The sequence below is a fragment of the Haloarcula mannanilytica genome (assembly GCF_005406125.1).
Lineage (GTDB): Archaea > Halobacteriota > Halobacteria > Halobacteriales > Haloarculaceae > Haloarcula > Haloarcula mannanilytica.
In genome coordinates, this window is sequence record NZ_BIXZ01000006.1 from 57,672 (window position 1) to 173,014 (window position 115,343).

General features: G+C 61.2%; 100 protein-coding genes and 1 pseudogene (2 of these 101 cut by a window edge). 54 read left to right on the forward strand and 47 right to left on the reverse strand.

Translation table 11 applies throughout. The features are described 5' to 3' along the window. The 5 genes from Harman_RS15240 to Harman_RS15260 form a co-directional block, all read right to left on the reverse strand. Positions 1-768 carry the start of a xanthine dehydrogenase family protein molybdopterin-binding subunit gene (locus tag Harman_RS15240; RefSeq protein ID WP_137684640.1) on the reverse strand. 1,707 nt of this gene lie to the left of the window's left edge, so the window shows 768 of its 2,475 coding nt (coding positions 1-768); it begins with the start codon at positions 766-768; the stop codon falls past the left edge of the window. Then, positions 765-1,331: a (2Fe-2S)-binding protein gene (locus Harman_RS15245; protein WP_137684769.1), complete on the reverse strand. Its 567-nt coding sequence runs from the start codon at positions 1,329-1,331 to the stop codon at positions 765-767. Before Harman_RS15245 ends, Harman_RS15240 begins: the two co-directional genes overlap by 4 nt. Positions 1,332-1,427: 96 nt before the next feature. After that, complete coding sequence (locus Harman_RS15250; RefSeq protein ID WP_137684641.1) at positions 1,428-3,878, reverse strand: xanthine dehydrogenase family protein molybdopterin-binding subunit; 2,451 nt, start codon at positions 3,876-3,878, stop codon at positions 1,428-1,430. Beyond that, entirely contained in the window at positions 3,871-4,449 is a 579-nt protein-coding gene (locus Harman_RS15255) for a (2Fe-2S)-binding protein (RefSeq protein ID WP_200830909.1), read from the reverse strand. The genes Harman_RS15250 and Harman_RS15255 overlap by 8 nt, the downstream gene beginning before the upstream one ends. A gap of 224 nt (positions 4,450-4,673) precedes the next feature. Then, positions 4,674-5,906, reverse strand: coding sequence for a Zn-dependent hydrolase (locus Harman_RS15260; RefSeq protein WP_137684643.1), 1,233 nt, complete (start codon positions 5,904-5,906; stop codon positions 4,674-4,676). Positions 5,907-6,054: 148 nt separating this feature from the next. Here Harman_RS15260 and Harman_RS15265 point away from each other — a divergent pair, with 148 nt between their 5' ends. Beyond that, on the forward strand, positions 6,055-7,770 hold the full coding sequence (locus Harman_RS15265) for an N-acyl-D-amino-acid deacylase family protein (protein WP_137684644.1): 1,716 nt from the start codon (positions 6,055-6,057) through the stop codon (positions 7,768-7,770). Between the two features lie 40 nt (positions 7,771-7,810). On the opposite strand, the gene Harman_RS15270 is transcribed toward Harman_RS15265, so the two are convergent. Next, the gene (locus tag Harman_RS15270; RefSeq protein ID WP_137684645.1) at positions 7,811-8,938 is read right to left on the reverse strand and encodes a BMP family ABC transporter substrate-binding protein; all 1,128 of its coding nucleotides are present in this window, start codon (positions 8,936-8,938) and stop codon (positions 7,811-7,813) included. Positions 8,939-9,132: 194 nt separating this feature from the next. Next, positions 9,133-10,296: a BMP family ABC transporter substrate-binding protein gene (locus Harman_RS15275; protein ID WP_137684646.1), complete on the reverse strand. Its 1,164-nt coding sequence runs from the start codon at positions 10,294-10,296 to the stop codon at positions 9,133-9,135. Positions 10,297-10,603: 307 nt separating this feature from the next. On the opposite strand from Harman_RS15275, the gene Harman_RS15280 reads away from it, so the two are divergent. The 4 genes from Harman_RS15280 (at position 10,604) to Harman_RS15295 (ending at position 15,484) form a co-directional block, all read left to right on the forward strand. After that, the gene (locus Harman_RS15280) at positions 10,604-12,268 is read left to right on the forward strand and encodes an ABC transporter ATP-binding protein (protein WP_137684647.1); all 1,665 of its coding nucleotides are present in this window, start codon (positions 10,604-10,606) and stop codon (positions 12,266-12,268) included. After that, positions 12,268-13,368, forward strand: coding sequence for an ABC transporter permease (locus tag Harman_RS15285; RefSeq protein ID WP_137684648.1), 1,101 nt, complete (start codon positions 12,268-12,270; stop codon positions 13,366-13,368). The genes Harman_RS15280 and Harman_RS15285 overlap by 1 nt, the downstream gene beginning before the upstream one ends. Continuing rightward, positions 13,368-14,360 (forward strand): ABC transporter permease, encoded by a 993-nt coding sequence (locus Harman_RS15290; protein ID WP_137684649.1) that lies wholly within the window; start codon positions 13,368-13,370, stop codon positions 14,358-14,360. Before Harman_RS15285 ends, Harman_RS15290 begins: the two co-directional genes overlap by 1 nt. A gap of 89 nt (positions 14,361-14,449) precedes the next feature. Beyond that, the gene (locus Harman_RS15295; RefSeq protein ID WP_137684650.1) at positions 14,450-15,484 is read left to right on the forward strand and encodes an LLM class flavin-dependent oxidoreductase; all 1,035 of its coding nucleotides are present in this window, start codon (positions 14,450-14,452) and stop codon (positions 15,482-15,484) included. A 38-nt stretch (positions 15,485-15,522) separates the two neighbouring features. Here Harman_RS15295 and Harman_RS15300 read toward each other — a convergent pair whose 3' ends face one another. The 3 genes from Harman_RS15300 to Harman_RS15310 form a co-directional block, all read right to left on the reverse strand. Beyond that, positions 15,523-16,929 (reverse strand): uracil-xanthine permease family protein, encoded by a 1,407-nt coding sequence (locus Harman_RS15300; RefSeq protein WP_137684651.1) that lies wholly within the window; start codon positions 16,927-16,929, stop codon positions 15,523-15,525. 236 nt (positions 16,930-17,165) lie between these two features. Beyond that, the gene (gene thrC, locus Harman_RS15305) at positions 17,166-18,425 is read right to left on the reverse strand and encodes a threonine synthase (protein WP_137684652.1); all 1,260 of its coding nucleotides are present in this window, start codon (positions 18,423-18,425) and stop codon (positions 17,166-17,168) included. A 152-nt stretch (positions 18,426-18,577) separates the two neighbouring features. Then, positions 18,578-19,921 carry a dihydroorotase gene (locus Harman_RS15310; protein WP_137684653.1) on the reverse strand — a complete coding sequence of 448 codons (1,344 nt, stop codon included), beginning with the start codon at positions 19,919-19,921 and terminating at the stop codon, positions 18,578-18,580. Between the two features lie 142 nt (positions 19,922-20,063). Between Harman_RS15310 and Harman_RS15315 the strand changes: the two genes are divergently transcribed. From Harman_RS15315 to Harman_RS15325, 3 genes are all read left to right on the forward strand, one after another. Then, a complete protein-coding gene (locus Harman_RS15315; protein WP_137684654.1) occupies positions 20,064-21,362 on the forward strand; it encodes an amidohydrolase family protein in 1,299 nt (432 codons plus the stop codon). A 306-nt stretch (positions 21,363-21,668) separates the two neighbouring features. After that, positions 21,669-22,595: a hypothetical protein gene (locus Harman_RS15320; protein WP_137684655.1), complete on the forward strand. Its 927-nt coding sequence runs from the start codon at positions 21,669-21,671 to the stop codon at positions 22,593-22,595. Between the two features lie 90 nt (positions 22,596-22,685). Continuing rightward, a complete protein-coding gene (locus Harman_RS15325; RefSeq protein ID WP_137684656.1) occupies positions 22,686-23,534 on the forward strand; it encodes a hypothetical protein in 849 nt (282 codons plus the stop codon). Between the two features lie 373 nt (positions 23,535-23,907). Here the strand turns inward: Harman_RS15325 and Harman_RS15330 are convergent, their stop codons facing one another. Then, positions 23,908-25,743 (reverse strand): bacteriohemerythrin, encoded by a 1,836-nt coding sequence (locus tag Harman_RS15330; protein WP_137684657.1) that lies wholly within the window; start codon positions 25,741-25,743, stop codon positions 23,908-23,910. Between the two features lie 101 nt (positions 25,744-25,844). On the opposite strand from Harman_RS15330, the gene Harman_RS15335 reads away from it, so the two are divergent. The 12 genes from Harman_RS15335 (at position 25,845) to Harman_RS15390 (ending at position 39,120) form a co-directional block, all read left to right on the forward strand. Further along, positions 25,845-26,276 carry a pyridoxamine 5'-phosphate oxidase family protein gene (locus tag Harman_RS15335; protein ID WP_137684658.1) on the forward strand — a complete coding sequence of 144 codons (432 nt, stop codon included), beginning with the start codon at positions 25,845-25,847 and terminating at the stop codon, positions 26,274-26,276. Between the two features lie 332 nt (positions 26,277-26,608). Further along, positions 26,609-27,226: a class I SAM-dependent methyltransferase gene (locus tag Harman_RS15340; RefSeq protein WP_137684659.1), complete on the forward strand. Its 618-nt coding sequence runs from the start codon at positions 26,609-26,611 to the stop codon at positions 27,224-27,226. Positions 27,227-27,346: 120 nt separating this feature from the next. Further along, a complete protein-coding gene (locus Harman_RS15345) occupies positions 27,347-27,616 on the forward strand; it encodes a DUF7571 family protein (RefSeq protein ID WP_137684660.1) in 270 nt (89 codons plus the stop codon). Positions 27,617-27,905: 289 nt separating this feature from the next. After that, on the forward strand, positions 27,906-28,895 hold the full coding sequence (locus tag Harman_RS15350; RefSeq protein ID WP_137684661.1) for a DMT family transporter: 990 nt from the start codon (positions 27,906-27,908) through the stop codon (positions 28,893-28,895). Between the two features lie 213 nt (positions 28,896-29,108). Beyond that, complete coding sequence (locus tag Harman_RS15355) at positions 29,109-30,098, forward strand: thioredoxin reductase (protein ID WP_137684662.1); 990 nt, start codon at positions 29,109-29,111, stop codon at positions 30,096-30,098. A 2-nt stretch (positions 30,099-30,100) separates the two neighbouring features. Continuing rightward, the gene (locus Harman_RS15360; protein WP_137684663.1) at positions 30,101-31,276 is read left to right on the forward strand and encodes a FecCD family ABC transporter permease; all 1,176 of its coding nucleotides are present in this window, start codon (positions 30,101-30,103) and stop codon (positions 31,274-31,276) included. Then, the gene (locus Harman_RS15365) at positions 31,276-32,214 is read left to right on the forward strand and encodes an ABC transporter ATP-binding protein (protein WP_137684664.1); all 939 of its coding nucleotides are present in this window, start codon (positions 31,276-31,278) and stop codon (positions 32,212-32,214) included. The genes Harman_RS15360 and Harman_RS15365 overlap by 1 nt, the downstream gene beginning before the upstream one ends. Next, on the forward strand, positions 32,214-34,163 hold the full coding sequence (locus Harman_RS15370; RefSeq protein ID WP_137684665.1) for an ABC transporter ATP-binding protein: 1,950 nt from the start codon (positions 32,214-32,216) through the stop codon (positions 34,161-34,163). Before Harman_RS15365 ends, Harman_RS15370 begins: the two co-directional genes overlap by 1 nt. A gap of 55 nt (positions 34,164-34,218) precedes the next feature. Further along, complete coding sequence (locus Harman_RS15375; protein ID WP_137684666.1) at positions 34,219-35,418, forward strand: ABC transporter substrate-binding protein; 1,200 nt, start codon at positions 34,219-34,221, stop codon at positions 35,416-35,418. After that, the gene (locus Harman_RS15380; RefSeq protein WP_137684667.1) at positions 35,415-36,656 is read left to right on the forward strand and encodes an ABC transporter substrate-binding protein; all 1,242 of its coding nucleotides are present in this window, start codon (positions 35,415-35,417) and stop codon (positions 36,654-36,656) included. Before Harman_RS15375 ends, Harman_RS15380 begins: the two co-directional genes overlap by 4 nt. Beyond that, a complete protein-coding gene (locus tag Harman_RS15385) occupies positions 36,653-37,879 on the forward strand; it encodes an ABC transporter substrate-binding protein (protein ID WP_137684668.1) in 1,227 nt (408 codons plus the stop codon). Before Harman_RS15380 ends, Harman_RS15385 begins: the two co-directional genes overlap by 4 nt. Next, positions 37,876-39,120, forward strand: coding sequence for an ABC transporter substrate-binding protein (locus tag Harman_RS15390; RefSeq protein WP_235007227.1), 1,245 nt, complete (start codon positions 37,876-37,878; stop codon positions 39,118-39,120). Before Harman_RS15385 ends, Harman_RS15390 begins: the two co-directional genes overlap by 4 nt. Positions 39,121-39,571: 451 nt before the next feature. Here the strand turns inward: Harman_RS15390 and Harman_RS15395 are convergent, their stop codons facing one another. Then, a complete protein-coding gene (locus Harman_RS15395; RefSeq protein WP_137684669.1) occupies positions 39,572-40,612 on the reverse strand; it encodes a zinc-dependent alcohol dehydrogenase family protein in 1,041 nt (346 codons plus the stop codon). 114 nt (positions 40,613-40,726) lie between these two features. On the opposite strand from Harman_RS15395, the gene Harman_RS15400 reads away from it, so the two are divergent. Then, a complete protein-coding gene (locus Harman_RS15400; protein WP_137684771.1) occupies positions 40,727-41,305 on the forward strand; it encodes an NAD(P)/FAD-dependent oxidoreductase in 579 nt (192 codons plus the stop codon). Between the two features lie 249 nt (positions 41,306-41,554). Then, positions 41,555-42,097: a hypothetical protein gene (locus Harman_RS15405; protein WP_235007228.1), complete on the forward strand. Its 543-nt coding sequence runs from the start codon at positions 41,555-41,557 to the stop codon at positions 42,095-42,097. A gap of 88 nt (positions 42,098-42,185) precedes the next feature. Here Harman_RS15405 and Harman_RS15410 read toward each other — a convergent pair whose 3' ends face one another. After that, positions 42,186-42,926: a ThuA domain-containing protein gene (locus Harman_RS15410; RefSeq protein WP_137684671.1), complete on the reverse strand. Its 741-nt coding sequence runs from the start codon at positions 42,924-42,926 to the stop codon at positions 42,186-42,188. Between the two features lie 658 nt (positions 42,927-43,584). On the opposite strand from Harman_RS15410, the gene Harman_RS15415 reads away from it, so the two are divergent. Both Harman_RS15415 and Harman_RS15420 read left to right on the forward strand, forming a co-directional pair. Beyond that, positions 43,585-45,363 carry an L-lactate permease gene (locus tag Harman_RS15415; protein ID WP_137684672.1) on the forward strand — a complete coding sequence of 593 codons (1,779 nt, stop codon included), beginning with the start codon at positions 43,585-43,587 and terminating at the stop codon, positions 45,361-45,363. 23 nt (positions 45,364-45,386) lie between these two features. Next, entirely contained in the window at positions 45,387-48,431 is a 3,045-nt protein-coding gene (locus Harman_RS15420; protein WP_137684673.1) for an FAD-binding and (Fe-S)-binding domain-containing protein, read from the forward strand. Positions 48,432-48,461: 30 nt separating this feature from the next. Here the strand turns inward: Harman_RS15420 and Harman_RS15425 are convergent, their stop codons facing one another. From Harman_RS15425 to Harman_RS15455, 7 genes and pseudogenes are all read right to left on the reverse strand, one after another. Continuing rightward, a complete protein-coding gene (locus tag Harman_RS15425) occupies positions 48,462-48,908 on the reverse strand; it encodes a hypothetical protein (RefSeq protein ID WP_137684674.1) in 447 nt (148 codons plus the stop codon). After that, positions 48,896-50,650, reverse strand: coding sequence for an Nramp family divalent metal transporter (locus Harman_RS15430; protein WP_137684675.1), 1,755 nt, complete (start codon positions 50,648-50,650; stop codon positions 48,896-48,898). The genes Harman_RS15425 and Harman_RS15430 overlap by 13 nt, the downstream gene beginning before the upstream one ends. A gap of 8 nt (positions 50,651-50,658) precedes the next feature. Then, positions 50,659-51,231, reverse strand: a complete 573-nt coding sequence (locus Harman_RS15435) for a helix-turn-helix domain-containing protein (protein ID WP_137684676.1) — start codon at positions 51,229-51,231, stop codon at positions 50,659-50,661. 116 nt (positions 51,232-51,347) lie between these two features. After that, on the reverse strand, positions 51,348-52,682 hold the full coding sequence (locus tag Harman_RS15440) for a metallophosphoesterase (RefSeq protein WP_137684677.1): 1,335 nt from the start codon (positions 52,680-52,682) through the stop codon (positions 51,348-51,350). A gap of 125 nt (positions 52,683-52,807) precedes the next feature. Beyond that, entirely contained in the window at positions 52,808-53,812 is a 1,005-nt protein-coding gene (locus tag Harman_RS15445; protein ID WP_200830926.1) for an alcohol dehydrogenase, read from the reverse strand. A gap of 119 nt (positions 53,813-53,931) precedes the next feature. Next, a pseudogene (locus Harman_RS15450) lies at positions 53,932-54,785 on the reverse strand (SMP-30/gluconolactonase/LRE family protein). A gap of 77 nt (positions 54,786-54,862) precedes the next feature. Next, positions 54,863-55,687 (reverse strand): M48 family metallopeptidase, encoded by an 825-nt coding sequence (locus Harman_RS15455; RefSeq protein WP_137684679.1) that lies wholly within the window; start codon positions 55,685-55,687, stop codon positions 54,863-54,865. A gap of 228 nt (positions 55,688-55,915) precedes the next feature. Here Harman_RS15455 and Harman_RS15460 point away from each other — a divergent pair, with 228 nt between their 5' ends. From Harman_RS15460 to Harman_RS15490, 7 genes are all read left to right on the forward strand, one after another. Then, positions 55,916-56,512, forward strand: a complete 597-nt coding sequence (locus Harman_RS15460) for a hypothetical protein (RefSeq protein ID WP_235007230.1) — start codon at positions 55,916-55,918, stop codon at positions 56,510-56,512. Between the two features lie 139 nt (positions 56,513-56,651). Beyond that, positions 56,652-57,443: an aldo/keto reductase gene (locus Harman_RS15465; RefSeq protein WP_137684773.1), complete on the forward strand. Its 792-nt coding sequence runs from the start codon at positions 56,652-56,654 to the stop codon at positions 57,441-57,443. Between the two features lie 231 nt (positions 57,444-57,674). After that, complete coding sequence (locus tag Harman_RS15470; RefSeq protein ID WP_200830910.1) at positions 57,675-59,783, forward strand: PAS domain S-box protein; 2,109 nt, start codon at positions 57,675-57,677, stop codon at positions 59,781-59,783. Positions 59,784-59,840: 57 nt separating this feature from the next. Beyond that, entirely contained in the window at positions 59,841-60,602 is a 762-nt protein-coding gene (locus Harman_RS15475; protein WP_137684681.1) for a response regulator receiver protein, read from the forward strand. A 142-nt stretch (positions 60,603-60,744) separates the two neighbouring features. Beyond that, positions 60,745-61,743: a DMT family transporter gene (locus Harman_RS15480; RefSeq protein WP_137684682.1), complete on the forward strand. Its 999-nt coding sequence runs from the start codon at positions 60,745-60,747 to the stop codon at positions 61,741-61,743. An 86-nt stretch (positions 61,744-61,829) separates the two neighbouring features. Then, complete coding sequence (locus tag Harman_RS15485; protein ID WP_137684683.1) at positions 61,830-62,753, forward strand: LLM class oxidoreductase; 924 nt, start codon at positions 61,830-61,832, stop codon at positions 62,751-62,753. Positions 62,754-62,812: 59 nt separating this feature from the next. Then, a complete protein-coding gene (locus Harman_RS15490) occupies positions 62,813-63,118 on the forward strand; it encodes a hypothetical protein (RefSeq protein WP_137684684.1) in 306 nt (101 codons plus the stop codon). Positions 63,119-63,139: 21 nt separating this feature from the next. Here the strand turns inward: Harman_RS15490 and Harman_RS15495 are convergent, their stop codons facing one another. Beyond that, positions 63,140-63,511 (reverse strand): cupin domain-containing protein, encoded by a 372-nt coding sequence (locus Harman_RS15495; RefSeq protein ID WP_137684685.1) that lies wholly within the window; start codon positions 63,509-63,511, stop codon positions 63,140-63,142. 311 nt (positions 63,512-63,822) lie between these two features. On the opposite strand from Harman_RS15495, the gene Harman_RS15500 reads away from it, so the two are divergent. The 3 genes from Harman_RS15500 to Harman_RS15510 all read left to right on the forward strand — a co-directional run bounded on the left by Harman_RS15500 (position 63,823) and on the right by Harman_RS15510 (position 66,424). Then, positions 63,823-65,529: a cbb3-type cytochrome c oxidase subunit I gene (locus Harman_RS15500; RefSeq protein ID WP_200830911.1), complete on the forward strand. Its 1,707-nt coding sequence runs from the start codon at positions 63,823-63,825 to the stop codon at positions 65,527-65,529. Positions 65,530-65,752: 223 nt separating this feature from the next. Next, complete coding sequence (locus tag Harman_RS15505; protein WP_137684687.1) at positions 65,753-66,019, forward strand: AbrB/MazE/SpoVT family DNA-binding domain-containing protein; 267 nt, start codon at positions 65,753-65,755, stop codon at positions 66,017-66,019. Positions 66,020-66,022: 3 nt separating this feature from the next. Beyond that, positions 66,023-66,424: a PIN domain-containing protein gene (locus Harman_RS15510; RefSeq protein WP_137684688.1), complete on the forward strand. Its 402-nt coding sequence runs from the start codon at positions 66,023-66,025 to the stop codon at positions 66,422-66,424. Between the two features lie 198 nt (positions 66,425-66,622). Here Harman_RS15510 and Harman_RS15515 read toward each other — a convergent pair whose 3' ends face one another. Further along, complete coding sequence (locus tag Harman_RS15515) at positions 66,623-67,225, reverse strand: class I SAM-dependent methyltransferase (RefSeq protein ID WP_137684689.1); 603 nt, start codon at positions 67,223-67,225, stop codon at positions 66,623-66,625. Positions 67,226-67,350: 125 nt separating this feature from the next. On the opposite strand from Harman_RS15515, the gene Harman_RS15520 reads away from it, so the two are divergent. The 3 genes from Harman_RS15520 (at position 67,351) to Harman_RS15530 (ending at position 70,378) form a co-directional block, all read left to right on the forward strand. Continuing rightward, entirely contained in the window at positions 67,351-67,734 is a 384-nt protein-coding gene (locus Harman_RS15520; protein ID WP_137684690.1) for a gamma-glutamylcyclotransferase family protein, read from the forward strand. A 140-nt stretch (positions 67,735-67,874) separates the two neighbouring features. After that, positions 67,875-68,720 carry a DUF726 domain-containing protein gene (locus Harman_RS15525; protein WP_137684691.1) on the forward strand — a complete coding sequence of 282 codons (846 nt, stop codon included), beginning with the start codon at positions 67,875-67,877 and terminating at the stop codon, positions 68,718-68,720. A gap of 260 nt (positions 68,721-68,980) precedes the next feature. After that, positions 68,981-70,378 (forward strand): FAD-dependent oxidoreductase, encoded by a 1,398-nt coding sequence (locus Harman_RS15530; RefSeq protein WP_137684692.1) that lies wholly within the window; start codon positions 68,981-68,983, stop codon positions 70,376-70,378. A 48-nt stretch (positions 70,379-70,426) separates the two neighbouring features. Here Harman_RS15530 and Harman_RS15535 read toward each other — a convergent pair whose 3' ends face one another. Next, complete coding sequence (locus tag Harman_RS15535) at positions 70,427-71,065, reverse strand: DUF3267 domain-containing protein (RefSeq protein WP_137684693.1); 639 nt, start codon at positions 71,063-71,065, stop codon at positions 70,427-70,429. A gap of 194 nt (positions 71,066-71,259) precedes the next feature. On the opposite strand from Harman_RS15535, the gene Harman_RS15540 reads away from it, so the two are divergent. The 3 genes from Harman_RS15540 to Harman_RS15550 all read left to right on the forward strand — a co-directional run bounded on the left by Harman_RS15540 (position 71,260) and on the right by Harman_RS15550 (position 75,309). Further along, positions 71,260-71,970, forward strand: a complete 711-nt coding sequence (locus Harman_RS15540) for a metallophosphoesterase family protein (RefSeq protein WP_137684694.1) — start codon at positions 71,260-71,262, stop codon at positions 71,968-71,970. Between the two features lie 3 nt (positions 71,971-71,973). Further along, positions 71,974-74,508 (forward strand): polyphosphate kinase 1, encoded by a 2,535-nt coding sequence (ppk1, locus tag Harman_RS15545; RefSeq protein ID WP_137684695.1) that lies wholly within the window; start codon positions 71,974-71,976, stop codon positions 74,506-74,508. A 129-nt stretch (positions 74,509-74,637) separates the two neighbouring features. Then, entirely contained in the window at positions 74,638-75,309 is a 672-nt protein-coding gene (locus Harman_RS15550) for an AIM24 family protein (RefSeq protein WP_137684696.1), read from the forward strand. Here the strand turns inward: Harman_RS15550 and Harman_RS15555 are convergent. From Harman_RS15555 to Harman_RS15565, 3 genes are all read right to left on the reverse strand, one after another. Further along, positions 75,306-75,989 carry a class I SAM-dependent methyltransferase gene (locus Harman_RS15555; RefSeq protein WP_137684697.1) on the reverse strand — a complete coding sequence of 228 codons (684 nt, stop codon included), beginning with the start codon at positions 75,987-75,989 and terminating at the stop codon, positions 75,306-75,308. The genes Harman_RS15550 and Harman_RS15555 overlap by 4 nt on opposite strands. A gap of 175 nt (positions 75,990-76,164) precedes the next feature. After that, positions 76,165-77,634: an MATE family efflux transporter gene (locus tag Harman_RS15560; protein WP_137684698.1), complete on the reverse strand. Its 1,470-nt coding sequence runs from the start codon at positions 77,632-77,634 to the stop codon at positions 76,165-76,167. After that, positions 77,634-78,233: a TetR/AcrR family transcriptional regulator gene (locus Harman_RS15565; protein WP_137684699.1), complete on the reverse strand. Its 600-nt coding sequence runs from the start codon at positions 78,231-78,233 to the stop codon at positions 77,634-77,636. The genes Harman_RS15560 and Harman_RS15565 overlap by 1 nt, the downstream gene beginning before the upstream one ends. Positions 78,234-78,411: 178 nt before the next feature. Here Harman_RS15565 and Harman_RS15570 point away from each other — a divergent pair, with 178 nt between their 5' ends. Further along, positions 78,412-79,002, forward strand: coding sequence for a TetR family transcriptional regulator C-terminal domain-containing protein (locus Harman_RS15570; RefSeq protein ID WP_137684700.1), 591 nt, complete (start codon positions 78,412-78,414; stop codon positions 79,000-79,002). 167 nt (positions 79,003-79,169) lie between these two features. Here Harman_RS15570 and Harman_RS15575 read toward each other — a convergent pair whose 3' ends face one another. Together Harman_RS15575 and Harman_RS15580 are read right to left on the reverse strand one after the other, a co-directional pair. Next, entirely contained in the window at positions 79,170-80,231 is a 1,062-nt protein-coding gene (locus Harman_RS15575) for a DUF2249 domain-containing protein (protein WP_137684701.1), read from the reverse strand. Positions 80,232-80,306: 75 nt separating this feature from the next. Further along, the gene (locus tag Harman_RS15580; protein ID WP_137684702.1) at positions 80,307-80,774 is read right to left on the reverse strand and encodes a metal-dependent transcriptional regulator; all 468 of its coding nucleotides are present in this window, start codon (positions 80,772-80,774) and stop codon (positions 80,307-80,309) included. A gap of 134 nt (positions 80,775-80,908) precedes the next feature. On the opposite strand from Harman_RS15580, the gene Harman_RS15585 reads away from it, so the two are divergent. Next, the gene (locus tag Harman_RS15585; RefSeq protein WP_235007231.1) at positions 80,909-81,778 is read left to right on the forward strand and encodes a hypothetical protein; all 870 of its coding nucleotides are present in this window, start codon (positions 80,909-80,911) and stop codon (positions 81,776-81,778) included. Positions 81,779-81,836: 58 nt separating this feature from the next. Here the strand turns inward: Harman_RS15585 and Harman_RS21265 are convergent, their stop codons facing one another. Continuing rightward, complete coding sequence (locus Harman_RS21265; RefSeq protein ID WP_160140697.1) at positions 81,837-82,043, reverse strand: hypothetical protein; 207 nt, start codon at positions 82,041-82,043, stop codon at positions 81,837-81,839. 26 nt (positions 82,044-82,069) lie between these two features. Then, positions 82,070-82,249 carry a hypothetical protein gene (locus Harman_RS15595; protein ID WP_137684704.1) on the reverse strand — a complete coding sequence of 60 codons (180 nt, stop codon included), beginning with the start codon at positions 82,247-82,249 and terminating at the stop codon, positions 82,070-82,072. Positions 82,250-82,733: 484 nt separating this feature from the next. Here Harman_RS15595 and Harman_RS15600 point away from each other — a divergent pair, with 484 nt between their 5' ends. Next, a complete protein-coding gene (locus Harman_RS15600) occupies positions 82,734-84,224 on the forward strand; it encodes an aldehyde dehydrogenase family protein (protein WP_137684705.1) in 1,491 nt (496 codons plus the stop codon). 63 nt (positions 84,225-84,287) lie between these two features. Here the strand turns inward: Harman_RS15600 and Harman_RS15605 are convergent, their stop codons facing one another. Together Harman_RS15605 and Harman_RS15610 are read right to left on the reverse strand one after the other, a co-directional pair. After that, complete coding sequence (locus Harman_RS15605; RefSeq protein ID WP_137684706.1) at positions 84,288-84,680, reverse strand: DUF5684 domain-containing protein; 393 nt, start codon at positions 84,678-84,680, stop codon at positions 84,288-84,290. A gap of 293 nt (positions 84,681-84,973) precedes the next feature. Further along, the gene (locus Harman_RS15610; RefSeq protein WP_137684707.1) at positions 84,974-85,252 is read right to left on the reverse strand and encodes a PRC-barrel domain-containing protein; all 279 of its coding nucleotides are present in this window, start codon (positions 85,250-85,252) and stop codon (positions 84,974-84,976) included. Positions 85,253-85,693: 441 nt separating this feature from the next. On the opposite strand from Harman_RS15610, the gene Harman_RS15615 reads away from it, so the two are divergent. Continuing rightward, on the forward strand, positions 85,694-87,049 hold the full coding sequence (locus Harman_RS15615; RefSeq protein ID WP_137684708.1) for a DUF7827 domain-containing protein: 1,356 nt from the start codon (positions 85,694-85,696) through the stop codon (positions 87,047-87,049). 180 nt (positions 87,050-87,229) lie between these two features. On the opposite strand, the gene Harman_RS15620 is transcribed toward Harman_RS15615, so the two are convergent. Further along, positions 87,230-87,841 carry an ArsR/SmtB family transcription factor gene (locus Harman_RS15620; protein WP_137684709.1) on the reverse strand — a complete coding sequence of 204 codons (612 nt, stop codon included), beginning with the start codon at positions 87,839-87,841 and terminating at the stop codon, positions 87,230-87,232. A gap of 64 nt (positions 87,842-87,905) precedes the next feature. Continuing rightward, positions 87,906-89,207, reverse strand: coding sequence for a S8 family serine peptidase (locus Harman_RS15625; protein ID WP_137684710.1), 1,302 nt, complete (start codon positions 89,205-89,207; stop codon positions 87,906-87,908). A 510-nt stretch (positions 89,208-89,717) separates the two neighbouring features. Here Harman_RS15625 and Harman_RS15630 point away from each other — a divergent pair. From Harman_RS15630 to Harman_RS21615, 3 genes are all read left to right on the forward strand, one after another. Next, positions 89,718-90,569, forward strand: a complete 852-nt coding sequence (locus tag Harman_RS15630; protein ID WP_137684711.1) for a CPBP family glutamic-type intramembrane protease — start codon at positions 89,718-89,720, stop codon at positions 90,567-90,569. Between the two features lie 184 nt (positions 90,570-90,753). After that, positions 90,754-91,911, forward strand: coding sequence for a glutathione-independent formaldehyde dehydrogenase (locus tag Harman_RS15635; RefSeq protein WP_137684774.1), 1,158 nt, complete (start codon positions 90,754-90,756; stop codon positions 91,909-91,911). Positions 91,912-91,973: 62 nt separating this feature from the next. Next, positions 91,974-92,135 carry a hypothetical protein gene (locus Harman_RS21615; RefSeq protein ID WP_200830914.1) on the forward strand — a complete coding sequence of 54 codons (162 nt, stop codon included), beginning with the start codon at positions 91,974-91,976 and terminating at the stop codon, positions 92,133-92,135. A gap of 16 nt (positions 92,136-92,151) precedes the next feature. On the opposite strand, the gene Harman_RS15640 is transcribed toward Harman_RS21615, so the two are convergent. Next, positions 92,152-93,249: a CobW family GTP-binding protein gene (locus Harman_RS15640; RefSeq protein ID WP_137684775.1), complete on the reverse strand. Its 1,098-nt coding sequence runs from the start codon at positions 93,247-93,249 to the stop codon at positions 92,152-92,154. A 156-nt stretch (positions 93,250-93,405) separates the two neighbouring features. On the opposite strand from Harman_RS15640, the gene Harman_RS15645 reads away from it, so the two are divergent. Further along, entirely contained in the window at positions 93,406-94,146 is a 741-nt protein-coding gene (locus Harman_RS15645) for a creatininase family protein (protein WP_137684712.1), read from the forward strand. 423 nt (positions 94,147-94,569) lie between these two features. Here the strand turns inward: Harman_RS15645 and Harman_RS15650 are convergent, their stop codons facing one another. From Harman_RS15650 to Harman_RS15660, 3 genes are all read right to left on the reverse strand, one after another. Beyond that, positions 94,570-95,871, reverse strand: a complete 1,302-nt coding sequence (locus Harman_RS15650; protein ID WP_137684713.1) for a dicarboxylate/amino acid:cation symporter — start codon at positions 95,869-95,871, stop codon at positions 94,570-94,572. A 488-nt stretch (positions 95,872-96,359) separates the two neighbouring features. Further along, positions 96,360-97,670, reverse strand: coding sequence for a hypothetical protein (locus Harman_RS15655; protein ID WP_200830916.1), 1,311 nt, complete (start codon positions 97,668-97,670; stop codon positions 96,360-96,362). Continuing rightward, positions 97,667-98,278 (reverse strand): hypothetical protein, encoded by a 612-nt coding sequence (locus Harman_RS15660; RefSeq protein ID WP_137684714.1) that lies wholly within the window; start codon positions 98,276-98,278, stop codon positions 97,667-97,669. The genes Harman_RS15655 and Harman_RS15660 overlap by 4 nt, the downstream gene beginning before the upstream one ends. A 372-nt stretch (positions 98,279-98,650) precedes the next feature. Here Harman_RS15660 and rdfA point away from each other — a divergent pair, with 372 nt between their 5' ends. After that, positions 98,651-99,247: a rod-determining factor RdfA gene (rdfA, locus tag Harman_RS15665; RefSeq protein WP_137684715.1), complete on the forward strand. Its 597-nt coding sequence runs from the start codon at positions 98,651-98,653 to the stop codon at positions 99,245-99,247. A gap of 50 nt (positions 99,248-99,297) precedes the next feature. Here rdfA and Harman_RS15670 read toward each other — a convergent pair whose 3' ends face one another. Beyond that, on the reverse strand, positions 99,298-101,256 hold the full coding sequence (locus Harman_RS15670) for an archaea-specific SMC-related protein (protein WP_137684716.1): 1,959 nt from the start codon (positions 101,254-101,256) through the stop codon (positions 99,298-99,300). 244 nt (positions 101,257-101,500) lie between these two features. Between Harman_RS15670 and Harman_RS15675 the strand changes: the two genes are divergently transcribed. Genes Harman_RS15675 through Harman_RS15695 form a run of 5 tightly spaced genes read left to right on the forward strand, consistent with a single transcriptional unit; the run spans position 101,501 to position 105,521 of the window. Beyond that, positions 101,501-102,640, forward strand: coding sequence for a PTS fructose transporter subunit IIC (locus tag Harman_RS15675; protein ID WP_137684717.1), 1,140 nt, complete (start codon positions 101,501-101,503; stop codon positions 102,638-102,640). 11 nt (positions 102,641-102,651) lie between these two features. After that, positions 102,652-103,128 carry a PTS sugar transporter subunit IIA gene (locus tag Harman_RS15680; protein ID WP_137684718.1) on the forward strand — a complete coding sequence of 159 codons (477 nt, stop codon included), beginning with the start codon at positions 102,652-102,654 and terminating at the stop codon, positions 103,126-103,128. Next, a complete protein-coding gene (locus Harman_RS15685) occupies positions 103,125-103,412 on the forward strand; it encodes an HPr family phosphocarrier protein (protein ID WP_137684719.1) in 288 nt (95 codons plus the stop codon). Before Harman_RS15680 ends, Harman_RS15685 begins: the two co-directional genes overlap by 4 nt. Next, a complete protein-coding gene (gene ptsP, locus Harman_RS15690; protein ID WP_137684720.1) occupies positions 103,405-105,090 on the forward strand; it encodes a phosphoenolpyruvate--protein phosphotransferase in 1,686 nt (561 codons plus the stop codon). Before Harman_RS15685 ends, ptsP begins: the two co-directional genes overlap by 8 nt. Next, a complete protein-coding gene (locus Harman_RS15695) occupies positions 105,087-105,521 on the forward strand; it encodes a PTS fructose transporter subunit IIB (protein WP_137684721.1) in 435 nt (144 codons plus the stop codon). Before ptsP ends, Harman_RS15695 begins: the two co-directional genes overlap by 4 nt. 640 nt (positions 105,522-106,161) lie before the next feature. Here the strand turns inward: Harman_RS15695 and Harman_RS15700 are convergent. The 8 genes from Harman_RS15700 to Harman_RS15735 form a co-directional block, all read right to left on the reverse strand. After that, entirely contained in the window at positions 106,162-107,379 is a 1,218-nt protein-coding gene (locus Harman_RS15700) for a glycosyltransferase family 2 protein (protein ID WP_137684722.1), read from the reverse strand. 4 nt (positions 107,380-107,383) lie between these two features. Next, positions 107,384-108,736 carry a sulfatase gene (locus Harman_RS15705; RefSeq protein WP_137684723.1) on the reverse strand — a complete coding sequence of 451 codons (1,353 nt, stop codon included), beginning with the start codon at positions 108,734-108,736 and terminating at the stop codon, positions 107,384-107,386. Further along, complete coding sequence (locus Harman_RS15710) at positions 108,736-110,001, reverse strand: glycosyltransferase family 4 protein (protein ID WP_137684724.1); 1,266 nt, start codon at positions 109,999-110,001, stop codon at positions 108,736-108,738. The genes Harman_RS15705 and Harman_RS15710 overlap by 1 nt, the downstream gene beginning before the upstream one ends. Continuing rightward, positions 110,001-111,020, reverse strand: coding sequence for an NAD-dependent epimerase/dehydratase family protein (locus Harman_RS15715; protein ID WP_137684725.1), 1,020 nt, complete (start codon positions 111,018-111,020; stop codon positions 110,001-110,003). The genes Harman_RS15710 and Harman_RS15715 overlap by 1 nt, the downstream gene beginning before the upstream one ends. Beyond that, positions 111,017-112,036 (reverse strand): NAD-dependent epimerase/dehydratase family protein, encoded by a 1,020-nt coding sequence (locus Harman_RS15720; RefSeq protein ID WP_200830918.1) that lies wholly within the window; start codon positions 112,034-112,036, stop codon positions 111,017-111,019. The genes Harman_RS15715 and Harman_RS15720 overlap by 4 nt, the downstream gene beginning before the upstream one ends. 425 nt (positions 112,037-112,461) lie before the next feature. Continuing rightward, positions 112,462-113,244 carry a hypothetical protein gene (locus Harman_RS15725; RefSeq protein ID WP_160140698.1) on the reverse strand — a complete coding sequence of 261 codons (783 nt, stop codon included), beginning with the start codon at positions 113,242-113,244 and terminating at the stop codon, positions 112,462-112,464. A gap of 262 nt (positions 113,245-113,506) precedes the next feature. After that, positions 113,507-114,658, reverse strand: coding sequence for a hypothetical protein (locus Harman_RS15730; RefSeq protein ID WP_137684727.1), 1,152 nt, complete (start codon positions 114,656-114,658; stop codon positions 113,507-113,509). A 294-nt stretch (positions 114,659-114,952) separates the two neighbouring features. Beyond that, positions 114,953-115,343: the final stretch of a DUF1616 domain-containing protein gene (locus Harman_RS15735; protein ID WP_137684728.1), read on the reverse strand. It continues 596 nt past the right edge of the window; 391 of the gene's 987 nt are visible here — the last part of the coding sequence; the start codon falls outside the window, past its right edge; its stop codon occupies positions 114,953-114,955.

Below are 115,343 nucleotides of genomic sequence, written 5' to 3' on the forward strand. Positions count from 1 at the left end.
TGGCTCCGGGACGCAGTGGGACTGGTACGGTGTCTCCCACGTCGTCTCGATAACGCGGGCGTTGTCCCTATCTCCGGCGTTCTCGAACGCGGCGTCCACGTCACCGATTTCTCCCTCGAAGTGCGATTCGAGGTTTCTGCTGTAGTCCGCGCCCGATTGCTTGTTTTCCACCTCATTGGCCTCGAACAGTTGCGGGGCGTCCTCGTCGAAGGCCTCCTCGGGGTCGAACACTGCGTCCAGTTCCCGGTACTCGATATCGACTTTCCGCGCGGCGCGGTCGGCTGTTTCCGGGTCCTCAGCCACGACGGCTGCGACCGGGTCGCCGACGAAACGGACGTGCTCGCGCAGTACTGTCAGGTCCCACGGGCTCGGTTCGGGATAGGACTGGCCCGAACTGGAGTACAGTTTGTCCGGGACCACGTCGTCAAAGGGCGTGATGACGGCGTCTACCCCCTCCAATGCCTCGGCAGCGCTCGTGTCGACTGATTCGACGTGGCCGTGGGCGATGTCGCTGCGAACTACCTTCCCGTGGGCGAGGTCCGGGAACCGGTCGCGGTAGTCCGCTGTGTAGCGAGCCTCGCCCGTGACGATCTTCCGAGCGTCGTCTTTCTCCGCATTCGTCGTGATGTTCTCGCGCTCATCCGGGGCCTTGCGGTCCGGCTCACTGGCCGCGTCGTCCACTGTTCCGCTGGTGGCCGCTTTCTCTTCCTCCGCCCGTGCGCTGTCGGTTCCGTCGTCGAGGTCCGATGCCTTCTCCGAGTCGCTCATGGCTCGCCTCCCGAGCAGTCACACCTGCCGGGCGGACAGCCCGAATCAAGCATTCTACCGTCCGCATCGTCTTGTGGCCCGCCGTCAGTCGCGACCGCGCGTTCACCCTCCAGTCGGTCGGCGGCGTCCAGCACCGCTTCGACGATTTTCTTGTAGCCCGTACACCGACAGAGGTTGTCCGATAGCGCCTCGCGGACCTCCTGTTCTGTCGGGTCGGGGTTCTCGTCCAGCAGTGCTGTCGAGCGCATAATCATCCCCGGGATGCAGAAGCCACACTGTAGCGCGGTGTTGTCCACGAAGGCCTGCTGGACCGGGTGCAGGTCGTCCTGCTCGCCCAGGCCTTCGATTGTCTCGACCGACGCGCCGTCTGCCTTGGCCACCGGCGTCACGCAGGATGTCACCGGTTCGCCGTCGACGTGGACCGTACAGAAGCCACAGGCTCCGGTGTCACACCCCCGCTTTGCCCCGGTGTACCCGTTTGCCCGCAGTACGTCGAGGAGAGAGTCTGCCTTCGACGCCTCGAACGTCTCCGTCTCACCGTTCAGTTCCAGTTCGATTTGCATATGGCTCATCAACTCGCTGGTATGTCCGCTACGTGACGGCCAGACCCCTAAATAGCTATCGCGGACAGCGGCTCGCACACGGGAAGTTGTGGCCTATCAGCCCCCGCGCTCGTCCAGTTTCGCCCGAATCTTCTCGGCAGTAATAGGCATCTCCCGGATTCGGACACCGACGGCGTCTCTGACAGCATTCGACAGCGCCGGCGGCACCGTGTTCGTCGGCACTTCAGCGACCGATTTCGCGCCGAAGGGACCCGTCGGTTCGTGCGTCTCGACAAGTATCGACTCGATGGGCGGCGTCTCAGTCGCCGATGGTAGCCCGTACTCGTCGAAGTCCGATACTTCGGCCCGGCCCTCGTCGTCGAGCGTGATACCCTCGCTGACGGCCATCTCGTAGCTCATATGGTTTGCGCCCTCAATCTGGCCCTCGGCCATACCGGGATTGATGGCGACGCCGCAGTCGACGGCGACGACCAGTTTGTGGACCTCGAACTCACCGGTCTCCTCGTCGACCGTCACGTCGACGAACTGCGCGGCGAAGGGTGGGGGACTCTCCTCGGTGCAATGGGTTCCCTTCCCCAGGATGTGCTCTCGTTCGTCGTCGCCGTAGGCGGCCTCGTACCCGATCTCTTCGAGCGTGACGGAATCACCACTGTTCTCGCTGTACACTGTTCCATCGCCGGTTTCCAGATTCTCGACCGGCTCGTCGAGCAGCTTCGACCCCCAGTCGAGAATCCGCTCCTTGGCGTCCTCGGCGGCCTTCTTGACGGCCATGCCGCTGATGTAGGTCGTCGAGGAGGCGTACGCCCCGTAGTCAAACGGCGTTACGTCGGTATCGGAGGACTTGACGATTATGTCGTCCTCGTCACAGCCAAGCACCTCGGCAGCGATCTGGAGGAACGCCGTGTCAGCGCCGGTCCCGATATCGACGCCGCCGACCTGCAGGTGGAAGCTCCCGTCCTCGTTCATCATTATCTGGGCGGCCCCGAGTTCGTCGCCGGCGACGCCGGTTCCCTGTGCGGACAGCGCCATCCCGATGCCACGATGCAGGTGGTCCGCGTCGGGCTGTTCGAGGTCGTCGTACCCGATTGCTTCCTTTCCGCGCTCGATGCACTCGGAGAGGCCACACGAGCGGATACGTCGGTTCGCCCCCTCGCCACCCATCATTCCCGCAATCTCGTCGAGGTCGCCGACTTCCATGTGGTGTCGCCGTCGGAATTCGATGGGGTCGAGACCGAGATCGCGGGCCACCTCGTCGAGATGGCCTTCCAGCGCGAGTGTCCCCTGTGGCGCGCCGTAGCCCCGCATCGCGCCGGTCTGTGGCGTGTTCGTGTGGACGATGTCGGCCTCGAAGTGGACGTTCGGGACCTTCGAGTACAGCGGCAGGGGCTTGCTCCCGACGTTGCCCGCGACGGTCATGCCGTGGCTCCCGTACGCGCCGGTGTTCGACAGCGCGTAGATGTCGATGGCCTCGATGTCGCCGTCGTCGGTCACGGCCGTTCTGGTCCGGACTTTCATCGGATGCCGCGAGCGCATCGCGTAGAACTCCTCTTGCCGGCTGGCTTCGTACAGTACCGGGCGGTCGGTGGCCAGCGACAACGCGAGGGGAATCGGCTCGACGACCATCGCCTGTTTGCCGCCGAACCCGCCGCCGACCCGCGGTTTCGTCACCCGGATGTCGCGGATGGGAATGTCGAACAGATGGGCGAGCTGGCGGCGCGTGTGGTTCGGGACCTGCGTACTGGTGATGAGGACGTGGCGGTCGTCCTCGTTCGTGTACGCCAGCGCAGTGTGTTTCTCCACGTTGGCGTGGGACTGCCGGATCGTCTCCCACTCGGTCTCGTGGACGTGGGCGTCGCCGTCCAGCGCCGCGTCTACGTCTCCGAGTTCTCCTTCGATATGGGCCATCCGGTTGCGGTTGTAGTCGTGGCCGACGATTTCGTTTTCGACCTCATCGTCCTCGAACAGTTGCGGCGCGTCCGAATCGAAGGCCGCCTCGGGGTCCGTGACGTAGTCGTCCTCCTCGTAGGACACCTCAATAGCCTCGACGGCGGCGTTCGCAGTCGCTCGGTCTTCGGCTGCGACAGCGGCAACCGGGTCGCCGATGTAGCGGACGTGCTCGTTCAGCACGTGCATGTCCCACGGGCTCGGTTCGGGGTAGGACTGCCCGGCGCTGGTGTATTTCGCGTCCGGGACCGCGTCAGATTCGGGTGTCAAGACCGCTTCGACGCCATCCATTGCTTCGGCCGTGCTCGTGTCGATGTCGGTCACGCGACCGTGTGGGATTTCGCTTCGGACGACCGCCGCGTACGCCAGGTCGGGATATCGTTCCTCGTAATCGGCGGTGTATTTCGCTTGTCCGGTGACGAGCTTTCGGTCGTCATACTTCTCCGCCCGGTGGGAGACGCTGTCGCGTTCGTCGGGGGCCTTGTCGTTGTTCTCGGGTTCGTCCCATTCGAGCGGGTGCTCCTCGGACCGCTCGTCTTCGACGGGGTCTGACTGTGAGGCCGTGCCGCCATCCGGTTTGGCCGGCTCGTCGTCCTCACTCATCGCAGCCACCTCCACAGCAGCCGGCTGACTCGCCTGGTTGGGGCGGCCCACTGGCCGGCTGGCCGCCGTCCGCGGCGACCGACTGCTCTCCTCGCATCCGACCCGCTGCGTCAAGAACGGCTTCGACCGGCTTCTGATAGCCGGTACAGCGACAGACGTTGTCGGAAAGCGCTTCCCGGACTTCTCGCTCGCTCGGGTCTGGGTTCGAATCCAGTAGCGCGACCGCCTGAATGATCATTCCCGGAATGCAGAACCCACACTGGACGGCGAAGTTGTCGACGAAGGCCTGCTGGACCGGGTGCAGGTCGTCCTGTGTTCCGAGCGCTGCGACGGTCCTGATTTCGCTCCCGTCGGCCTCCCTCGGGGCCATCCCACAGGCCATGCGTACTTCGCCGTCGACGAACACCTTCGACGCGCCACAGGTTCCGCCGTCACAGCCGCATTTCACGCCGATGTAGCCGTGCTGTCTCAATACCGTCGCCAGGTCGTCGGCCGACCCGGCTTCGACTGTCGTCCTTTCGCCGTTGATGGTGAGTTCGATGTCCACAGAGATACCTCCAGTATTCGGCATGCGGTACGAACACACGCCTGTTAGTGACCAACTGTGGAACAGCGTTGCATATATGTATGGTTCACAGGTTTCCGAAAGCGGTGTTGGCACACAGTGTTATTGACCCGTGGGACACACTGGCTGGGAGACGACAGATGCCGCAACTGGACAGATGGCCGCAACTGCGACAGATGTGTGGCGTGTGCCACATTTGTGGCTCGGTCACTGTCCCATTTTCCGGCCGCTCACTCGTTGGCCTTCTTTCGGACTGCGTTTAGCAGCACCTCAGTTCCCGTGACGATGTCGTCCCACTCGGTGAACTCGCTCTCTCGGTGGCTGATCCCGTCGACACTCGGAACGAAAATCATGCTCGTCGGAGCTATCTTGTTGAGGTAGTTCGCGTCGTGGCCCGCACCGCTGACAAGCCGCGTGTACTCACAGCCGACCGTCTCGGCGGCCGCGACAACCGTGTCGATGCAGTCCTGGTCGAACGGGTCCGCATCGACTCGCATGATTTCCTCGATTTCGTACTCAAGTCCCTCGCGTTCGGCCGCATGGGCGACCTCCGCTCTGATCTGGTCGACGGCCGCGTCGACGACTGCGTCGTCGTACGAGCGGAAATCGAGCGTGAACTCAACGCGTTCGGGGATGACGTTGATGGCGTTTGGCCACACGTCGACGCTCCCGACCGTGCCGACGAGGTCCGTTCCCTCAGTCGCCGTGATACGCCTGACTGCACGGGTCACGTCCGCCGTGGCGACGAAGGCGTCGTGGCGCATGTCCATCGGCGTCGGGCCAGCGTGGTTGGCCTGCCCCTCGAAGGTGACGTTCAGCCAGGAAAAGCCGAATACGCCCTCGACAGCGGCGACGGGGATGTCCTGCTGTTCGAGAAACGGCCCCTGCTCGACGTGCATCTCGAAGTAGCAGTGGATTTCGTCTGCTTCACAGGGGGTCTCACCCTTGTAGCCGATGCGTTCGAGTTCCTCGCCGAAGCGCTTGCCGTCCTTGTCTTCGCGCTCGTACGCGTAGTCGAGATCGAAGATATCACAGTAGACACCGCTACCGAGCATATCCGGCTGAAAGCGCACGCCTTCCTCGTTGCTCCAGGCGACGACCTCCAGCGGGCGTTCGGTCGTCACGTCGGCGTCGTTGAACGCCTCGATAACCTCCAGCGCGCCGAGGACGCCGATAACGCCGTCGTATCGCCCGCCGTTGTACTGGCTGTCGATGTGTGACCCGAACAGGACCGGCGCGGCGTCGCCTTCAGTGCCGTCCCGTCGACCGAAGATGTTGCCCATCGTGTCGATGCGGACCTCCAGCCCGGCGTCGCGGAACCACTCGACGAGCGTGTCGCGGGCTTCCTTGTTCGCGTCGGAGAGACTCGGTCTGTTCACGCCGCCTCGTTCTGTCGCGCCGATCTCGTTGAACGCATCGAAGCGCCGTCTGAATCGCTCGCTGTCGAGACTGACGGATGGCATTGGGTAGCTGTTCCGCGGTGGTGTCTTGAAGATTGTGTCGGGGGAGCGCCACACAGGCTGACAGACACGTGTGCCACGCGCTCGCCCGCCGTCACACACGGGTGAGACCACCGAAAAAGCCAAACGACCGTTCCGCGAGTCGGCAGACATGACCGAGCCGAGTGCCGCGTCTATCGCGTTCCGAGATGCGCGGGTGCTGGACGGGAGCGGTCGCCCTCCGTTCACTGCGAGCGTGCGTGTCGCCGACGGTCGAATCGACGCTATCAGCGACGCCCCGCTCGACGCCGACCGCGTCGTCGACCTCGACGGGTCGTATCTCGCGCCGGGGTTCATCGATATGCATGCCCATTCGGAGCTCCGACTGTTCGAACACCCCGGAGCTGCGGAGAAACTGACCCAGGGGATCACGACGGAAGTCCTCGGACAGGACGGAGTGAGTGTCGCGCCGGTTCCGGCCACCCTCACAGACGAGTGGGAAGAGCGGGTCAAGTCCCTCGACGGCTCACTCGATGAAACTTGGCCGTGGCACACGGTTGATGGGTATCTTTCGGCGCTCGAAGCCGCTGCCCCGGCCGTCAACTGCGCGTACTACGCCCCACACGGCAACATCAGATCGATGCTGGCCGGGTTCGAGGACCGCCCGCTCAGTGAGGAACACGTCGTCGCAGCCGGGCCGGTCACCAGTCAGCGGCTCGCTAGCCCCGGACCAGGCAGCGAAAATCCACCCGGGGAACTGGAAGCGCTCCGTCAGGAGCTCGAAGTCGCGCTGGAAGAGGGGGCCTTCGGCATGTCAAAGGGGATGATCTACCCGCCGAGTTCCTACGCCCGCGACGACGAACTGGTGGCGCTCGCGGACACGCTCGCCAAGCGCGACTCGTTCATGGTTTCGCACGTCTGGAACGAGACGGACCGCGTGGTCGAATCAATCGACCGGTATCTCGACATCTGTCGGCGCGGCGGCTGTCACGCCCACGTCTCACATCTCAAGGTCGGCGGCCAGCAGAACTGGGGGAATTCTGAAGCCGTGCTCGAACTGTTCGACGACGCCACCGAGCGGGGCCAGCGGGTCACCTTCGACCAGTACCCCTACACCGCAGGGTCGACGATGCTGACTGCACTACTGCCGCCGTGGGCGCGCCAGGGCGAGTCGGACGACATACTCGACCGGCTCCGCTCCGAAGACACCCGAGCGCGAATCGTCGACGACATCTCTCAACCGGGCGACTGGGAGAACCTCGCATACGCCGCCGGGACGTGGGACAACATCCTCATTACTCGGACCGGGACCGGCCACTATCAGGGCGAGACAATCGAGGACATCGCCGCTGAGATGGACCGCGGCCCGGTCGACGCGATGTGTGAACTCCTCGTCGCGGAGGACCTGGACGTGACGATGGCCGACTTCGTGATGGCCGAGGAAGACATCGAGCGGTTCCTCGCGGACGACCGCGGAACCTTCTGTACGGACGGTATCTTCGGCGGGAAGCCCCACCCCCGGGCCATCGGGGCATTCGGCCGCATTCTCGAACGGTACGTCCGGGAGCGGGACGTGCTTTCGCCGGAGCTGATGTCGTACAAGGCCGCGGGCAATCCGGCTGATATCCTCGGTCTCAGGGACCGTGGCTACGTACGAGAGGGATATGTCGCGGATCTCGTCGCCTTCGACCTCGATTCGGTGTCGGCGAACGCGACCTACGAGGACCCGTTCCAGTACACTGATGGAATGGCGTACGTGCTTGTCGGCGGTGACATCGCTGTCCGGGACGGCGAGCCGACGGGCGCTCGGAACGGTGCGGTGCTTCGTTCCTACGAGGAGTGGGGTGGTGCGACCCGTCCCGAACTCGACCGCGCTGCTGGCGACTGACCGGTATCGGAACGGAAACTAACGGCAGGACTGGACCGCGCTATTCCGGCACTTCGGCGTCGACTGCGTCGACGAAACTGTTCATCTCCTGGAAGAGGAACTCGTCGCTCTCGCCCTCGAACTCGGACCCGGCCCAGACATCGAGTTCGCCGTTGACGATCTCTTCTTCCGTCTCGGCGACGGTGTCTTTGACCTCTTGTGGGACCTCCGGCCCCCACTCGTCGAGCGCGGGGAGGTTCGTCTCCATACCGCCCCAGAACGCATCGGATTCCCACGTTCCGTCCCGGACTGCGGAGATGGTCGGGTCGTAGACCTCTTCCCAGTTCCACACCGGGGAAATGAGGTAGTTGTCGCCACCGAACTCACCCATCGGTGCGTTGTAGCCGGAGGCCCACACGTCCGCCTCGTTGGCGGCTCTGACGGGCGCTGGCGAGTCTTGTTCCTGGGAAATAACGTCACAGCCCTCGTCAATGAGCGAGTTGGCCGCTTGGCCTGAGGTCTGTGGATCGAACCACGCGTTGACCCACCGGATCTTGAACGTCGCGTCCGGGTTCACCGACCGCGCGCCAAGCGCCATCGCGTTGATCGAGCGAATGACTTCGGGGATCGGGAACGCGGCGACGTAGCCGATGGTGTTGTTCTCGGTGACCATCCCGGCGGCCTGCCCGGCCAGATACCGGGGCTGATAGATCCGACCCATGTACCGCCCCATGTTCTCCCGGGTCCGGTAGCCGGTCGCGTGCTCGAAGTAGGTGTCCGGGTACTGTTCGGCGACGGTGTACATCGGGTCCTGATAGCCGAAGGTCGTCCCGAAGACGATGTCGGCGTCGCCCTGTGCGTACTGCTCGAAGACCCGTTCTGAGTCCTCAGGCGCGACCGCTTCCGTATACTCGGTCTCCAGCCAGTCGTACTTCTCGTCGACTGTCTTTCGCCCTTGGTCGTGTGCATGAGACCACCCGAGGTCACCGACCTCTGAGATGTACACCCAGGCGGCAGTCACCGAGTCCGCCCCGGAGCCGCCAGCGCCGCTGGTCGCGGTGCCGTCAGTCGTGTCGCTGCCGCTACTTTCACCGTCACCACCACTACAGCCGGCGAGTGCGGTTACCCCCGACGCCCCGAGGGCACCCAGTATCTCCCGTCGCGATATCGTTCGGTTCGTATCCACCATTACTGAACTGGGTAGGAATAGCAGAAACTCCTACTTAAGAGATACCATCTTTGATCTTGCAGCGAACAAATATATTCGATTGGAACTGGTCGTATGTCTGGTTCTGAACGCTAGAAAACCACGAAAATCAGCACACAGTCCGAAAGGAACACCAATGCCACAGTGGCTGCGGAAGTTGGGTATCGGCGACAGGTTCAGCTCGGGACTTCCCCCTCAACAGCGTCGACGTAGCTACTCATCTCCTGGAAGAGGAACTCGTCGCTTTCCCCTTCGAACGCCGAACCGGTCCAGATGTCCAGTTCCTCGTCAAGTATCGCCGACCGCGACTCCGAGACTGTGTCTTTCGCTTCCTGGGGCACTTCTGGTCCCCAGTCGTCCAGACTACAGATGCCGGATTCGAGCCCCTCCCAGTAGGCGTCGGACTCCCAGGTTCCGTCCCTGACGGATTCGACGGTCGGGCCGTAGAACTCCTCCCAGTGCCAGATCGGTGAGGTGAGATAGTTCTCGCCGGCGATATCACCCATCGGGGCGTCGTAGCCGGTGGCCCAGATTCCCGCATCGGAGGCGGCACGGAGCGCGGCGGGGGAGTCCTGGTGCTGTGCCATCACGTCCACGTCCTCGTCCAGTAGGGCGTTGGCCGCTTCGCTCTCGGTCGGCGGGTCGAACCAGGAGTTTGTCCACCTGACTTTCAGCGTTGCGCTGTCGTTGACAGATGCGGCCCCGAGTGCGTAGGCGTTGATGCCACGGATGACCTCCGGAATCGGGAACGCCGCCACGTATCCCAGCGTGTCCGTCTCCGTTACGGTTCCGGCGGCCTGTCCGGCCAGATACCGGGCCTGGTAAATCCGGCCCATGTACCGCCCCATGTTCTCCATTGTCAGGTACCCGGTGTTGTGTTCGAAGTAGGTGTCGGGGTACTGCTCTGCCACGGCCGCCATCGGGTCCTGATACTCGAACGTACAGCCGAAGATGATATCGGCGTCCCCTTGCGCGTACTGTTCGAACACCCGTTCGGAGTCAGCCGGCGCAACAGCCTCGGTGTACTCTGTCTCTAGCCAGTCGTACTGCTCTGCGACCGCCTCCCGACCCTCGTTGTGCGCCCATGACCAGCCGAGATCGCCGACTTCCGAGTTGTACACCCAGGCGGCCGTAACCGAGTCCATCCCGGACCCACCATCACTGCCGGTTGCAGTGCCATCGGTCGCGGTATCAGTGGTTGTGTCGGTTTCGGCGTCGCCGTCACCGCCGTCAGCGCCATTGCCGCCGTCACCGCTACACCCTGCTAATCCAGTAATTCCTGCCGCCCCAAGCGCCGTCAGTAACTGCCGTCTCGACGTACTGTGATTCTTGTCAACCATTAACTAACCGAGTAGCCATTGCAGAAACATTCACTTAAATTGTTCCGTTCACGCAGCTTTCACTATACTTTTGGCCAAATATGTGCCACAAAAGGCTCTCTATTCAACGGTATCTGCCCAGTAATCAAATCATATGTTCATACTACTGGTGACCACGACAGACGGAGTCTCCCATGACGATGACCACTGGCACACAACGACTGTCATTTGGCAAATGTCCGGTATATCCCGTCTGGACGGCGAATATCACTGCCTTTGGAAACAATTATGCCACTACATTGTTGATACCCGGCCAAGACCAGACAGCATGTCCGAACACACCACGCTCAGGATGGAGGGGATCTTGAAGGAGTTCCCTGGGGTCGTCGCCAACGACCACGTCGACCTCTCCGTCGAGCGCGGGGAAATCCACGGCCTCCTAGGCGAAAACGGCGCGGGAAAAAGTACGCTGATGAAGATTCTGTACGGGCTTTACTCACAGGACGCTGGAGATATCTATCTCGATGGCGAGCGACTCGACCTGGAGTCGCCACAGGACGCCATCGCTGCCGGTATCGGGATGGTACACCAGCACTTCATGTTGATACCACGCCTCACAGTCGCCGAGAACGTCGTCCTCGGCGAGCGTGAACCGGCCACTGTGTTCCGCAGGGATGCGGAGGACAGTTGGCTCCCGGCAGCAGTCCGGAACAACAGTCTCGTCCAGTCACTCGCCGGGCAGTTCTCGTTAGGCCTCGATGTCCCAGAACAGCGGATTCAGGATCTTGCGGACGAGTACGGGTTCGACATCGACGTGAGCGCGAAGGTCTGGGAACTCGATGTCGGCCAGCAACAGCGCGTCGAGATACTCAAGGCGCTGTACCGGGATGTCGACCTCCTGATTCTGGACGAACCGACGGCGGTTCTCACGCCGACCGAGGCCGAGCGGCTCTTTGACTCGCTCGAACGGCTGACCGATGAGGGACTCTCGATAATCTTCATCACCCACAAGCTCACCGAGGTCGACGCCATCGTCGACCGGGTGACGGTGCTCCGGGAGGGGCAAAACGTCGGCACTGCGGAGGTGTCGTCGGTCTCCCGGGCGGACCTCGCGGAGATGATGGTCGGCCGCGAAGTGCTGTTCGAGATAGACAGAGAGGCGGTTGACTTGGGTGATCCTGTCTTGCGCGCACGCGAGATCAGGGCATCTGACAACCGGGATATCGAAGCGCTTTCCGGGATCGATCTGACGGTTCGACAGGGTGAAATCGTCGGTATCGCGGGCGTGAGCGGTAACGGTCAGAAGGAACTCGCTGAGGTTATGGCCGGGATTCGGGACGTGACGGGCGGCAAGCTTGAGGTCAACGGCGCGGACATCACGGGCGCAAAACCGAAGACGTTCGTCGAGAACGGCGTCTCGTTCGTTCCCGAAGACCGGCTCCAGTACGGTTGTGCCGAGGACCTCTCGGTGATGCACAACGCCACGATGAAGGACTTCAGGAACGGGCGGTTCGGCGACCGGCCGTTCCTTGACTACGGGGAACTGCGTGACTACGCCGAAACGCTGGTCGAGGAGTTCGATGTCCGCGGCGTCAGCGACGTGACCGAAACCAAAGCGGGCGACCTCTCGGGGGGGAACCTCCAGAAGCTCATCCTGGCGCGGGAGATCTACCGTGACCCGGAACTGCTCATTGCGAACCAACCGACCCGTGGCGTCGATGTCGGCGCAATCGAGTTTATCAGAGAGACGCTGCTCGAACAGCGGAAAGCGGGGACCGGTATCATTCTCATATCGGAGGATTTAGACGAGATATTCGATCTGAGCGACAGAATTCTCGTCGTCTACGAGGGCGAGTTCGTCTACGAGACGACACCGGCCGAGGCCGACCGGGAACGGATCGGTCTGGAGATGACCGGCGGTGGCGGCGACGACGGCGGTGAGACGGTCGCGTCGCCGCCTCAGTCGGGGATCACACAGGGGAGTGAGAGCTGATGAACGTCGCGGTCAACGTCGACGCACGCGAGGACATTCCCGTCTGGCTGGCCTACGGGACGCCCGTATTCACCGTGCTGGCCGCGCTGGCGGTGAGCGCAGTCGCACTGGTCGTCCTCGACGTGAATCCCGTCGCGGCGTACGCCACGATGTTCGTCGAGACGCTGTTTACCGAGTTCGGCCTCACCGAGACACTGACGAAGGCGGTGCCGCTGATTCTCACCGGATTGGCGGTGTACCTCCCACTGAAGGCGGGGCTGTTCAACATCGGTGCCGAAGGGCAACTCGTCGCCGGCGCGCTCGCGGGGACTTGGATCGGACTCAACCTCTCGCTGCCGGGACTCGCACTGGTCCCCTTGATGTTCGTCGCCGCAGCCGTGGCGGGTGGCATCTGGGCTGGCATCCCCGCCTATATGCGTGCGAAGTGGGATGTCAACGAGATTATCACGTCGCTCCTGTTGACGTTCGTCGCGCTCGAAATCCAGAGCTATCTCCTTCGGGGACCGATGCAGGGCGGGACCGGGAACTTCCCGCAGTCCGAGCGGTTCTCCGAGGCCGCGACGATTCCCGAACTGGTCAGTGGCGTTCACGCCGGCCTACTCGTCGCCGTCTGTATGGTCGTGGTGACCTACGTCCTGATGACGAGAACGCGACTCGGGTTCGAAATCACGTTCGTCGGGTCGAACGACGAGGCCGCCCGACAGGCGGGGATGAGCAAGTTCTACGTGTACCTCCTGGTGTTCGTCGTCGGGGGCGCGTTCGCGGCCATGGGGGGCATTAGCGAGATAGCCGGTGCCCAGGGTCGGTACCGTGCCGGGTTCGAACCCGGATACGGATTCACCGCCATCCCGATTGCGCTGCTCGGTCGCAACAGCGCGTTCAAGGTGCTGCTCGCGGGCCTGTTTTTCGCCGTGTTGTTTGTCGGCGGATCGAGCATGGAGGTGGCTTTCGGCGTGCCCGCGGCGCTGGTCGAGATCATCCAGGCGCTTGTCATCCTTTTCCTGATAACTGCGGAGTTCTTCAAGAGCTATCGCGTCGGTATCGATATCGACCGTGGGCCGACGGAGGCCCCAGCCCAGCCACAGGGAGGTGACGACTGATGGTGAGCTTCATCGCCGGCCTGCTCGATGCGACCGTCCAGGCGGCGACAGTGCTCTTGCTCGCCGGGATGGGAGAACTCATCAGCGAGCGGGCGGGCGTTCTCAACCTCGGTGTCGAGGGGATGATGCTCGTCGGCGCACTCGGGGGGTTTATCACGACCGTCCTCACGGGGAGCCACTGGCTCGGGTTCGGCGTCGGCATCCTCCTCGGGATGGTGCTGGCGCTGGTGCATGCGTTCCTCTGTATCACGCTGAAGTCGAACCAGGTCATCAGCGGCGTCATGCTGACGTTGCTGGGGACCGGACTCACGACGTTTTTCGGCTCCGGCTGGGTCGAGGAGTCAATCGACGGCTTCCCGCAGATGACGCTCCCGCTCGTCGGGCAGTACCTCGTGGATATCCCCGTCATCGGCGAGGCTTTCTTCCGGAGCACGGCGACGGACTACCTCGCGCTGGGCCTGCTGCTTGTGGTCTGGTACTTCCTGCACCACTCGAACCTCGGGCTGGAGATGATCGCCGTCGGCGAGGACCCCGAGATGGCGGACACGATGGGCGTGTCCGTGTTCAGGCTGCGGTATCTCGCGGTGCTCATCGGTGGCGGGTTCGCCGGTGCGGCCGGGGCACATCTCTCCCTTGCCTTCTCGCAGCTCTGGGTCCCCGGCATGACTGCGGGGCGGGGCTGGATTGCCGTTGCGCTGGTCATCTTCGCGCAGTGGCGGCCCCGTCGGATGCTGATCGGGGCGTACCTGTTCGGCCTGCTCGATGCGCTTCGCATCCGCTCGCAGTCCATCTCGCTGACGCTGGGTCCCGACGCGCCGCTCGCGGGCGTCGTCAACCCCGTCGTCGAGTTCCTCATGACGCCACAGATCATGGGGACGTACCCGTATCTGGCGACGATCCTCGTGCTGGCCTACGCCGTCATCCGGACCAAGAGCGACCAGCTCGCGGTCCCGTCGGCGCTATTGCAGTCCTACAGCCGCGAGACGGACTAACCGTCGTCCCAAACGGCCGCCAATACCTCCCACAGACCGTGTGTGTGGCCAAATCTATTTATCGGCATTCGCTGAATCCCGCATGTCTCATGAGCGCCAATCAGGTCTTCGAGAGAGGCGACCGTGTCGGTATCTACTTACAGGACAAACACTCGCTGGAAGCGAACGTCGACCTCGTGCAGTACGCGGAGCAGCAGGGTATCGACGAGATCTGGCAGGCCGAATCACGGCTCGCACGCGACGCCGTCTCCCCGCTCGGTGCGTACGCCGCCGTCACCGACGATATCAAACTCGGAACCGGCGTTATCAACAACTGGACGCGCAACGCGGCGCTGATCGCCCAGTCGATGAGCACGCTGGAGGAACTCGCCGGCCCGGACCGCATTATGTGTGGCATCGGAGCCTGGTGGGACCCGCTGGCTGAGAAGGTCGGTATCGACCGCAGCGGCGCGTTGCGGGCGATGCGCGAGTGTGTCGAAGTGACACAGGACCTGCTGGACATGGAGAACGTCACGTACGACGGGGAGTTCGTCCAGATGCGTGACGTGGAACTGGACGTGGTCCACGGTGACGACGGGCCCCGAACCGTCCCGGTGTACGTCGGCGGCACCGGGTTCAAGATGCTGGAACTCACCGGCCACTTCGCCGACGGCGCGCTGCTGAACTACCTCGTCAGTCCCGAGTACAACGAGAAGGCTCTCGACGCACTGGCGACCGGGGCGGAACGCGGCGACCGCTCGCTCGACGACATCGACCGCCCGCAACTGGTCGTCTGCTCGATGGACCACGACGAGGAACAGGCCCTGGACAACGCCCGCGAACTCATCACGCAGTATCTCGGGCAACAGCCCCACATCATGAAAGCCAGCGGCGTCAGTCAGGACCTCATCGACGAGGTCGGCGAGACCATCGGCGGGTGGCCGGCCGACAAGGACGATATCAAAGAGGGGATGCACCTCATTCCGGACGACGTAGTTCACAAGCTCACGGCCAGCGGGACGCCCGAGCAGTGCCGCGAGAAGGTCCGTGAGTACGCGGAAACGGGCTGTCAGTGCCCGATTCTCTATCCGCTGGGCGACGACCGCGAACTGATGATCGACGAGTTCGCTGACGGCTATCTGTAGTCGGGGGTCTCGCGCCGACACGAGAGGCAGCGCCTTTTTTAATCATCGTCGACCGATGGTGCGCCCGCTCCCGCCTCAGTCACCTCGGGTTCCAGGCCGGCGGTATACTCAGTTGGTCCGGTTCCGACACTTCCACCGGGGAACACGACGTTGAGGAGGAGGGCGGCCATCCCCCCAGTGACGAGCGCGGACCCGAACAGCGTCTGGACCTCGGACGGGAAGTTCTGGAGGATTTCCGGACGAAAGGCGACGCCGAGGCCCAGCGCCATCGACATGGCGAGGATAGTCGAGTTTCGGTGGTCGAGTTCGACGTTCTGCGTGATGAGCCGTGCGCCCGAGGAGAATATCATTGCGAATAGGATGAGTGCGCCGCCGCCAAGTACAGCGTCGGGCATCGCCGAGACGACTGCGCCGACCTTCGGGACGAACCCGAGGGCAAGTAGGACGACGCCACCGATACCGGCGACGTACCGGCTAGCGACACCGGTGAAGTTCACGAGGCCGACGTTCTGCGAGAACGACGTGTTTGGGAGCGCGTTGAATACCGCTCCGAAGACGCTCATCACGCCGTCGGCGACGAGGCCGCCGCGGATTTCCTCGCGGGTGGCATCCCGCCCGGTCGCGGACACCGTCCCCGAGATGTCCCCGATAGTCTCCATGCCGGTGATGATATAGAGGAAGGCCACGGTGACGACGGCGCTCGGCTCGAAGGCGAGGCCGTATTTGAGCGGGACCGGTACGGTGATCCAGCCGGCCGACGCGACGGCCGAGAAGTCGACCACGCCCAGCGCGAGCGCGACGAGGTACCCGACGACGATGCCGACGAACACGCTGATGACGCGGAGGAACCCCTTAAAAAACTGGTTCAGACCCACCGTGACGACCAGGACGAGCCCCGCCAGTCCGAGATTGACGAACGAGCCGTACCCCTCCGCTGACGGCCCTGCCGAGGCCCCGGCGGCGTAGTTCATCCCTGTGGGGATGAGCGTTAGCCCGATGAGCATCACGACGATACCGGTGACCAACGGCGGGAAGAACTGGCGAAACCGGTCGAACGAGACACCCATGAGAATCTCGACCGGTGCGGCCAGCAGTGACGCCCCGAAGACAGCGGCAATACCGAACTGGTTCCCAATCCCGATGAGCGGGCCGAGAAACGCGAAGCTAGTTCCCATGACTACCGGGAGCCGCGCCCCGACTGGGCCGACCGGGTACGCCTGGACGATGGTCGCGACACCGGCGACGATGAGTGCCATCTGGACGAGAAACGTCGTCTCCCCTGTGACAGAGCCGACGGCTCCAGCGAGGATCAGCGGGGGCGCGACGTTACCCAGAAACATCGCGAGTACGTGCTGGATGCCGAGAGGAATCGCCTTCCCCAGTGGCGGTTTGTCTTCGATATCGTACAATACGACCGACTGTTGCTCCGCTTCTGGACCGCTCATGAGCCGCTATCCCACCGCTTGTCTTTTCAATCCACCTACTGAAATCCTAATATCAACATATGTGTTTAATTTTGGCGACGGTACACACCAGTTTGTCTCAGTAATTTGCGCTCTTGTGGCTATCAAGATACCTGTTTAGAAACTACAGTCCTCCGGCTCGGAGGTATCTCGAAGTCCGGTCAGAAAGTCGGCACCCGACTTATCAGTCCTCCGAAGGCCTCAGTTTCCCGAAGGCGTCAGTCGTCAGCCGCGGCTTCCTCGGCCGTGCCGTACAGGCCCTCGACTTCCGCGATCTCCGGATCGATCCGGTCGACCCCACCGGTCGCCTTCTCGGCGCTTTTCGTGTCTTTCAGGCCGAAACCTGTGGATACGACGACGACGGTTTCGTCCTGTTCGATGATACCGCGGTCGAGCGCCGTTTGGACGCCGGCGACGGGCGTCGCGCCCGCCGGTTCGGAGTAGATGCCCTCGGTGCTCCCGAGCAGTTTCTCAGCTGCCAGGATCTCCTCGTCGGAGACCAGCACGCTCGTCCCGCCGCTCTGTTCGAGCGCGCGGCAGGCCTTGACCGTGTTGCGCGGGCGGCCGACGGCGATGGAGTCGGCCAGTGTTTCGGCGATATCGTCGATGCTCTCGTGGTCGTGAAAGGCGTCGTGTATCGCAGACGCACCTTCGGCCTGGACACCGAGCATCTTGGGGTGGTCGTCGACGTAGCCCATCTCGTAGAACTCCTTGAACCCCTTCCAGGCCCCGGCGATCGTACAGCCGTCGCCCATCGAGAACACGACCCAGTCCGGGACGTGCCCGCGGGCGAGAGACTGGTCGGCGAGTTCGTGGCCGACAGTCCGCTTGCCCTCGACCTGGAACGGATTGATGGCCGCGTTGCGGTTGTACCAGCCGTACTTCTCTGTCACCTCGACGCTGAGGTCGTAGGCTTCGTCGTAGCTGCCGTTGACAGCCAGCACGTCCGCACCGTAGACGAGCGGCTGGGCGAGCTTGCCCGTCGGAGCGTCACCGGGGACGAAGATACGACAGTCCATCCCACCGCGGGCGGCATACCCCGACAGCGACGCGGCAGCGTTGCCCGTCGAGGCGCAGGTGATGATGTCGCGGCCGGCGTGTCTGGCTTTCGTGACCGCGATGGCGCTGGCGCGGTCCTTGAAACAGCCCGTCGGGTTCCGCCCGTCGTCTTTGACGAGCGTCTCGACGCCCAAGGCATCGCTGAGGTTCGGCGCGTCGAAGAGGTCCGTCCCGCCCTCGTTGAGCGTCACGATGTCGGCGTCCGCTGCGACCGGCAGGAACGCCTCGTACTTCCACTGGCTCGCTATTGGCCCACCGAGGTCGCCGTCGAACGCGTCGTCGATAGCGTCGTAGTCGTATGTCACTTCGAGAATCCCCTTCACACCCTCGTGTTCGGGGCAGGTGTAGATGACCTGGTTTGGGTCGTACTCCGCCCCACAGAGTGTACACTCGAGGGTTGTGACTTGCGTCATGCCCATACTATCTCCTGAATACAACCGGATATAAAACCGTACTGTGGGTTCGGTCCGCTTGTGGTGGCGTTGATTCGGTGGCGTCGCCGCCACACTCCACACACTGCTCGCACACGCGACACATCGGCCTGTGGCGTCGCTAGCCCCGCGACTGGTCCCTACAGCGGCCGGTCCAGGAACTGTCCGCGACCGGCCCTCGACAGCACTTCGTGGTCCTCCGCAACGATTTCACCCCCGGCAATGACCGTGTCTACACGCGCGCTCCAGCGCTGTCCCTCGTACGGCGTCCAGCCACCGACGAACGTGTGGTCGGCGGCGGACACCTCGTACTCGCCCGCTCGGATGAGCATCACGTCCGCGTCCGTTCCGACCCGCAGTGACCCCTTCCGCGGGTACATACCGGCCTTCCGGGCAGGGGCCGCACAGACGAGTTCGTGGAGGCGTGGCCACGAAATCCGGCCCTCGTGGACCCCCTCGCTGGCGAGGAACTCGACCATCGTTTCGACACCCGGGAGGCCGGCGTAGGGCTCCCAGATATCTTCCCAGCCGGCTTTTCGGGTCTCACGGTACGTCGGGAAGTGGTCCGTGCCGATGAGGTCGATTGTCCCGTCTCGAACCGCCTCCCAGAGTCGCCCCCGCTCGGCGTCGGATTTGAGGCTGGGGTTGACTTTCAGGAATGGCCCCTTTTCAGCAACGTCGGCCTTCGAGAAGGCGAGATACTGCGGGCAGGTTTCGAGCGTGACGGGAACGTTCGCTCGTGATTTGAAACGGCCGCCCTCGCGTGCACCGCTCCCGCTTGAGATGTGGACAACGTGCAGCGGACAGTCGGCGTACTCCGCGAAATAGCCCGCCCGGGAAATCGCGTCCAACTCAGCTTCGAGCGGGCGCGAGTCCATGTACGCGTTGGGTTCGTCGCCGTCGATAGTCGACCGGGCGTCGTCGAGAAGTCCCTGCGTCTCGCAGTGAACGCGAACCGTTCCCCCGGCATCGCCCGCGCGTCGCATGAGCCGTGCGATGGACGCATCGCTCGCTAGGTACGGATCGGCGGTGAACGTCTTGAAATCCGGCGTCCCGGCGTCTATGATGCCGGTCACGTCGATACTGGGATCCTGAATGTTACCCGCGACAAGGCCAAAATCGACGTGTGCGAGTGCCGAACACGTCTTCGCTTTCTTCCGCACTGCCTCGGGGGTTGTGACCGGCGTTTGCGTCGGTAACTCGATGACCGTCGTCACCCCACCAGCGACCGCACTTGCGGTCTGGGACGCGAAGTCTATGCCGTCCGGAAACAGGTCGTCGTCATGCATGTGCGTGTGTACGTCGATAGCGCCCGGGAGCGCGACCATGCCGTCGGCGTCGATGACGGTCTCCGGGTCAGTGGGGGTCGGGACCGACGATGCCGAACCAGCGGCATCTATCGTCCCGTCGGAAATCACAATCTCACCTTGCTGGACGCTCCCCGCTCTCACCACCCGTGCGTTTGTGATGTGAATATCTGTCATGCCAGTACGGCCAGGGCGAACGACGAAAACAGTTGGTGTGTGACACGCCACATCTCCCAACAAACTGCTTGTGAACGGATGGCTGATACGGCTGTTCTGGGGCGGAGACAGCTTTTAGTCGGCTGCCAGTATCCCCCAATCTGTGATACTGAACGCAGGGACGCTCATCACGATGGACGATGCGCGTACGGTCCGGTCGGAGGCACACGTCGTTGTCGAAGACGGTGAAATCGTCGCCATCGAGGACGGGTACGCGTCGGGCGCAGATGTGGTCGATGCCACTGACGAAGTCGTTATCCCCGGGTTAGTGAACTGCCATACCCACATGTACGCGCTCCCGATTCGCGGCGCGCCGTTGGACACCTCTCCCGAGAGCTTCTATGAAGCACTCGTCGACATCTGGTGGAACGTGGATGAAGCGTTTACCGAGCGTAACGCTCGGCTGTCTGCGCTGGGGTCCTGTGCCGAGATGCTGCAAAGCGGCGTCACCACGTTCTGTGACAACTATTCGGGACCGAACACGCTGCCTGGCGGTCTCGACGCCGTTGCCGAGGGCGTCGCACAGACCCCGATCCGCGGGATGATCTCTTTCGAGACGACAGCCAGACACTCCGAGGCCCAGGCCAGAGACGGCATCGCGGAAAATCAGCGCTTCATCGACGAAGCAGAGGGCAGGTACGACACAGTCTCCGGCCACTACTGTCTCCACACGCTGTTTACCAACACCGAAGATATCGTCGGGGAGTGTGTCGACCGGGCCACCGACGACGACCGACCGATACAGATCCATCTCGAAGAAGGGCTGGTCGACGTTCACGAATCCATCGCCGACTACGGGAAACGTCCGGTGCCAGCGCTCGAAGACATGGGCTTTTTCGACGCCGAGGTCATCGCCGCTCACTGCGTCCACTCGACCGAGTCCGAAATCGAAATCCTGGCCGACAACGATGTCCGTGTCGCCCACAACCCCTATTCCAACATCAACAACGCCGTCGGAATCGCCGATGTGGAGACCATGCAGGCCCACGAGATGACAATCGGTCTCGGCGATGACGGCTGGGATCCCGACATGTTCGAGACGATGCGCTCAGCCGCTGGGATCCACAAACTCAAACAACGCAACCCCAGTGGCTTCGATATGGCGACGGCCCTCGAATGGGCGACCATCGGTAGCGCGGCGGTGCTGGGGATGGACGATGCTGTCGGCAGTATCGAAGTCGGCAAACGCGGTGATTTCGTTACGTTGGATCTGGGACCCAATCCGGTGCTGTCCGGAAGCGCCCCGTATTACGTCGTCAGTGCCGCAAGCGGTGCGAACGTTACTCGGACAATAATCGACGGCGAGGCTGTGTATGACCAGCAGTCGGGCGTTGCCGGGGTTACCGACACAGATATGGCCGCTGTCGGCGATGCGAGCGCCGAACTCTGGGACCGGTTGTAGGGCAGTGGGTGGACCGGGACCGTTCTCTTTCGGGCGTCAAAAAGGGCTTTCAAAATAAACACCCTAAGTGTGTAAATCTTTTACAACAGCTGTCTTGGCGGGGTCGCCATTCACTTTGAATTTTATAACACCCTAAGTCTGTAAAATATTGGTCAATATTCTGAATTTACTGTCAGTGTGTACATTCTGTGTACACAGTATTCCGGCCGTAGCGAGGTTACTAACGGGAATTACTCGCTATCGTGTGGCTTCGCAAAAATTTCCTATTCCAGTATGTAATAGTGGGTCTGTGTGCGTGAGTGACATATGGTAGTTAGTGACGCCTTTGAGACGTTCACGCAGGTACTCCAATGTGTTGAGTCAACCGAAACGGAGGTCAAGACGGTTTCAGTTCGAGGACAGACGACCGCAGAAAACGAGGAAATCAGCGCGGATCTGACGCTCGCCACGCCAGTGTTTGGCGGGGCGTCGCTGCACGATGACGTGTCCGTCGATGCTGAGGAGTTCGAGCTGACAAACGAGCGTATCGAGATTGACGTGACGGTCACTGTCCCAGTCGGAACTGACATCCCCACGCCGTCGACGGAGCAGGGAGACGCTTCAGACGAACTCGTAGAAACCCTCTCTGAGGCTGATTCCGTGCCGGCGTATAAGGACCCCAAGGCACTCCAGGCTGCCTACGACGCATGTGACACGTTCCCCGAGATGACCGAAGCGCTCGACGCTGACGTGACCTCCGAAACTGTGCGCCGATACATGGTGGAGTACGACATTCATGACCCGACCGAGACGACGCCACAGGCGGGTGGACTCAGCCTTGCTGATGTGTCGACCGATTCCGAGACCGACACTGACGCGTCCGCATCGACTGACTCGGACCCGCCTGACGACCCGGCCGACGAGAACGGAGAGCCCGAGGAGTCGGACGGACTGGGGGCTCAGTCCGTCGCAGCCCTCCTCGCCGAATCGGATTCCCAGGACAGCGAGGATAATCTGGTCGCAGACGGTCTGGGCGTCTCACAGGAACTGACCGTCTCCGAACTCGCGCGGACAGTTAACCGATCGAACTCTCTCCATGAAGTGACTCAGCGGCTGGACCTGAGCCAGAGTCACGCCCGACGATTGCTGTCCGAACTGGACCTCCTCGACCTCGTAACTCATCGGCTGGCCGCCGATCAGATACGCGTCTCGAATACAGAAATCAAGCGCCGCATCACCGCTGCGAACCATTAATTCGATCTCGTGCAACAGGGCACGGACTGCGGGCGATACCTTAATGATAAATAGAAAACATTAATGGGGCGTGGTTTAAACGTATGACAAATGGGAACTATTCGTGTACGAGAATGGACGAAAGAACGGATAGAGCAGATACGGGACGCGGAGTCCCATTCCTCGCATGACTCCGTTATCAAGTCACTACTGAAAGACCGAAAGCTGGCCGAATACGCCGACGATGTCGTCGGGGACGCCCCTGAGACGATCACTGACTCTCGTGCGAACAGCGCCGACACGGCATTCGATGACCTGACCGTGCTTGGCGAACTGTCTGCTGTGGACAGCGGGGTGTTGTTTCTCTGGTGTCCCAACTGTGGAACCGAACTGGCACACCTGACTGTCGATACCCCACTCGGACTCTCGGTGTTCGAAACCGAATGCCAACGGTGTCTCACGCATCTCGACCGTCATGCTATCGTGGCTATCGAAATCGGGTATCCGCTCGAGCAGAAGCTGGTCGATGACTCTCTCCAGGACGACCTCAGGGATTGTGTCGTCGACTACTGGGATCGGACACTCGACACGGCTACTCTCGGAGCGGCTGACGACGATCTAAACCCGGCACGTATCGTCTGGCAGTTTGACCAGTACCGTCGGGAGTTCGCGTGGGAGTGGCCTGTAGATGTTCCTGTCGTCGGCTGTACCGCGGGAGCAACCTATCGTAACACTGCCACCGACGAGTACCTCGAAATTATCGAACCAGTCTCGGAGCACCGAAACGCGATGGATTCGTTCAAGATTCGGCGGTACTCCGGCGACCCCGAAACTGGGACAAGTGAAACGGACATTCTCGACCGCACTGCTATCACCGAACACATTGTTAATCGGCGACTTCTGATCGAGGCCCGTCCCGATTCGCCCTCACTCACCGAGTCCGAAGAACCGACACCGTGACTATCTCGGAGACTACCACAGCTTTCTCTGATTTCTGCTTCGCAATTCATACCGATCTATTGAAAGATATACACTCTCAGAATAGGCCAGAATACAGTTAGATGGACAATAAAGAACTCAGATATATTTATATATTCTGCATCGGATGCTATAAGACAAATATAGGGAGAATCCATGCGGGAATTGCCATAGTATGGGTGTAGAATTCGTATATTCGTTTGTCTCGACTGTCGGACGGGAACACCGAAGGCAGACAACGCTTTCTGAATCCAGACTCGTCGCATTCGGGTCGCGGCTCGTCTGACCCGGCCGTGACCGCGATTTCGGGCGGCTGAACAACAAGCGGCGCTGTTGACCGCTCGCCCGCCAGTACTCACTCGACGAGGGACAACTTGCCGTCCGGCCCGACTTCACCGACTTCACCGGTGTGGTACCAGTCGTCTCGGAGTGTTTGTGAGCCAGTCTGGTCGTCATCGAGGAACCCACCGAGGACGGTCGGGCCACGGACCAGTAGCTCCCTGTTCTGGGAGACAGCGATTGCAACGCCCGGCATCGGCTCGCCGATTGCCCCCTCGACATAGGAGTCCGCCGGATTCAACGCGCCGACGCCGGTTGTTCCGACGGAGCCGTATAGCTCGGCTATCGGCACGCCCAATCCGCGGAAGAAGTACAGCAGATGGTCGTCGAGACGGCCCGTCCCTGAGAGGGCGTAGGTGAGATTCGACAGTCCGACCTCTCGCCGCAGCGGCTTGTACACGAGTCGGTCCGCGGCGCTGTATTTGAGCGGGGTCCCCCGTCCGTTGACGATTCCCTGTCCGTAGGAGGCAACCCGACCGCCGACCTTCCGTTTCATCCAGCCCATATCGCCGAGACGGTCCTGTATCGTGCCGTAGAGTTGCTGATACATCTTCGGGACGCCGACGAGCACGTCGGGTTCGATGGCTGCCAGTTGGTCGACGAACTCCTCGGCTCCGAGGTAGGCGACGGCACTTCCGGTCGCCCAGAGATAGTACGTCGAGACGCGCTGATAGATGTGTGCCAGTGGGAGCGAACAGGTCCCGGTCGCCCCGGGTCCGACGGGAAGCGCCTTGCGGAGGCTCTCTGCTGCCGCCAGGAGGTTTCGGTGTGTCAACGCGCAGCCGGCCTGCTCTGCGGGGGCGGCCACGTCGAACGCGACCGTCGCGACCTCGTTACCGTCCGCCTGGAGTCCGGGGAGCACTCGCGCCTCAGCGGTCGGTAAGGCATCGAAATCGAGCACGGTTTCGACGGTCATCGCCAGGCCCTCGGCCACGTCTCCCGCTGCCACGAGTCCGGTTGCGCCGGTCCGTTCGATTACCTGTGCCGCCCGGTCGTCGCTCGCAGACGGGTAGAGTGCGACCGGGACCAGCCCGGCGAAGTGACAGGCCAGATCGAGCACGGACCACTCGTACTGGGACTGCGCTCTGATTGCCACTCGATCTCCGGGGCGCAGTTCCGTTGAGAGGAGGCCACCCGCGACCGCCTTCGCCCGCTCCGCCATCTCTTTGAAACTCCGCTCGACGAAGCCGTCCTCACCCTGGACCAGCGCCGCGGTCCGGTCCCCGTGGTCTGACGCGATGTCTTCGAACCAGGATGCTACTGACCCCTCCGGGACTGACAGCGAGCCGCCGTCGTAGATATCGCTGTCGAGGCGCACGCCGGCGTCCGCGCTCTGGCGGTCAACTGGAACGGGGTCTTCCGATGCCGTTCGGTCCTGATACAGTTGCCCGGGTTCGTACTCGTAGTCGTCGCTGACCTCCGTCTGGAAGTAGTCGGCGTAGTTCTGGTCCTCGTCGCCAGCGGCGATATGCGCATCGAGCCAGTCCCGGGCGACTGTCAGGACCTCCATCGTGACGTACTCCCCGTTCTCGTGTTTCTCGCGGAGTTCTCGCACCTTCCCGGCGAACTCCTCGTGCATTTCGCGGTGATTGTAGAAACAGTCGCTGCAGTCCATAGCGTAGCCGCAGTTCTGCATGAACTCCTCCTCGTCACCGAAGTGATACTCGGTGTAGCGTTCGAGTTCGCGGAGGATATCGCCGACCTCTTCCTCGGAATGGCCCTCGTTCATCGCCGTGTGCAGGTCGTTCAGGAGTCCGAACAGGCGCTTGTGCTGCTCATCGAACCGGTCGATATTGGTGCTGTACCGCTCCTCGTCCCATTCGGCGAACTCCCCCGACGAATTCGTTCCCATACCTGGTCTGGTCACCCGTATTTGAAAAGCGACTCTCATGTTCTCACCGAATGAAAATGCGGTTTACTTTCCAAGTAGTTTCCAGTATTACGACAGCCGGGATGCGAGAATTAAGTGACGAGGCGGTTGTCGAGATCCTCACCGAGAACGGAATCGGCGTCCTGGCACTGTCCAGTCCGACGGGGAACCCGTATCCGATCCCGGTCGCGTTCGGGTACGATCCGGCGTCGGACAGCCTCGCGTTTCACCTGTCAGAGAGCGACGGGAGTCGAAAACACCGGGCTCTGAGAGCGGACGCCAACGTCGGGTTCACCGTTTACGAAGAGACCGAGCCGCGATCTGTGTGGCGAAGCGTGATCGTTACTGGGACGTTGGTCGAGACGACTTACAGCGATGTTGAGCCGGCCCTCGCCTCGCTGGCTAGCAACACACAGTTCGCCCCCAACCCAGTCAGTTGGGACGACACATCGACGACGACACCCTACGAACTCCGAATCGATGACTGGAGCGGACGAGAGTTCCGAGTTGGATGACGCCTGGCAGCGACTTGGGGCACCCTATCGGCCGCTGAAGCAGCCCTCAGTACAGTATTCGCTGCCGGCGGCCCTCGTTCGGACAGTCGAAGTCACTGGAGACGCTCACATAGCAGTACGCGAGGGGCGAAAAGACGAGACTGAACTGGAAACGCGAGCCGACCGACTGCTCCATGACGAATCTTAGGCTCCATTGGTGGAAGGTCCATCGGCCGTTGGATGGCGGGAGCGCGCACATTTGCGGAATCGTGGTCGACAGCTTCGAAACTGACACCTCTTCCTGCCGAGACGCACTTCGTGGTACATTTATTCTACAACGATGTACGGCGGGTATGGACCCGGACGACGTTCGAGACGACTGGGCCTCCCGTTCCGGGAAGTTCTCGCCATCGTACTACGCCGAGATCGGGCCGAACGAGGTGAGCGAGACGCTGGTCAACGTGCTCGACCACTACGTCCACGACGACGCCCGAATCATCGAACTGGGGTGTGGTTCCGGCCGCCATCTCGCACATTTACAGAACCACGGCTACGGGAACCTCACCGGTATCGACATCAACGACGACGCCTTCGAGGTGATGGCCGACCACTACCCGCGGCTCTCGGATTCGGGAACCTTCCACGCCGGTGCCCTGGAGGACATCGTAACTGAATTCCAGGACGACGCGTTCGATGTCGTCTACTCGGTCGAGACACTCCAGCATATCCACCCGGACGACGAGTGGGTGTTCGAGGAGATCGCCCGTATCGCCGGCGACCTGCTCGTCATCGCAGAAAACGAGGGCAACAGCCCCGAGCGCGGACGGGCTGATACGGAAGTGAGCTACGTCGACGACGACTTTCCGCTGTATCACCGCAACTGGAAGCAGGTGTTCTCCGAACTCGGGTTCGCACAGCTTATCCGGGAACCCACGTCTCGGGACACCATACGCGTGTTCCGTTCGCCGTAGCCGCTCAGTTCGCTGCTGTCTCACGCCGCTCCCGTCGCTGTGTAGCCGCCATCTCTCTCATAATCGATACCCGTGCAGCAACTATTTGTGTCGTGGTATCATGGGTCAAGTTGGATCGCTATGCAACTGTGCCAAAACTGTCAGGCGGCTATCGACGAGTACCTCTTGGACAAACAACTCGAACCCCTGCGGGAGCTCACAGTCGACGATTTCAACCTCTGTGCCGACTGTGTCACTGTCGTTGCGGACGCCTGCGTGAAGTGTGACGGCGCGGTGTACGTTCCACGCTCGAAATCTGCTGTCCCTGACTGCTGTCCGGCATGTCGGTCCGAGCACATAGACGAAACCGGGACCGACCCCGGCTGGCATCTCGACGCGATGTCGACCTGATCTGGGTCATCCGCTCGGTGACCCTTGAGATTCGATCGCATGCATCACCGCGAGTGACGGCCCGAATTTTACCGTTGAAGCTACATATCTGGTGAGTAAATGGACTCCTGTTCGGAGAGCGCCAGTGAAACGGCACGTCTCGGGATAACTGTCTTCGATAGCGTTGGGACTACACACTGATTCGGTCAATTTCTAAACATCGAGAACCGTGAAAGAAGCCGTGTGTGTGCGTCACAGTGGCGATAGAAGCTTCATACTCCTCCAGCACGTACCATTGTTCTCTACTGGAATGACACGCTCGACACGACATATTGGCTTGCTGTTTGCTGCGCTCGCACTCATCTGGGGACTCTCTTTTGTGGCGATCAAGACTGGTCTCGAAAGCGTTCCGCCCGTGTTGCTGGCGGCGGTCCGACACGACATCGCAGCGGTGGTCCTGCTGGGCTACGCCCTCTGGCAGGGCCGGGCGCTGCGCCCACAGACCCGCGATGACTGGTCGCTGATTTTCATTGGCGGCACTGTTCTCATCGGCGCACACTTCGCGCTGCTGTTTCTCGGCCAGCAGTACGTCCCGAGTTCCTTCGGCGCAATCTTGCTCAGTCTCACACCGGTGGTGACGCCGGCGTTTGCATCGACGCTGTTGCCGCGTTACACGGTCCGCCCCCACGAACTCATCGGCACCGTCTGTGGGTTCATCGGCGTGGTTATCATCGCAAACCCCACACCGGGAGCGATCGGCGGCCGACTGCTCGGTGTTGTCCTGCTCATCAGTTCGGCGGTGGCCTTTGCCGTCGGCGCAGTCCTGACCGAACGTTACACCAGTTCGCTTTCGCTCGTGAGCATCCAGACCTGGATGACGCTGCTCGGTGCCGCCATCCTGCACCTCATCAGCGCAGGGCTGCCATCGGAGCGACTCGGAACTGTCTCGGTCGGTCTCGAACAGATCGCAGCAATCGCCTACCTTGGCATCGTCGCCAGCGCCATCGGGTTCCTGCTGTACTTCCGACTGGTCAGCACTGTCGGGGCGGCCGAAACCAGTTTAGTTTCGTACGTCGTTCCGGCGGTGACAGCTCTCAGCGGCTGGCTCCTGCTCGGTGAGACACTCAGTTCGGTCACTGTCGCCGGTTTTGCAGTCATCGTGGTCGGCTTTGCGTGGGTGAAAGCCGACGTGCTCCGGTCGCTCCGCCGCCGGCACACCGGCTCTCCGTCGCACCGACCCTGTGGGCCACAGGACGATTGTGTCGTCGTCAGCGGGAACACGTACTGGACCCACGACTGAGGTCCTTGACGACAGTACTGGGTATTTCTCTGCTAAACGGACTCGTGGCTCAGTATATCATGAACGTTTGCGAGCATCTGTTTTGGGCCGCCTAACTTTCGAAAACGCTTTATCCATTTAGGCTGGCCTAAACAGTATGATGGAAGAAACGGTCGACACTCTGGAACCGACACGCCGGCTGTCAGGGGCTATACCAGACGGAGTGTTGTGAACATGGCGACGGATGTGGGGGACCGGTCGGAGACAGCCTTCGACCACGAGGTCGGTATCGTCGGCGGCGGCCCGGCCGGCTGTGCGGCGGGTGTATTTACGGCACGGGCTGATCTCGATACGGTCATCTACGACCGTGGTCGGTCGTCGCTCAAGCGATGTGCGTACCTCGAAAACTACCTCGGCTTTCCGGCCGGGATCGACATCGAGACGCTGTATGACCGTATTCAGGACCACGCCGAAACCGCCGGCTGTACTATCCGCTCCGATATGGTCGAATCGCTCGATAGGACTGCGGACGGAGAGGGGTTCGTCGTCGATACCCAGGAGCGAAGTGCGGTCACGACTCGTCGCGTCATCGCAGCGACCCGCTACGACGGCGAGTACATGCGCGGGCTGGACGACGACGCGGCGATGTTCGAGACCTACGAGCACGACGGCGAGGAACGCGAAACTTTCGACAACGATTACGCCGACGCCGACGCCGACGGCACGACGCCGGTTTCTGGTCTCTACGTCGCGTCACCGTCCGAGGCGGCGGACATGCAGGCCATCGTTGCCGCCGGTCGGGGCGCACGGGTCGCACGCCGGGTAATCGCGGATGCGAGAATCGACAACGGCTGGTGGGAGTCCGTGGCCGATGGCGTCGACTGGGTCCGCCGCGAGGCTGAACTCGACGACGAGTGGACCGAGCGAGAGACCTGGATCGAACATTTCAACGACCGGTACGCCGAGGACGCCCCCGTTGAGCCGGATTCGGACCGCTTCCAGCGGGTCCGCGAAGCGGCCATCGACGAGCGGCGGTCGTCGTACATTACGTCCGAGGAGATAGCCGAGCGGACCGAAACCGGGCAGGAAGTACTGACTGAGTACCTGGACCCGGCGGCGGTCGTTTCGGCGCTCGATGAAACCGCCGTTCTCGATGCGATGGACGACGAGCGGATCCACGACTACGTCAACACAACTGACGACACAGCGGAGGGAGGTGAGTAACGATGGCAAGCAAGACTCCAAGCGCCACTGGTGCGTGGTCGCGAGCTCGAACGTGGCTCGGGCATATTGACGGGTCGCTGCTCGCGCTCTGTCTCGGGAGCCTCGTTGTCGTCTTCGCCGGTGGCCTCATTCAGGTGAGTTTCGGCGCGTTCTCGATGACGATCCTCGAAGCGTGGCAGGCCGTCTTCGACCCGGATATCCTGTTCGACCTCCAGGTCTGGCAGGTCCTCTTGCTCGGTGGCCAGATCAACCCGGACGTGCTGTTGAACCCGCTTGCCTGGGATTCGCTCATCGTCGATGCGTCGCTCCCGGAGATGAACAAGCGGAGTCTCATCGTCTGGAACATCCGGCTGCCGCGAGTCCTCGTCGGCGTGCTCGTCGGAATGAACCTCGCGGTCTCCGGGGCGATCTTCCAGGCGGTCACCCGGAACGAACTCGCCAGCCCGTTCATCCTCGGCGTCTCCTCGGGCGCGGGACTGATGATCCTGCTCACGCTGGTCGTCTTCTCGGGGCTTTCGACGCTCCTGCCGCTGATCGCCTCCGCGGGCGGCGCAGTGGCGTTCCTCATCGTCTACGCGATCGCCTGGAAGAACGGCACCTCGCCGGTACGGCTGGTGTTAGCCGGCGTCATCGTCAGTACTGTCTTTGGCTCCCTCCAGACGGCCATGTTCTTCTTCGCGGACGATATCGGCATCGTCCAGTCCGCTATCGCCTGGACGACTGGATCGCTGACCGGGACTGACTGGGAGCAGGTGCGGATGGCACTCCCCTGGACGGTCGTGGCGATGGGGCTGTCGCTGTTTAGTTCTCGACAGTTGAACGTCCTCCTGCTCGGGGAGAACACTGCCAGGTCACTCGGGATGTCCGTCGAGAAGGTCCGGTTCGCGCTGTCGGGCGTGGCCGTGCTCGCGGCGTCTGCGAGCATCGCCGTGGCCGGTATCGTCGGCTTCATCGGCCTCATCGTCCCCCACATGGTCCGGAACATCGTCGGGAGCGACTATCGGAAACTCGTCGTCGGCTGTGTCTTCGCCGGCCCGGCGCTGATGGTCGGAGCGGATGTCGGCGCACGCCTGGCAATGAATCCGACGCAGATCCCGGTCGGTATCGTCACCGGACTGGTCGGCGGGCCGTACTTCCTCTACCTGATGCGGAAACAGCAGGAAATGGGTGAAATATAATGTCACAGAACCACGCGAAGACGAACGGGACAGGTGCTGAGAATACTAACGGTGCCGTCGGGGAATCTCCGTCGAACCATTCCGAGGCGTCGCTGACGGGCGAGGACCTTGTCCTGACGTACCCGTCCAGCGACGGCCCGATAATCGACGGCGAGACGATCACCGCCGAGCCGGGTGCTGTGACCGCTCTGGTCGGTCCGAACGGGTCGGGCAAGAGCACGCTACTGAAGGGCCTCGCCAATCAGCTCACGCCGGAAGCGGGGTCCGTGCTGTTAGACGGGGAGGACATCCAGACGCTCGGTACCAAAGCAATCGCTCGGAAGCTCGGCCTGCTCTCACAGGAGAGCACATCGCCAAACAGCATCTCGGTTGAGGACTTGGTGTATCACGGGCGCTACCCGCACCGCGGGTTCTTCGAGAGCGTCACCGAGGAGGACGAAGCCGCCGTCGACCGGGCGATTGATCTGGCCGGCTGTGGCCACCTCCGTGACCGCGAAGTCGGCAGCCTCAGCGGCGGCCAGAAACAGCTCGCCTGGATCGCGATGGTCCTCGCACAGGACACTGACGTACTCCTGCTCGACGAACCGACGACGTTCCTCGACCTCCACCACCAGCTTGAGGTGATGGAGATCATCGAGACGCTCCGCGACGAGAGCGATATCACCATCGTGGTCGTCCTCCACGACATCGAGCAGGCGGCCCGTCTCGCCGACCAGATGGTCGCGCTCAAAAGCGGCGCAATCCAGGCCCACGGCACACCCGAGGAAGTCGTGACCGAGCGACTCCTCGCTGATGTTTTCGAAATCGAGGCCGAGGTTTCGGCCACAGCACACGGGCCGCGCATAAACCCGATCCGCGCACGTCACGACGGGGACGAACATGACGCCGACGATGACGGAACCGAAACTGACCGTACTGAGGAGGTCGTGGCCGAGTAGTGGCTGCACAGGACGACCACGAAACTGCGCTCGATGCCTACCGGGAACAGGTCTCTCGCCCATTGCTCCGTCTCTTTCGAGCGTACGCGACGGGCGAGGCCCTCTGGCTACTCCTCGGGCTGGCGACGAGTGTTCTCGCTTACGGGACCGTACTCGTCACCCCGCTCGTTCTCGGGACCACAATCGACGCTGTGTTCACCGGTGAGAGCGCCTACACGCTACCGCTTGTCCCCGACCCATGGCTGCCCGACACACAGTCCGGGCAGTTCTGGCTCTCGGCGGCGATTGTCGGGACCGCGCTGGGCGGGGGCGCGCTACTCCAGTGGGTTCGGGGCGTCTCGATGAACTACTTCGCTCACGGGGTGATGTACACCATCCGGACCGACGCCTACGAGAAGATGCAGCGCCTGGACATGACCTTCTTCGACAACAAGGAGACCGGCGAGGTAATGTCCATTCTCAACAACGACACCTCGAACCTGGAGGTGCTGTTCGACAACGCCCTGGGCGACAGCGTCCGTATCGGCGTCATCGTCCTCGGGATTACCGGAGCGTTGCTGTACACGAACTGGCAGCTCGCGCTCGTGACCCTCGGCGTCGTGCCGTTGCTCGTGGGGTTTACCTGGTGGTTCATCAAGGTCATCGAACCCAAGTACACGCGCCACCGCTCGACGATAGGGGACCTCAACACCCGTATCGAGAACGGCCTGAGCGGCATCGAACTCGTCAAGACCACGAGCACGGAGGCCTACGAGAACGAGCGGGTCCGCGGTGTTTCACGGGATGTGTTCAACGCACAGATGGCCGTGTTGCGACTGAGTTACTTCTACCGGCCGGGAATGGAGTTCATCACCGGGGCGGCGCTGCTGGCGACGTTCGTCATCGGCGGCCTGTGGGTGTTCTCGGGGCCGCCGCTGTTCTTTTCCGGCCAGCTTACCACCGGTGATTTCGTCGTGTTCATGCTGTTGACCCAGCGGTTGACGGGGCCGATGGCGCAACTGTCGGATATCGTCGACTGGTACGAGAACGCCAAGGCCTCGGGCAAACGGATCTGTGGCCTCATGGACGTGCCAGTTCGCATCTCGGATGCGCCCAATCCCGTTTCGCTCGACGCTGTGACGGGCCGTATCGAATACGACGACGTTACGTTCGCCTACGAGACGGCGTCGGTCGAAAACGATGGGAAGGCCGACTACGACCCGGAGACTGGCGAGCCAGTGCTTGACGGTGTAGATATCACTGTCGCCCCGGGCGAAACGACCGCAATTGTCGGCCCGACAGGCGCGGGGAAATCGACGGTTGCGAAGCTGCTCCTCCGCCTCTACGACGTGACCGATGGTGCGGTTCGCGTCGACGGCCACGACGTGCGGGACATTCGCCTGGCGGACCTGCGCTCGTCCATCGGCTATGTCAGCCAGGATACGTTCCTGTTCGACGGCACGATTGCGGAGAACATCCGGTACGGCCAGTTCGACGCGCCGCGGGAGGACGTGGTGGAAGCAGCGAAAGCCGCCGAGGCACACGAATTCATCGAGGGGCTGGCTGAGGGATACGACACTCGCGTGGGCGAGCGCGGCGTGATGCTCTCCGGCGGCCAGCGCCAGCGCATCGCTATCGCTCGAACAGTGCTGCAGGACCCCGAGATACTGCTGCTGGACGAGGCAACTTCCGCGGTGGACACGGAGACAGAGTACCTGATTCAGCGGTCGCTGGATCGACTTGCGGCCGACCGGACGACGCTCGTCATCGCGCACCGCCTGTCGACGGTGAAAGATGCCGACCAGATTGTCGTCCTTGACGACGGTCGTGTCACCGAGCACGGTACGCACGAGGAACTGCTCTCGACTGACGGACTGTACGCGAACCTCTGGGGGGTTCAGGCCGGCGAAATCGACGCCCTGCCGGACGAGTTCATTGCACGGACATCGGACTCAGCGTCTGATGTCTGACCTTCCCAGATACAGAACCGGAACATCTATATAATTTTTAGGCTAGCCTAATTCTATGGCAGACGACGCCACTGAAACCGAGACGCCGACGCGCAGAGAGTACGTCAAATACGGTGGCACCGTCCTTGGCGCGGGCTTGCTGGCCGGCTGTACTGGCGACACAGAGGGCGAGACCGGCTCTACGACGACTGAAACGAAGACGGCCACCGTAGACGACTCCTACGCCGTCACGATGGCCCCGATGGGCGAGGTGTCTTTCGACGGGGTGCCCGAGGACGCGGTGATTTTCGACGATGTCTGGGCGGACCATCTGGTCGCGCTCGGACAGCAAGACCGCATCACTGCGCTGGGGCGGCCGGACGGCTACTTCACGGGCTTTTATGACGAACTCCCCGGGGTTGAATTCGACACCAGCGGCCTCCAGGCGCTGTGGAGCGACGGCCTTCCGAAGGAACTGTTCTACGAACTGGACGCCGACATCCACCATCTGGACCCCTGTCGCTGGCTCTCGTTCGACTCCGGCTGGTCCCAGGCGGATTTCGACGAGGTAGCGGACAACGTCGGCCCGTTCTTCGCGAACCGGTTCAGCCGTGCCCATAGCGACCCACCTGAGGGCCGCTGTCGGGACTCGTATCAGTTCTACACGCTGTGGGAACTGGCCGAGACGTTCAGCCAGGTGTATCAGGTGGCGAACCGCGGCGCGAAGCTCCGGGCGGTCCGCGACGAGATGGTCGAGTCGATTACCGAGCAGTTGCCACCGGTATCTGAGCGCCCCACTGTCGCCCTCGTCGTCTACAATAGCGAGTCGGAGACGTTCGGCACCTACCAGATCAACGGGCCGGGCTTCGCGAAGGCTCATTACCGCCCGCTTGAGCCGACGGGGGCTTTCGCTGAGAGCGACAAGACGTACGCCAACTCCTACAGCGACGTTGACCTCGAAGAGATGCTGGAGGTCGACCCTGACGTAATCATCCACCACTGGGACATCGAACCCTCCGACCGGTTCGAGGCGCTGCTGGCGCTGGAAGACCACCCGGTCGGCAAGGAACTCACCGCTATCGACACCGACCGGGTGTACGTCGGCGGCACGCCGATGCAGGGGCCGATATTCAACCTCTTCCAGCTGGAGAACGCGGCCAAACAGATTTATCCCGAGGCGTTCGGTCAATTCCGCGGCGTCGGCAAAACGCCCGAAGACGAGCAGCTGTTCGACCGTCAGCGCGTGGCAGACATCATCAACGGGGTGGCCGAATGAGCGACAACACGTCACCGACGCGCAGGGAGGTATTGCGGTACGGCGGGGCGGCCGGAGTGGTCGGCCTCCTCGCGGGATGTTCCGGCGGCGGGTCCGGGTCCGCGACTAATGCGGACACGCAAACAGCAGGCGATGGGGACGCTACCGATGGCACGGCGACCGACACGGACGCAGCTAGCGATACGTCGGCTGCGGAGTCGTACTCCGTGTCGATGTCGCCGATGGGGGAGGTGACGTTCGAATCGCCCCCCGAGACCGTCTTCACGCGGCTTACACACCACGCCGACATGGCGTTCGCCCTGGGTCGCGGGGACACCGTCACTGCGATGCACGCCCCGGACTACTACAGCGGCCTGTGGAACCAGTTCGTCGAACGGCTGCCGGACGTGTCGCTGGACTGGACCGGGCTGTACTCCTCGTGGGAACCGAGCAAGGAGAAACTGTACGAACTGGACAACGATGTCCACCTCGCTGACCCGGCCTGGATAGCCGGACAGGAAAACTGGGACCGGGAGGACTTCGAGGAAATCGCTACCAACGTCTCGCCATGGTTCGGCAACTCGCTGAGTGACCGCCACGCCGAACCCGCTCCAGGCTGGCAGGAGGGGTACCAGTACTACACTCTCTGGGAGCAGTTCGAACTCGTGGCCGAGGCGTTCCAGGAGCAGGCCCGGTACGAGGCGCTCGCGGCCATCCACGACGAGATGCGTTCGACCATCGATGCGAATTTGCCGCCAGAGTCGGAGCGTCCGTCGGCGGTGATGCTCGCCGCGGCTGATATCGAGGAAATCTACGCGTACACGCTGGACAACCCCGGGTTCCTGACCGCACACACCCGTCCGTTCGGCGCTCGTGACGCCTTCGAGGGGTCGATTGAGACGAACACCGTGGTCGATTTCGAGGCGCTGCTTGAGGCGGACCCGGACGTAATCCTGTACCTCGGCGGGTTTGAGCCGAACACGAGTCTCCCGGGGCGTCGGGAGGCGTTCAAATCCGATCCAGTCGGCTCAGAAATCACGGCGGTACAGAACGACCGCTTCTACCCGCAGGGAGCGAGATATCAGGGACCGATTCTGCATCTCTTCCAGTTGGAGATGACTGCAAAGCAGCTGTACCCAGAGCAGTTCGGCGAGTGGCCGACCTACACCGAAGGTCCGTATCCCGAAATCCCTGCCGAGGAACAGCTCTTCGACCGCCAGCGAGTGGCAGACATCATCAACGGAGAATTCGAAGCATGAGCGACAACGACAGGACAGCAGACGCGCGGACACGCAGAGCCTATCTAAAATACGGCGGTGCAGTCATCAGTGGTGGGTTGCTCGCCGGCTGTACCGGCGGTGCTGACTCACAGTCGACACCGGCAACGACGGACAGCGACACACCAACTGCCACTGACACACCCGATGCGACGCCGACACCGACTGAATCGGAGCCCTACACGGTCACAATGGAGCCGATGGGCGAGGTAACCTTCGAGTCAGTCCCGGAGCGGTGGATGGCCTACTTCAGCACCTACGGGGACATGGCCATCGCGCTGGGACAACTCGACGGCCTTACGGGGCTAATCTACACCGAGAACTGGCCGCTGGCGTTTTTCGACGCCATCCCGGATGTCGATGTATCGTTCGACGATATCCCACAACTGATGGGCGAAGGTGGCATCGATAAGGAAGCCTTCTACGAGATGGACAGTGATGTCCACCTGTTCGACCCGAACTTCGTTCAGGTGCTTGATGACACCTGGACCGACGCGGACTTCACGGAAATCGAGACCAATATCGGTCCGATAATCGGGAACAGCATCCGGCGACGGACCGACGACTGGCACGACTACCGGTACTACTCGCTGTACGAGGCGTTCGAACTAATCGCCGACGTGTTTCAGGAGCGCGAGCGGTACGAGGCCGTTGTCGACCTGCATAATTCGCTGCTATCGGAAATCGATGCAGGGCTCCCGCCCGAAGACGACCGGCCGACGGTCGGTCTGCTCTCGGTCAACTCCGACTTCGAGGGCGGGTCGTTCTACGCCTACCCCGTCCACGACGGGAACGGGCACAAGCAGTACCGCGACCTGGGGATGCGCGGCGCGTTCGACGATGTTATCGACGGGAGCTACGCCGAGTGGGACTACGAGCAACTCCTCGACGTGGACCCCGACATTCTGTTGTTCCAGTATGGCTTCTCGCACGTCTCGGCCGCGGAGTTCGAGGATCGGATGGCGGCGATGCGCGAGGACCCCATCGGTCAGCAACTCTCGGCGGTACAGAACGACCGACTTTACCGCGGCGGGACCTCCTACCAGGGGCCGATAATCAACCTCTTCCAGACGGAAATCGCCGCCAAACAGTTCTATCCGGAGGCATTCGGCGAGTGGCGCGGTCTCGGTGACATCCCGGCCGACGAACAGCTGGTCGACCGACAACGGCTAGCTGATATCATCAACGGGGTGTTCGACCAGTGAGCGACGATACGCCGATTCGACGGGAGACGCCCACCCGACGGGAGACGCCCACCCGACGGGAGACGATCAAATACGGCGGCGCAGTTCTCGGCGGAGGACTGCTGGCTGGCTGTTCCGGCGGGGGTGGCGACGCCGAGACCGCTACAGCAACTGCGACTCCGTCTGAAACCGACGGTACTGACGCTGCCACATCGGAGAGCTACGAGGCGTGTATCGAACCCGTCGGCTGTCAGACCTTCGAGTCAGTCCCGGAGACGTACATCGTCAACAACGGCGAGTGGGCAGACATGGCATTTGCACTTGGCCAGCGCAACGGATTCCTGACGGCGGCGAACATGATTCCGGGCTTTCTCTTCGAGCCGTTCGGCCTTGATGTTCCGTCGGAATCTGAGACGACCTCGCTCTCGGCGACGAACTGGGACAAGGAGCGCTTCTACGAACTCGAACCGGATGTCATCCTCATGGACCCGAACTACATGCATCGTACCGGGTGGGACGACTCCTGGGACAAGGCCGACACCGACGAGATTCGTGAGAACGTCGCCCCCTTCTTCGGAAACAATATTCTCCGCCGCAGGGAGTGGCACGACTACACGCTGTACTCGCTGTATGATGCCTTCGAACGACTGGCTGAACTGTTTCAAGAACGGGATCGTTACGAAGCCCTGGCGGCGGTCCACGAAAACGTACAGAACACTGTCCAGTCTCGCCTCCCATCGGAGGACGACCGGCCGGACATCGGACTGATTAACAGTGCCTCGAACCCTGCCGAGGGAACGTTCTATCCAATGAACACCCAAGTCGAAGGCGTCGAAATGAAACCATACAGAGACCTCGGCATCGGCAGTGCGTTTCCTGACAATATGGTCGAAGCTGGCACCATAGATTACGAGCAACTCCTCGACGTGGACCCCGAGATACTCGTCGTCCACTGGGGAATCGGAACGACCGGTGACCAGGAAACGTTCTCTCCGACAGCGTTCCGCGAGCAGTACATTGAACCGATGCAGGCGGACTCGGTCGGGGCAGAACTCTCAGCGGTCCAAAACGGCAACGTGTACCCCGGGGCGTTTGGGTCCCAGGGGCCGCTGGTGAACCTGCTTCAGACGGAGATGGTCTCTCAGCAACTCTATCCGAATGAATTCGGTGCTTTCGAACCGCAGCAGTTCCCGGACGTTCCCGAAGAGAAGCAACTGTTCGACCGACAACGGGTTATCGACATTGTAGACGGCGATATTTGACTCACCGAGGCCCCGTCGTTTGAAACAGATTCAGATATGAAGATTTGACACTTTTTACCCCATAACATAAACGAATATCTTACTACTGGAGATATTGATGGTAGTGTATGTGGAATATAAGGGTATACTGGGTTGTTTGTCCAGAAGAATTTTATAGTACCATGTCATCTATTCACACATGTTAGTTCACGAAGGCAACACGCACTCACACGCCGCCGGCGCCGACCGATACTGCCGTCACTGCAACGATGTGGCGTTAGCGTACGACCCGACTACCGAACGGCCACGCTGTCGTTCCTGCGGGAAGTTAGGCTAGTCGTATTTTTCAGGCCTTCACTGTGCGGTACTGGATGATTAAAACACCTCTCATACCCGAACCGTCACATATCAGTCGAGAACTGTCCAGCGAGTTGTACCGTGGGTTGAGTGACTGCCGCCTGAGTCGGACCGGCTACAGCTTGACGAGGACCTTGATCGCTTCGCGCTCGTCCATCGCCTGATACCCCTCGGGGACGCCGTCGAGGTCAACGGTTTTCGTGAAAATCGGGGACGGGTCCAGCGTGCCCTGTAACACGTCAGCCAGCAGTTCGTCGGCGTAGGCGCGGACCGGTGCGACGCCGCCGCTGAGCGAGATGTTGTCGCCGAACAGCGAGAACATGTCGAGGCCCTGATCGTTGACGCCGTGGGGGACGCCAACGTAGCCGACGGTCCCGCCGGGCCGGCAAACGTCCGTCGCCGTGTCCATCGCCGAGGCTGCGCCGACACATTCGAGGACGTGATTCGCACCGCCGTCGGTCAAGTCTAGCGCGGCGTCGACGGCCTCCTGTCCGCGAGCCGACACGGTTTCAGTAGCGCCGAACGACGCCGCGAGTTCGAGGCGGTCCTCGTGGTGTCCCATCGCGATGATACGTTCCGCGCCGAGGCGACGGGCCGCGAGTACGCCACACAGTCCGACGGCCCCATCACCGATTACGATGCAGGTGTCGCCCTCGTCGACGCCGGCGCTGACCGCCGCGTGGTGGCCGGTTCCCATCACGTCCGTCAGTGGCAGAATGGCCTCTAGGGTGTCCTCGTCGTCGGCGTGGCGGTCGGGGACGCGGACGAGTGTTCCGTCGGCCTCCGTCGCCCGGACGTACTCGCCCTGGCCGCCGCCGTTGTCGCCGCCCCAGGAGTCGCCGTTTACGCAGGACGTGTGCAGTCCCTTGCGGCAGAACTCACACCGGCCACAGCTAATGACAAAGGGGGCGAACACTCGGTCACCGGGCTCGACTGAGCGAACGTCGTCGCCGACTTCTTCGACGATACCCATCGGTTCGTGGCCGACACGGGACCCCTCCTCTCGGTCGCTCTGGCCGCGATAGAACCACAGGTCGGAGCCACAGACAGCGGTATGGGTTACCCGAACGATTGCGTCGGTAGGTGATTCGATCTCCGGTCGCGGGACCTCTTCGACGGTGATTTCGCCGGGACCGCGGTAAATGGCAGCGCGCATGGAGTTCGCTTTGGGACGACGGTGGAAAATCGTTCTCATGCACTCTCAGCGTAGCGCCTTTGCAGGTTGTATAAAATGACAACAATTACCAGTGCCGAGACAGAATCCGGAGACATGACGGACGTTATTATCGTCGGCGGCGGTCCCGCCGGCCTGAGCGCTGCACTGTTCGCACAGAAAAACGGGCTGGAAACGACGGTGTTTGACACCGACGGGACCTGGATGCACAAAGCACATCTGTTCAACTACCTCGGTGTCGGATCACAGGACGGGTCCGCGTTCATGGAGACCGCCCGGACACAGGTCGACAGTTTCGACGTTGACCGGAAGCAAGGAACGAAAGTAACCGACGTGGGGCAGACCGACGCCGGATTCGAGGTCACAACCGACGACGGGACACACGAGGCCGACTATCTCGTCCTCGCGACGGGGGCCAACCGGGACCTCGCTGACTCCCTGGGCTGTGACATGACCGATGAGGATGTCGTTGACGTGGACGTGACGATGGAGACGAGCGTCGACGATGCCTACGCGACGGGTGCGATGGTCCGAGCGGAGGAGTGGCAGGCCGTCATCTCGGCCGGCGACGGCGCGGCGGCGGCGCTGAATATTCTCACGAAGGAGAAAGGGGAGCACTTCCACGACTTCGATACGCCCGCCGATGCGGATGCGCTGTTCGGCCCGTCGGAGTAAGTCCTGAACTGTCCCGGGGGCGACTCGTCCATTGCGAGCCCTCGAACATTGTTTTTACCCGCGTCGATTCACCAGTCGGAGACTAACGAGGACTCACAGCGCCGATCTCGGGACCCACCGTAGATAAGCAGGTGTGTAATCCGCTGTGTCAGTTTCCTCGCCTTCTCGCTGTGGCTGTTTCGGCATCACAAGGCGACGGACCGAATTATCGACTGATTCACTATGGTGTCGAAGGGCTTACTGCCTTCTGTGAAGGAGTTCGAGTTCACCATCAGGTTCACTGCGGGCACCGACCCGGTAATGGACCTGTTTCAGGAGTACCCGACGCTACGACTCCGGAACGCGACCTGTACCGTCACCGGCGATGCAATGTGGCGAATCGACCACGTGGACGGTCCCGCTGACGCCATCTCGGCCTTTGACGACGTGTTTCTCGATGATAGCCACTGCAACGAGTGCCTCGACGAGCACTGCTGTTCCGGGACGCGGGAATACCAGATTCTCGACCGCCGACCGACCGCCCGGACTGTCTACACCTACCATACAAAGACAGACCGGTGCTGTGCCGTCCCCGCTATCGTCACCGACCACATTGGCGACGGCGTCGTCTACGAATCGAACCGCACTGGCGGCGAGTATCGATGGCGGGTGTTGTCACCGGTCGATACGTCTCTAGATGCGCTGTTTGACCAACTCGACTCATCGCTTAGGGACGGGCTAACGTTAAATATCGACCGCATGGGGAACGCCGAACTCTGGCGCGATAAAACGCAACCTGCGTTTCCGCACTGAACTTTCAGACGCTTTCAATGGCGTATACTGTGTATTAGAATGTAATGCGCCTGCTATTTAAACACCAGTTCGACAGCGCGTCGGGAAATCAGTGGACCGACCGGTCGTCGCTCTCGTCGATGCCTTCGATCGGATCGGCGTTGCCGAAGGCTGGTTCGGGTCCGTCTCCGGCTGCGGCCCACTCGCAGGCGTTGGCGAGGACCTGCTGGATCTCCTCGTTGTGGTAGATCGGATAGGTCTCGTGGCCCGGCCGAAAATAGAAGACCCGGCCTGCACCCCGGCGGTAGCAACAGCCCGACCGGAACACCTCGCCGCCCTCGAACCAGGAGTTGAACACGAGTGTGTCCGGCGCGGGAATGTCGAAGCGTTCCCCGTACATCTCAGTCGCCGGTAGTTCGATATACTCGTCGACACCGTCGGCGATGGGATGGCCAGGTTCGACTACCCACAGTCGCTCGGTCTCGGCGGCTTCACGCCACTTCAGACTGCAGGTCGTCCCCATCAATTCGCGGAAGATTTTCGAATAGTGGCCGGAGTGGAGGACGATGAGGCCCATCCCGTCGAGGACTCGCTCTTTCACTCGGGCGACGACTCCGTCGTCTACCTGGTCGTGGGCGGCATGGCCCCACCAGGTCAGCACGTCCGTCTTTGCCAGTACCTCCTCGGTCAGTCCGTGTTCTGGCTCCTGTAGCGTCGCGGTTCCCGTGTCGAACCCACGGTTTTCGAGCGCCGCGGCGATAGCGCCGTGAATCCCGTCGGGGTACAGATCCGCGACCGCCTCGTGTTCCTGTTCGTGGACGTTCTCGTTCCAAACCGTGACGTGTGTCATGGCATGTGGTTTCCCTGTCGCCCGTAACGACGTTCGCCAAGCGGCAATCCGTGCGACCGGTGGCTGCCGTTCGCCATGGCCCTGCACTGAGAGGCCTCTGCGATGTCCTATCGGAGATCGTGCCCTCCAACTCAGTGCCGGGTGTCTGGTTCGTAAACACCGCGCGCCAGTGCTGTCCCAGCGGGGGTATGAGTGGCTTGCGTCTGGCCCCCCATCCAGCCTGATTTCGAGCCACGTCCACAGGACTGTGAATACGGTCTTCAAACTGCCGAATACAGACGACTGTATCGGTCTCCTGTGGGAGTACACTCGAGTGAAATCGTGGCGTAAACCACCGCTATCCCGGATACACACGACTGTACCTCGTTGTGCTCGCTCAGTTGGCATATCCCCTGATTTTCACGCTTACAGCGATTCTCGCTCCCGTTTCCGAGACATTCTGTGTAGATAATAATGTAAACAGTAGATAAGTATAAATACTGCCTGCCGGACGACGTGACTGATGCACCCTACCAGAAACCACTGTATCGGAAGGTTTCGAGCGATAGAGCCGTGTCCCGAGGTGGTTCGGAAATGAGATATCGTAACCGCCTCCTGGGCCACGTAGCTAGTGAACGTGCGAACTGTCCGAACGAACGGATATCGGGGGTGAAAACATATGTCTGAGCACACGCTGGTGCTCCTTGCACTGCTGCCGCTGGCGACAATTGCGGTGCTGATGGTCGGACTGTACCAGCCCGCGACGCGGACGATGCCTATCGCGTGGGCAGTGGCGGCTGTCGCCGCCTTCGTCGGCTGGCAGATGTCGCCACAGCTGATCGCCGCCGCGTCGATACGCGGTGCGCTGACGGCGACCAGAATCCTGGTCATCGTGTTCGGGGCGATACTCTTGCTGTACACGCTGAAACAGTCCGGCGCGTTCGAGGTCATCAATGCCGGGTTCTCCTCGATCAGCGACGACCGGCGCGTGCAGGTCATCCTGCTCGTCTTCCTCATGGGGTCGTTCATCGAGGGCGCAGCCGGCTTCGGGACGCCCGCGGCCATCGTCGGCCCGCTGCTGGTCGGCCTGGGCTTCCCGCCGTTAGCAGCGGTGGTCGTTGCACTCACAGGGAACATTCTCGCAATCACCTTCGGTGCTGTCGGAACGCCGCTGATTATCGGACTGCGTGACGTAGTGTTCGCAGAGGGCACGGGCGCGGCACAGCAGGTGCTCCAGCAGGGCGGCTTCGAAAGCGTCGGCGCGTACGTCGCCCAGATCGGTGTGTGGGCGGCGATTATCCACGCCATCGTCGGTATCGCGATTCCTTTCATCGGGGTCGCCATGATGACCCGCTTCTTCGGCGAGGAGCGGTCGATCAAGCCCGCGCTCGAAGTCCTCCCGCTGTGCCTGTTCGCGTGGGCTTCCTTCGCAGTCCCCTACGTCGCCACCGCGTACTTCCTCGGCCCGACGTTCCCGGGCCTGCTGGGTGCGATGGTCGGGCTGCTCGTGGTCACGACCACGCTGCGCGCCGGCTACTTCCTCCCCGAGGAGGAGTGGGACTTCGGCCCCCAGGACCAGTGGCCGGACCACTGGATCGGCAGTATCGAACCCGGAGAGGGCGTCGGTACTACCACGGGTGGCAGCCGGGAGGGGACTGTCGCGGCTGACGGCGGCACGGCATCCTTCGCGGAGTCCCACTCGCAGGATATGTCGCTTGGCATGGCCTGGCTGCCGTACCTCCTCGTGGCCGCACTGCTCGTCGTGACCCGCGTCGTGAGTCCGATTCAGGAGTTCCTGTCGACGAACGGTGTTCTCCTGTGGAGCAACATCCTGGGGACGCCGTTCTCGGAAGGCGTCGAGCTGTTCTACCTCCCCGGGAGCCTCTTCGTTCTCGTCGCCGTTCTCACGTACGCACTGCATGGGATGAACACCGATGAAATCAAAGCGTCTTGGAGTGAAGCGCTCCGGAACATTGCGCCGGCCGTTGTCGCGCTGTGGTTCGCGGTCGCGACGGTTATGATAATGCAACGGACCGGCAGTGCCGTCGTGCTGGAGGCCGCGCCGATCAACTCCGGAATGCTCGGCCTGCTGTCGGAGATCACGGCGAGTGGGACCGGTCAGATGTTCCCGTTCTTCTCGGGCTTCATCGGTGCGTTCGGCGCGTTCATCGCCGGATCGAACACAGTCAGTGACATCCTGTTCGGACTGTTCCAGTTCCAGGCTGCCCAGCAGATCGGTGCGCCGACCCAGATCGTCGTCGCCGCACAAGCAGTCGGCGGCGCAATCGGCAACCTGATCGCGATCCACAACGTGGTCGCCGCCCTCACAGTGGTCGGTCTCATCGGTGAGGAGGGCCGCGTCATCCGTCTGGAACTGATACCGGTGCTGTACTACGGTGTGTTCACAGGTATACTGACGCTCATCCTGGCGTACGTCGTGGCACCGGGCGCGTTCTAACTCGACTCACTCTCTTTCTACTCATGGCATACGACTCCCGACCCCCCGAGCAGCGTACTCCGGCGACAGACCCGAGCGCGAACTACGATTACCAAGGCGACAGCGGCCACCGACCAGACCTCGTAGCGGCCCTGGAGCGCCGCGTGGACGGCGATGTACGCTTCGATACCTACACCCGAGAGCTGTTTGCGACCGACGCGAGCGCCTACGAGCAGCTCCCAATCGGTGTCGTCTCACCCGTTTCGACCGAGGACGTGGTCGCGGTGATGACGTACTGCGCCGACGAGGGCATCCCTGTCCTTCCACGGGGCGGCGGGACCAGTCTCGCCGGACAGGCCGTCAACGAGGCGGTCGTCCTCGATTTCAAGCGACACATGGACGAGGCGCTGTCGGTCGACCCCGAGGCCCAACAGGCTCGCGCGCAGGCCGGTATCACCATCGCTCGGCTCAACGACCACCTCGAACCACATGGGCTGAAGTTCGCGCCGGATCCTGCCTGGGGCGACAAGAGCGTCCTCGGCGGCGCAATCGGGAACAACACGACTGGCGCACACTCGCTGAAATACGGCAAGACCGACGCCTACATCGAGGAGTGCGAGGTCGTACTCGCAGATGGGACCCACACGACCTTCGGCTGGGTCGACGTTGAGGACCTCGAAGCACGGGCGGCCGAGGCCGGCCCGGACGCCGACCTCGAAACGCGTATCTACGCCGAAGTCGCTCGCATTCTCGAAGAGGATGGCGCGGAAATCGACGCAAAATATCCGGACCTCAAACGCAACGTCTCGGGGTATAACCTGGATGAACTGGTCGACAGCGCCAGGGAGCGTGGTGCGGTCAATCTTGCCAGACTGCTCGCCGGGAGCGAGGGGACGCTGGCCGTCGTGACGGAAGCGACGGTCTCGCTCGAACCCGTTCCCAACGCTACAGCCGTCGCCATGCTGACCTACGACGACATCATCTCGGCGATGCGGGACGTGGCCCCCATTCTCGACCACGACCCTTCGGCCGTGGAGGTGATGGACGACGTGCTCTTGGATCTCGCCGCGGAGACCCCGGAATTCGCCGATGTCGTCGGTCTGCTCCCCGAAGAGACCGACTCGACGCTGCTCGTCGAGTTCTACGCCGACTCGGCCGACGATGGCGCACAGAAAGTCGCCGACCTGCTCGCCGACCGGCTTCCGGGCTACGACGCCAGAGAATCACCGAGCGACGGGGCAACAGCTGTCACCGACGCTCCGGTCCACGCCGTCGACGCGCTGGAAGCCTACGACGCGGACCGGCAGGCGAAGTTCTGGAAGATGCGCAAAGCCGGACTGCCGATTCTGCTGTCGCGGACCGGCGACGACAAGCACTGGCCGTTCGTCGAGGACACGGCCGTCCCGGCCGAGAACCTCCCGGAGTACGTTGCCGATATTCGGGAGCTGTTCGACGAGCACGACACCTTCGCGTCGTACTACGCTCATGCCGGCCCCGGCGTCCTCCATATCAGGCCGCTGTTGAACCTGAAATCCGAGGCTGGTATCGAGACGATGGAAGCGATCTCGGACGCCATCACGGACCTCGTCGTCCAGTACGACGGGTCGGTGTCGGGGGAACACGGCGACGGTCGCGCCAGAACCCAGTGGAACCGCAAACTGTACGGCGACGACCTCTGGGAGACGTTCCGGGACCTGAAGTCGGCGTTTGACCCCGACTGGCGTCTGAATCCGGGCAACATCTGCGGCGACCACGATCCGGCCGAGAGCCTCCGATACGATCCGGACTACGAGTTCGACGCGGGCTTCGAGCCGACGCTCGACTGGGACAACGAGAACGGGTTCCAGGGGATGGTCGAACTCTGTCACGGCTGTGCGGGCTGTACCGGCCACCAGGAGACCACCGGCGGCGTCATGTGTCCGACCTACCGCGCCGCCGAGGAGGAGATCACTAGCACGCGCGGCCGGGCCAACATGCTCCGGTCGGCGATGGACGGCGACCTTCCCGATGATCCCTTTGAGGAGGAATTTGTCACGGAAGTACTGGACCTCTGTATCGGCTGTAAGGGCTGCAAGAAGGACTGCCCGAGCGGCGTCGACATGGCCAAACTCAAAGCCGAGGTGGTCCACGAGCACCACCAGCGCGAAGGCATCTCGCTGCGGGACAAACTGTTCGCCAACGTCGAGACGGTGCTCTCGGTCGGGAGCGCGTTCGCTCCGGTGTCGAATTGGCTGATGGACCTGCCGGGCTCGGGACTCCTCATGGAGAAGACGGTCGGCATCACGCGTGAGCGGACGTTACCGGCCTTTCACCGGAGGACGTTCCGGGACTGGTGGGCGGACCGCGGCGGGGCACAGGTCCCGGCAGCCGAAGCCGACCGGAAGGCGCTCGTGCTCGCCGACCCGTATACGAACTACAGCCACCCGGATGTCGGGAAAGCGGCCGTGCGGGTGCTGGAGGCGGCGGGCATTCACGTAGCAGTGCCCGACGACGTGACCGACAGCGGACGGCCAGCGTACTCAAAGAGCATGCTGGACCACGCCCGCGAGACGGCCCAGGCGAACGTCAGCACGCTGACCCCGCGGATCCGCGAGGGCTGGGACGTGGTCACCATCGAACCCTCCGATGCGGTCATGTATCAGGTCGACTACCGGGACCTGCTGTCGGGCGACGATGCCGAGATAGTTGCGGAGAACACGTACGGCGTCTGTGAGTACCTCGACACGTTCCGGCTGGGGGAGGCCATTGCCTTCGATGAACCGGGCGACTCGCTGGCGTATCACGGCCACTGTCACCAGAAAGCGACGAAGAAGGACCACCACGCCGTCGGCGTCCTCAGACGGGCCGGGTACGATGTCGATCCGCTGGATTCGGGCTGTTGCGGGATGGCCGGGAGCTTCGGCTATGAGGCCGAACACTACTCGATGAGTGCGGGTATCGCCGATCTCCTCTTTGGACAGATCGACGACTCGCCCGCCGAGCAGGTCGTCGCGCCCGGCGCGTCCTGCCGGTCCCAACTTGAGGATTTCGGGGACAGTGAGACGGAGCCGCCACATCCTATCGAGATGGTCGCGGCGGCACTCGATTAGGACGGCGTGTCGGGTACCATCGGACTGTGGTCAGAACCCGATGCCGTCCCGCTGCCTTACTGTCACGCCGTGGCCCTCTACCGTCGACTGAAGCGCTTGCGTGAACGGTTCGGTGTCGAACTGCCCGTGGACTCTGACCGTGGTCGCGGCACCTGTCCGCGGCCGCGCTGTTATCTTTGGCCGACCGACACGACCGCCCGAGTGGATGTCGATTCCGTCGAGGGTATCGTACGGCTGCGTTTCGACCGCTTCGGCGGTTTCGATGGCCGCGGGCACGCCCTCCTCGACTACTCGTGACGCGAACGCGGCGGCTCGCTGATCGGGGGACCCGAACACCAAGTCGACGGGCGTCAGGTAGTCGTATTCGACAAAGTAGGCCCGCTCCGTACAGAACAACACGTCGAGCAGCCGGAGCGGGTACGACCCCCGCATCGTGTAATGCAGGTGGACGCGGAGTTCGTCGGTCACGAGAACCACCCTTGTGCAGTGGCGGCCTCAGCGACCGTCCCGTCCGCCGCGACCTTCGCCCGTCCCACCCGATACATCGTATACGCCTGTACGAGCAGATAGATAGTCCAGAGGGCGTACCCGCCCGGTGCGCTGCCGAGCAGGGTGGTCCGGACGGCAAACGTCCCCAGTCCCAGCTGTGTCGCCAGCCCGGTTCCAATCAGGAGGACGCTGAAATAGCCGAAAAACGCCGCGGCGACCCACATCGCGGCGACGCGGCCCCAGCCTGGCATCGTATGCTCCGGGAGCCGGACCGCGTTGACGAGCTGGACGATGACGATGTACGGCCACATCAACAGGCCGGACATCGCTGCGCCGACAACCAGGAGTCCGAAGGGATCGTCTATCGATATCGGGAGGATGAGAATGAGAATGCCCCAGCCACAGAAGACAGTCAGCAGTCCCCAGAACAGCCGCGGCAGGCTCCAGCCCGCGTCCCGACCGTATAGTTCGTAAATGATGTCGGAACTGTTTCGGACAAACGACTCGATGATCGCGTATTCTGTCGTGAACAGAGCGAGAAACAGCGTGACGTAGATGACACTCGTTGCGAGCCCGCCGACGGAGGGCACGATTTCGATGAGCCACATGTCGACCGCGTCACTCGTCGCCCCCGGTGCTTGTGACACCGCGATGACGACCAGCATCGTCGTGACGAGGAGGAGGCCCAGCAGGAACGTTAACAGGTGTTCGAGCTGGGTGACGCGCCACCAGCCGCGCCACCGTTTGAGATTCTGCGTGTCCGGCGTGAACGCGAATCCGTCCTCGTGGACCGTCTCGGGGTCGTCACCAGCGAATGGGTTCTTGATCCGGCCTTGGTATCGACCCATGCCGTAGCCTTTCTCCCGTATCCAGAGGCTCTGTGAGAGGTTGAGGTATCCGCCCGCCCCGGCATAGGCCAGCGCCCCGACCAGGACGGCGATGGTTCCGACCGGCGAGTAGTCCCCGACTTCGGTCAGGCTCCCCGGGACGCCGACCAGCACGTCGACTGACCCGATGAGAACGAACAGCAGTAGCGTGAACGCGATAGACAGCGCGACCAGAACGAGCTGCAGACTCTCGACGACATTGTACATCAGTGGTGTCACCTGGTAGGTAACCCAGATGAACACCATGAGCGCGATGCCGAACAGCCGCCAGCCCACTATCTCGACGCCGGCGAGGTCGTACGTGCCGAGTGCGAGCCCCTCGGCACCGATCTGTGCAGCACTCGCGGCCCACCCCGGCCAGCCGAGGCTGATGAATCCGCCGAGTAGCATGGCTAGCGGGAGGATCGGGTGGACCCGCTCGAAGGCACGAAAGACGCTCTCGCCGGTGGCCAGCGTCCACCGCTGTATCTCCGTGTTGACGATGAAATGGAGACAGACGGCCACGAGAAACAGCCAGTACAGCCCCCACCCGTAGCTGGCGACGAGATGGGGCCAGAACAGGGTCTCACCGCTGCCAAGTGAGGCCCCCAGCATGATCGCGCTGGGACCGACGACGTGGCGGAGCTTCGGGACCTTCGGCAGCGTGAGCTCCCTGAACCGCCCGCCCGATCCGGTGTCAGGGTAGTCGTCGGTTTCCGGTGCCGCTTCGAGATTGTCGTACGCGACCGGGGTGTAGGAGGATATCGGATAGCGCTGCTCCGCGAGGGAGGCGTACACCTCCGAAGTTTCCGACTCCGACTCGTCCGCTACGTCCGACTGGTCCATCGGCTTGTCCCCTGTCATCGGAGAACTCACCCACCGACGTAGTGCCAGACGTGTTCGTGGTCGGCGGCGAGGTCGACCTGTGGGAGGTCTTCGAGCGCGGGTCCGATGGCTTCCCACCACTCGTCAGCAGTCTTGTAGCCCGCCGGATGCTCCTGAAACACCTCCGTAATGAGCTTTCCAGCATCGGTGTCGGGGTTTTCGCGGAGATAGTCGTACGCGGCCTTCAGCGCCGCGCGCCGGTCATCGAGTACTGCCCCCGTCCCCGGCAAGTCCGCGTCGGCGATGCTGTGTTCGACGGGCGGCTCCCGCTGCTGTTGCGGTCCTGTGTCGGAGCCGACGAGCTGGGAGAACGGAATCCACCAGACCCGACTCCGCGCGCCGACCTTCCGCGTTTCGAGCGCCCCTCGTTCCACCAGTGTTTCAAGCTTGTTGTGGGCCGTTTTCCGGGAACAGCCGAGCGCGTCCATCACGTCGGTTGCCGTCAACGGCTTCGCCTGGTCTGTGCGGTCTCGAAACACCGAGAGCACTCGCTCCGGTGTGAACTCTGCCGTGGACGGTGGTGAACTGTCAGCCTGCCCATCGTCCGCGGTGTTGCTCATACGTACCCCATTACAGTCGTATGTAATAGATTTTTCTGGAGTTTTCCACGTCGGATACTGCCGACCAGCGCTCGAAGCGTAACATCATATGGGACCATTCTCGGCTCGTCTGGACCTCACTCGGCCGGTTCGGGGGCAGGAACGGACTGCTCGGTTTCGACGACCGCTCGCTCGGGTAACTCCGTATCGGGCGTCCGTCCGAGCGTCAGGAGGCGCTCTGTCAGTGTGAGTTCTTCCGGGCTAGGGCTAGGTTTCTGGGCCTCCTCGTAGTCGACGACGACCTGTCCGTCCTCGGCGGTAATCCGAACCGCACAGAGCTGGTAGGACGGATAGAACACCGGTGGGAGGAGCCCGATGATCCCGTCCCGGCGGTGGAGGCGCTTGAGCCAGGTCCCGCTGTTGACGATCAGGCCGCCCTCGACCCGCTTGACGCTTGGCCGGTGCGTGTGGCCGTAACAGAAGACGACCGCCTCCTCGTTCTCCTCGAACACCTCCTGTGCGGCGTCCCTGTACGGCGTTTCGGTGTCAACCGTGAGGTCAGTCTCGAAGACGCCAAAGCGGTTGATCGTCTTCTTGATGTCCCGCCGCAGGAGATACAGCGGAATTCCAACGAGCAATAGGACCCCGGCCAGGGACGCGTTCACCACGAGCAGGAACCAGACCGCGGCCCCGACCGTGCCGAACTGGCCCAGAAACGTCTCCGTGGTTTCGACCGGCGCGGACCAGACGCCGAGCAGGTTCAGCGCCGCCAGAATCGCCAGGATAGCGCTGACGTTAAAGAGCAACAGGAACGGGACCAGGGCGTACCGCAGCAGCGGGTTCATCTCCCGATAGAAGTACTTCGAGAGCATCCACACCGGCACCCGCTCGGTCGGCGTGACGGCCTGCACGTCTTTGAGCCAGTTGTACCGGCCACGGTCCGAAAGCTGACCCGCTCGACTCGTCACGAGCGTGTTGTAGTAGTAGCCAAGCGGCGTCACGTTGGTATCGCCCCAGTCCTCGATGCGGTTGTTGGGGTCCTGCTGATTGCCGTGTTCGAAGTGAATGGCGTGGTCCCCGACCGGGCGAGTGATCGACTTCGACTGGACAAGGTCCACGTTGTAGGCCGCGAACCGCTCGACGTACTCGTCATAGGCCGCGAGTTCGTGGTCGTGATTGCCCGGTACCAGCGTTATCGGGATGTTTTCGCCGGTCCGCTCTAACTGTTCGAATAGAGAGGGGTAGGTCGCTTCCAGCACGTCGAACTTCTCTAGTCCGGACACGCCGGTGAACTCCCAGAGACCGAACGCGTCGCCGTTGATGACTAACTCGGCGTCCTCGTCGGTGGTCTCCAACCGCGCCAAAAAATCCAGGAGTTCGTCGAGGAACTCCACCTCCTCCAGTTGCTCGTCACCGCCGATGTGGAGGTCGCTTATCACGTAATAAACGCGGTCGTCGGCGGTGCCGTCCATTGGAATACGGGTTCTTGATCCATGGACAAAGGCGTTGCTTTCCGGGAACTCACAGCGGGAGACCGTCAGACAACCGGGCGTCCCGCGGGCAGATGCGTGCCCCGCCGATATCGAGACCTGTCCGGTTACAGTTCCAACACGGCTCGGAATCGCGCCTCGTTGTCGATCATCCGCCCGTAGGCCGTCTCGACCTCTTCGAGCGGGTAGGTCTCTATTTCCGGCGTGATATCCCGGAGCGAACTGAACTCAAGCGTGTCCTGTGAGTCCCGTGCGTGTCCGGAGGCCCAGCCCTCGACGGCACCCCGGGTCTGGACGAGGTCCATGGCGGTCACTTCGACCGGTTCGCCGGGGACGCCGACGACCACGACGGAGCCGTCGACGCCGATCCCGCTAACGATGGAACTGATGGCGTCACTCGACGGCGCTGTCGCCAGCACCACGTCGGCCCCGCCGAGTTCCTGCAGCCGCTGGCCGGCATCCACTTCCGTCGCGTTGATGAAGTGGTCTGCCCCCAGTTCCGTCGCCAGTGACTCTTTCTCCGGTGTCCGAGAGATGGCGGCCGTCTCGAAGCCGGCCGCATGAGCGTATTGAATCCCGAGGTGGCCGAGTCCACCGACGCCCTGGACGGCGACCAGGTCACCCGCGTTCGCATCGCTGTTCCGGAGCGCGTTGAACGTCGTCACGCCCGCACAGAGCAGCGGTGCCGCTGCCGCCGCGTCAAGCGATTCCGGAATCTTCGCGAGCGCTTCCGACGGCGCGGTCATGTACTCGGCGTACCCACCGTCGTAGGTGAGTCCGGTGACTTCGCCGTTTTCACACTGCAGGAAATTCCCCTGTCGACACTGGTCACACGTCGAACAGTGGCCGCCGTGCCAGCCGACGCCGACCCTGTCACCAACGTCCCAGGCGTCGACACCGTCGCCGACGGCGTCCACGTGTCCCGCCACCTCGTGGCCGGGAACCCGTGGATACGAGATGGCCGGGTTGGTCCCCTCTTTCGTGAACACGTCGCTGTGGCAGATCCCGCAGGCGTCGACCGAGACGCGGACTTCGCCGTGGTCCGGTTCGGGCACGTCTCGTTCGACGACTTCGAAATCAGCACCTGGCTCAGGCACGACCGCTGCTTGCATTGTGTTCGGCATAATTTTACGTTCGGCTCGACGCGGATAAGCGGCCAGTTAGCAGCTATCTGTACGGACCACGATTGCTGTATGTATCGTCGGTCGAGAGGCACTTCTTAGACCGCAACTCAAGCAATATCCGACCGGAACTCCGGGACCCCGCTGCTACCAACGTCAGAAATCCGGAAGAGTGCGCCGGCCCCGTCACCCTGTCGCCGTCGGTGAGCGCCGTCGTCAGATACAGATCGGTGTACTCTGGGCCGCCGAACGTGACCGACGAGACCTTGCGTGCGGGCAGGTCGAGTTCGGTCACGGCTTCGCCGGTCGGTGCGTACCGAACGACCCTCCCACCGTTCCAGCGGGCCGACCAGATATGATCGTCCGCGTCGACAGTCATGCCGTCGGGGATTCCCTCTTCACCGGAGAGATCGATGAACGTGCGCTTGTTCGACACCGCGCCGGTCGCGCGGTCGTAGTCGAACGCGTATATCTGATGGGCTTCGGACTCGGTGAAGTAGAACGTCGCCAGATCGCTGGAAAAGCCCATGCCGTTCGGGATATCCACGTTCTCGATGACGAGCGAGACGGAGCCGTCGGTGTCGAGCCTGTACAGGTCACCGAGGTGGTCGTCGCCCGGCATCGTTCCGCAGAACACCCGCCCCTCCGGGTCGGCGATGACATCGTTGAACCGCGTGTCGGCATCGATTTCGGCAACGAGCCGCGTCGAATCGTCTCCGGGCACGAACCGTTCGACCCGCCGCTGGGTGAACAACAGGAACGCCCCGTCGGATTCGATGGTGTACCCGCCGATTGGGGCACCGTCCGTCTCGTATGCGACCGCGTACTCGTCGGCCACGGGATCGTACTCGAAGAGACGGCCGGCGGGGATGTCGACCCAGTAGAGACGTTCCTCGTCGGGGTGCCACAGCGGGCCTTCGCCTGTGTGAGCGTGCGTGTCGGCGACGCGATCCGGATGTGTCATGGCGCGATGTTCGCAACTCAGTTCCTTGAGCGTACTGCTCCGAACCTATGGCGGAATTTCCCGACGCCGGTGCTATTTCAGGACCGGAGTCGCTGGATGCGCTTCTCCGTCGGCGGATGGGTCGAGAACAGTTTCTCGAACAGCCCCTTGTCCGCGTTGAAGATACAGAGGGCGTTCATGCTGTCCTCCACTTTCGATTCCCGCCCCTCGGCACCGCGAGAAATCTTTTCGAGCGCGCGGGCCAGCGGTTCCCCGGTTCCGATGGCTCGGCGAGCGTCAGCGTCGGCGACGTACTCCCGATACCGAGAGATTGCCAGCACGAACACCATAACCAGCGCGTTCGCGAGCGAGGAGGCGACCATCGCCATAATCCAGGAACCCATGTTTCGCTCGCCGCCGAAAAGTACCGCGAAGTACGCGACGTAGCCGACGAGCATGCCGATGGACTGGCCGATGACCATCGTGATTACATCCCGGTTCTTGATGTGGGCCAGTTCGTGCGCGATGACGCCTTCCAGTTCGTCGTCGTCCAGTAGTTGCATCAGTTCGCTCGACACGACGACGACGCCAGCGCCTTTCCGCCCGACTGCGAAGGCGTTGGGAACGCCCATGTCCATCACCATCAGTCGCGGCTCCTCGATACCCATATCTCTGCAGAGCCGCCGGACCATCTGGTGGACGTAGCCAAAGCGATTGTCGTCCGGCATGTCCTCCGCGCCCCGGAGTGCCAACCACTTCCCGAGTTTGTACTGAATGGCCGGGACAACGAGAATCCCGACGAGGAGCACCGGGACCAGCGGCAGGCCCAGCAGCACCGACAGCGCCGTGCCGGCGAACACGTAGAACGCGAACAGGATCGCACCGACGACAAGCATCCGAACCTGTAAGCCGAAGTCTGTCATACAGGGACAAGTCCGCCCGGCCGTATAAACCGTCTGGCCCAGGATTCCGCTCGTGTCACTGGATTTATCGGCGATTCGGCGTCGTTCGGAACGCGTAACGCCGCCAGCTATGCCTTTCGGCGATACGCCAGCCGTCACGCAGGCTCCGCAGCGAACTGATACACGGCGAGAATACCGCTGCATAGGGGAGCCGAAAACCTATGCACCTGGGTTCAAAAGAGCTCTCGCATGGCTCTCCAACGTTCCGTCGGGCGGTTCCGACCGTACTCCGTCCCGGTCTGCCTGTTTGTCGTGGTCGCGGTCGCCGTCCTCCTTGTACCGCCACTGGTTCTGGGGGAAGCCAGCGGGCGCACGTACGCCCTGACCGCGGCCGTTCTCATCGTCGCAATCTCGTCGGTCCTCCCGTACGCCGTCGCCGTCGGCGTACTCACGGTCCCGTTTCTCTATGCCGGGGTCGGAAGCTACGCGGATCCGGGCGTTATTCCGGCCTCTGAAGAGTCGTTCTCGGTGATGGGGGCACTCCGACACATCGTCGCCGGGATCTCGTACGTCGTCGCGGCCGCAGCGGTCGGCGCTGTCGGCATCGGTATCGATTTCGCGGCCTCAAGCGGCTCCACACCGCTTCCGAGGGTAGGTTTTCCCCCGTTTCTGGCCCTCGGAGGTGCAATCGTCGCTAGTGTCTTCGTCGCAGTCCAGCTCTGGCGGTACGACGGCGGATTCGGGGATTTGGACCACGGTTCGGTTCTCGGCACGGTTGCCCTCGGGGCACTCCTCGCTGTATCGCCTCTCGTTGCACTCTGGGTATTCGGGTCGTTCGGGTTCTAGAGGCTGTGTCGGTGACGTGTTCGCTCTCCGACAGGCGGCCCTTCCCACCGGCTTCCCAACGGCTTAAAGGCGCAAGCACTGGGGTCCGATAATGACACAGCAACAGTCTCCGACAGCGGGTGGCCCGCGAGCGGACGGTATGCCGATGCTCGGTCTCGGAACGTGGCAGAACGACGACGCGGAACAGTGCGCTGAGAGCGTCCGGACGGCCCTTGAGGCCGGCTATCGACACATCGACACTGCACAGGCCTATGACAACGAAAGCGCCGTCGGCGACGGTATCGCCGCGGCCGACGTGGACCGCGACGATATCTTCCTGGCGACGAAGGTGTGGATCTCGAACCTCTCGCACGACGACGTGATCGAGACGACCGAGGAGAGCCTCGACAAACTCGGCGTCGAATCGCTTGACCTGCTGTACATCCACTGGGCGGCCGGCGAGTACGACCCCGAGGAGACGCTGCCGGCATTCGACGAACTCGTCGACCGCGGGTTGATCGACCGCGTCGGCGTCTCGAACTTCGAACCCCACCACGTCGAAACGGCGATGGACGTGCTCGACGCGCCGGTGTTCGCAAATCAGGTCGAGACGCATCCGTTCCTCCAGCAGTCGGAACTCCGCGAGCACGCGGTGGAGCAGGACTACGAACTGGTCGCGTACTCCCCGCTGGCACGGGGCGAAGTCTTCGGGCACGATGTCATCGAAGCCATCGCTAAGGACCACGGCGTGAGCGAAGCCCAGGTCAGCCTCGCGTGGCTCCGCGAGAAGGGCGTGACGGCCATCCCGAAGGCCACGAGCGAGACCCACATCAGGGACAACCTGGCGAGCCTCGACCTGTCGCTGACCGACGCCGAAATCGACCGTATCGACGGTATCGAGACGGTCGACCGGCGGATCAATCCGGACTGGTCGCCGGCCGCCTGGGACTGATCGTAATTAGTGTAGATTATTTCCGGATAGCGCCGCCCCCAGGGGTCGGCGTGTACCGGTAAATCGCTACACTAATCACTATGAGACGGGCGTTCGCTCGCCTTCTTCTATCTATCGTGGGCTGTGATGAACGGAGGTAATATATCGTGATAGATTATATCTAATAGTTCTATTTAATATTGATAACTCGGCGTATAGGTTTTTACTCACACAGCCTTTCTCAGCCGTATAGTGCCTGTGAGAGATTCGGATTTGACAGTCGTCCACATCGGCTCCGCTACGGACCTCATTCACCAGGCAGTCACGGCAGCATCGGAGATCGGCAGTCCGGACTGTTTGGTTTCCGTCGACGCCGACCAGTTGGAACTCTCCTCTCTGGACCGCGCTGCTATCCGCGTTATCGTCTTCGAAGTGGATCCTGAATCTGATCTCGACCGGCTAAACGAACTTCTGGCGGCCTATCCCGAGGTCCCGGTCCTCGCAATCGTTCCAGAAGCTGCTGCGGTGGACACTGCAATTGCAGCCGGTGTGGCGGACGTGTTCATCCGGCGGGACGGCATCAACGAGGCGACGCTCCTCGCCCGGCGTATCGAGGCAGTGGCAGCCACACGGACGCGAGATCTGAGATTGGGTGAGTCGACCGAGCGGCTCATCGACACCATCGATGACCTGTTCTACGTGATCGACATGGATGGCACCCTCGTTCGCTGGAACGACACCTTCCGTGATCTGACCGGGTACGAGGACAGCGAACTGGCGGAGATGCATGCATTTGACTTCTTTACCGGGACTGACAAGGACCAGATCGCGGAGGCAATCGCGAAGATTTCGGAACATGGCTCTGGGTTCGTCGAAGCAGCGCTCGTCTCAAAAGACGGAACCTCGACGCCGATTGAGTATACAGGAACCCTGATAACCGACACGGACGGGTCCCCAGAGGGGATTGTCGGTATCGGGCGCGATGTGGCCGACCGTCGGGAACGCGAAGACCGGCTGGTCCGACTCCGCCAGTCCGTCGAAACGATCACCGACAACGCACCGGTAACACTGTTCGAGGTTGACCCAGACGGGACTGTTTCGAGCGTTCGCGGTAAAACGCTCGCCCGGGCTCTGGACCAGCCGACCGTTCAGGGTCTGTCTCTCGACGAGTGCTTCGGTGACCAGCCCGAGGTGCAGGGCGATATCGAGGCCGCCCTCACTGGTGACCCGAACCGCAGGCTCGTCGACATCGGTACGTCGACGCTGGAGCTGTGGCTCCAACCGCTGCTGGAAGAAACGGGTACCGTCAACCGGGTTATCGGCCTGGTGCTTGACGTGACTGCCAGAGAGGAGCGTGCGAAGATGCTTGACCAGATCCAGGCCAACGCGGGAGAGGTCATTTGGATGTCCACCCCCGGCAAGGAGGCGATGGACTTCATCAGCGACTCCTACGCGGACATCTGGGGGCGACCGCCGGACACACTCCGTGAGGACGCCATGTCGTTCGTCGAAGCCATCCATCCCGACGACCGCGACAGGGTCGAGGCAGCACTCACCGAACAGCGCACCGACCCGGACGCCTACGAGGAAACGTACCGCGTCGTCCACCCGGACGGGACAGTCCGATGGGTCCACGACCAGGCCGCCGGCGTTTACGAGGACGGCGAACTCACGCGCATCGTCGGTATCGCGACTGACATTACCGTTCGAAAGCGACGCGAGCAGGAACTCGAACTGAAGAACCGCGCCATCGAGACCGCACCGGTCGGCATCGCGATTCACACCGCGGACGAACCCACCCACCAGATAACGTACGTCAACGAGGCGTTCGAGTCGATAACTGGCTACGACCGCGACGAGCTTACAGGTCGCTCGATTGGGCTGCTCGCTGGTGAAGACACCTACTCAGGCCGTATCGAGGCGGTTGTGGACGCACTCGAAACGGGTGCTCATCTCTCCACAGTCGCTATCTTCTACCGGGCGAACGGGACGCCCTTCTGGGGACGCGTCGACATTGCCCCGGTTGTCGGAACCGACGGCGACGTGACGCATGTTGTTAGCTTCCTGCAGGACGTAACCGAGTCCAAAGAGCACGAACAGGAGATCGAGCGTCACCTGACGGAGTTCAGCGAGGTGCTGGCTGAGGATCTCGGCATCCCGCTGGAGACGGCACAGACTCATCTGGACACCGCTCTTGAAAGCGGATCACACGAGGACATACAGCAGGCGGAGCAGTCGGTCAACCGCGTGCTGTCGCTGGTCGAGGACCTCACAACGGTCCACTCGTTCTCGGTCAAATCACGGCGTGTCTCGGAAGCAATACGTGACAAAGAACCCACAAACACCGAGCAAAATGAGTAATGCAACGGACTGTCTGCTCCGGTGGTCTGTCAGGCCGGTGATCGGTGACTAACTCCGATGGGACTGCCCGCATCAACAGTCGTCATCTGCGAAGACAACAAAACCCGGTCCGACCTCTATACGCTCTGGCTGGAGACATACGAGGTTGAACAGGCACTGACGGAAAAACAGGCCGTTGCGGCATTCGATGGGGACACAGCTGTTCTCATTATCGGCCACTCGTTTAGCGACGGTGAAACCGATACAGTAATCGAACAGTGTGAGTCACAGGCACCACGGTGTCGTATCCTCGGGATTCGGGAGCAATCTGGGGCGCTTCCGGTGTCAAAATATGACACCGAGCTGTCGCGGCCAGTCTTCGAAGCGGATCTCACCGAGTGTGTCAAGGGGTTAGTCTGTCGTGCGAATTATCAGCTCTTACTCGAACACTACTACCGGACCACGGTCGCGATGTCATCGTTCGAGTGGCAAGCGGACGACGAGCCAGTGGACGATGATCGGTATAACCGACTTCGACAGCGTGCTAAGCGTCTGCAAAACGGATTGAGTCAACTCCGCACACGTATGGCTGACGAGGATGTCCGGGCTGTCGTTCGTGACATCACAGTCGATGAAATCACGGGGGTCGATAGCAAGGAGTCGTTCAAGAACAAGTACCGACCTGACGGCTGTTCACGGTGTGGGCAAGACTGGAGTGAGCCGACAGACGGCGACGCGTCCGCCACGCAACTGGGCGCATACGTCTGGCGATGCGTCAACTGTGGTCACGTGCAAATGCATACGGACCCCAGCCATCGACATATCGGGTCATACCGGTGAGGGTCGCCAGGGTGTAGCTAACTGGGACCTGCTGGCACCCGGTCCATGACACTACATCTCCCACAGCCCTCTTCACATTTCGACCCCTTGAACACACAATGAGACAACTTCGCTTTCGGGGGTGGTCACGCTGACCTGGCCGATGCTGCGGTCCACGGCCAGGGATCGCCCTTCAATTCCGGCCCGCTACCGTGACAGCGCGCTGTTCGTTCTGCTCGCCGTGTTGTTCGGTGGGTCCTTCGTCGCTATCAAGACCGGGCTCCGCGAGCTGCCGCCGGTGCTGTTTGCGGGTCTCCGGTTCGATCTGGCGGCGGTGACGCTACTCGGGTATATCGCCCTCACCCGGCCCCGGTCGACGTGGCTGCCGCGGACCCGCGGGGATGTCGTCGGTATTGGGATGGCGGCGCTGTTCCTCATCGCGCTCAACAACGGGCTGTTGTTCCTGGGCCAGGGCGCGACGACCCCCGCAGCGGCGTCCGTGATGTACGGCTTGAACCCGATACTCGCACCCGTGTTCGCCTGGTGGCTGCTCGGCGAGCGCCTCTCCTGGCTGGGTGCGCTGGGTATCGGTATCGCCCTGAGCGGCGTTATCCTCATCGTGCAACCGTCGCCATCGACGTTTACCGACGCCAGCGCCGTCGGACAGCTCCTCGTTCTCGGCGCCGCAGCGGCGGTGGCACTGGGCAGTGTGCTCCTCCAGCGTGTCGGCCCCGACATGGACAGCACGCCGCTCACTGCGTGGGCGATGGCCGTCGGCGCGGTCCTCCTCCACGCTGCCAGCCTGCTGGTCGGAGAGCCACCCACGGCCGTAATCGGCATCGGCCCTGAAACCATTGCGAGCATCGTGGCCGTGGGCATCCCCTCGACGGCGGTCGCGTACGCCATCTACTTCGGCCTCATCAAGCGCATCGGGCCGGTCCGTGCGAACCTGGTCGCCTACGTCGTCCCGATCTTCGCCGCGCTCATGGGCTGGGTCCTGCTCGGCTCAGCGGTGTCGCTGTGGACGCTGGTCGGGTTCCTGGTCGTCGTTGCGGGCTTTGTGCTCATCGAGCGGGAAACGCTCCGTGCGGAACTGCGGCGGCTCTACCGCCGGATCGGTGCCACGTCGTCGTCGTCTCAGACGCCGCCGTGTGACGATTGAGGCTCTCTTAGACACCCTCAATCCGCGGAACTTCGAAATACGCCCCTATCCGAGTGCAAATACGCATCCGGCGAAAAGAGAGATCGATGACTGATAGGGACCACGCGAACGCCGGGTATCGGCGGCTGTTCGAGGGGGACGGGCTCTCGTTTGGACTCGGCTTTCCACTTACGGGCGAGAAGGAGTCGACACCCGATGTCGACGCGGAACTCCAGCTGGCGAGCCACGCCGAGTCGGTCGGCTTCGACGGGCTGTGGGCGCGGGATGTCCCAACGTACTGGCCGCGGTTCGGGGACGCCGGCGGGGCCTTCGACCCGTGGTCGCTCCTGTCGCATGTCGCCGCCCACACGGAGTCGGTCGCGCTCGGCACCGCGAGCATCGTCCTCCCGCTGCGCCATCCGATCCACGTAGCGAAGTCGGCCGCGACCGTCGACCGGCTCTCCGACGGGCGTCTCGTCTTGGGGGTGGCGTCCGGTGACCGCGATCCCGAGTATCCGGCCTTCGGTGTCGACCCCGATACTCGCGGCCAACTGGTCCGCGAGAGCGTCAAGGCGCTTCGCACGCTCTGGCGCGAGGACTACCCGACTATCGAGGGGGCGTGGGGTCGCCTGGACGGCGAACTGGATGTCCTCCCCAAACCGACCACCGAGACGCTCCCGCTCTTTCCGACCGGGAACGCCAGACAGTCCACAGAGTGGATTGCCGAGAACGGCGATGGCTGGATTTTCTACCATCTCCCCGAGTCGACGCTGGAGTCGTACCTCGAAACGTGGCGGGGGCACACGTCCGACAAGCCGTTCACGATTGCCGTTCAGGTCGAATTCGCCGATGACCCAACGGCAGAACCCGAACCGCTCCATCTCGGCTATCGGGCCGGCGTCGAGTGGTTCCGGGAGTACTTCCGTCGGCTCGACGACTACGGCCTGGATCACGTCATCATCGGCCTTCGCGCCGCGGAGCCAGAGACGGCGATGACGACGTTCGCAGACGAAATCGTCGACGAGTTGTGACGGTCGGAGGAAGATGTTCGCGGGCACGGCTTTCGGTGAGACTGCCGTAGCCGGTACCAATGACCGACCGGCAGGCGCAACTCCGCACGCTGGCTGGGGAGCTTACGGACTATGACCCGATTACCGACGCGTTTCTCGCCAAGAGCTTCACGGACCAGTTGCTTATTGTCGATGTCCGCGACGGCGAACCGCTCCCGGCCGATGTCATCGACCGGCTCGCTGACCACGACTTGCATCCGGCCGACAGCGTGTACGGCGACGACGGCGGGAGTCCATCCGCTGTCGGCGACGTTGGCAACGCGACGCGTCACCACTTCGTCGACGTGCAAACTCGCGGCTCACACCGCTCGTACGTTGTCGAGTGAGACCGGCACACACCCCGGCTCTCAGGGGTCAAATTCGCCCCGCTTGAGCCCCTTCCGGACGGGGTCGTGTTCCGCGTCGGTCGGTGGTGGAGCGGTCACCAGTAGCGCTTCCAGCCGACTGTCTGCATCCGCTTTGACACCGCGATCAGTGTCGGCCTCGACAACCACTACGTCGCCGGGTTCGACCGTCCGTTCCGTCTCCCCGTCACGGACGACACCGGTCCCGGACTGGACGTGTATCGCCACGTCGCTCCCGGGCGCGTGTACCGGGATGAACTGTCCGGGTTCGAAGTAGCCACAGACGACTTTCATCCGGTCGCTGCGGAACACTTCGACGGCCGAGAACTGGTCATCGTCGTAGCTTCGGGCGGTGTCGAAATCTGTCGCCGTCATCGCGCTCCCCCCTCGCTACCGCAGGCAAGTACAGTCGTGGACGTGGCATCGAGACCGGTCGATACAGTCTGAACCGATCCCCGGCGGTCGGGCGAGCGCGCTCCCCGTCGGTTTCGCTGCTGTCGTATCATGCGTACAACTCCGCCCGCACTACCGAAAGTATCGGTCCCGAACCGCTTCGTCCGAGAGTGCTCCCGGTCCCCTGCGTGTATATAAAACCCATCCGAACATCTTCCCGACAAAAATCACGGATAGTGCCTATAAAGACCCTCTAAATGGTGTCTGTCAGTGCATTGGCGACGACAGTACTGATGGCGGTACTGCTCGTCGGTATCACGGGGGCAATCGCACGTATCGAAGACTGGCGGTCGTACACGACAGCGATCGGTGGCGGTCACGCCACCCACGAGCGGACGCACTCGGAGAAACCGAGCGGGGTTCTCCGGTGGCTGACGACGGTCGACCACAAGGACATCGGTATCCTCTATGGTGTTTTCGCCGTCGTCGCGTTCGCCTGGGGTGGTATCGCCGTCGTCCTGATGCGGTTCGAACTGATGTTTCCCGCGGAGGACTTCCTCAGCGCCAACGCCTACAACGGGCTGCTGACGACCCACGGCATCACGATGCTGTTCCTGTTCGGAACGCCGATACTGGCGGCGTTCTCGAACTACCTGATTCCGCTGCTCATCGGGGCCGACGACATGGCCTTCCCGCGAATCAACGCCATCGCGTTCTGGCTGTTGCCGCCGGCCGCGCTGCTCATCTGGGGCGGCGTCCTCGGTGGGCCGTTCCTCGAAAACATCGAACCGGCACAGACCGCCTGGACGATGTACACGCCGCTGTCCATCGAGCAGCAAAACCCCGGCGTTGACCTGATGCTGCTCGGCCTCCACCTCTCGGGCGTCGCGGCGACGATGGGGGCGATCAACTTCATCGCGACCATCTTCACGGAACGGAGCGAGGACGTGACGTGGGCGACTCTCGACATCTTCTCCTGGACCGTGCTGGTCCAGTCCGCACAGATCCTGTTTGCCTTCCCGCTGCTGGGCAGTGCGCTCGTGATGCTCCTACTTGACCGGAACCTCGGAACGACGTTTTTCACGCTCGATGGTGGCGGCCCGCTGCTATGGCAACACCTGTTCTGGTTCTTCGGCCACCCAGAGGTGTACATCCTCGTCCTGCCGCCAATGGGGCTTATCAGCTACATCCTGCCGAAGTTCTGCGGCCGGAAGCTGTTCGGCTTCAAGTTCGTCGTCTACTCGACGCTGGCGCTCGGGGTCCTCTCCTTTGGCGTCTGGGCACATCACATGTTCGCAACGGGGATGGACCCCCGATTGCGGGCCTCGTTCATGGCCATCTCTATCGCTATCGCCATCCCGAGCGCGGTGAAGACGTTCAACTGGATGGCGACGATGTGGAACGGCGCGTTGCGGACGACTGCACCGTTCCTCTTCTGTGTGGGGTTCGTCGGGAACTTCATCATCGGCGGCGTCACCGGCGTTTTCGAGGCCGCTATCCCCGTTGACCTCATTCTCCACGATACCTATCACGTCGTCGCCCACTTCCACTACGTCATCATGGGCGGCATCGCCTTCGCCGTTTTCGCGGGTATCTACTACTGGTTCCCGCTGTACACCGGTCGATGGTATCAGCGATCGCTGGCGAAGTGGCACTTCTGGCTGTCACTGGTCGGGACCAACGTCACGTTCTTCCCGATGGTGCTGCTCGGCTACGCCGGGATGCCCCGGCGCTACGCCACCTATGACCTGACCGCCGGCCCGATTGACCTGTTTACCATCCTGCACCAGCTAGCGACAGTCGGCGTCGTCCTGCTTGTCATCGGTCAACTAATCTTCGTCTGGAACCTCGTGACCTCGTGGCTGGAGGGGCCGCTGGTCACTGACGGCGACCCCTGGGACCTGGCGGAGACGGAGCAGTTCCCGCGGGAGTTCGCGTGGTTCGAGCGTGAGCGACTGCCGGCGCTGGCCGACGGTGGCGAAGAACCGACCGGGGACTGATATCCGAGTCAGTCCGGCTTCTCGTCCGCGGTCGCCTTTCTTCGTGGTTTCAGGGTCTCATCTAGGGTGAATGGAACCGTTGTCACGCCCGATTTGAACCGGTCAGTATCAAGCAATGAGTGGGCGTGAGAAGTGGCCGGACTGGAAGACTGAACATGGGCGGGAAATATACTATAACTACGGGAATATTTTTACTCTTTCCCGTACTATTAGTGAATATATCATGTCCAAGACGACGGACGAACGAGGCCGGATCTACCTCCCGAAGGATGTCCGCGAACGGTTCGGTGACCAGTATCGTATCGTCGAACTCCCGAGCCACGTCGCACTCTTCCCGGTTGACGAGGATCCGCTAGAGGGCCTCCGAGCGGCCGTTGGTGATGCCTTTACCGAGACAGAGGCCGACGAGTTGAAAACTGAGGCGCGGAAGGCAATCACACGAGAGGTTCAAGAGGAAGCGAACGGTCGGTCACACGATGGCGAGGCGTAAGCCGTGTACGTTGAAACTGACTTTCTCACCGCACTGTTGAAGGACGACGACTGGCTTCAGGACGCCGCAATCCGCGCGCTCGAAGAGCACGATGACATACATACCTCGATACTCGCCTACGCCGAGGTTCTGGTGTTGTTCTACGACCGTGAGGCGGCCGAGTACGAAATCGATGCGCCGCGGGCAATTACCAACCTGCTCGAACTGGTTCCAATCGTGCCGGAAGAGCACGAGGACGCGGTTCTGGCCGCTGCAGCGTTCCTCGACGAGTACGACCTCACCCCGTTCGATGCACTCCACGCTGGACTGGTCACAACCGGCGAAGAGCGAGTTCTTTCGACTGAGCAGGACTACGACACTGTCGGCCTCGACCGCACATCGTTGGATCCTGCACCCTCAGAGTGAAGATGGTGAACTACCTCGGGGTCAAGTGGTTCGAGACGCGAAGCGTCTCGTCATCACGGGAGATCTTTGCTCTCCCGAACGACCCGAGGCACTCAGCCTGCTCCGCCTGTAGACCGATTGAACGGCTTGTTCAACCGACACTGCTTGAAACCAATAGCCTGTGACGAGTTGTTTGACACCCTGTCTCCATCTGCTACCTTACTCCGAGATGTCCGGATACGACTGGCGACCGCCCTGTGACTTTCTGGCGACCAGCTGGGCGGTGGCTGCGGTCGTTCCATCCCTCGTTGTGGTCCGCTCGTCGTAGTGTAACACTGTTAGCCCGAGTCCGGCCCTGAGCAGTTCGTTCGAGGTGAATCGGTACCGGTCGCCGGAGGGGCCGCCGTCCACCTCGTCAGTCGTTCGGAGGTGGTGCTGGACGAACAGACAGCCGCCGTCGGCCAGCGCTTCGATGATGTCGGGCAGGCGGTCCACGGCGCGATAGAAGCTAATCGTAATAACGTCGTACGCCGACGAGGGGTACGCGAACGATTCGAGGTCCGCCTGAATCCAGTCGATGTCGTCTTCGACGCCCGCTTCCCGCGCATTTTTCCGAGCGATGCGAAGTCCCTCGCGCGACTGGTCGACCGCGTCGACGCGGTACCCGGCCGCTGCGACCGGGAGCGCGTTCCGACCGGTCCCGGTCGCAATATCGAGTGCCCGGCCCGCCGGGAAGGTCGGCAGGTATCGCTCTAGCACCGGATGTGGGTCCGGGTGTTGTGGGTACGTGCCCGTTCGGTAGCGCTCGTCCCAGGTCGTCATGGCTTGGCTAATTGCCGGCCGGGGCAAGAACCCTGTGCCGACAGCCCTGCCTTGACCTGCTCGCATTGCCGACTCCCCGGTGGCGGGCGGAGAGGGTTGAAGAGAGTTGGACCGCAACACAGCGTATGGACGTGTTCGTGTACGGGACGCTCACCGAGCACACCACGGCGAAAGCGGTGCTCGACGAATACGAGTACCGCTGTTCGGCGGAACTCGTGGGACTGCATCGGATTGACGGCCGGTATCCGACGCTCGGCCCCGGCGGGACGACTGCGGGTCGGATACTGGAAACGCCGGACATCGAGTCGCTCGACGAATACGAGGGCGTCGACCGTGGCCTGTACTATCGACAGTCGATTCCACGGGCGGACGCGAGTGACACGGTCGCCTGCTACATCGGTGACCCTGATGCGGTAAACGCACCCACCGATTGGCCCGGCGATGGCTCGTTCCAGCGACGAGTCGAGCGCTTCTGTTCGCAGAACGATGTCGTCGTTCGGACGACGTAGTGGGGTGTTAGGTGGTGCCTGCTCGCAGTTTTGCAAATCGGCTCCTGTAGCAACGGACTCGGAGTTGCTGCCCGTTTCCGAACGCGCCGATCTCAACTGACTTATCCGTGCATTTGCGTACTGCACACGAACGACTTGCTATGGCTCGTCAAAACGGTGTGACCAGGCGGCGGGTACTGATCGGTCTTGGTAGCGGTCTCGCCCTGCTCGGTGGCGGTGGGCTCTACGTATACTGGTCCTTACAGGGTGATTCCGGTGGGTACACTGCGCCGGAGTCACAGCCGGTCGTCACCACGCGGGGACGCCTCGACACAGCCGAAGGGCCGGCCTTCGAGACCGAGGGGGCGTGGTCGTTCGACGACGCGTCGGAAGTGTTCCTGTTCGTCCACGGTTTCAGTACCGACACCGAGACGGCACGCGACAACGCCTATACGGCCCAGGTGGCGCTCGAAGGGACACGGCCCGCGCCGGTTATCGCGTACAGTTGGGACTCCACCGTCGAGTGGGAGCAGGCGAAAGCCAACGCCGAGGAAAACAGTACCCACCTCGCCCAGTGGCTGCTCGAGTGGGCCGAAACCGACGGGCGGCCCGTCCATCTGCTCGCCCACTCGCTGGGCGCGCGGGTGACCGGCGAGACGCTTCGGGTGCTTGCCCAACGGGGGGCGACAGACGCGCTCGCTTCGGTGTCGCTGCTCGGTGGCGCCATCCCCTACGATAGCGTAACCGAGGACGGCCGATACGGCGACGCTATCGGGGCTGTTGACGCACCAGTGTCGAATTTCTACAGCCACAACGATAAGGTGCTCTCATGGATATACAGAGCGTCGGACCGGACTCACGCCGTCGGTCACGGCGGCACTCGGGATTCGGGGCCACTGCCCGACGGCTACAGAGACGTGGATGTCACTGACCTCGTCGCCGATCACTACTCGTACTTCGAACCGGACGAGGGCTGTCTGCCGCGAGTCGTTGCCGAAATCGAGTAGCCCATCGAGGAGCAACGCAGCGTTCAAATCCTCGACCCGTACCAGCCTTGGACTGGGAGGTCGCGTTCGGTGACGACGCCGATGCAAAGCGCGAGCCTGTCAGAAACATCGCTATCGAGACCCGGGCAGAACTGGCCGATTGACACCCCCTGTCCTGGGGTCTCCGACGTGTCGATACTGTGTTCGGTAATTGTCGTTATCCGGTGGCAGAAGGTATGAGTTATCCGTCTGGAGTGTCGCCACCAGCATAGCGAGCACAAATGTCTGGTAAATACGACCTGGTCATCGTCGGTGGTGGTATCAGCGGGGCGTCGCTCCTGTACACAACTGCGAAATTCACGGATATCGACTCTATCGCGCTGATCGAGAAGGAGTCTGAGATCGCCGCGATCAACTCACATCACACGAACAACTCCCAGACGCTGCACTTCGGGGATATCGAGACCAACTACACCCTGGAGAAAGCCGAAGAAGTGAAAGAGGGCGCAGAGCTGCTTGCGGGCTATCTTGAGAACCACGACCCTGACCGCGAGATGCACGCCAAGCGAAGCAAGATGGTGCTCGGGGTCGGCGACGAGGAAGTCAACCAGCTCGAACAGCGCTACGAGGACGAGGGCTTTGGCGACCTCTTCCCGAAGCTCCGTCCCATCGAGCGTGAGGAAATCGGCGAAATCGAGCCGAAGGTCGTCGAAGGCCGCGACCCCGAGAAGGACATGCTGGCGCTCCAGACGCCGGACGGCTACGTCGTCGACTACGGCGAGACGACGAAATCCTTCGTCGAGCAGGCCGCTGAGGAGGCGAACGTCGATGTCTTCACCGGGACGGAAGTGACGGATATCACCCCGACGCTGGACGGCTACACGATGGAAACCGACGACGGGCGCTTCGACTGTGACGCCGCCGTGGTCGCGGCCGGCTCACACAGCCTCCAGATGGCGAAGGAACTCGGCTACGGCCAGGACAAGGTGTTGCTCCCCGTCGCCGGGAGCTTCTTCCTCGCCGACGACCTCCTGAACGGAAAGGTGTACACGCTCCAGATGAAGAAGCTGCCATTCGCCGCGGTCCACGGCGACGCGGACGTACACGACCCCAGCATCACGCGGTTCGGACCGACCGCGAAACTCGTTCCGACGCTGGAACGCGGTCGAATCTCGACTGTCGGGGACTTCCTCGACGTGTTCGGACTCAACGCCGCAGCGTTTCTGAGCTACGCCAACATTCTCTCGGACCGGATTCTCCTCCCGTACGTCCTGCGGAACCTCCTGTATGACCTGCCGAACATCGGCCCGAAGCAGTTCCTCCCACACGTCCAGAAAGTCGTTCCGAGCGCCGAACTCGACGACATCGAACGCGCCAAGGGGTACGGCGGTGTCCGGCCACAGATCGTCGACACGAAGCAGAAATCCCTCGACATGGGTGAGGCCAAAATCGTCGGCGAGGACATCATCTTCAACATCACGCCGTCGCCGGGTGCGTCGACCTGTCTCAAGAACGCGATGCGGGATACGCGGACCCTCCTTGAGTTCCTCGACGGCGAGTACGAGTTCGACGAGGAGGCGTTCCGCGCCGCGACAATCGACAACTTCCCTCGCGAGGAGGCGTCGGCTGCCCCTGTCGAATCCGAATCCCCGGGCGAAGTGCCAGCCGCAGACGACTAACTTCCGCACCAGCCCCGCTACACCGCAAGCGTTGCTGATACCACCAGACTACGATTCGGGAGCGAACAGATACGAATGGCGGATGTCGCTGTCGTACATGAGCGACCCGGCGGGTGTTCTGAGTAACGTGACGACCAGATAGAGGTCACCGGCCGCGCCAGCGGTGTTGAACAGCAGGGCGACGAAGGCTGCGAACGCGAGCAGCGGGACCGGTGCGAACAACAGGGGAAGCAACAACGCGTCGAGCACAACGAGCGGCGCGATACCGACGATAATGTTGTGATTCCGCTCCTGAAACTGATGAAACGTCGCCGCGTAGAACGCGCCGAGTTGCGGGGCCACGCCGTAGGAAACGCGGTATCCGAACCATCGGTAGACGAGTCCGTGTACGAGTTCATGCAGGATAGTCACGGCGACGATAGCCCCGACGCAGGCGACTGCGACCAGCCCGGACCCGAGTGTGAACGTGATGCTTGTGGCGGTTTCCTCGACGGAAAACACGGCATCGAGCGCGGTTCCCTGAGCATACCAAAGCAGTCCGCCGAACACCACCGCAGCGACCGGCAGTAGCACGGCCACAAGACCGAGTAGTACCAGCAGCGAGTAACGGAACGGTTGGGGCGACTGATAGCCCGCCGGCGTTGCCGGACGCAACGTGTCGGCTGGGTCATGAGCGCTTGTTGGCATATCTGCGCTTCGGATACACAACTGAAAAAGCAGGCGGCCATCCCCTGTTCATGGCCTGTACTAGTTACTAACGGCCAGCGCCGATGGATTTGATACTTGGTGGCGTGCATACGTTCGGTCTCATACGCCTATATAGAACTCATATAAAACGCCTATACCAGAATCGCCGACCTGTGAGTAACGGCTCCTCATAGATGGTCTCATCACCGACGTTTCATCCGGATCTCGGTGCATCACACAGACGAATCCAGAGCCACGACTGGGCGGAAATATACGTTGTCGGCGATGTCCACGGCTGTCGTCCGGCACTCGAACGGCTACTGGACCGTCTGGACCCAACTGCTGACGACCTCGTCGTCTTTGTCGGTGACCTTGTCCGCAAAGGTCCTGACAGCGCCGGTGTCGTCGATATCGTCCGACAGAACCCGAACTTCATCACGGTTCGGGGCAACAACGAACAGAAACTCATCGACGGTCGGAAATCGATCCCTGCACTGACCGAAGACGACCTCTCGTGGATCGCGTCGCTTCCGGTGGCGATATCGTGGGACGACTCGCTGGTCGTCCACGGCGGGGTAGACCACAGAAAGCCACTCGCGGAACACGACCTGACCGAACTGCTGAACATGCGCTCGCTCGTCCCCGACGGGAGCTACGACCGTCCGTACTGGTTCGAAACGCGCCGTGATGCCCCGCGTATCTTCTTCGGCCACACGGTGCTTTCGGAACCGTTTGAGACGCCTACTGCGGTCGGTCTCGACACCGGCTGCGTGTACGGCGGACAGCTAACGGCGTATCAGTGCTCGACGGGCGAGTTCATCACGGTCGACCCGGAGACGACCCACGAAGCTCGGTCCTCAGATAGCATCGTCGACCCGGAACGCGCACCGCCCACGTCATCCTGATCGATGGAGCACCCTACGGAACCGGACATCCCCGCGTACGAGCCGGCGGATGTCGACCTGACCGACCCGTCGCTGTATCTCAACCGCGAACTAAGTGCGTTGGCCTTCCAGCGGCGCGTGCTCCACGAGGCCCTTGACGAACGGAACCCGCTGCTGGAACGGGTTCGATTTCTCTCTATCGTCACCCGCAATCTCGATGAGTTCACGATGAAGCGCATCGGTGGCCTCAAACAGCAGATCGAGGCCGACGTGACCGAGACGGCCCCCGACGGTCGAACCCCGGAAGAGCAGCTGGCGGAAGTCCACGAGACCCTCCGACCGATGTTAGCGACGCAGGCGCGTTGCTACCGCGATGCGATTCGGCCCGTTCTCGCCGAGGAGGGGATCGAGATTCTCGATTACGACACTGTTTCGACAGCCGAACAGTCCGAACTGCGGACGTATTTCGAGGAGTCGGTACTCCCAACGCTCACGCCGCTGTCGTTCGATCCGGCACATCCGTTCCCGTTTATCTCCAATCGGTCGCTGTCACTCGCTGTGCTGACTCGCCATCCCAATGCCGAGGAGCCGACATTCACTCGCGTCAAGATCCCCCCGAACAGGCCTCGCCTGGTCCAAATCGGGGATGATACCCGATACGTGCTGCTTGAGGAGGTCATCCGGGCGAACCTCGATCTACTGCTCCCCAACGTCGAAATCGTCGATACAGCCCTGTTTCGCCTGACCCGCAACGCGGAGGTTCGACGGAACCAGGAAATCGCCGAAGACCTCATCGACATGGTCGAGGACGTACTCGAACAGCGACGCTTCGCATCGGTCGTCAGAATGGAAATCTCCGCTGATGCCGACCCCCGCATCCGCTCGACGCTTGCGACACAGCTCGGTCTCGACGAACGCGAGATATACGATCTCGCGGGACCGCTTGACTACCGGGACTTCGGGGAGTTGACCGACCTCGACCGGCCGGATCTCTCGCTGGACGAGTGGACGCCACAGCCACATCCCAGACTCAATGGCCACCGACAACAATCGTTCAGCACCCCGGAGACGGCTGATCCCAGCGTCTTCCGGCGGATCCAGGACGGCGATATTCTGCTCCACCACCCGTATCACGACTTCACAGACACGGTCCAGCGCTTCCTCTCGGCAGCGGCCGAAGACCCCGATGTGCTGGCGGTGAAAGCGGCTATCTACCGGACGGCCAGTGACTCCCAGATCATCGAGTCGCTCATCACCGCCGCGGAAAACGGGAAGCAGGTCGCGGTGATGGTCGAACTGAAGGCCCGCTTCGACGAGCAAAACAACCTCGAATGGGTCCACAAACTGGAGGAAAACGGGATCCACGTCGCCTACGGAACGGTGGGACTGAAGACCCACACGAAGACGGCGCTGGTCGTCCGGGAGGAAGACGACGGCGTCGAACTGTACTCTCACATCGGAACGGGGAACTACCACTCAGAGACGGCGAAAGGATACGTCGACCTCGGATTGCTGACTGCCGACCGTGACATCGGCCGCGATCTGACGAAGGTGTTCAATTTCTTCACCGGACCGTCGCTTGATGAGGAGTTCCGCGAACTTCTCATCGCACCCGTGACGATGCGCCGGGAGTTCACCCGGTGCATCCGCCGGGAAGCCCAGCACGCACAGGCCGGCCGTCCCGCCCGCATCGTCGCGAAAATGAACGGGCTCGAAGACCCCGCTATCGTCGCCGAACTGTACCGTGCATCGATGGCGGGCGTCGACATCGACCTCATCGTCCGGGATATCTGTCGTCTCCGACCCGGACTGGAGGGCATCAGCGAGAACGTCTCCGTGTACTCGCTGGTCGGTCGCTTCCTGGAACACTCCCGCATCTTCTACTTCGAGAACGGGGCACGGGCCGACTCCACTGATGATGACGACTGGGGCGACCCCGAGTACTACATCGGCAGCGCCGACTGGATGACGCGCAACCTCGATTACCGGGTCGAAGCAGTCACACCCGTTACCAGCCCTGCAATCCAGCGACAATTGCGGTTCAATCTCGAACTCGTCCTCTCGGATAACCGCAAGCTCTGGGAGATGGACAGCGACGGCGAGTACCAACAGCGGTACCCGGATGACGGCGAACGCGTGATCAGCGCACAGGATATCCTGATGCGGGAGACGCTGAAAGCCAGTCGCTCGGACGAGCTAGCGGCAGGCATCCCCGGTGACTACCCCCTCACCAGTGACCTCTGTATTGCGGGTGACCGTCCGCGGAACCCAGCGGAGCAAGCGGCGGAACAGGATTCGGAAGCTGAGCACTCACCGACCACTGAAGCACGGGGTGAGCAGACGGTTTCTGAAGTCGATATCACCCACGGCGAGACATCCGAACTCACCGACGGCGGAGGGGAGACCGGCATCCTCTCGACATACAGCGACCGGTGGTACGTGCCGGACAGCACCGTCTATGACTACGCCGTTCGGACGCCCGACGGTGAACGGCGCTACCGCAAAACCAAAGCCGGCGCTACCGACCTCCTCGAACGCCTGTACGCCGATTCGGAATAGCTGCACAACTCAGGGCGTTCTGCCCTACTGTTCCGGGTGCCCCCTCGAATTGGGAACTGTTCGCACAAAACCGGTTTTCATCCTTCACGAGAACTATGTTTCCAGCCGACAGAATATTTCCCTGTACCCATGGACTTAGACGAATTCGTTCGCTCTAACGCCCCAGCAGACAGCGGTGATGGCTTCCAGAAGGAGAACAACCGGCTCTTGGATATCTCGCTCGACGGCACGGTGATGGTCAAAGCCGGGTCGATGGTCGCCTACACCGGCGAGGTCACGTTCACCGGCAAGTCCTCAGCGGAAGGCGGCATTACCGGCTTCGTCAAGGAGGCCGTAAGCGGCGAAGGGACGCCGGTCATGGAGGCTGAAGGGAGCGGCCACCTCTACGTGGCCGAGAACGGTAAGAAGGTACAGGTGCTGGGCCTCGATGACGGGGAGTCGATATCGGTAAACGGGACCGACGTGCTCGCGTTCGAATCCAGCGTCGACTACGAAATCAACACCGTCGGCAGCCTCTCGGGTATGGCCGCCGGCGGCCTGACGAACGTCTATCTCACCGGCCCCGGCGAGATCGCGCTGACGACCCACGGTGATCCGCTGGTGATGACCCCGCCCGTCTTCACTGACCCGGACGCGACCGTTGCCTGGAGTTCGAACCTCTCGCCCGATATCGAGATGAACAAGACCTTCGAGATCGGCCAGACCTCCGGCGAGTCGATCCAGATGGAGTTCACCGGCGACGACGGATTTGTTGTGATACAACCGAACGAAGAAGGCTCGGTCACCCAGAGTCAGGGCTAGTCGCGACCGAGTTTTTGGGTCGGTGGGACGGATCGCTTCCGGAGCCTTCCCCGGACAAACGGACGGACCGGCGTGATTCCGAGATTGAAACGCTCGATTTCGACGACATCGAACGACCGGTCGGTGACAAGCCGCGAGCCTGTTTGTCGGGTGAGGTGGCATCCGCCGGCGACCCGTTCCCAGAGCGGTGCGAGCAACGACTGTACACGAGCCCGCCAGCCGTCGTCGATAACGTGTTCCAGAAACCGGAGTTCACCGCCGGGCTTGAGTACCCGCGCGACCTCAGCCATCGCCGACTCGACATCCGGGATCGTACAGAACACCATCGAGGCGATGACGACATCGAACGCGGCGTCGTCGTACGGGAGCGCTTCGGCCGGTGCCGCTTCGATACGAATCGGCAGTGACTGGCGTTCCGCTTTTTCAGTTGCCTGTTTCCGCATATGCCGGTCGGGCTCTATGGCGTGAAACTCCGTCGACGAATCCGCGACCCGTTTGAAATACGGCACCATCGCGCCGGTCCCAGCGCCGAGATCCAGAACCGTTCCGTCCAGATCTGCAACCAAGTAGTCTCGATGTGGCCGCAGGAGCGTCCGCTCAAGGAGCGCTGTTGCGGGATCGTAGATGGCTGCAAAGAGCGGTGACGACGGCTCCGGCTCAGCGTTCGGTTCCGAGGGCATAGTTGTGGAAACGGCGTGGGAACTGAAAGCCTTGGACCCCTCGAAGCGTCCCGCTGTATCTGCTCAGTTCGAGACTGGGAGTGCCTTCTTGGCGTCGATGTCTGACCTCGTTTGCCGAGTGCGTCTCCCTTCAGTATGGAGTCCGGGCGCTATCCGGGGTCGACACCCAGCACTATCAGTCCCCGTCCGCCGGCATCTCGACCCCCGTATCGTCGAGGTCGACCTGGGATTCGGTGAGGTCGCTGTCTCGCCACGTCCCTCGCCGATACCATCCGTAGGCGATGATCGCACCCGCGACGTTCGAGACCGCGAACGATAGCCAGACGCCGGATTCACCCAGCGGGCCAGCGGCGAACCACGCGATTGGGAAGCGGATGACCCCGAGCATTACCACGGAGATTGCCGCGGCGGTGAGCGTCTTCCCGGCACCGCGGAAGCTTCCGGTGTAAGCCCGCATGATGCCGATAAAGCCAAAGGACAGCGCGACGTAGCGCAGGAACTGGGTCGTGATTTCGACGACCTCAGGGTCGGTCGTGAACAGGTCGGCAATGGGGGCGGCGGTGAACCAGACGAGGACGCCCGCTACGGAGAGCACGCCGAACAGTACCTTGGCCGCGAGGCCGGCCGCCTTCGCTGCCCGGTCCGGCTTGTCAGCACCCATGTTCTGGCCGGTCATCGTCTCGACGCCGCGGGCGACTGCGATAGCTGGCAGGAAGACCACAGAGAACACACGCGTCCCGATACCGTAGGCGGCGACGACCGTGTCCGGAAACATCGCCACGATGACCAACAACAGGTTCATCGACAGCGCGCGACCCGTTCCCTCGATGGATGCTGGCAGGCCGATGCGGACGAGACGGCGGAGATACGCGAAATCAGGGGCCATATCGCGGAGGTGAATCTGGACGCCGCGGGTCCCACGAAACATGATCGCCAGCCCGACGACCAGCGCCAGCGCCCGCGAGAACACGGTCGCGATGGCGGCCCCTTCGATCCCGAGTTCGGGGAACGAGATCGTCCCGACCAGCGGCGCGTTCTCGACCACCGTCCAGCCGAATATCAGGAACGGGTCGATGATGATGTTGAGGACGACCGAGCCGAACATGACGAGCATCGGCGTTATCGTGTCGCCGTAGCCCCGCATGAGTGCGACGAAGACGAAGAAGCCGAACATGAACAGCAGGCCGAGCGAAATGACCTCCATGTAACTGGTCGCCATCGGGAGTACGTCTTCGGACGCCCCCATCAGGCTGAGGAACGTATCGACGCCGAGATAGCCTGCGATCCCGAGGACGAACGAGACGATCACAGCGAAAGTGACCGTCTGTGAGGCGGCGTACTCGGCTTCGCGCTCCTCGCCCGCGCCGGTGAACTGGGCGACGAGCACGCTACCGGCGACGGATATTCCCATCCCCAGCGAGATGAGCAGGAACACCATCGGGAAGGCGAAGCTAATCGCTGCCAAGGCGTCCGTGCTGTACTGACCGAGCCAGAACGTGTCCGCGAGGTTGTACGCAGTTTGAAAGAGGTTCGTGATGACGATCGGCATCGAGAGGAAAAACAGCGGCTTGGCGATGCCACCCGACGTGAGATCGAACTCCTCGGGGCCTTTGAACAGGGCATCGACACGACTTCGCAGTCCCATCAGTGGGTCGCCTCCGATGGCGCGTCTGCCAAGAGATGGGTCTCGGCGTACCGCGTTATCGTCTCGTTGAACCGGGCCGTTGACCGATCAGTGACGACGTGCCGGGTATGGGCCCCAGTAATGGCCGTCACGAGGAACTCCGCAGCGACGGCTGGATCGACAGCGTCGTCGAACTCACCGGTTTCGACGCCGCTCGCGATGATCTCTCGGATCCGCTCGAAGAGCACGGTATCGAACTCGGCGAGTCGGGCCTGGAAACCGTCGTTGTACGGTGCCTGTGCCTTTACTTCGAGCATTGCCGTTCTGAACTTCTGGCCGGGGGTCGCTCTCTCGTCAGTGAGGACCGTATCAAACAGCGCTTCGAGTTCCTCCCGGGGTGTGTTGCCTCCAACCGACGATAGCTCCGCAGTGAATTGCTCGTACAAGAAATCGAGAAACTCCGCGAAGAGGTTCTCTTTGCTGTCGTAGTAGTAATGAATGGACGCTTTACTCCGGTCTGACTCCGCAGCGATGTCTTTGAGCGTGAGCGAGGCGTATCCGTGCTGGCAGAGGGCGCGGTACGTCGCCTCGAGAATTTCGGTGGCTGTGTCGTCATCCATGGCGGCTGTGACTGAACTTACTAACCGATTAGTCAAAAACACTTTGAATCCAAATAGAGGTAGTATATTCGGTATAGGCGGACTATCGGGCATGATACAGGCTAATCGTATAGTACACTTCTCGGGGACAGTCCGCAGGTCACAACGGTTATCCAATCATGGGAGCAATCAGTAGGCAATGGCTGGACCATCGGATCGGACCTTCTCGGCGGAGACCGAGGAGATCATGGAGGCGACGTATCGGGCGCTCCGTGAGCACGGCTACGCTGACCTCACGATCAAACGGATCGCGTCGGAGTACGGTAAATCGACGGCCGCGGTCCACTACTACTACGATACGAAGGATGACCTCCTCGCCGCCTTCCTCGATTACCTCCTGGAACAGTTCGTCGATTCGATACACGATGTTGAGACGACGAACCCGGAGGAACGGCTTGCGCTCTTGCTCGATGAACTCCTCGTCAAACCACAGGAGAACCCCGATCTCTCGGTCGCAATGCTAGAGATGCGGAGTCAGGCACCGTACAAGGAGACGTTTAGTGAGCGATTTCGAGAGAACGACGAGTACATCCGGTACATGCTCAAGGCCGTCATCAACCACGGGATCGACGAGGACGTGTTCAACGATGTCGACGCCGACCACGTGACCCGGTCGCTGCTGACTATCATCGACGGCGCCCGGACCCGAGCCGTGATGTTAGACGATACTGCCGAACTCGAAACCGCCCGACGGACCGCGAGTGAATACGCTGACGCGATGTTACGATAGCCCCTGTCGCGATACCGTCGTTCAGTCGGTTTGGGGCTGTTTCGAAGGTGCCCGTCGCTGCACCTGACCGCGCTATCGCCCGTACCACCCCGTGCCATGATCGGATACCGTAGCTGTTCTCGCGGTTGTCCCACTCTGCTCATGCAACCGAGTTCCGGCGCTCATCCTCAGAACGGGACCTCGGTCTCTTCGTCGGGTGTCCCGCCGGCGGGTGGCTCGGCTTTGCCGATTAGCACTCTGAACTCGCCGGGGTCCTTCTGGCGGTAGGTCCAGCGGAACTCCGGTCCCGCTTCGGCGTCGAACTGGTGGTACAGCGGCTTGGGGTCGTGGTCGTTGACCAGAACGAACCCGGTCCCGGTGTCAAGGTCGGCGTACGCCTGGAAGATTTCCTCGTGTCGCTGGGCCGGCGGGAGGTCCCGAACATCGAGTTCCTCGGTGACCTCCATCGACTCGTCGTCGGAGGGGGCCGCCGTCGCGTCGTCGTCAGCGGCCGACGCCTCGGATTCCGATGTACTGTCCGTTTTCGTGATCTGGACGCGACAGCGGCCGGGCTCCGATTCGACGACCTCCCAGGTGAACGCGTCGCCGTACTGCTGTCTGAACTCCCGCTGTAGCGGTCGCGGCTCGTGTGGCGCGATGAGTTCCATCGTCCCGCCCTCGGATATCATGCCGTACCGGTGATGGATCGTCGGATGGCGCTCCTGTTTGGGGATTTCACGGACATCGTACCGGGTAACAACGTCCTCGTCGGTGGCCTCGGAATCGCCTGTCTTGACGATTTCGACCCGCCATTCGCCGTCGCCTTTGCTCGCGTAGTCCCACTCGATCACGTCCCCGTGCATCGATTTGAGCTCGTGGTACAGCGGCTTGGGGTCGTGGTCGTTGACCAGAACGAACCCCTCGCCCATCGCCAGGTCGTCGAAGATGCCCAGCAACGCCTCATGTCGGCGTTGTGGCTTCAGGTCACGGACATCAATCGTGCCGAGCGAGTCGTCCGCGAGCGGCTCGCCGACAGTCACCCGAAGCTCCCGCGGCTCCGCGTCAGGATGGGCGTACTCCCACTCCAGCGATCGGTCGTGTTCGAGCTGGTAGCGAACCAACTGTGGGTCGATGTCCCTGTCGGCGACAACGTCGAACGTGTCGCCCGCCTCGGCGTCTGCTAGCACATCGAACAGTTGGTCACGGTATTCCTCGTCCGGCCGGTCCTGCAACTGAATTTCCGTTGGCATCTCTATAGTGAATGATACTCAAGCGGACTGATGTCACCTGTGCCGAAGGGGTTCGGTACCACCCCCTATGTCTGCTCAGGACATGCACCGTTCGCCGTCGCCGCCTGACTCCGGGCACAGTCCCAGGCACGCCGAATCGACGCGGTTCCGGAGCCGAAAGAGGCCGTTTTTCGGGAGGACAAAGCCGATGTCGAAGGCAGTCTCGTCGTCGAGCGTCGTGTCTAGCTCCGAATCGAAGAACGTGGACACGACGCAGAACCGCCACCCGACCTCCGATGCGAGCGTGGCTCCCCGATCCGTGAGCCGGACTCCCTGATACTTCTCGTAATCGACCAGGCCCCGTTCGTCGAGTTTCCCCACCATCTCCGTGACGCTGGCCGGCGTCACCGCCAGGAACTCCTGTAGCTCACCGGTCGTTACCCGGTCCGTGCTGGGTCCCGAAAGGACGGAAATTGCGAAGAGATAGCGCCCTGCGCTCCGCTCGATGTCGGAAACTGACGGCGCAAGCGACGAACCGGACCCCGTTTGCAGTTCTGAGGACATATCGCATGGTTTCTCATCTACAGCGGAAAGTGTGGCTCCGAACCCCTTCGGACCGTCCCGGATATGGTGTCGACCGAACATCTCCGGCCCCAGGATTTTGATTAGGTGTGCCTAAAACACGGGTATCCATGGGTATGGGAGAACGCGAAAACAGCGGGGTCTCGGTCCTCGGCCGGACCATTCGGATACAGGGACTGAAGCCGCGGGCCGTCCTGGGCCTGCTGCTCGGTGCGTCCCTGGCTGGGATCTGGATCGCGAACACGGCAAATCCGGTTCTGGTCAGGGTGCTTTCTTGGCTGACCCTCGTTACGGTCGGCGTTCTGGTTGGTGGGCTCTACTGGCGGCTCGTTCTCTTCGACCGGTCCGGCTTTACCGCCGAGGACGCGTATCGAACGGTCAGGCACCGGTGGCAGCGGATCGAAACCATCGCCGTTTTGGGGGTCGTCCTCTCCGGGAGTGTTTACCTGGGTTTCGGCCCGGGCGATGGACCGTTTGGACCCGGTCACGTGGCGCTCGGTATCGGTGTCATCGCTGTGCTGGTTCTCTGGGTCGGCCTCCGGTGGCTTGCCCACGCACTGTCGACTCGCTGGACGGTGGCAGCTCGGTCAACACTTCTCCTTGCCGCCCTCGCTTCGCTCGCCGGGTTTGCGTGGCTCGAAACCGGGACGAGGCTCCTTGATTGGGTGGTCCGCCTCGCTCACGTCGGTGCGGTTTCGCTCTGGCTCGGGGGCGCGATCTGGCACAATTTCGTCGTTTTGCCGTCAGTTCGGTCCAGTCCCGAAGCGGGGAAAGCGATGAAACCACAGGCGCGCGCGTTCCGTCGCCACCTGCCCGTCGTCATCCCAGTCGTGTTCATCACCGGTGTCTACCAGACTGCCGGTCTTATCGGGTGGTCTGCTCCTGCGCTGCTCAGTTCTCCAATCGGGCATCTCATCGGGTTCAAGCTGTTCGTACTGACCGTGTTGTCCGGGTTTGTTGCCGCCGCTTTCAAACGAAATGGGTAGGCGAGTGGTGGTATCACTCTCCGGATAGCCCAGCTATAGCTGGTCGGGACGGACAGTTTCACGCTGGCCCGGAGAGCCGCGTCCGCTGGTCCGGAATGTGTATCACCTGCCCGACGGGGCCGTGCTGGTCGTCAACAGTACTGGCCGCTGAGCCAGACAGGAGTATGCACACCTGCCGGCCCAGACCCCCCACGAACTGCTTGCCGTAGAGAGCGAACGCGGCCGCCTCCTCAGAAAGGAGTTCACGACTTATTTCGAGATCCATCACCCGTAGGTCGATACACTCTCGGGTCAGGAGGTCCGCTGGCCGATGACGGTCCAGAGCATGCTCTGTATCGACTTCCCCAGGAAGTACCCGATAAGCCCCCAGAGAACGCCGGCTTCGACGCCCTGAAACGCAGCTCCGACACCTCCACAGAGGATACCGAGGACAATCCCGGGATAGGTTTCCACGGGCGAAAGCACTTCCATACGCTCCCTCGGCCGTTCGTGGGAATGAGTATTCGTCCGAACCTGTTCGCGTACGCCTGTCTCTCTCTCTCACCGAGAAGCTATCCTCGACGTACGATTTCAGGACGACCGCGTTGTTGTGCTCTCTGCCTTTCGCCGCGTCCAGCAGTGTTAACGTCCCTGAGGACGCGATTTCGACAACCGTTTCATCCGGTCCGGGGCGTCGTCCAGTTCCGACCGGTACCGCTCTCTGAACTAATCCTCCCGTTCGGTGTCGTGGTTGTACCACTGTCGGAGTTTGTCCGACGGCACGACCGATTTACACCACTCGTCATCGGCGTACCGGCGGAGTGGACTCCAATGTCAGATCTTTCCCACCGGGAATCGAAGCGCTGTCCACCGCCTCTTTCCGGACCTGACCACGGACGTATTAATACCCAGCAACCGGTGTTTTTCACCACATTTCGGCCCCTTTTCCCCGTTCTACCATTTGGTAAAAACACAGATGTCGAACGACCTGTCGATAGACGCCGACTGGAGTAAACAGTACATCAACGGCGACTGGGTGTCCGCAGACGGCAGTCAAACCATCCCCGTCGAGGACCCCTCAACGCGCGAAGTCGTCGCCGCAGTCCCCGCCGCGACCGAGAGCGACGTAGACGCCGCCTACGAGGCCGCGAGCGAGGCACAGGACGAATGGGGAGCGGTCCCGCCAGCCCAGCGCGCGGCGGTCATCCAGCAGTTCCTGCAAGCGCTACACGACCACGATGATGCAGTCGCCGACCTGCTGGCCCACGAAGTCGGCGGCTCCGCAATCATGGGCGAAACGTCAATCCAGATTGCCGCCGACCACGCGGGCGAGGCGGCGACGCTCCCCCGCCGGATGAAAGGCGAACACGCCGAGTCGAACATTCCGGGCAAAGAAAACGCCGTCGAGCGCGGGCCCAAGGGGGTCGTGACGGTCATCTCCCCGTGGAACTTCCCGCTGAACCTGAGCGCGCGGGCGGTCCTCCCTGCTATCGCCGCCGGGAACAGCGTCGTGCTCAAACCCTCGACGAACTCCCCGATTACGGGGGGACTGCTGTTCGCGAAGCTCTTCGAGCAGACTGACCTGCCATCGGGCGTGCTGAACGTCGTGACCGGCCGCGGCTCTGAGATCGGCGACCGTGTCGCTAGCCACCCCGAGAGCGACGTGGTCTCCTTCACTGGCTCGACGGCGGTCGGACAGCACGTCGCTGGCCTCGCGGGGGAGAATCTCGCCGTGCCCGCGATGGAACTCGGCGGGAACAACCCGTTCGTCGTCACGAGCGATGCCGATGTCGACCGCGCGGTCGACGCGGCCACGTTCGGCTCGTTCGTCCACCAGGGCCAGGTCTGTATCTCCATCAATCGGCATATCGTCCACGAGGACATCTACGACGAGTACGTCCAGAAGCTGACCGAACGCGCCGGGTCGCTCACGATCGGCAGCGCCCACGACCCCCAGACCGAAGTCGGTCCCATCATCGACGAGTCCCAGCGGGACGAGATGCTCGATTACGTCCACCAAACTATCGACGCCGGGGCCACGCTCGAAACTGGTGGCGAGACGGCGGCCATCGACGGCGTCGAGGACTCGCTCGTTGTGAAGCCGACGGTGCTCTCGGGCGTGACCAACGACATGGCGGCCGCCGCCAACGAGCACTTCGGCCCGATTGCGCCGGTCATCCCGTTCACGGATGTAGACGAAGCCGTCGAAATCGCCAATGACACCGAGTACGGGCTCTCCGGGGCTGTCCACGCCGGTGATCTCTCGGTCGCGAAAGACATCGCCGCCCGGATGGAGACCGGAAACGTCCACATCAACGACCAGCCGATCAACGACGAGGCTCACGTGCCGTTCAGCGGCATCGGGGCCTCTGGTGTGGGCGAGTACAACAGCGACGCCTTCCTCCGCGAGATCACCGAGACGAAGTGGATCTCTGTCCAGCACGAACCCCGCGACTACCCGCTCTGATCGCTTTCAACTGGTAACGCCAGCAGCAGAGCGGATTCCGCCACGTAATCGGGACAGCGGATTTTAGGCGAGTCCGCCGGACCGGCGATACTGGAAATCGCCAAAGCCCAGCAACGGGAAAAAGAGGATTCCCAGGAACGCGAGGCCCAATCCGAAGCCGATGCCTCGCCCGAAGGCTCTGGCGACGCCAGCGTGAATCTTGTACCACGCGTAAATGTTCAGAATTGGGACGAGCAGTAGCACCAACCACCACCACGGGTTCTCACCGATCTTGAGCATGATGTAGAGGTCGTATATCGGAATGATCGCCTTCCAGCCCGCGTAATCGGCCTTCTCGAACACCATCCACATCCCGGCGATCTGGATAACGGCAAGTAACAGTTGGAACAGGACGAGTACGACGCTACCGGCATCGCTGCTCTGGAGGGGGACAGCTAACACCTCAAGCGGGACCATATCGGCACTGATTCCCGGGACATCAAAAAAATGACGAATACGCACCACGATGCTGGTGCTGCCGATTGCTTGTTCTCAGACTGTCGGCTGTAACTATTTCAAGATCTTCGCCACCCGGGGTGGCGAAATCCTTCACAGACTTCCAGCCGACAGTATCAACTGTTCAACGGCTGATCACCGTTGGACACAGCCTGGTCGCTATTTTGGACGACTGAACGGAACGAGTTGTACGCTCGAAGCGATCGGTGAACTCATCGAGTCGCTGGGACACGGAATCCGAATCGATATGCCAGCTACAGGTCGACAGCGTCACGGCTTGATGCATCGAGTTCCGAGGGTGGGTGGACAGTCAAGTGGTCCCGAACCGACTCGATGAGTACCGCCGGCAACCGAATGCAGCCGTCGGAGTCCTGCTCGACGTTGAATATCTCCGGCCGGTCGCTGTCGACGACGACCGTCTCGAGTTCACCCGTCGCCGTGTCGAGGGTTATGTTGCTCAATGTGCCGATCTCTCGGCCATCGGTGCTCGTTACTTGGATGTTGGAGAGTTCGTATGCGAGGACCGTTCGCATACTAGTCATATATTTCAAAACTAGCATAAAAATACTGCCCCGCTTTCAGTTCAACGCATCCCGTTTCACTGACTGTCTGAACCCCTGACTCCTGACTCTGCAGGACTATGGGTATACCGCCCTTTGAACGACGCCAGCAAAACCACACGTGGGACAGGACTGCTATCGACTCTGTCGAGACAGCTTTGTGATGGTTCTGCAGAAGCAGATACGTGGCGGTAAAATCGGTATGCATCCCTCGACACCCCCTCTTGGCGGCCCACCTCAGGCTGATTGGCAGCCACCGTTCAACGTGGTTTTAAGCTACCGCAGGCGGTTTTTCACTCCCACTGGAACTGCAAGTCGTATGCCAGCGAATTGCCCTCCACCTGCGATACGGTACTGTTGGCAGCTACAGGTACAGATACGACCACGTCGGCCCACATCTCGGGAGGTGATATCATGAGCCTCCGCTCGGTGGCGCTGACCGCCGTACTCATCGCCGCGATGACGACGGGTCCGGGGCTGGCCGTTGGGGACCAACAGGCCACGCTCTCGGAGGAAAGCTTCCCGCTGTACTCCGAAGAACAGCAGGTAGTCACCGGAGAGACGACGCTTGACCCCGGGACCGAGATGACTGTTAGAATTGTGTCGGAAGACGCGTCCTCTCCCTTCCTTTACCAAAGACAGGTCAGCGTGCAACCGAATGGGACATTCGTCGCCCAGTTCGACCTGACCAAGGTGTCAGCGAACACGTCCTACGAACTGTCTGCGCATGTCGACGGGGACACGCTGTTTGAACGGACCGGCACCGTCGCGCAGTGTGACGGCGATTGCACTGATCCGGTGCCGGATATCCATACGCCGACAGAGACTGACGACAGCGAAAACGTCGTCACCGTCTCACAGGGCGAGACCGCCGAGATCCCCGTTTCGATGACCGAGGGGGAGAGTAAAACACTCTCGATCGGCAGCGAGGCGGTCAATTACCAGATCAACGCAACAGTCAGCGACGACGACGGTGACGGAGCGGTGTTAGTCCTCTTCGATACAGCTGCCGCCGGTACGGATCCGGAAACTCTCCGCGTCGCGGATGACGGTGACTCGCTGACCGTGACCGCGCCAGAACCGGATCTCCCGTCGACGCTTGACCCTGCCCCGTACACCTACCGCGTGTTCGACGGCCAGACGACCGACAGTACGCCGACGGTCGGGACACTCGTCATCGAGCCCAACGGAACAGCGGGCGAGCAGTTCGAGGTCGAGGAGTCCGCCGAATTCGGGTTCGAGAAGTCAATAACCCGGGTGAAACAGGGAGACACCGGTCGGATCCCCGTCGTCCTCACGACCGCTGACGCGGCGACGGTGTCTATCGGAAGCCCAGCGTCCAACTACGAGATCAACGCGACCGTCCGAGACGGGAACGGTGACGACCGCGTTGTCCTTCTGTTCGACACTACAGCGGCTGGACACGACGAGCCCACGCTCGAAACTGCGGCGGATGCAGATGCCGTTGCGGTCGAATCCGGGTCGGAGGTCGCCCTCGATTCGCCACTGGCCGCGGGCAACTACGACCTGTCGCTGTTCCGCGGGACCGACGCGGCCGACCAGCCCGACGACATCGGAACGCTCGTCGTCACCGACGGCAACACCACCGCGGACGCGTCCGCTGACAGCGTCGATTCGGTCAGCGGCGAAACGCCGGTCCCGCGTCAGTCACAGACTGGCGGCTTCGGAGTCGGTACCGGCGCACTCGCTGTCGGCGGGATACTCGCCCTCGCTGGTGTGGGGATCTGCCTGCGATCCATCATGACCTGATAGTGATTCCTGTAGCGATTTACCGGTACGCGCCGACCCCCAGGGCGGCGCTATCCGGAAATAATCTACAAGAATCACTATGAGACCGCATCGTTCGGTCAGTCGAATTATTTTCCATACCCTCGTATTCGATGCTCGCCATTTTCGGCGTCGGAGTCTCCCGCCGGCGTTCGGTGAGCCTCACTGCCGGGTCAAGAAGGCGGCTCCCCCGAGAATCGCGAGACAGAGACAGAAAAACAGCAGGCCCGGCTCGACGATTTCGAAAACAAACCTGGCGAGCGCGTCGGTCCCGTGGATCGGGCCCGCGTTCGGACTCGCCGGTGCCAGGACTCCATTCCCCGATGTCGAGTCCGCCAGTCGCTCTGCCCCCCACTGGACGAACAGGCTGGCAACGCCGATCAGCCCGATGCCGGTGACCACATCGGTTATCGACTGCTGGACGCGCGGTTCCAGGTCACGGTCGCCGACCAGCACGATGGGATCGCTTGCGGGACCGTACACCGTCATCTCGTTGCCTTTCGACGAATAGACCGTTTCCACCGGCTCGATGAGTTCCGCGTCTTCGAGATTCGAGACATGGTAGTGGACGTTCTGGACCGACGTGTCACACCGGTCCGCGATCTCGGAGGGCGTTCCGGGTTCGTCATACAGCGTGCGAAACAGCGACCGACTGGTGTCCGACGCGAGCGCGTCGAGCACGTCGTCGGTCTCGTTCTCCGCGACGCCGAGCACCCGCGGTGATTCGTCGGCGGTCCCGGTTCGCTCCTGTATGTTTTCGATGAGACTCGACATAGCGTCACTGTCGAATGTATGATAGGCCACTCTTCAAAGTTCTGTGGCTGGGTTAAAGCGAGATTTAACCGTCAGAGCGGTTCCGTGCCGTTCGGACCGCACGGACCGGCTCTACCGTCCCGTGTCCGGTCCCGTTGTCCAGTCCCGGTGGTCCCACGTCGCTAGCGGTCCGTTCGAGCAATCGCTCGGTCTCCCGGGGCGACAGCGACCCGTTTGCCTCCAGCAGCAACGCCGCGGTGCCACCAACGTAGGGGACTGCGGCCGACGAGCCGACGAAGCCGTCGGGTGTGGCAGCGGCGAACTCCCTGTTCGGAGCCACAACGTCCACACCGGTCTGCCCGTCGACTGTCGGACCGCGCGAACTGAACGGTTCGAGCTGGTCGACGCGGCTGTTGTACGCCCCGACGGTGATGGTTTCGCGTGCCGTTCCCGGTGCGACGATGCTACTTCGGGTCGTTGTGTGTTGGAGATCATGGGTCGGTGACACGAGCCGTAGCCGCGTATCAGTCGGTGCGGCTGGCCCCCGGACCACGAGGTAGTAATCGCCGGGCCTCACATTTGCGACGATACGCTCGTTTGGCACATCGTCGCCGCGATACGGCTGTGAGCGGGCCACAAGGCGGGAAACCGTGCCGTTCGTTCGATACAGTTCCACCGTGTACTCCTCGTCTGCGTGGGCTCGCTCCCAGGAGAGCCAGACCGTGATTTCGGTCCCGCCCCGAACGTAATTCCGCCGGCTCTCGTTCGTAAACGAGACTGTTCGGTTCTCGACGGCATCGGCGGTGTAACGGCCGGTCCAATGCGATTGCGCACTGTTGCCGGCCGGTGCGACGAACACCGAGCCGGCGTCCGTCGCGCGGGTCGCGCTCCGAGCGACCGGCCCGGTGCCATCGCCGGGTTGCCCGTAAAACGAAACCGGGGCGACGATCACGTCGACACCCGTCCGGACGAGCCACTCCACGGCCCGTCGATAACTGTCGACGCTGTCGATCCGGGCGAGGTACAGGTCGGCGTCCGGTGCGGTCCGTGTCACGACGGCCGCCGTCGCGGTCCCGTGTGTCTCGCTGTTGTCGTGGGCACTCCCACCGCCGAACTCCCGAGTTTCTGCGACCTGGCCTGTAATCGCCGGCGCGTCAGTGTCGAACCCTGTCGGATCGACGACGCCGACTGAGACGTTCGATCCGGTGATGCCGGCAGCGTGGAGCCGAGCGAACTGGTCGGTTGTGCCGGCTCCCATCGACGGCGAATCGCTGTCGGTCGCATCCGGACGGGGCGAGGCCGGAGCTGTCACAGCGATCATCGCAATGCTACTGGTGAGCAATACGACAGCCACCACGGCGAACAGTCCGACGGTGCGATTACGCACTGTCGACCACCTGCCGCGAACCTGCGCTCGTCTCACGGACCGACCGCGTGTTGCCGATCATCGCCCGTACAGTGCCTATCATATCGCTACCAGTGAAAACCAATGTATTTCCGGCAAAGCGTCAGTGGCTCTTGTTCAAACATCTTCTATCTGCTCCTATCGATTCAGCGGAGGGTCGTCTGCGATGACAGTCTTCAGGGGGTTGCGTAGTCGGCAACGGGAAGGAGGAGGGCTGTACCCGTTGCGGACAGCCAGGTACGACTGATTCCGAGTGGCGAAAGGTGTGGCGCTCGGGGAGGGCTGTGGCAGCCGGGGACCATCTCAGGTGGTCACCGGCGTTTGACGCAAGGGATGGGACCGTAGTAAAGCTACCAGAGACTAAAAACTAGTTTTAAACATAGTGGGGGCCGACCGTCCTGACTCGCTCTCATATCTCGTTTACTGTCGCTGTATTCGGATCGGACTGCCAGATGGAAGATAATTTCACACCGGCTATCGGAGTTCGACTGGATGGTACGCCCTGACACTGGCCTGCCGAGATTCGAAGGCGGGCCGTCGGTTCCCGTTGTATCGTACCTTCTGGTGATCGTCATCCTCGCCGGACTGGTGGCTATCTCTCCAGGGGCATCGCCACCGCCCGTCTTGGGAATGGCCTGGGGCGTTCTTCTCATCGTACTCACGTGTAGTGCGGTCAAGATCGAAAACGTCGCACCACGGTCTTTCCTCCCACCGATTCGTACAATAGTTCCCGTGCTGGGGGCTGTCGCCGCGTTCTGGGGGCTGTACAATCTTGTCGCGGTCGGCCTCGCACTGGGCGGTGTCTCCGGCTTCGGAACTGGGCTCTCCAGAACTGCTTTCCATCCGGTGTTATATCTCGCGGCGCTTCTCAGTTCGCTCCTGTTCACTGCTATCCCGGAAGAACTCTTCTTTCGCGCCTACCTGCAGCAGAAGTTCACGGCACTGGCCGGCGGGACCACACGGCGCGCAGTGCTGTCTGGCGTCGGACTCGTCTCGGTCCTGTTCGCCCTCTTTCACCTCCCGCGGTGGTTTCTTGCATCAGGGCATGGCATTGGTTCGGCACTCGCAACCAGACTCTTCGCGCTAACGCTCATGGGGCTCGCCTATGGAGTGGTGTACGCCCTGACGGGCAACCTCTGGCTCGTCGCCCTGGTCCATGCATCGATGAACCAGCCGCCGTTGATTGTCTCAGTGAGCATCCCCTCCGAACTACATCTTGTAGTCGGTATGATCGAGTACGCTGTCATGGTTTCGGTAGTCTACGTGACTGTCCGTGTCACGGACTCTGATGGGACGCCGATTGTCTGGACCCAGCGGGATGCATCGGTCTCCGCTGGGGACTGAGGCGCAACTCTCTCTCGGTCGTTTACGGAGTCTGGGCTAGCCTGTGGTCACCCACCTCGTCATCTGACACCGGGAAATCCGGAACCTCCTGGCGACAGTGATCGACCACCAATAAATCATGATAATTGACTAGTTATAAGTGACAGCTATCCTAGCATGCATATGGTTGTGTTAACCAATGTCAATGAATGCTGTAGTGTATAAGGGTCCCAAGGAAGTGGCCGTCGAAGAGGTAGACGAACCGGAGATAGAGCACCCGAACGACGTACTGATCGACATCACGACGACGTGTATCTGCGGGTCCGACCTCCACATGTACGAGGGGCGGACAGCGGCGGAACCCGGCATCGTGTTCGGCCACGAGAACATGGGTATCGTCACCGAGGTCGGCGACGCCGTCTCCTCGCTGGAAGAGGGTGACCGCGTCGTCGCCCCGTTCAACGTCGCCTGTGGCTTCTGTGAGAACTGTGAGAACGGGTACACGGGCTTCTGTACGAACGTCAACCCCGGCTTCGCCGGCGGGGCCTACGGCTACGTCGCAATGGGGCCGTATAAGGGTGGACAGGCCGAGAAGCTTCGAATCCCCTACGCGGACTTCAACGCGCTCAAACTCCCGGAGGGCGACGAACACGAGGACGCGTTCTCGATGCTCGCGGACATTTTCCCGACAGGCTGGCACGGGACAGAACTCGCCAACCTCGAAGCGGGCGACTCCGTTGCCATCTACGGGGCCGGTCCGGTCGGGCTGATGGCCGCCTACAGCGCCAAAATCAAGGGTGCGGCGGAAATCTACACCGTTGACCGCGTTCCGAGTCGCCTCGAACTGGCCGAGGAACACTGCGACGCGACACCTATCAACTTCGAAGACGGCGACCCGGTCGAGCAGATCAAAGAGCAACACGGCGGCGGTGTCGACAAGGGCGTCGACGCCGTCGGCTACCAGGCTATCGACCCGGACAAGCAGGGCGACGACGCGTACGACCCGGCGCGGGAGAACCCGGCCGTGGTCATCAACAATCTCATCCGGACGGTGAAACCGACCGGCGAGCTCGGGATTCCCGGACTATACGTTCCCGAGGACCCGGGAGCACCCGACGACATGGCCGCACAGGGCCGTCTCGGCATCGACTTCGGGCTGCTCTTCGAGAAGGGGCAGGCGCTTGGCACCGGCCAGTGTAACGTCAAGTCCTACAACCGGGAACTCCGCGACCTGATTATCGAAGGCCGCGCCGACCCCAGTTGGGTGGTCTCCCACCGCGTCGACCTCGAAAAGGCCCCCGAGATGTACGAAGCCTTCGACAACCGCGAAGAAGGCGTCACCAAGGTGCTGCTGGAGCCCTGAATCCGGCTCTACCGATAATTTTTTGCGATAGCTATACGGCCTCCTGCCGAGTATAGACAGCTATGTGTCAGTACTGTAGCTATCGCTTCCACGACGGCTGGACGCAACTCCTCTCGTACGACGATGTCTATCAGACTGCGGTGGGTGCCGAGTCCGAGTCGACGTACGGCTTCCACGAGTCGTGGGACGAACTCCGCGACGAGGTCGGCTACGGCGCGACCTGATCGTGACTGCTGTCGGTCACCGTTCCCGCGGAAACGGATCGCTGTCGAACGACTGTACCTGCTCGTCGTCCGTCACCAGACAGTCGTCGAGTTCGGCGACGATGGCGTCCTCGTCCATCTCCTGTCCGATGAAGACGAGCCGGGTAGACGGCTCGTCGTCACCCCACTCGCCAATGGGTCCGGCCTGTACTGCTGGGCCGGCCTGACTCACGCCGAGCACTGTCTCGGGCCTGCTGGCGACCCACGCAAAGCCCTTCGCGCGGACGATTGCGCCGTCCCAGTCGTCGAGCCAGTCGTCGAACCGACCGGGATGAAACGGCGTGTCGCGCCGGTATATGAATGACTCCACGCCATGGGCCGCAGCAGCCGAGGTCTCGCCGTCGTGGTCGTGGCTATCGTGGCCGCCTTCGGCATCTGATTCGGCTAACGCCTGCTTCCAGCCCTGCTGTCGTCTGGCGGCCTCGAAATCGAACCGGCCGGTTCCGAGTATCTCGCCGGGGTCGATTTCGCTGTAAGTCGTTCGATGGATGGTCGCACGCGGCTGGAGTTCTCTGACCGCGGCTTCGACGGCGTCGAGTGCATCGTCGGGAACCATATCACACTTGTTCAGGAGGAGGACATCGCAGAACTCGATCTGGTCAACCAGTACCTCGGTGAGCGGCCGCTCTGGATCGGGCGCAGCGTCCGGAAGGGACTCCTCGGGGTCGAACGCTTTCCAGAACCCGTAGGCGTCGACGACCGAGACTGTCGTATCCAGATGCAATCCATCGGGCGGATCACCTCCTTCTGGTCCGACTGTCAGCGTTCGCGCGATTGGAATCGGTTCGCTGATTCCGGAGGCTTCGACGACGAGATAATCGAACGACCGCTCCTCGGCGAGTCGTGTCACCTCGGTGATGAGGTCGTCCTGCAGCCGACAGCAGATACACCCGTTCGAGAGGTCAACAACTCCTTTCTCACCGGAATCCGCCTCGTCAGCAATGAGTTCGGCATCGACGTTTATTTCCCCCATATCGTTGACGACGACGGCGATTCGCCTCTCTCCCGGGTCGCTCAATAGCCTGTTGACCAGTGTCGTCTTCCCCGCACCCAGCGGTCCGCTGATAACTGTCATCGGAATCGAATCCGTGCTAGAGGTAGCCATACTATCAAAACACATGTGTCAGTTTGTATTAAATCCGTGTTTGACGGTCGCCACGCAAACGGACGGTTTAACTGTAATATCCGCTGAGAGACTGGGCTTTATCCCGCCCCGTACAGAGATGCGACCATGGATCTACAGACCGAAACATGGACCGATATGGCGGACGCCGAGACGGATTTGGCACTCCTTCCTGTCGGGAGTACGGAGCAACATGGGCCACACGCTCCGCTCGGAACGGACACCCTCGATGCCGAGGTGGTTGCCGAAAGCGGCGCAGAACGGTACGACGATCCGGTCGTTGTCGCACCGGCGGTCCCCGTCGGAGTGGCCGAGGAGCATCGAGCGTTCACCGGGACGCTGTGGACCTCAGAGTCGACGTTCCGGTCCTACGTCCGGGATATCGTCCGGAGTCTCGCCAGCCATGGGTGGGATCACGTGGTGCTGGTCAACGGTCACGGCGGCAACATCGACGCGCTGCAAGAGGTAGCCGGTACGATAACCCGACACGACGACGCCTTCACCGTCCCGTTTACGTGGTTCAACGCGGTCGGCGACCACGGTTCTGATATGGGACACGGTGGGCCACTGGAAACGTCGCTGCTCCAGCACACGAATCCCGGGACAGTCCACGAGGACCGACTGGAGAAGGCCGCAGACGGCGGCAGCGACGGCTGGGGGGAGTGGCAAAGCGGCGTCAATCTCGCTTTCGATTCGGATGAGTTCACGGAAAACGGCGTCGTCGGCGACCCGCGTGAAGGGAGCGCCGAACGCGGAGAGAAACTGCTTGAACTGGCGACGGAATCGCTTGTGGACTTACTCGATGCTATTGAAGACCGCCCGACTGGGCCACGTATAGAAGACGACTGACGGTAAATTGCTGTATCTGCTAATACATTAGCAAATTCTACTGTTTGAACCAGCCACTCTGATAAAAACTGCAGCTTACCACTCAAATTCGTAATATAGAGTTATAATTGGGAATATATTGTCCTAAATGCAGTATATTTCACAATACTTCAGATAGTTTGGCCCCAGCCATGCAGATCAGTCGTCGCCTGCATCTTACTTGCGGATCTGTGCCCCGTCGGCGTTCGGGGATCCGAAGGACTGTTTCGTCTGTCTCCGGCCGGCTGTAGTGCCGTGCCGGCGCAGGGCACGAAACCTCTCGTCCGTTCTGTCACTTACAATAACAACTGTACCAGTATTACGACCGTAATTATTGTCGATTATTTCCGGATAACGCCGCCTACGGGGTTGGCGCATACCGGTACATCGCTACAATAATCCGTATCAGTCGTCTCCGGGAATACCGTCACTGACTCCGGGAGTGTTCCGCGACCAGACACCACCGTTGAGATCGAGTCCATCGTTCCATTTCCCGACGACGGTCGAGACGGCGAGGTCCCCGGTGACGTTGTTCATCGTGGCGATCCGCCCGAGGATGGGATCGACGCCGGCGACGAAGCCAACGACTTCCAGCGGGAGCCCCACCTGCGTGAGAATCACAGTGAGCATGACGATTCCGGCCCCCGGAACACCAGCGGTCCCGATGCTGATGAGGACGGCCACAATCAGGACGAAGACCTGTTCGGTGAACACGAGCGGCTGTCCGACGACGTTTGCGGCGAACATTACCGTGATCGCCTGCCGGATAGCAGCCCCGTCCATGTTCGCCGTTGCACCGACCGGGAGCGTGAATGAATACACCCGCTCGGCGATTTGCAGATCCTCGTCCGCGTTACGCATCGTGACTGGGAGGGTCCCGCTCGATGAGCGAGTTGCGAACGCGGTCACCATCGCATCCTTCGCACCGCTGAGGAACGCGATCGGCGACACGTCGACGACCACTCCCATCAAGAGAATGAGATAGGTAACGACGATGTGAATCCCAATTGCGACAGTGACCGCCAGTACGAGCTCACCCAGCGACGAGAACAGTCCGATGCCCTCGGTCCCGATTCCCGAGGCCATCAGCGCGAACACGCCGAGCACACCGAATTCGAGGACACCTCGAACGATGACGAACATCGCCTCAGCGCCGACTTCGAAGGCCCCAAACACCGAATCGACGGTATCAGCCAGCGCTTCCTGCTGGGAGCGGACGTAAGTGAGCGCTATTCCGAACACGATGACGAAAAAGACCGTCGCCAGCAGGTTCCCCTCTGCCAGCGCCGCGACGGGATTGTTCGGGACGATCCCGAGCACTACCTCCAGTAACGACGGCGGAGCCTGCGATTGCGCTTCACCGCCGCCGAATTCGAGCCCGCGGCCCGGCTGGAGCACGTTCGCAACTGCCAGGCCGATAATCCCCGCGATGGTGGTCGTCAGGGCGTACAGACCGACTGTAGCGCCACCGATCTTTCCGAGCTTCGCCGGGGAGAGCTGTCGAATCCCGGTAAGCAGCGTGAAGACGATGATCGGGATGACTAGCATGTTGAGCAGGCGAAGGAAGAGATCGCCCACCGGTCTGACCACGGCCATCCGGTCTCCGAACGCAATCCCCGCACCTGCTCCCAGGAGGAAGGCGACGAAGATGCGCCAGATCAGCGGAACGGATCGATACCGATGCCACAGCTTGCGTACGAGGTTCATATTACACGGTAACGGGTGAGTTCGTTTAAACCCGCTAACCCCGCCAGTATGTGCAAGCGGCTACGATAGTCTCGTCGATTAGAAAGTTCTATTTGACATCGATCTCGTTGCCAAGTAGATCGTGATATCGCTTATTTCCTGAAGAAGTAACGAGATACACGCTGGAATTCGATTGCTTTCAGAAGTCCGAACTCGTCGTCACTCCGTCTTACCAGTGATTGTTGCCGGATCAGCCTGACTGATACTTCGGTCTTGTCCCCGCTCTGGCCGTAGACAGTGTTGGCTCTCTATCCACCGTCGCTTAAATAACAATAGTACCAACATTAGTCAAACAGGAACTTTCTGGGACAGTGAACATTTGAGACGGATTCAGTACGAGACAGCAGAAGCTCACTCGAACGTAGTTTAAGGCAGTTCCCTCGTTGCTGTGATTGCTTTCAGCCACAGAATCCCGTCGGGGAGTTGCTGTCCGCGAAACGGTTGACAGATTACTCATATCGTAGCACCGAAACGGTTTGGTCCGCTGCAACTGGTGCTGCACGGGCGAGTGCTGTCGCATGCCAGTATCCCGCGATGCTGCTGTCGAGATGTGCGGCCGGAATCTCCCCCCGGTGATGCGTTAGCTCGCGGTCAGCGGCCATTACTTGGTAGCTGGCGTCGACAAGAACTGTCCGGACAAGTTCCGGATGCGAACTCGATTCGAGCGTCCCGGTGAGTACATCGTAGGCAGTCCGTCGGATGTTGCAAACCGATTTTGCATCCACCGGGCGAGTGAGCTCCCCTGCTTCTCGGCGCTTTTGGATGTGCTCCAGCGCTTGGAACCGGGCGAGTCGGTTGTGCGCATCGATAACGGCATTCGCCGGCCCGATGGCGTCCGAAATTCGGCTGACTCCACTCTCGGCGTCCCGGCGAATGTCCGCAGAAACAATCCGCTCTGGCGTCCGGTCGTCGGCAGTCGGTTCCGGCGGCAGCTTTGCCTGCCTGTCGCGGACATCCGCGAGTAACGTCTCCGCGGCGTCGGTCAGCTCTGGTGTGACCATCCCGGCATCGGCTGGAAGCGATGCTGTGAACTGCGTTTGCATATGCCGGGCGTCACTGAGATACGCCTGTGCGGACTCGGCCGTCTCGCCCCATTCGGCGACTGACAGCAACGCCGAATCTTCGCTGGGCGTGATCTCCGTCTTACCGGCCCGCTCCAGTCTTGCCTCGATGCGGGCGTGGACCAGTGCCGCCCGAACCGGGTCCGTACCGAGGTATTCGTGGTCCTGCCGTGCTGACCGGGCAGCCGACACCGTCCGGGCGTATTCTGTTCGAAGTTTCGCGGCGGCAAGCCCGCGGTCGGCGACGCCCCATCCCGCAGCGGCATACCGGGCGCGTTCGCGTGCCCGTCGTAGCGACCGGAGCGCCACCAGTCCGGTTCGGGCCGTCCGCGCACTGTCGAGGCCGTCGGAGGCATCGCTGGCGGCGTCCGTCAAGCGCTGGCGAATGTGACCGTTCGGAATCTCATCGGCCCCCAGGGTCGTCGGAAGCGTCGCCAGCAGCGAGCGAACCCGCTCGCGCACGGTATCGAAGTGCTCCGCCGCGATTTCAACCGGAACTGTCGGGGGGACCGGGGGTTCTCGTTCGTCGTCACGCTGGATGTCGGGCAGGTCATAGCTATCGATGGTTGGCGTATCCGAACCACCCAAACTGTTCAGACTGCTACAGCCGGCGATGGCACCGGCTCCCGCTACCGCGAGCACGCCACGTCGGGTCAGCCGAACGGCTCTGCCGTCGGTTTCGGACGGCTTGTCCGTCATGCCTGCTCACCGCCTGTCTCTGTCTCCGTCTGTTGCTCCCTGGCTGAAGCCGACATGCTCCCACCTTCGCTGTCAGCGCTGACTCGCCGCCCCTCACAGGCGCTCCCACCAATGGAGGAGGAGTAACTGGAGATGTCATCAGCGTTGATCGGTTCGGGAATACGGATGAACCAGACGGCGTACAATTCGTTTCCGGCCGTGCAGGGATCGGTGTAGGGACGGGTCACCCGGCCGTAATCGGTCGAGATATTGTCCGTCATCCAGCTGATCTGACAGAGCGTTAGCCGAAAACACTCCTCGACCAGCACACTCTGGAGGTAGACGGTCTCGGTTTCGAAATCGGTCGCATCCAGGAACGAGTCGATCGGCGACCGATCCACGTCGTCGGCGACGGTAATCCGAGCAGCTTTCGACGCCGAATCGATGACTTCCGACTCCAGGCGAGGCGAGTTGCGATCTTCGGTCGGACGGCTGCCGTCCATCCAGACAGGCAGGCGGTCGGTGTCAACGCGTGTGACGACCGCCGCCGGATCGGTTTCCGTGCCAGTCTCCGGGGGGCTATCGTCTGCGGACGCGGTACCCGTCGACTCGGAGGTACTTTCGAACATCCCGCTGCAGCCGGCTACCGTGGTGGCTAGTCCGCACGCGCCAGAGAGGAGGGCACGTCGTGTGGAGGGAACCATCGTGTCCCTTCGGGCTTCTATTGTCAGGTATAAAATCATCGCGGTCGGTATGCGCGCTTTTGAGCGTCCAGACAGCTCACGAGTGGAATACTATTGTCGAATCACCCCGACCGATATTGTGACTGATGGATTGTAAATACAAACGCAGGCTGCACATTGGGTTGTTTGCTCACTCAAAAGTCAAGCTTTGGATAGTAGCGGCCCTGAATCCAGTAACTAATCCAACCGCTGAATGTGTGTCGGAACCGCCGATACCGCAACACAACGGCTAAACCGTCCCGCCCCGTGCTGGGGATAATGGGGTCCGAGCAGTCGAAAGTCGCACAGTTGATCGACGCGTACGGACTGGAGTCGATGGGGACAGACCTGGAGCAGGCCTGGCTCGGGGAAAACCAGGAGCGACAGAGTCTCCGTGATCTCGCCGACCGGTTCAATCGAGCACTCCTCGTCGCAGCGATCCGCGACGCGGGGATGGACGTGATCGACGGCGAACCGGCGAACTTCTATCGGCTCTTGACGGCCGAGGACGTGAGCGCGGGCAAACGAATCGAAGCTCGAAACCGCCTCGAACGAGCCGGTATCGATGTCGGCAAGCTCGAACAGGAGTTCGTCACGTACCAGGCGATACGCTACTACCTGACTGAGATTCGTGGTGTGCGCTACGAGTCCGAACCCGACACCGAACAGGTCGAGCGGGAACGAGGCACTATCGACCGACTGCGCAGTCGCGTCGAGACGGTCGTCCGAGATACGGTCGACCGACTGGACTCCGGTGACAAACTCACGGTCGGCGAGTACCGCGTGTTCGTGAGCATCGATATTCGCTGTCAGGACTGTGGGACCCGCTATAGTATCAGCGATCTCCTCAACCGCGGCGGCTGCAATTGCCAGTAAGCGAGAGGGTGTCTCTGACACTGAGAGGGCCAAGAACAGACACTGATCGGTCAGATGTCGGATATCTGGTTGTACGTGTCCGGAAGCGCCTGTGCGTCCTCGGGGAGCAACGCGACGACGAGATAGGTGGGGTACTCGGCGAAGTACTCGATGAGCGAGGCGATTCGCTCCGAGTCGATCGCTTCGAGTGAGTCAAGCAGCATGAACGGGACTTCCTCGTACACGTCGTGGACCAGATAGCCGGCGAGGGCAAACACCAGTCCAGTCACTTCGCGTTCGCTCTCGCTCAGATGGTCGACCGTGTCCTCGTAGACGGTTCCCCCCTCGGTGCTCCTGACGACGTGGAGGGTGAATGTCGACGCTGCGATCCCCTCGTCGTCAGCACGGACCGGATCACCGGGCGTGTCGGTCCGCTCGATCCAGATCCGTTCGATGTTGCCATAGCCGAGAATATCGAGGAGGTCGTTCATCTTCTCGTTGAACTGGTCGGTCGCCTCGGCTTCGAGCCGGTCGATGCGCGACCGAAGCTCTATCAGCTCGTCGACCACCTCCTCCCGCTGAGAAGCCAGTTCGTCGTCGCGGCGGATCTCGGACTCGATATCGGTGATCTCCTCGGTTATTTCGTCTCGCTCCGATTCGAGCCGGTCCAGTTGCAGTTCTAGCTCGTTCGCTTCGGTATGGAGGTCGAGCACTTCGTCGAACTCCGCAGTCCGAAGTTCAGACACCCGGTCTTCCAGCTCTTCGACCCGGGTGGAGAGGTTGTCCCGTCGCTCACGAAGGTCGTTGACAGCCGACTGTCGGCGTTCGATCTCGGCGTCGACTTCGTCGATTGTCTCCGTGAGTTCCTGCTTTCGCGTGACCGTCTCCTGAATCTCCGCTTGTTGGTCTGTCAACTCCGTGAGTTCGTCCTCGATGTCGTCGATCTCCGAAACCGTCTCCCGGAGGTGGTCGCGCATGCTCTGGAGTGTCGATTCGATGCGCTCCGACTTTACCCGTGAGCCACAGGTCCAACAGGTGGTTTTGGAGCCCTGATAGAGCTGGTCGGTGATGTCGCCTACGCTTTCGGGTTTTGCGTCGACAGCCTCGGTTATTTCCCGGTGTTCACCGGACAAAAGTTCCTCGTTGAAGCGGATAACGTTTTCGAGCCGCGTCGTGTATTCGGTGCGTTCCCGCTTTCGCTTGCGGAGGCGCTCGATATCTGATTCGAGTGTTTTGAGTCGTTCGCTGGGCGATTCCGGGAGACCAGCCCGTTCGACTGCGAGGCTCCCGCGCTCGTCACGTAGCGCTGTGATGCTTTCCTGTTCCGACTGGATGTCGTTGCGGACGCGTTTGAGCTCGGCCCGAGTCGCCTGGAGTTCGTCGAGGGCGGTTTCAAGCTCATCCCTGTTTGTTTGTGTCGCCTCAATATCGACGTTCCGGTCGTCGATCCGCTGTTCGACCGCCTGCAGGTCGGCTCGTATTTCAGTTATCTCCTCGCGGAGGTCCGCCCGCTGGCGTTCGAGGTCAGGGAGTTCCTGCTTGAGCGACGCGATGCGGTCGAGTTCCGCGTCGATCTCCTGTTTGCGCTGTTCGGCCGTCCGTATCTGGCGGTGGATAGACGCCACATCGACCGGTCGCATGATTAGCTCCCGGAGGTCGTCACCAAGTTCGACGGCCCGCCGGGCCTCGTTGTCTTCGAGCAGGAACGCGAACAGGTCCGCAACTGACGGGTCAGCGAGGAGAGCGGGACCCGACCCGACGACACCGTCACCCGTCCTAGTCATCGTTCGCGTGTACGTTTCTCCGGCCAGTGAGAGTTCGACCCGGCCTTGGTCGGCATCGCCCTTGACACTCGCCCACTCACTCCCGTGTGCTGCCATCACTGCCTGGAGAAACGATGTCCGATTGGTCGCGTTTCGGCCCCGAAGCACAGTCACCCCTGGCGGGATCTCGACCGCCGTCTCGTCGATCCCCCCGATCTTCTCGACGGTGAACGTGGCCGTCTCCCCGGGTACCGATAGAGAGCCCATAAGCGGATATGAGCGAGTCACACGCATAAATACTGTGGCGCGCGCGGCGCTGCCCAACCGGAGCTTCACGACTGTAGTCAGCCCCAACTAACACACCTATGTCTGTTATTCCACGCCAAGTGCGGAGCTAGTTCCGTGCAAAAACAATCGGCCAAATCCATATATCGCTCAATATCGGTAAATAACATGCTCAAACGTGTATCTTTATATAAACCCATGAGCGTAGCTGACACTGTCGTTGACCATGGCAGATCAAAACCGAGCAGAGAGCATGCTTCGCTCTCACGTGACCTCCGTCAAGGAGGACCTGATGACTGGCGTATCGTTCATGATCCCCTTCGTGACCATCGGCGGCATCTTCCTCGCCGTCGCGTACGCAGTGGGGGACACACAGACAGTGTTCGACAACACCGGGTCGGCAGGCTGGTTCCTCGCTCAGGTCGGCAGTGCCGGGCTGACGATTATGGTTCCGATCCTGGGCGGATACATCGCGTACGCCATCGCCGACCGTCCGGGGCTCGCGCCGGGGTTCCTGCTGTCGTACATCTTGCAGCAGGGCAATGTCGTCGCTGAAGCGGCGACGGTGATCGGTATGTCCGGCGGTGAGGCTGGCGCTGGCTATCTCGGCGCAATCGTGGCTGGGCTGCTTGCGGGGTACGTCGCGCGCTTCTTCAAGGGTCTCGACGTGCCGGAGTTCATCCAGCCGATGATGCCGGTGTTGCTCATCCCCGTCGCGACGATGGCCGTCCTGACGCCCATCATGCTGTTCGTGCTGGGCGTCCCCGTCGCACTCGCTAACGAGGGCCTGACTTCCTTCCTGCAGTCGATGCAGGGCGGTCAGGCTATCGTTGTCGGCCTCATCCTCGGCGGGATGATGGCCTTCGACATGGGCGGTCCGGTCAACAAGGTCGCCTACGTGTTCGCGACCGGGCTGATCACGGAGGAGATCTACGCGCCCATGGCCGCGGTGATGATCGGCGGCATGATTCCGCCGATCGGCCTCGCGCTCTCGAACTTCATCGCCCCCCACAAGTACGCGGCAGAGATGTACGAGAACGGGAAAAGCGGTATCGTGCTCGGCCTGTCGTTCATCACAGAGGGCGCGATTCCGTACGCAGCCGCGGACCCGCTGCGGGTCATCCCAGCTATCGTGGCCGGCAGCGCCGTCGGCGGTGCGACCTCGATGGCGCTTGGCGTCACGATGCCCGCCCCCCACGGTGGCATCTTCGTGGTCCCGCTGTCGAACCAGCCGCTTGGATTCCTGGGCAGCATCCTGCTTGGCTCGCTCGTGACTGCGGTCATCGCGACGGTTATCAAGCCGGACTTCGAAGACCGCGTCGACGCTGGCGCTGAGACGAGCAGTACACAGCCGACGGACGACTAACCACAGTTACAATGACAGACGCAATCTCAGAGGACGACATCGACGAACTGATTCCGGCGAACCACATCTCGCTGTCCGAGCCGCCTGCCGAGAAGGAAGCGTGTATCGAGTACCTGCTCGATCTGCTGGTCAAGGGCGACAGGGTCGAGGACCGAGAGAAAGCACTCGAAGCGCTGCTTGAGCGTGAATCGGAAACCACGACCGGCGTCGGCATGGGAATCGGCATTCCTCATGCGAAGACTGACGCTGTGAGCCGCCCGTCGCTTGCGTTCGTGCGCTCCGAGGAAGGTGTCGACTTCGGCTCGATGGACGGCGAGCCCGCGACGCTCATCTTCATGATTCTCGTCCCGGAAGCCGGCGGCGAGGAGCATCTCAACATCCTCAGTTCCCTCTCGCGGGCTCTGATGCACGACGATGTCCGGGATCGGCTTCACCAGGCGGAGGACGAATCGACCGTTCAGGACGCGCTCCGGGAGGCCATCGCATGACGGTCGAACGCACTGTGACGATTGTCCCGGAAGCGGGTCTGCACGCCCGCCCTGCGTCGGCGTTCGTCCAGGCCGTCAACGACCACGACGCCGAGGTGTCGGCCGGGCATCCGGACGGCGATCTCGTCCAGGCGGCGAGTATGATCGCCGTCACCAGCCTCGGTGTCGGACAGGGCGACGACATCAAGCTGGTCGCCGACGGCCCGGACGCCGAGGCCGTCCTCGACGAACTAGAGCGAATACTAACAACCCCGGAGGAGGAACTAGACACTGACGATGGCTGAACGCACGCTCCACGGCACCGGCGCGACGCCGCGGTCAGGTGTCGGTTCGGTCGTCTGGTACGGACGGGACATCGCGCTCCCGGATCCGGACAACGTGGACATCGATCCCGAGACGGAAATCGAGCAGTTCGCCGACGCCGTCGACACCGCCCGCGCCGAACTCGAGTCCGAGCGCGAGGCGACCGCCGAACGTGTCGGGGAAGACGAAGCCGCGGTGTTCGACGCACACATCCAGTTTCTTGAAGACCCGACTATCGAGGACGCCGTCGAGACGATGATCGATGAGGGGCTGCCCGCGCCGAACGCCGTCGACGCCGCCTTCGGCGAACACATCGAGCAGTTCGAGGGGATGGACGGCCGAATGGCTGAACGCGCAGACGACCTCCGTGACGTGCGTGACCGCCTCCTCCGTCTGCTGACCGACGGCGAGCGGGTCGACCTCGGCGACCTTCCCGAGGGCAGTGTCGTCCTCGCCGAGCGCCTGACCCCCAGCGACACGGCACAACTCGACCCGGAACGTGTCGCCGGGTTCGCCACGGTCACCGGTGGCCGGACTTCCCACGCGGCGATTTTCGCCCGCTCGTTGGCCCTGCCGGCCGTTGTCGGCGTCGGCGACGCGCTCGAATCTGTTGAGGGCGGTACAGAGGTCGTGGTCGATGGCGACAACGGAACCCTGCTGGTCGGCCCCGACGAGGCCGAGCGGGCGGCCGCAGCGAGCGACTCGGGAACAGCCATCGTCGACGAATCCGTCGAGACCACGGATGGACGACACGTCGAGGTGGCGGCGAACATCGGTCAGCCGGCGGAACTGGAACCCGCAGCGGAGCGGGGAGCCGACGGTGTCGGTCTCTACCGGACGGAGTTCCTCTTTCTCGACCGTGAAACACCACCCTCGGAAGACGAGCAGTACGAGGCTGTCCGGGAGGCACTCGACACGTTCCCCGACGGGCGCGTCGTCGTCCGGACGCTGGATATCGGTGGCGACAAGCGCATCCCGTACCTCGATCTACCCGAGGAAGAAAACCCCTTCCTCGGGGAGCGAGGGATCCGGCGCTCGCTCGACCCCGATTCGGACCTGTTTGCCACCCAGCTCCGTGCGCTCCTGCGCGCTGGGGCGGATGGGGCCGGGGACCTCGCCATCATGTTCCCGCTGGTCGCCACCGTCGAGGAGCTCGACGCCGCACTCGATGCGCTGGATGCAGCGGTAGCCGACCTCGAAAGCCGCGAGGCCGAGGCCGCAGATCCCGAAGTCGGCGTGATGATAGAGACGCCAAGCGCTGCGTTCATGGCCGACGAGCTCGCCGCACGCGTTGACTTTCTCTCCATTGGGACGAACGACCTCACGCAGTACGTCATGGCCGCCGACCGCGAGAACGAGCGCGTCGGCGACCTGCACGACCCTACGCATCCGGGGGTCCTCCGCGCGATACACCGGACGGTCACGGCGGCACACGCTGAAGACGCCTGGGTCGGAATGTGTGGCGAGATGGCCGGCAACCCCGACCTGACGGAGTTGCTGGTCGGCCTCGGCCTGGACGAGCTCAGCATGAGCGCCGTGACGATTCCGGAAGTCAAGACGGCCATCACCGAAACCGAGTACAGTTCCGCGAGCGAGCGCGGGGACCGCGCCCGACTCGCCGCAACGCGCAGCGAAGTACACACGTCATTAGAACCATGAAACTCGTCGCAGTCACCTCCTGCCCGACTGGGATCGCACACAGTCAGATGGCAGCCGAGAACCTCGAACAGACAGCCGAAGAACTAGGCCACGACATCAAAGTGGAAGTCCAGGGCGCGATGGGCGCGGAGAACGAACTCACCGAAGCGGACATCAAATCAGCTGACGCCGCCATCATCGCTTCGGACACGTCGGTCAGCCAGGATCGGTTCACCGATATTCCGCTGATCAAAGGCACCGTCAAAGACGCCGTGAACGACGCCGAAGGGATGATCGAAGATGCCCTTGAGGCCGCCGATGGCGACGTGTCGGACACCGAGGATGCATCCGGTGGGAGCGATTCCACCGGTACCGGGTCTGACCAGCAACGTCGCCGCGGCGGCGACCGATCGAAGAGCCTCGTCGCCCGGCTCAAGCGCCTGTTCAGTTGAGACAGACGATTCTCTGTTAGGGCAGCAAAAGGGCGATCTAATTGCTATCCGCTGTGTTATCAGGCGTCTGTTCCCCGATCGAACCAACCTCATACGTCAGATCACCGTGGATCATCCCGATATTGCTCACGACCTGTCCGACTGTACTGATACTCGATTTCGATACGGTGGAGTCGAGATAATGTGTGGGAAGCAGTATACATCTCATAATCCGCATCGGGACCCTCTGATCTTGTAGTCCTGAATGGACTCGTTACCATGCCGGTATTGTTTTTCTAATACTGTCGGCTGTAACTATTTCAAGATCTTCGCCACCCGGGGTGGCGATAGCCTTCACAGACTTCCAGCCGACAGTATAAGTAGTCCAGAATGGACTCGGCGAACGGATATTCGACCAACAGGGTTGGGCGAGTACCACACGGTGTCCGATTTGCAGACACAGTCGATCAACTCGACCCCTTCATGGCCCTACAGTTCGTCAAACCCACCGACATCTTCCAACTTCGCTGGAAATCGCTACATTACAACCGACGACGGTGTCGGTAACCTGTCCATTATTGCCTTGATCGTATTGGCCTGACATTCCGCGTGTGTATGTGCCCGGTATCGCGGCCTGGGCCGGTAACAGCCTGCTGTAGTTTCAGTTACTGCTAGAACGATCGGCCAGCATACTCATAAAGAAGGATCCGAATATCGTTTGAATTCCCATGATGATCCCAGTCGAGGCGAGCAATGTCGCCATAGCGCTTGGTAGTGCTGGTTCACCAGCGATGAGCCACTGAATGAAGACACCGACGAGGTATATCATCCCAATTCCGGTTATGACAACGCCAATTGAGGCGGCAGTCTCTAGCTGGAACCGATCTCTCACAGTCCCGATAAGTGCGCTTTTGGGTTCTCTTATCGGGTCTGCGGCAATTGCGCTGAACAGTGCTAAGGTCCAAATCTGATAGCCTACAATCGACAACAGTGATCCACCGACCATTGTTTGAAGCCCAAAATTCACGCCACCCGCTGTGATCCCACTGAGTGAGAGAGCCATAACAATCACACCGAGTGAGACCAGTGCCACAGCCGGATACGAAAACAGATAATCCGGTGCATTCACTAGCATAAACCGAACGTGTCGCCAGCCGTCCCTGAAGCTATTTAACGTCTCCTCACCTTCCCGCTCGTGATAGATTATCGGAACTTCTGTAATCGTGAGATCGTTCGCTCCAGCCTTCATTACCATCTCACTTGCAAACTCCATTCCGGTTGTGGTTAACTCTAAAGTCTCTAACGCATCCTTTGTAAATACCCGGAAACCACTATGAGCATCGCTCACACCAGCGCCATAGAACGTGTTCAGGAACCGCGTCAGTAATGGATTCCCGACGTACTGGTGTAGTTTGGGCATCGAACCGTCCCTGATTTCCCCGTCTAATCGACTGCCCATACAGATGTCAGCATCACCGTTCTGGACAGGGGTAAGTAACCGCGGAAGCTGCTCAAAATCGTATGTCGTATCCGCATCACCCATCGCAATGTACTCGCCACGGGCCTGATTGAATGCATAGCGATACGCGTAGCCGTATCCCTCTCGATCAGGTGTAACTACGATTGCTCCACGTTCACGAGCTAATTCCGGCGTCGAGTCTGTCGAACTGTCGCTTATAATGATCTCCGTCGGAATGCAAAGCTCGTCAATAGCTGTTTTGATCCGGTCGATACATTCTACAATCCCTTCTTCTTCGTTGAGCGTTGGCATCACAACGCTTAGAACCGGCTCAACATCTTTGTCCGGTGTGACAAGGAACTCGTCCTGTGTCACTGAGGAAGAGTCCTGTTGCTTTGCTTGATCTCTTTTAATCGTCATCGATCTATCGATACCCGAGGTCTTCGAGTCTGGCTTCCACGTCGTGATCCAGTTGTGGTTCGCCGATTGATTCTGCACTCGACCCGATACGGTTGATCCGCTGTTCCGCAATCCACTTGATGTCGGCAATCGATTCTTCTTCAGTCTGTGTCAGAGACGACACCTCACGATTCGACTGTATCTCGGTGACACGCGTCTCATCACGGAGCTGGTCTATCTCGTAGAGCCAGTCCTGTGAACGAACGCCCACAATCGGATCCCCACGGACTTCGTGTTCGGCAATTACGTGTTCCCGAGGTTCTGACGCGAGTGACTGCCCTTCGTACTCACTGGGTACTGCTACTCCGGTCGCTTCGTGGAACAGTGGCGGGAGATCAAGGAGACTCACTAGTTCGCTCGACGCGCTTTCGGTTGCGGCGGGGCCGTTCACGACTACGAGCGGGACCTGCACCAGTTCGTCGTACATCCGCTCCGGCTTTCCGTACTTCCCGTATTCACCGAACAACTCGCCGTGGTCGGACGTGAGTACCACGAGCGTGTTCTCGAACTTCCCAGCAGATTTGAGTGTCTGGACAAGCCGGTCAATCTGGCTGTCGACGTAGACGATAGCCGCTCTGTACAGCGCACGCATCTCCTCAATTTGTTCATCCGTGAGAGTTGTGGAGTCGTCAAGCAACATCGAGTACAGATCTGAGACCGTTTCCACGTCGATGTGCTCTACGCCGAACCGTTCCCTGTATTCCGCCGGCGGGTAACAGGGATGGTGAACGTCCATATAGTGAGCCCAACAAAAGAACGGACTGTCTGCGTCTTCGAGCCAGGCAACGGCATCATCCGTTATAACGTCGGCACCGACGTATGGTCGCGCTTTCCCACTGACACGCCGGTACGCAGATTTCAGTAATCCGGTCAGATTGATCGCGTCGTCGATCCGCTCGAGTTTCGGGTTGTTTATTTCGATACCGCGGGGGAATATCTTCGTTGCGACCCCCATCATCGGGTTCTGGTAATCTTTGAACTCGTCGAACCCGACATCGTAATTAAAATGTGTCGACAGGAAGGGGTTACTGTGGAACCCGGCCGTTGTGAACCCGCGCTCACGGAGCTCCATTGCGACACGTGGCCTATCGTCGGTCAGTGGACCGAGTCCGTCATACGACAACGGCAGTGTCCCGGACAACATCCCCGGAAACGACGGCGTCGTCCCCGGGCCAGTTGCGAACGCCTGGTCGAAACTCACTCCAGCCCGTTCCAGTTTCGGACCCGAAGTGAGTGACGGCTGCATCTGTTTCCAAGTGTCGTAGCGGAGCGAGTCGTACGTGATGAGGAGGACGTTATCGACGGTGTCTGCTGTCATTAGTTGGCCTCCATCTGGATTTGTTCCGTCCCCGAGAGCATCTGATAGTATTCGTCGATAGCGATGTCTTTGACAAAATTCGCCTCGAAAGCCTGTCTGGCGTTTTGCCCCTGTTTCTCAACGAGGTCGGGGTTCTGTTGCCAGCGTTCGAGAGCGGTTGCAGCGTCCTCTACGGCCCCCTGTTTGACGTTGACGCCCGCGTCGAACCGCTCGATGAGTTGTGCCTCGTCGTCGTTCGGCTGGGAAATCACGAACACTGGCTGCCCGGCAGCCATCGCTGTGTAGAGCTTGCTTGATACGACGATCCCTTCGAACCCTTCTTTCACCGCTACAACCGAAACGTCGGCGGCAGTGAGGCTGTAAGGCAGGTCTTCCCAAGGCTGATACGGGAGGAAACGGACAGTATCGCCCCGGACGCCCAGTTCTTCCGCGAGATCGATTATTCGTTCTTTGTTATCTCCTTCACCGATGATGAGGAACTGAATATCAGCGTCGTCAAGTTCTGCAGCTGCTTTGACCAGCGTCTCCAGGTCGTGGAACGTCGCGATATTGCCTGAATAGAGGACCGTGAACGTATCCTCTAACCCGTGTTCTTTACTGAACCAGTTGTCTGACTTCGCCATTGGAGTGATAAACTCCTCGTCTTCCCAGTTGTGTATGATTTTGACCTTGTCAGTGTCGAACGATTGACCCCCTTTCGCACTGATACGCGATTTCATCACCGGACCGAGCGCAACGACGTGCTTTGCGTCTTGGAACGCTTTCCGATCGAACATTTCCCATAGCTGATGGACGACACCACTTTTTTGCAGATAGCCCAGCTCAACCGGCTCGTCCGGATACAAGTCGTAGGCGATATAGGTGTACTCCCAGCCTCTAACGGTGCAGACGAACCACATCGCGGCGGACATGAACGGCGGACAAGTGACGAAAATCAGTTCTCGCTCACGGTCGACTCGTTCAAAGAGTAACAGGGCCGTCATCCAGGTGGTAAACAGCGCCCAGTTCATGAGTCGACGCACTATCGACGACTGCCGGACCTGCGGGGCTCTGATACGACGGACCGGGACGCCTTCGTGCGTCGAATGGGTCGGCTGTCGTTCGTTCGCTCCGCTGTGGTAGTTCGGCTGACCGGTGTACACCGACAGATCCAGACCGCGTTCGTGGAGGCCCACGGCAAGGTCTGTCATCAGTTGGCCAGTCGACGCGGTGTCCGGATGAAAGTACTCAGTGACCAGCAGGTACTCTTTGTGATCCCCAGACATTATCTCTCGTGAAGGAGAGTCTCTAGGTTTTCCCGTACGTATTCCCGGTCTCGATTCGTTGTGTACCAGTCGAGAGTGTTCTTTAGTCCCGCTTCGAGCGTATACTCGGGCTCCCAGTCGAGGAGAGTTTCAGCACGCGTCGTGTCCGCAGCTCGGTGACGAACGCCGACGGGCTTGTCCGTCATGTACTCTCTTTCACTTGGTTCCCAGTCAAGGTGGGTGAAGATTGCATCAACGACCTCGTTGATCGAGACGTAGCGACTGATACCCGCATTGACCGGCGTCGCATCTGTAATGTTCTCGGCGGCTAGACGGAGTGCCCGCGTGATGTCTTTCACGTACGTGAAATTACGTGTCTGTTCCCCGTCCCCCCAAATTCGGAACGGGTCTTGTCTGGCGTACGCTTTCGCCATGAGCGCGACTATCGCGTGTGTCTCGTTTTCGCGCGGGCCATACGCGGTGAATATTCGCACGATACTCGCATCAATATCGTACTGTTCGTGATATGCCTGTAAAGAACGTTCACCCATGAGCTTGGCCCATCCATACACCTCGTCGGCGTACGCACCACCCCGTTCATCGAAACTCACCATGTCTTCCTGCAATCGCTTACGGTTCTGCTGGATATCGGTGGGGTACGTGCATGCGCTGGAGGCAAATGTTATTCGCTCAACGCCGTTCTCCGCTGCGGACCCGTAGACAATATTGTCAAGGGCCATATTGGTCGCGCAGTTGGCCGGATAGTTCGAGATGTACCCTCGGCCACCGTGATCTGCAGCGAGATGGAATACAGTATCGATGTCCTGTGTGGCCCTATCGGTGAATTCCGCGTTTTTCAGGTTTCCTTCGACCACTTCAATCTGGTCTCTGACTGCGTCGAGATTCTCCCTTTCGCCACTCGAAAAGTCGTCTGCCACGCGCACGGTCGCCCCCGCCTTGACGAGGTCTTCGACCAAATGGCTCCCGATAAACGACGCACCGCCAGTGACCAGTACGCGTTCCTTACTCCAATCGATCATAGCTTGCCTCGGTTTGTCGCGATCTCCGGCTGGCGGGCTCCCAGTTCCACTTCTGCCCATCTGTATACCCGTTGCAGTCCATCTTCGAGTTGTACCGTGGGCTCCCAGCCGAGTTCTGATTCCATTTTTGTCATATCGCAGGCGTATTTGTCGGTCCCTGTCGGTTTCGAGCGGTCGTACTCCAGCGAGAGGTCCTTCCCGCTGATCTCGATAATCATTTCCGCGAGCTCTTTGATGGTCACAACTTCAGTAGAGTTCCCGAGATTAATCGGTTCCCCGTCGGCCTTTTTTGTAAACGTTTCAAGCATCCCGTCAACCAGATCAGTTACGTAAATGAATCCTCGCTGCTGTGAGCCGTCTCCGAAGAGCTCGATCTTATCGCCATCTGAGGCTTCGATAACTTTTCGGCAGAGTGACGGTATCACGTGACTGCTTTCGGGATCCAAGCTCTCTCGGGGACCATAGCAATTGAATATCCTAACACTGCTGGTCGCGATATCTGTATCAGTTTGGTATGCTTCACAGGCAATCTCCCCCAGTAGTTTTGCCCACCCATAGGTGCTATGTGGATCCGCGGGAATCGCCTGATCCTCGGAGAATAGATTCAGGTCGTCGTGCTGTTGCCTGTACACACAGGCACTTGAGGCAAACAGAAACCGATCAACATCGTTGATTCGTGCCGCCTCAAGCATAAACTGGTTCATCAGAACACTGGGCGTAAGCCCCCCTACGTTCTCATTCTTGATGTAGTGGATGCCACCCACGCTCGCGGCCAGGTGGAACACGTAGTCGATCCCCTCCGTTGCTTCGATACATCCTTTTTGAGTCGTTAGATCGACGGGGAGTACTTCGATGCTATCACGAACTGACTCTAGCTTCGATAGATCTCCGCGTGAAAAATTATCAGCGACCCGGACATCGGCACCAAGCGAAACCAATCGTTCGGTGAGGAAGGATCCGATAAACCCGGCTCCACCCGTCACGAGGATGTTACCATCTGATAGGTTGACACACATGGCTTGAGTCAGTGGAAATTCTGTGAGTACATTGTTATGTGACGTTTACTACAACTATTGACCAGGCAAGATACTACTACAGTTGAATAGCGTTCAACTAACCCGATTTTTTAGAGCCAGAAATGACTACACTAATAGTACGTTGGCAAATAGATCTGCGTACTTATTTAAAAATAACAATACTGGGCATTATAATTCGTCTTTAGCTGCTTCCACCACATGGTTCTATTCTTTCCATAGAGCGATCAATCTACCACTAAGCTACAACGGTCTGCTCGTGGATCTGAGTTAGCCACGTTCAATCTGGGCACAACGGGTGCATCGACAAGATGCGTCGCGTCTCGACCGTATCCCGTTAACTCCTGTTTTCTGGTGGTACTGAGGTGTACCATTAGTGTCGGCTGATGTGGATTCACTCCGAAAAATCAGCGGTACCCAAGCATTTCGAGTTGCTCTTCGACTTGCTGTTCAAGGTTATCGTCGACAGTATCCGGTTCCAGACGAATCGTGTACTCGTTGCGACCCTGACCGGATGTTTCAACCCATGGAACTCTCCGAAGCGGTGGGATGGGTAGCATCGGGTGTGCGTAAACACCGAACTCGCCAAACGCTTCTCCGTGGTCGGAGGTAATAACAATCTTCTCTGCGTCGATGTCTTCGATCAACGTTTCGACGCTCTCTAATCCGAACGCAAGTTCCTCCAAATAGCTATCCCAAACTCGTTCTCTGGCGGTCCCGTTTTTTAATGCACTCCACGGGTCTTCTTCTATCTCGTTCAGTGGTCGGTTTTCCGCGAGGGCTCGTGCACCGTAGGGGATGTGCGGTGGGAGATAGTGTACGATCATCTGATCGGCAGCTGTCTCCCGCCAGGTCGCTATCGCACGGTCTGTCACGGCATACGGCATTACGGTACCGCTGAACGGATTCGTTGGACCGTATCGCCACACTTCGTCGAATTCGCAAAAATCGCTCGGTTCAACAGTATCCCAGCGAGTAAGCCGTTCCAAGAACTCGGGCCAGTTCGGTTCAGCCTCGTGACCTAGCCCCCATCTGCTTGTCGGATTAGCAGTTACCAGTGCCGTTTTCCTGATCTGGTCGATGTTCTCGTTGGTAAACGTGTGCGGAACCCACTCACGCGTTGCACTCCCCCGGGACCAAATCGACGTTCCGGAGTCAAGAAACGAATACTCCGAGGCGATCTGATCCATTGCGTCAGCTCTGCATGTATCTAAAATAACGAGAACGTCCCACTCTCGGTCGAATATATCAACACCGTGGGGGATCCACGACGATGAGACTTTCAACAACGCGTCCGCTAGCTGTGTTACCTGTGACCCCCCTGGAATACGATTGCGAACGGCATTCTGAACGAATCGGGAGCTAGGCATTACCACTTCATTTATATTCTTTGTTCAAAATGTTTTTCACTAGATTGGTTGCCGCACCTCAGCCTTCTAAAACGAGTTGCGGTTATTCAAGCTGTTCCAGACGTTCGTTCAGTGTCTTGATATCCTCTTCAATACTGGCGAAGTTCTCGTTAAGCGGGATATGCCAATCTAGAGACCCCTGTGCTGGCAGGGTATAATTGCCGAGGTTCGTCGGTTGTGAACTGTCATCGGAGTTGGATCCGTCGTCAGTAGGTGTCTCAGTGCTGGTCTCGTTTTCACTCCCGATATCGACGAGAACCTCGTTCTGCCAGGCATTTCCGGAGTCGATCAGATTCGTCTCGCTTTCCGGCCAGAGACGGTGGCTACCGCCACCAGCCGATTCTGCGTTCCAGTACCCCTGGAACTCAACGTTATTGTTACGCATATAATCGAACATCCGGTGGATGAATTCGGGGTTATCCCCGCCGGATGGGTTGTAGTAGGCATCGTTTCCGACACCCCACTCACGGAATCCCAGCGTCGTGTTCCTCGCTGTGGCGAAATCGTTCCACATGTCCAACAGTGGCTTGTGTTTGTTCTGCCAGATCTCGTCTCGGAGTTTTTCTAGTTCCGATTGGCTGATCGAAGACAGGTCATCGGGATATGTTTGTCCGGCATCGTAGAACGATGGCATCACGACTGGCGGCGATTCGCCGCTTGGCCAGTACTCGGATTGAACCGGCCATGCTTCAGGTGCGACGCCGAGTCTGTTGCGTGCTGGCGCATAACAGAACGTGAAATTCGCTCCGTCGACAGACTGCATTTCCCGGACACATCGAGCGTAGCCGTCCCGGTAATTTTCGGGTTCATCCATCGCCGATTTCGACCCCCAGTCCAGATTGAACTCGTGGTTCGGCGCGATGAGTGAATCGCCCATCCCGAGATCGACCAGACTGCGAGCGAACTTCCGGTATTTTCCATCAAAGTCCCCGCGTGCGGGCGGGGCGTAATTACCGCGGTTTTCGCCTGCGAACTCGTATGCGATGATCATTTGACGGTCGGTCTGACCGAACGTCCGCTGGAGTGATTTGGCCTTCGTGTCCGTACCCGCACCGGGTTCCCACGTAATTCCGACGAAATCGTGGAACCCTTCAGTGAAGGTCGTCGTGATAAGATCGATCTTCTCGCCGTCCAACCACTCCTTTTCGAACTGCTTCACTCGGCTTTCGGAGAGAATGTATGCTCCGTGTTTCATCGCTTTTCACCCGTTCGCGTACGTTCGGAAACCGCTAGGTTTGTTGCTGGCGCGGATCGGTTTTTGGCATTTCTCTGCATGTACACAGTGCTCTATGATATCCTTAATTAAGCGTAGTTATACCTTACCGAGATTCTCATGCAAAGTGGAGCCTCGTTACAAACGGATGTGCTACATTTACTTACGATGTACCGTGTTAAATGAGAGTTTACTGACTCCATCTCCTTCGATAGGGCCACCCTACTGAGAGGTACGGCCTACTATCGTGGTCAAGTGAGTGCTACCCCTCTTTCGCTACTGGGATTCGATATCGACCCAAATATGAACTTCTCGATATGCGTTATCCGTAGACGGATACGACGGTGGTTGCTCGGTGTACAGAAGATACGTCAGTCGATGGTTTGGTCCAGCAGTAGGCGGGGTAACTGAGACGTTTAGCTCCGCAGTTTCGTTGTTTTCGACAGTCCGCTTAATTGTCTGTAGTTCGACCTCTTCGACAAGCGTTTCTGAACCGTCAACCGTTTCGAACTGTTGGAGAAGTATGACAACGGTGTAGTCAACTGACTCTCCCTCTTGATTATCAATCCCGAGGACAAAAGGCTCGGAACTATCACGAGTCATCGTGCTGGGGTAGTCTGTCGTCACGAATTCCCCATCTTCGTTCTCTGAGAGGAGATAAAACTCG

Bases quoted from the DNA above. Each gene is read 5' to 3' on its own strand.
- Harman_RS15555 (WP_137684697.1), bottom strand. From the start codon at position 75,989: ATGCCCTCGGAACCGAACGCTGAGCCGGAGCCGTCGTCACCGCTCTTT.
- Harman_RS15365 (WP_137684664.1), top strand. From the start codon at position 31,276: ATGTCACAGAACCACGCGAAGACGAACGGGACAGGTGCTGAGAATACT.
- Harman_RS15530 (WP_137684692.1), top strand. From the start codon at position 68,981: ATGTCTGGTAAATACGACCTGGTCATCGTCGGTGGTGGTATCAGCGGG.
- Harman_RS15655 (WP_200830916.1), bottom strand. From the start codon at position 97,670: ATGACGGACAAGCCGTCCGAAACCGACGGCAGAGCCGTTCGGCTGACC.
- Harman_RS15360 (WP_137684663.1), top strand. From the start codon at position 30,101: ATGGCAAGCAAGACTCCAAGCGCCACTGGTGCGTGGTCGCGAGCTCGA.
- Harman_RS15730 (WP_137684727.1), bottom strand. From the start codon at position 114,658: ATGAAACACGGAGCATACATTCTCTCCGAAAGCCGAGTGAAGCAGTTC.
- Harman_RS15270 (WP_137684645.1), bottom strand. From the start codon at position 8,938: ATGGTGGATACGAACCGAACGATATCGCGACGGGAGATACTGGGTGCC.
- Harman_RS15395 (WP_137684669.1), bottom strand. From the start codon at position 40,612: ATGCGCGCTGCCATTTACCGCGGTCCCGGCGAAATCACCGTCGAAGAG.
- Harman_RS15515 (WP_137684689.1), bottom strand. From the start codon at position 67,225: ATGACGACCTGGGACGAGCGCTACCGAACGGGCACGTACCCACAACAC.
- Harman_RS15445 (WP_200830926.1), bottom strand. From the start codon at position 53,812: ATGCAAGCAGCGGTCGTGCCTGAGCCAGGTGCTGATTTCGAAGTCGTC.
- Harman_RS15490 (WP_137684684.1), top strand. From the start codon at position 62,813: ATGACCGACCGGCAGGCGCAACTCCGCACGCTGGCTGGGGAGCTTACG.
- Harman_RS15670 (WP_137684716.1), bottom strand. From the start codon at position 101,256: ATGGGCTCTCTATCGGTACCCGGGGAGACGGCCACGTTCACCGTCGAG.
- Harman_RS15415 (WP_137684672.1), top strand. From the start codon at position 43,585: ATGTCTGAGCACACGCTGGTGCTCCTTGCACTGCTGCCGCTGGCGACA.
- Harman_RS15375 (WP_137684666.1), top strand. From the start codon at position 34,219: ATGGCAGACGACGCCACTGAAACCGAGACGCCGACGCGCAGAGAGTAC.
- Harman_RS15680 (WP_137684718.1), top strand. From the start codon at position 102,652: ATGACAGACGCAATCTCAGAGGACGACATCGACGAACTGATTCCGGCG.
- Harman_RS15540 (WP_137684694.1), top strand. From the start codon at position 71,260: ATGGTCTCATCACCGACGTTTCATCCGGATCTCGGTGCATCACACAGA.
- Harman_RS15595 (WP_137684704.1), bottom strand. From the start codon at position 82,249: ATGGAAGTGCTTTCGCCCGTGGAAACCTATCCCGGGATTGTCCTCGGT.
- Harman_RS15495 (WP_137684685.1), bottom strand. From the start codon at position 63,511: ATGACGGCGACAGATTTCGACACCGCCCGAAGCTACGACGATGACCAG.
- Harman_RS15675 (WP_137684717.1), top strand. From the start codon at position 101,501: ATGGCAGATCAAAACCGAGCAGAGAGCATGCTTCGCTCTCACGTGACC.
- Harman_RS15615 (WP_137684708.1), top strand. From the start codon at position 85,694: ATGAGCCTCCGCTCGGTGGCGCTGACCGCCGTACTCATCGCCGCGATG.
- Harman_RS15575 (WP_137684701.1), bottom strand. From the start codon at position 80,231: ATGCCAACGGAAATTCAGTTGCAGGACCGGCCGGACGAGGAATACCGT.
- Harman_RS15585 (WP_235007231.1), top strand. From the start codon at position 80,909: ATGGGAGAACGCGAAAACAGCGGGGTCTCGGTCCTCGGCCGGACCATT.
- Harman_RS21615 (WP_200830914.1), top strand. From the start codon at position 91,974: ATGTGTCAGTACTGTAGCTATCGCTTCCACGACGGCTGGACGCAACTC.
- Harman_RS15465 (WP_137684773.1), top strand. From the start codon at position 56,652: ATGCCGATGCTCGGTCTCGGAACGTGGCAGAACGACGACGCGGAACAG.
- Harman_RS15500 (WP_200830911.1), top strand. From the start codon at position 63,823: ATGGCGGTACTGCTCGTCGGTATCACGGGGGCAATCGCACGTATCGAA.
- Harman_RS15335 (WP_137684658.1), top strand. From the start codon at position 25,845: ATGCGAGAATTAAGTGACGAGGCGGTTGTCGAGATCCTCACCGAGAAC.
- Harman_RS15580 (WP_137684702.1), bottom strand. From the start codon at position 80,774: ATGTCCTCAGAACTGCAAACGGGGTCCGGTTCGTCGCTTGCGCCGTCA.
- Harman_RS15485 (WP_137684683.1), top strand. From the start codon at position 61,830: ATGACTGATAGGGACCACGCGAACGCCGGGTATCGGCGGCTGTTCGAG.
- Harman_RS15320 (WP_137684655.1), top strand. From the start codon at position 21,669: ATGGTAGTTAGTGACGCCTTTGAGACGTTCACGCAGGTACTCCAATGT.
- Harman_RS15255 (WP_200830909.1), bottom strand. From the start codon at position 4,449: ATGCCGAATACTGGAGGTATCTCTGTGGACATCGAACTCACCATCAAC.
- Harman_RS15660 (WP_137684714.1), bottom strand. From the start codon at position 98,278: ATGTTCGAAAGTACCTCCGAGTCGACGGGTACCGCGTCCGCAGACGAT.
- Harman_RS15525 (WP_137684691.1), top strand. From the start codon at position 67,875: ATGGCTCGTCAAAACGGTGTGACCAGGCGGCGGGTACTGATCGGTCTT.
- Harman_RS15285 (WP_137684648.1), top strand. From the start codon at position 12,268: ATGAACGTCGCGGTCAACGTCGACGCACGCGAGGACATTCCCGTCTGG.
- Harman_RS15700 (WP_137684722.1), bottom strand. From the start codon at position 107,379: ATGACGATTAAAAGAGATCAAGCAAAGCAACAGGACTCTTCCTCAGTG.
- Harman_RS15300 (WP_137684651.1), bottom strand. From the start codon at position 16,929: ATGAGCGGTCCAGAAGCGGAGCAACAGTCGGTCGTATTGTACGATATC.
- Harman_RS15420 (WP_137684673.1), top strand. From the start codon at position 45,387: ATGGCATACGACTCCCGACCCCCCGAGCAGCGTACTCCGGCGACAGAC.
- Harman_RS15600 (WP_137684705.1), top strand. From the start codon at position 82,734: ATGTCGAACGACCTGTCGATAGACGCCGACTGGAGTAAACAGTACATC.
- Harman_RS15355 (WP_137684662.1), top strand. From the start codon at position 29,109: ATGGCGACGGATGTGGGGGACCGGTCGGAGACAGCCTTCGACCACGAG.
- ptsP (WP_137684720.1), top strand. From the start codon at position 103,405: ATGGCTGAACGCACGCTCCACGGCACCGGCGCGACGCCGCGGTCAGGT.
- Harman_RS15430 (WP_137684675.1), bottom strand. From the start codon at position 50,650: ATGACAGGGGACAAGCCGATGGACCAGTCGGACGTAGCGGACGAGTCG.
- Harman_RS15695 (WP_137684721.1), top strand. From the start codon at position 105,087: ATGAAACTCGTCGCAGTCACCTCCTGCCCGACTGGGATCGCACACAGT.
- rdfA (WP_137684715.1), top strand. From the start codon at position 98,651: ATGGGGTCCGAGCAGTCGAAAGTCGCACAGTTGATCGACGCGTACGGA.
- Harman_RS15330 (WP_137684657.1), bottom strand. From the start codon at position 25,743: ATGGGAACGAATTCGTCGGGGGAGTTCGCCGAATGGGACGAGGAGCGG.
- Harman_RS15455 (WP_137684679.1), bottom strand. From the start codon at position 55,687: ATGACAGACTTCGGCTTACAGGTTCGGATGCTTGTCGTCGGTGCGATC.
- Harman_RS15640 (WP_137684775.1), bottom strand. From the start codon at position 93,249: ATGACAGTTATCAGCGGACCGCTGGGTGCGGGGAAGACGACACTGGTC.
- Harman_RS15480 (WP_137684682.1), top strand. From the start codon at position 60,745: ATGCTGCGGTCCACGGCCAGGGATCGCCCTTCAATTCCGGCCCGCTAC.
- Harman_RS15630 (WP_137684711.1), top strand. From the start codon at position 89,718: ATGGTACGCCCTGACACTGGCCTGCCGAGATTCGAAGGCGGGCCGTCG.
- Harman_RS15280 (WP_137684647.1), top strand. From the start codon at position 10,604: ATGTCCGAACACACCACGCTCAGGATGGAGGGGATCTTGAAGGAGTTC.
- Harman_RS15340 (WP_137684659.1), top strand. From the start codon at position 26,609: ATGGACCCGGACGACGTTCGAGACGACTGGGCCTCCCGTTCCGGGAAG.
- Harman_RS15460 (WP_235007230.1), top strand. From the start codon at position 55,916: ATGGCTCTCCAACGTTCCGTCGGGCGGTTCCGACCGTACTCCGTCCCG.
- Harman_RS15410 (WP_137684671.1), bottom strand. From the start codon at position 42,926: ATGACACACGTCACGGTTTGGAACGAGAACGTCCACGAACAGGAACAC.
- Harman_RS15260 (WP_137684643.1), bottom strand. From the start codon at position 5,906: ATGCCATCCGTCAGTCTCGACAGCGAGCGATTCAGACGGCGCTTCGAT.
- Harman_RS15720 (WP_200830918.1), bottom strand. From the start codon at position 112,036: ATGTGTGTCAACCTATCAGATGGTAACATCCTCGTGACGGGTGGAGCC.
- Harman_RS15570 (WP_137684700.1), top strand. From the start codon at position 78,412: ATGGCTGGACCATCGGATCGGACCTTCTCGGCGGAGACCGAGGAGATC.
- Harman_RS15275 (WP_137684646.1), bottom strand. From the start codon at position 10,296: ATGGTTGACAAGAATCACAGTACGTCGAGACGGCAGTTACTGACGGCG.
- Harman_RS15520 (WP_137684690.1), top strand. From the start codon at position 67,351: ATGGACGTGTTCGTGTACGGGACGCTCACCGAGCACACCACGGCGAAA.
- Harman_RS15565 (WP_137684699.1), bottom strand. From the start codon at position 78,233: ATGGATGACGACACAGCCACCGAAATTCTCGAGGCGACGTACCGCGCC.
- Harman_RS15385 (WP_137684668.1), top strand. From the start codon at position 36,653: ATGAGCGACAACGACAGGACAGCAGACGCGCGGACACGCAGAGCCTAT.
- Harman_RS15635 (WP_137684774.1), top strand. From the start codon at position 90,754: ATGAATGCTGTAGTGTATAAGGGTCCCAAGGAAGTGGCCGTCGAAGAG.
- Harman_RS15475 (WP_137684681.1), top strand. From the start codon at position 59,841: ATGGGACTGCCCGCATCAACAGTCGTCATCTGCGAAGACAACAAAACC.
- Harman_RS15435 (WP_137684676.1), bottom strand. From the start codon at position 51,231: ATGAGCAACACCGCGGACGATGGGCAGGCTGACAGTTCACCACCGTCC.
- Harman_RS15245 (WP_137684769.1), bottom strand. From the start codon at position 1,331: ATGCAAATCGAACTGGAACTGAACGGTGAGACGGAGACGTTCGAGGCG.
- Harman_RS21265 (WP_160140697.1), bottom strand. From the start codon at position 82,043: ATGGATCTCGAAATAAGTCGTGAACTCCTTTCTGAGGAGGCGGCCGCG.
- Harman_RS15505 (WP_137684687.1), top strand. From the start codon at position 65,753: ATGTCCAAGACGACGGACGAACGAGGCCGGATCTACCTCCCGAAGGAT.
- Harman_RS15705 (WP_137684723.1), bottom strand. From the start codon at position 108,736: ATGACAGCAGACACCGTCGATAACGTCCTCCTCATCACGTACGACTCG.
- Harman_RS15685 (WP_137684719.1), top strand. From the start codon at position 103,125: ATGACGGTCGAACGCACTGTGACGATTGTCCCGGAAGCGGGTCTGCAC.
- Harman_RS15645 (WP_137684712.1), top strand. From the start codon at position 93,406: ATGGATCTACAGACCGAAACATGGACCGATATGGCGGACGCCGAGACG.
- Harman_RS15350 (WP_137684661.1), top strand. From the start codon at position 27,906: ATGACACGCTCGACACGACATATTGGCTTGCTGTTTGCTGCGCTCGCA.
- Harman_RS15620 (WP_137684709.1), bottom strand. From the start codon at position 87,841: ATGTCGAGTCTCATCGAAAACATACAGGAGCGAACCGGGACCGCCGAC.
- Harman_RS15710 (WP_137684724.1), bottom strand. From the start codon at position 110,001: ATGTCTGGGGATCACAAAGAGTACCTGCTGGTCACTGAGTACTTTCAT.
- Harman_RS15380 (WP_137684667.1), top strand. From the start codon at position 35,415: ATGAGCGACAACACGTCACCGACGCGCAGGGAGGTATTGCGGTACGGC.
- Harman_RS15440 (WP_137684677.1), bottom strand. From the start codon at position 52,682: ATGGACGGCACCGCCGACGACCGCGTTTATTACGTGATAAGCGACCTC.
- Harman_RS15610 (WP_137684707.1), bottom strand. From the start codon at position 85,252: ATGCGAACGGTCCTCGCATACGAACTCTCCAACATCCAAGTAACGAGC.
- Harman_RS15535 (WP_137684693.1), bottom strand. From the start codon at position 71,065: ATGCCAACAAGCGCTCATGACCCAGCCGACACGTTGCGTCCGGCAACG.
- Harman_RS15400 (WP_137684771.1), top strand. From the start codon at position 40,727: ATGACGGACGTTATTATCGTCGGCGGCGGTCCCGCCGGCCTGAGCGCT.
- Harman_RS15650 (WP_137684713.1), bottom strand. From the start codon at position 95,871: ATGAACCTCGTACGCAAGCTGTGGCATCGGTATCGATCCGTTCCGCTG.
- Harman_RS15605 (WP_137684706.1), bottom strand. From the start codon at position 84,680: ATGGTCCCGCTTGAGGTGTTAGCTGTCCCCCTCCAGAGCAGCGATGCC.
- Harman_RS15560 (WP_137684698.1), bottom strand. From the start codon at position 77,634: ATGGGACTGCGAAGTCGTGTCGATGCCCTGTTCAAAGGCCCCGAGGAG.
- Harman_RS15715 (WP_137684725.1), bottom strand. From the start codon at position 111,020: ATGATCGATTGGAGTAAGGAACGCGTACTGGTCACTGGCGGTGCGTCG.
- Harman_RS15250 (WP_137684641.1), bottom strand. From the start codon at position 3,878: ATGAGTGAGGACGACGAGCCGGCCAAACCGGATGGCGGCACGGCCTCA.
- Harman_RS15325 (WP_137684656.1), top strand. From the start codon at position 22,686: ATGGGAACTATTCGTGTACGAGAATGGACGAAAGAACGGATAGAGCAG.
- Harman_RS15295 (WP_137684650.1), top strand. From the start codon at position 14,450: ATGAGCGCCAATCAGGTCTTCGAGAGAGGCGACCGTGTCGGTATCTAC.
- Harman_RS15290 (WP_137684649.1), top strand. From the start codon at position 13,368: ATGGTGAGCTTCATCGCCGGCCTGCTCGATGCGACCGTCCAGGCGGCG.
- thrC (WP_137684652.1), bottom strand. From the start codon at position 18,425: ATGGGCATGACGCAAGTCACAACCCTCGAGTGTACACTCTGTGGGGCG.
- Harman_RS15310 (WP_137684653.1), bottom strand. From the start codon at position 19,921: ATGACAGATATTCACATCACAAACGCACGGGTGGTGAGAGCGGGGAGC.
- ppk1 (WP_137684695.1), top strand. From the start codon at position 71,974: ATGGAGCACCCTACGGAACCGGACATCCCCGCGTACGAGCCGGCGGAT.
- Harman_RS15345 (WP_137684660.1), top strand. From the start codon at position 27,347: ATGCAACTGTGCCAAAACTGTCAGGCGGCTATCGACGAGTACCTCTTG.
- Harman_RS15550 (WP_137684696.1), top strand. From the start codon at position 74,638: ATGGACTTAGACGAATTCGTTCGCTCTAACGCCCCAGCAGACAGCGGT.
- Harman_RS15265 (WP_137684644.1), top strand. From the start codon at position 6,055: ATGACCGAGCCGAGTGCCGCGTCTATCGCGTTCCGAGATGCGCGGGTG.
- Harman_RS15725 (WP_160140698.1), bottom strand. From the start codon at position 113,244: ATGGATCAGATCGCCTCGGAGTATTCGTTTCTTGACTCCGGAACGTCG.